Source organism: Pseudomonas sp. 30_B, from assembly GCF_017491605.1.
In the GTDB taxonomy this organism is placed as follows: Bacteria; Pseudomonadota; Gammaproteobacteria; order Pseudomonadales; family Pseudomonadaceae; genus Pseudomonas.
Genome location: NZ_JAFGYY010000002.1, coordinates 1 through 113,214, shown reverse-complemented (window position 1 = coordinate 113,214; position 113,214 = coordinate 1). Strand labels below are relative to the sequence as shown.

Genomic DNA, 113,214 nt, shown 5'->3' with positions numbered 1-113,214 from the left:
GTCTCAATCCTTATTCCGGTGAAGCGGACGGCCCCTCTCGGGGCCGTCGTGTAGTACGGGGCCGTCGTGTGAATTGACGTATCAGACGTCCAGCAGCAGGCGAGCCGGATCTTCCAGCAGGTCCTTCATGGTGACCAGGAAGCTGACCGCTTCCTTGCCATCTATCATCCGGTGATCGTAGGACAGCGCCAGGTACATCATCGGCAGGATCACCACTTGACCGTTAACGGCCATCGGGCGTTCCTGGATCTTGTGCATGCCGAGGATGGCGGTCTGCGGCGGGTTGACGATCGGAGTCGACAGCAGGGAACCGAATACGCCACCGTTGGAAATGGTGAAAGTACCACCGGTCATGTCTTCGATGGACAGCTTGCCGTCTTTGGCTTTCTTGCCGAAGGTGGCGATGCCGTTCTCGATCTCGGCCAGGCTCATGAACTCGGCGTTACGCAGTACCGGGACGACCAGACCGCGGTCGCTGGAAACTGCCACACCGATGTCCTGGTAGCCGTGGTAGACGATGTCGTTGCCATCGATCGAGGCGTTGACGCCCGGGAAGCGCTTCAGGGCTTCGGTGGCGGCCTTGACGAAGAAGGACATGAAGCCCAGGCGCACGCCGTTGTGCTTCTTCTCGAACAGGTCCTTGTACTTGTTGCGCAGGTCCATGATCGGCTTCATGTTGACTTCGTTGAAGGTAGTCAGCATGGCCATGGAGGACTGGGCTTCGACCAGACGCTCGGCAACCTTGGCGCGCAGGCGGGTCATCGGCACGCGCTTCTCGACGCGATCGCCAGCGGCGAAGACCGGAGCGGCAGCGGCAGCCGGGGCAGCAGCCTTGGCAGCCGGAGCTGCAGCCGGGGCGCTCTTCTTGGCTTCAACGGCAGCGACGACGTCTTCCTTGGTGACGCGACCGCCTTTGCCGGTGCCGGCCAGGCTGTTCGGGTCGATGCCGTTTTCTTCGGCGAGCTTGCGGGCGGCCGGCGACAGGATGTTGTCGTCAGCGGCAGCAGCCGGGGCAGCGGCGGCCGGGGCGGCAGCCGGAGCGGCGGCAGCAGCAGGAGCGGCAGCGGCGGCACCGCCTTCGCTCAGCTTGCCCAGCAGTTCGTTGGAAAGAACGGTGTCGCCCTCGCCCTTGACGATCTCGGCCAGGACGCCATCCGCCTCGGCGAGCACTTCGATCACGACCTTGTCGGTCTCGATGTCGACGATCAGTTCGTCACGCTTGACGGCTTCACCGACCTTCTTGTGCCAGGTTGCAACGGTGCCGTCGGCAACCGATTCCGGGAAGGTTGGGGCTTTGATTTCGATAGCCATTATGTGTGTTTCCTTAAATTCGGTATCAACTGCGCGTTGGCGTTAAACGGTGAAGGCGTCCTGCAGCAGTTTTTCCTGCTGCTCGGCGTGCATCGAAGCGTAGCCGCAAGCCGGAGCTGCCGAGCCTTCGCGGCCCGCGTATTCCAGGTTGAGACCTTTCTTGTGCGCGGCGATGACGCGACGCATGTGGTGCTGCGAGCAGTACCAGGCGCCCTGGTTCATCGGCTCTTCCTGGCACCAGACGATGTGCTTGAGGTTCTTGTACTGCGACAGCACCTCGGCCAGATCGTCTTCCGGGAACGGATACAGCTGCTCCAGACGCACGATCGCGATGTCCTCGCGGCCTTCCGCACGGCGCTTCTCCAGCAGGTCGTAGTACACCTTGCCACTGCACAGCACGATGCGTTCGACCTTCTTCGGATCCAGGTTGTCGATCTCGTTGATCACGGTCTGGAACGAGCCGTTGGCCAGATCTTCCAGGGTCGAGATGGCCAGCTTGTGACGCAGCAGCGACTTCGGAGTCATCACGATCAGCGGCTTGCGCAGCGGACGGATCACCTGGCGGCGCAGCATGTGGTAGACCTGGGCCGGAGTGGTCGGCACGCAGACCTGGATGTTCTGCTCGGCGCACAGTTGCAGGTAACGCTCCAGGCGCGCGGAGGAGTGCTCCGGACCCTGGCCTTCGTAGCCGTGCGGCAGCAGCATGGTCAGGCCGCAGAGGCGCTGCCACTTGGTCTCGCCGCTGGTGATGAACTGGTCGATCACGACCTGCGCACCGTTGGCGAAGTCACCGAACTGGGCTTCCCAGATCACCAGCGCGTTCGGCATGGTGGTGGCGTAGCCGTATTCGAAGGCCAGTACGGCTTCTTCCGAGAGGTAGGAGTCGTACAGGCTGACGCGCGGCTGGCCATCGAACAGGTGGGCCAGCGGGATGTAGACCGAGTCGTCCTTCTGGTTGTGCAGCGCCGCGTGGCGGTGCGAGAAGGTGCCGCGGCCGACGTCCTGGCCGGTCATGCGTACCGGATGACCTTCGAACAGCAGGGTGGCGTAGGCCAGGTTCTCGGCGAAGCCCCAGTTGATCGGCATGCCACCGGCAGCCATCTTCGCGCGGTCTTCGTAGATCTTCTGTACCTGACGCTGCATGACGAAGCCGTCCGGGGTCTCCAGCAGCTTGGCAGACAGGTCCTGCAGGGTCTTCAGGTCGAAGCGGGTGTCGTGACGCGCGGTCCAGGCATGGCCCACGTACGGACGCCAGTCGACGAAGAGCTCCTTGTTGGGCTCCTTCACCAGGCTCTTCACCACGTGCTGGCCGTTGTCGAGAGCGTCGCGGTATTCGTCGACCTTCTCCTGGGCCTGCTCGGCAGTCTGCACGCCGGCTGCGATCAGCGCGTCGGCATACAGGTCGCGGGTGGTGCGCTGCTTGGCGATCTGCTGGTACATCAGCGGCTGGGTGCCGCTCGGCTCGTCGGCCTCGTTGTGGCCGCGACGGCGGTAGCAGACCAGGTCGATGACCACGTCACGCTTGAACTGCATGCGGTAGTCGACGGCCAGCTGGGTCACGAACAGGACCGCTTCCGGATCGTCGCCGTTCACATGGAAGATCGGCGCCTGGATCATCTTCGCCACGTCGGTCGCGTACTCGGTGGAACGAGCATCGTCCTGACGGCTGGTGGTGAAGCCGACCTGGTTGTTGATCACGATGTGGATGGTGCCGCCCGTCTTGTAAGCACGGGTCTGCGACATCTGGAAGGTTTCCATGACCACGCCCTGCCCCGCGAAGGCGGCATCGCCGTGGATGGAGATCGGCACGACCTTGTCGCCGCTGCCGTCCTTGCGACGGTCCTGGCGGGCGCGTACCGAGCCCTCGACCACCGGGGAAACGATTTCCAGGTGCGAGGGGTTGAACGCCAGGGCCAGGTGGACTTCGCCACCGGTGGTCATGACGTTGGAGGAGAAGCCCTGGTGGTACTTCACGTCACCCGAGCCCAGCTCGACCAGTTTCTTGCCTTCGAACTCGTCGAAGAGGTCGCGCGGGTTCTTGCCCAGGGTGTTGACCAGGACGTTCAGACGGCCACGGTGGGCCATGCCGATGACGATTTCCTTGACGCCGTAGGAGCCGGAGCGCTGGATGATCTCGTCGACCATCGGGATCAGGCTCTCGCCGCCTTCCAGGCCGAAACGCTTGGTGCCCGGGTACTTGGTGCCCAGGTACTTTTCCAGGCCTTCGGCAGCGGTCAGGCGCTCGAGCAGGTGGGAACGGGCGTCGGCGGAGTACGCCGGACGACCGCGCACGCTTTCCAGGCGCTGGGCGAACCAGTGGCGCTGCTCGGAATCGACGATATGCATGAACTCGGCGCCGATGGTGCTGCAGTAGGTCTGCTTCAGGGCGTCGAGAATTTCGCGAAGGGTAGCCTCTTCCTTGCCGATGTAGAGCTCACCGGTACGGAAGGTGGTGTCGAGGTCTGCAGCAGTAAGCCCGTAATGTTCGAGCGACAGATCGGAGGGAGCGGTACGCACCCAGAGACCCAGCGGATCGAGCGACGCAGCCTGATGCCCACGCAGACGGTATGCCAGGATCAGACGCAGGACTTCAACCTGCTTCTTCTCGTGCTCGGTGCTTACGCTGCCAGCGGAAACAGGCGCGGCGCGGCGCTGGTTCTTGGCCAGGAGTACGAAATGATCACGGATAGAGGAATGCGAGACGTCGGGAGCGGGATTGCCGTCGGCGGGGAGCTTCTGGAAGTACGTGCGCCACTCTTCTGGCACAGCGTTCGGGTCGTGCAGGTAGAGCTCGTAGAGCTCTTCGACGTAGGCAGCGTTACCACCGGATAGATGGGCACTGTTCCACATCCGCTGCATTACGCTTTCGTGCATGCTTGGTCACCCTCGGTAAGGGGACTCCACCTGAGAAATCCTTTGGCTTGAAGTCATACACAGCGACTTCTAGCCACCGATTCCCGCAGATAGTCCGGGTACCAGCCCGGATGCCCCTGCTGGTCATATATACGTTTTCAAGTCAGGACCCCCGCTTTGTGGGCTTGGGTCCGCAGTACTGCACCGCCGGATTGTCCCGGCGGTGCAGGTGTCGCTCTTGCAATGACTCGTGGCCTGGGCCGCGAATCAGGTGCCGCTTTGCAGCAGCATGTTACGCACGTGGCCGATTGCCTTGGTTGGGTTCAGACCCTTCGGGCAGACGTTCACGCAGTTCATGATCCCGCGGCAGCGGAATACGCTGAACGGGTCATCCAGCGAAGCCAGACGCTCTTCGGTCTTGGTGTCGCGGCTGTCGGCCAGGAAACGGTAGGCCTGCAGCAGCGCAGCGGGACCGAGGAACTTGTCGGGGTTCCACCAGAACGACGGGCAGGAGGTCGAGCAGCAGGCGCACAGGATGCACTCGTACAGACCGTCCAGCTTCTCGCGTTGTTCCGGAGTCTGCAGACGCTCGATGGCCGGGGCCGGAGTGTCGTTCTGCAGGAACGGCTTCACCTTCTCGTATTGCTTGTAGAAGATGCTCATATCGACGACGAGGTCACGGATCACCGGCAGACCCGGCAGCGGACGCAGCACCAGCTTGCCGCCTTTCAGACCGGCGGCCGACAGCGGAGTGATGCAGGCCAGGCCGTTCTTGCCGTTGATGTTCATGCCGTCGGAACCGCAGACGCCTTCACGGCAGGAGCGACGGTAGGAGAAACCCTCGTCCTGTTCCTTGATCAGCGCCAACACGTCCAGGACCATCACGTCCTTGCCGTCGGTATCGACCTGGAAGTCCTGCATGTAGGGCGCAGCGTCCTTCTCAGGGTTGTAGCGGTAAACACTCACTTGCAACATGGCGGGCACCCTTAGTAAGTACGAACCTTGGGTTCGAATGCCGGAACAGTCTTCGGCGCGAAGTTGACGGAACGCTTGGCAACGCGCTTCTCACCCGGGAAGTACAGGGTGTGGCACAGCCAGTTCTCGTCGTCGCGCTCCTCGAAGTCTTCGCGGGCGTGGGCGCCGCGGGACTCTTTGCGATGCTCGGCGGCAATCGCGGTGGCTTCGGCCACTTCGAGGAGGTTCTGCAGTTCCAGCGCTTCGATACGCGCGGTGTTGAAAGCCTGGCTCTTGTCGTTGATCTTGACGTTCGCGATACGCTCGCGCAGTTCAGCCAGTTGAGCGATGCCCTTCTGCATGTATTCGCCGGTACGGAATACACCGAAGTAGTTCTGCATGCACGATTGCAGCTCGCGCTTGAGCGGGGCGACTTCTTCGCCGCTGGTGCGCTCGTTCACGCCGTTCAGGCGCTTGTACGAGGCTTCCAGGTCGCTCTCGGAGGCGCCGCGGTGCTCGATGCCCTCTTTCAGGGCCTTTTCCAGGTGCAGGCCGGTTGCGCGGCCGAAGACCACCAGGTCGAGCAGCGAGTTGCCGCCCAGGCGGTTGGCGCCGTGTACCGATACGCAGGCCACTTCACCGACCGCGAACAGACCTTCGACGATCTGGTCGTTGCCGTTGGCGTCCATGGTCAGGGCCTGGCCATGGATGTTGGTGGCAACGCCGCCCATCATGTAGTGGCAGGTCGGGATGACCGGGATCGGAGCGACAACCGGGTCGACGTGGGCGAAGGTCTTGGACAGTTCGCAGATGCCGGGCAGGCGGCTGTGCAGAACTTCCTCGCCGAGGTGGTCGAGCTTCAGCAGTACGTGGTCCTTGTTCGGGCCCACGCCATTGCCGGCGATCACTTCCTTGACCATGGAACGGGCGACCACGTCGCGGCCGGCCAGGTCCTTGGCGTTCGGAGCGTAACGCTCCATGAAGCGCTCGCCATGGGCGTTGATCAGGTAACCACCCTCACCACGGCAGCCTTCGGTGACCAGTACACCGGCGCCGGCGATGCCGGTCGGGTGGAACTGCCACATTTCGATGTCCTGCACCGGTACGCCAGCGCGCAGGGCCATGCCCACGCCGTCGCCGGTGTTGATCAGGGCGTTGGTGGTGGAGGCGTAGATACGGCCGGCACCGCCAGTGGCCAGTACCACGGCCTTGGAGCGGATGTAGACGGTTTCGCCGGTCTCGATGCAGATGGCGATGATACCGACGACGTGACCGTCCTGGTTCTTCACCAGATCGACCGCGTACCACTCATTAAGGAAGGAAGTACCGTTCTTCAGGTTGGCCTGATAGAGGGTGTGCAGCAGCGCGTGACCGGTACGGTCGGCCGCGGCGCAGGTACGGGCAGCCTGGCCGCCCTTGCCGAAGTCCTTGGACTGGCCACCGAACGGACGCTGGTAGATGCGGCCCTGCTCGGTACGGGAGAACGGCAGACCCATGTGTTCCAGCTCGAACACGGCTTCCGGGCCGACGGAGCACATGTATTCGATAGCATCCTGGTCACCGATGTAGTCGGAACCCTTGACGGTATCGTACATGTGCCAGCGCCAATCGTCGTTCGGGTCGGCCGAAGCGATGGCGCAGGTGATGCCGCCCTGGGCGGATACGGTGTGCGAACGGGTCGGGAAGACCTTGGTCACCACGGCAGTCTTGTGACCGCCCTGGGCCAGTTGCAGCGCGGCACGCATGCCGGCGCCGCCACCACCAACGATGATGGCGTCGAAAGAAAGAGTACGGTTGCTAGCCATGGATCAGTTACCCCAGAGAATCTGCACACCCCAGACGAAGAATGCGAACATGGCCATGCCGCATACCGCCTGGACGAGGAAACGCACGACGGTCGCGGCTTTGCCGAGAGCCATCGGAGTCAGGTAGTCGGTAGTGATGGTCCACATGCCGACCCATGCGTGCACGCTCAGGGCAACCAGCGTCAACAGGCTGAAGATCTTCATCAGGCTGTGGGAGAACAGACCGTGCCACTCCGCGTACGAGATGCCCGGATGCGAGATCAGGTAACCCAGCAGGAACAGAACATAAGCCGCGAGAACGACCGCGGAAACGCGTTGAGCCATCCAGTCATAGAGGCCGGAACGCGAGAAGTTAGTGACGTTAGTTACCATACCCAGACCCCCGCCAGAACGATCAGCACCACAGCGATGGCGATGACGATTTTCGAACCACGCTTACCGCCTTCCAGCGTTTCACCGACACCCGCGTCCATGACGAGGTGACGAACACCGGCTACCAGGTGGTACAGCAGCGCAGACAGCAGGCCCCAGATCACCAACTTGGCCAACGGGCTGGCCAGACACGCCTTCACCTGCTCGAAGCTTTCTTCCGATGCGAGGGACTTGTCGAGTGCGAACAGCAGCACGGCAATGCCCACGAACAGGATGACGCCAGAGATGCGGTGGAGAATGGACGTGTAAGCGGTGACAGGGAGTTTGATGGTCCTTAGGTCTAGGTTTACAGGTCGTTTGCTATTCACGGCTTTTTTCACACTGAGAGCCCTTTAGGAGCAGGGCTAGTTGTCGGGAGGTGCACTTGTCAGGTACCCATCACCTTCGGGAGTGACAACCACCAATCAAGCAAGGCCGGAAGGCCCTTGGCGGCTGGTCGCCGAGTATAGACAGTTAGGCCCCTAATGACAACGGAAAGACCTTCACCTAAGGACTAATTGCCGCACCCCCCTAAAAGGCGTAAACAGGCAATTTTTTTCGTCAAAACAGAGGCTTGGAGGAGCCGAACGAGGCCGATTGTGCAAATTGACATTCGGATTTATCTCTCTATAGTGGTGCGGGCCCTGCGTGGGGGGTCGTACAGATGATTTCAAGCATAAATAGGAGGCCTACATGGCTGACAAAAAAGCGCAGTTGATCATCGAGGGCGCAGCCCCCGTCGAACTGCCTGTCCTCTCCGGCACGCTGGGTCCCGACGTTGTCGATGTTCGCGGCCTGACCTCCACCGGCCACTTCACTTTCGACCCCGGCTTCATGTCCACCGCCTCCTGCGAGTCGAAGATCACCTTCATCGATGGTGATAAAGGTGTCCTGCTGCACCGTGGCTACCCCATCGAGCAGCTCGCCGAGAACTCCGACTACCTGGAAACCTGCTACCTGCTGCTCAAGGGCGAACTGCCCACTGCCGAGCAGAAGGAACAATTCGTCGGCACCATCAAGAACCACACCATGGTTCATGAGCAGCTGAAGACCTTCTTCAACGGCTTCCGCCGTGATGCGCACCCGATGGCCGTGATGTGCGGCGTGATCGGTGCCCTCTCCGCCTTCTATCACGACTCCCTGGACATCAATAATCCGAAGCACCGGGAAGTCTCGGCGCATCGTCTGATCGCCAAGATGCCGACCATCGCCGCCATGGTGTACAAGTACTCCAAGGGCGAGCCGATGATGTACCCGCGCAACGACCTGAACTATGCAGAAAACTTCCTGCATATGATGTTCAACACCCCGTGCGAAACCAAGCCGATCAGCCCCGTGCTGGCCAAGGCCATGGACCGCATCTTCATCCTGCACGCCGACCACGAGCAGAACGCATCCACCTCCACCGTGCGCCTGGCGGGCTCCTCGGGTGCCAACCCGTTCGCCTGTATCGCCTCGGGCATCGCCGCCCTCTGGGGCCCGGCCCACGGCGGTGCGAACGAAGCCGTACTGCGCATGCTGGACGAGATCGGCGACGTATCGAACATCGAGAAGTTCGTGGCCAAGGCCAAGGACAAGAACGATCCGTTCAAGCTGATGGGCTTCGGCCACCGCGTGTACAAGAACTTCGACCCGCGCGCCAAGGTCATGAAGCAGACCTGCGACGAGGTTCTCCAGGAGCTGGGCATCAACGACCCGCAGCTGGAACTGGCCATGAAGCTGGAAGAAATCGCCCGCCACGACCCCTACTTCGTGGAGCGCAACCTCTATCCGAACGTGGACTTCTACTCCGGCATCATCCTGAAGGCCATCGGCATTCCGACCAGCATGTTCACCGTGATCTTCGCCCTGGCACGTACCGTGGGCTGGATCTCGCACTGGCAGGAAATGCTCTCCGGCCCGTACAAGATCGGCCGTCCGCGCCAGCTTTACACCGGCAGCGCGCAGCGCGACTTCGTGTCCCTCAAGGACCGCAAGTAAGCGCTACGGCGTAAAGAAAAGGCCGCCTTCGGGCGGCTTTTTTTGTGCCTGCATTCCGCAGTGTTCGCTCCTACGCTTAGCCAGACGGCAGGACTCCAGCGGTTCGCGCTCGCACCCGCCGGAAATGAAAAAGCCGCCCGAAGGCGGCCTCTTTCATCCGGGTGAACCGTGCTTACTTCTTCTCGGCGGCGCTGCGCAGGCCCTTCAGGGTGTTCATCGGCGCATCCACCACGAAGCTGTTGGCCAGCCAGGACGGAATGCTGCCGCCCGGCTCGGTCTGCACCTGGTAGGTCACTTCGGTCACACCGGCGCCCTTGGGCACCAGTTTCCATTCGCCGACCAGCTTCGGCACGCGAATTTCGCCCTTCTCTTCCGGAATGTAGGTCGGCTCGGCCTTCAGGTGACGGATCATGCCGCCGTCGGCGGTCTTCTCGCTGGTCACATGGATCACCACGTCGCGGCCGGTCACGGGCCACGGCATGTCGATCTTCGAGTAGGTCCAGGAATCGTTGCCTTCGCTCTTGAGCAGACGCATCTCGCCGCAGGCGTGGATCCACTTGCAGGAACCCTTGGCGTCTTCCTGCAGGGCATTGATGGTCGCCACGTCGGCCTTGATGTCGACGACGCCACGGTAGGCCTTGTACTTGGAACCCGGCACGCTGCTCAGGTAGACCTTGACGCCATCCTCGTCCTTCGCCAGCTGCCAGTCTTCCGCCATCGCGGTCCCGGTCAGCCCCATCACGGCAGTGGCCAGCAGGGTCATACGCAGTACACCACGCATCGTCTTACCTCTCTTTATTCTTGGTTTGTCGGGCACGGGCGCCCTTCGCAATCCGCGGTCTTGAGCGGAACGGGGCTCAGTATGGCCCCTAAAATCGTGACCTCCAAGTCACTCAGGCCGCGGTGATCCGCTCCCACTCGGTGAGGATATGCAAAGCCTCTTCGTCGCTCTGGCCACAGGCCTCGGCATCGGCCTCGAATGCGGCGCAGACGGCCGGTCGCCGCGCATCGCCGAACAGCTTGCAGAGGTTGCGCTCGTCCAGCTGCACACAACGCACGCCCGCCGGCTTGCCGTCGGGCATTCCGGGAATGGGCGAGGAAATCGACGGCGCGATGCAACAGGCGCCACAGCCGATACGGCATTGCATGGGAGGGCTCTCGCTAGGGCGGGGAGGCAGGTAGAAACCGGGCGCCGAGGATATAGCCCGCCGCCCCTCTCGCCAAGCCGGCCGGATCAGTGGATGCACCGCCAACGGCCAGCCCTTTCTGTCTCATCCCGCATCCATTAGGCTTCGCACATCCTTCAGATGGAGCTCCTCGCCATGCCGGTCTGGCTGCAAACCGCCTTTCTCCTGGTGCTTTCCAACCTGTTCATGACCTTCGCCTGGTACGGCCACCTGAAGACCCTCAACACCAAGCCGTGGATAGTCGCGGCGCTGGTCAGCTGGGGAATCGCGCTGTTCGAATACCTCTTGCAGGTACCCGCTAACCGCATCGGCTACACGTCGCTCTCGGTGGGTCAGCTGAAGATCATGCAGGAAGTGATCACCCTCGCGGTGTTCGTGCCGTTCAGCGTGTACTTCATGCAGCAGCCATTGAAGCTCGACTACCTGTGGGCCGGGCTCTGCCTGCTCGGCGCCGTGTACTTCATCTTCCGCGCCTGAGACCGAACGGGTACCGTCACCCTTGTGGCGGCACCCTCCCCGCTCAGACCTGCGAGCCGTCCTTGAGACGGGTGATCAGGCTGGACGTATCCCAGCGCCCGCCACCAGCGGCCAGCACCTCGGCGTAGAACTGGTCCACCAGCGCGGTCACCGGCAGCTGTGCGCCGTTGCGGCGCGCCTCGTCCAGCACCATCCCCAGGTCCTTGCGCATCCAATCCACCGCGAAGCCGAAGTCGAAGCGCCCCTCGAGCATGCTCTGGTGACGATTCTCCAGCTGCCAGGACTGCGCCGCGCCCTTGCTGATCACCTCCATGGCGGCCATGCCATCGAGGCCGGCGCTGCGGGCGAAGTGCAGCGCCTCGGACAAGCCCTGCAGCAGACCGCCCACGCAAATCTGGTTGACCATCTTGGTCAGCTGTCCGCTGCCAACAGGCCCCATCAGCCGCACCATCCGCGCGTAGGTGGCAATGACCGACTCAGCACGCCTGAAGATCAGCGGATCGCCACCGACCATCACCGTCAGCGAGCCGTTCTCCGCCCCGGCCTGGCCGCCGGACACCGGCGCATCGAGGAAACCCAGCTCACGCTCCGCCGCCAGCACCGAAAGCTCGCGTGCGACCTGCGCCGACGCCGTGGTGTGATCGACCAGCACCGCACCCGGCTGCATGCCCGCCAGCGCGCCGTCCTCGCCCAGCATCACGCTGCGCAGATCGTCGTCGTTACCCACACAGCACATCACGAACTCCGCCCACTGTGCCGCCTCGCGCGGCGTCGTGGCAGAGGTGCCACCGAACTGCTCGACCCAGCGCGCCGCCCGCGATGCCGTGCGGTTGTACACGCACACCTCGTGCCCCTCGCGCTGCAGATGGCCCGCCATGGGATACCCCATCACGCCCAGGCCGATGAAAGCGACTTTTGCCATGCTCTACCCCTTGCCATCGAAAGGCGCTGAGCCTAGCACAGCGGTTTGCCGGTCCTGAAAAGCCCTTCCATACTGCGGAAACCTTCATCCGCGAGCATCCGCTATGCCCCACTGGCTGGTGATCGACCTGGAAGCCACCACCGAGGAAGGTGGCTGGCCAGTCGAAGAAATGGAGATCATCGAAATCGGCGCGACGCTCGTCGCCGAGGCCGACGGCCGCGAGCTGGATCACTTCCAGCGCTTCGTCCGGCCGCAGCGCCGGCCCCTGCTGACCAGCTTCTGCCGCGAACTCACCCACATCACTCAGGCCAACGTCGATGCGGCGGCCCCCTTGCGCGAGGTCTGGCCGCAGTTCGAGCGCTGGCTTGCGCAGCACACCCCGCGCCTCGCCGGCTGGACCAGTTGGGGCGACTACGACCGCCACCAGCTGGAGATCGAATGGCGCCGCCAGCGCCTGGACAGCCACCTCGCCCGCGTGCCGCACATCAACCTCAAGCAGCGCTTCGCCGAGGCCCGCCAACTCAAGCGCCCGGTCGGCCTGAATGCCGCCCTGCACCTGGCCGGGCTGCACTTCCAGGGGCAGCAGCACCGCGCCCTGGAAGACGCCCGCAACACCGCCCGCCTGCTGCCCCTCGCCCTGCCGGTCACCAGCTGAATCTGCGGTTCGCCGTTGACCGCACGGTCCCAGCCCCGCCTCTAGTGACGCCGCCTGCGCCCTTGGGCATACTGGCCAGCCTTTTTTCACCCCTCTAGCAGGAGAAGCCCATGTTCAAGGTCAACGAGTACTTCGACGGCACCGTCAAATCCATCGCCTTCGACATGACCGCAGGCCCGGCCACCATCGGCGTGATGGCCCCCGGCGAATACGAATTCGGCACCAGCCAGCTGGAGGTGATGCACGTCGTCGCCGGCGCGCTGACCGTCAAGCTGCCGGGCAGCGACAGCTGGGAAACCTTCGAAGGCGGCAGCCAGTTCACCGTGCCGGCCAACAGCAAGTTCCAGCTGAAAGTCGCCCAGGACACCGCTTACCTCTGCGAATACCGCTGAGTTCGGCGCGTCACGAAAAAACCGGCCCTGGTGGCCGGTTTTTTATTGCCCGCAGATCGGCAGTAGGCGCGGCCTTGCAGGAGCGGCGCGGAGCCCCTGTCAGGCATCCTTCTCGCAATTGATCAGCCACGGCACCCCGAAGCGGTCCTCCAGCGCGCCGAACAGCACGGCCCAGAAGGTCTGATCCAGCGGCATGGTGATCTTGCCGCCCTTGCTCAGGGCCTCGAAGATGCGCTTGGCCTCGGACTTGGAATCGACATTGAGGGTGATCGAGCAACCTTTCACCCCTTCGTACGTCCCGCATTGCGGCGAGGCGTCCGACCCCATCAGCACATGGCCGTCCACCTCCAGGCGCACGTGGATGATGCGGTTCTTCATCTCCGCCGGCATGTCTTCGCAGCCCGGCGCATCGGAGAAACGCATCAGCGCCGGCAGCTTGCCGTTCAGCACTTCGGCGTAATAACGGAAGGCTTCCTCGCAGTTGCCGTTAAAGGTCAGGTAGGCATTCATCAACATGGCGGTTTCCTCCTATTTCAGGATTTGCGAGCGATCTGCTCGCGGATGCGGTCTTCCTGCTCACGCAGTTCCGGGGTGAATTCGGCTCCGAAGTCCTCGGCCTCGAAAATCTGCCGGATCTCGATCTCCGACGGGCCGTCGAAGGGACTGGGGCAACGCCTGACCCAATCGATGCACTCCTGCAGCGAGGCGGTCTGGAAGATCCAGTAGCCGGCGATCAGCTCCTTGGTTTCGGCAAAGGGACCGTCGATGACCGTGCGCGAGGCGCCGTCGAAGCGAACCCGTGCGCCCTTGGAACTGGGCTGCAGGCCTTCACCGGCGAGCATCACACCGGCCTTGGCCAGTTCCTCGTTGTAGGCCCCCATCGCCGCGAGCAGCTCTTCCTTGGGCATCACGCCGGCTTCGGATTCGGCGGTGGCCTTGACTATCACCATGAAACGCATGGTTTTTCTCCTCTTGTTAGGGTCATCGTGGCGGCCGGGCATTCCCGGTTCCTGACGATTAGTCGAAGGGCGCGCAGCGAAATCGACATCGGCCCGGAAGTTTTTTTCGTGGCGCGCGCAGGATGCCTGAGCATAGGCGGGAACGCCGGAAGCGCCCGGCCATCCGGAGGCTCGCGACAAAAGGCGAGAACCACGGCACGCGCTATATGGATGCGGGCATCGGAAATACCGGAGCGTTCACCGAACCCGATGGCAGGTCAGGGCCAGCGACTGGACAGGCCCTCCTCCGCTCCCTAGATTGGAACGTTTTCCCAGTACAGGAAGCCTGCCCATGAGCCTGGAATCGGTTCGCGCCTTCTTCGCCGAAAAGGCCCCCGACATCGCCATCATCGAGCTGGAAACCAGCACCGCCACCGTCGCCCTGGCCGCCGAGGCCCACGGCGTAGAGCCGGGCCGCATCGCCAAGACCCTGTCCCTGCGGGTGGGCGAGCGCACGGTCCTGGTGGTCGCCCGTGGTGACGCGCGGCTGGACAACCGCAAGCTCAAGGAAGCCCTGGGCGGCAAGGCCAAGATGCTCGGCGCCGAGGAGGTGGTGGAGCTGACCGGGCATCCGGTGGGCGGCGTCTGCCCGTTCGGCCTGGCGACGCCGCTGCCGGTGTATTGCGACGTGTCGTTGCAGGCATTCGACGAGGTGCTGCCGGCGGCTGGCGCGGTTCACAGCGCGGTGAGGATCGAGCCGCAGCGCCTGGCGGAGCTGGTGGCGGCGGATTGGGTGGATGTTTGTCAGGAGTTGGCCTGATCGTTCGACAGCGCCGCCCCTGTGGGAGCGGGCCAATGCCCGCGATCCGTGAACGGGCGCATCACGCCAATGCCCACCGGCGATACCGAGCCATCCGCGAGGGATTTCGCGGACAAGGTCCGCTCTTACGGGAGACGTGCGTCGAAGCTGGCCCGCCGCTACAAGGGAATGCCGTGCCATGCGGTTCGCGAGCAAGCTCGCTCCTACGAAGAGCCCAACCGATCCGGCTTTGGCTTTGGCTTTGGCTCTTCGAGACTTCCAGAGAAACGCCCGCGCACTCCGACTGCCCCGTTCAGGAGGCCTCGTTGAAGCGAAGTTTCAGGGGTTGAGCGACATGGATGTCGCGAGAGCTGCGATGGGCCAGGGATGGCCCTTCGCAGCGTGCCCCTGAAACTTCGCTTCAACGAGGGAATTTTTCGCCCCAAGCGAAAAACCGGATGTCCGGGGCAAGACCTTTGCCTCCTTTGGGGCGTTTGCCAAAGGAGGTCGCCCGAGGGGGCGAAACAAGAAGTCCCAGCGCACGCTGAAGCGGCGCGGAACACCGAAATCAAAAGCATCGCGGACAGAGTCCGCTCCTACATTGTTTTTTGGATCCCCGCGTTCGCGGGGATGACGCTCCCTGTTCCAGCACTGTTGCTCCAGCAACACCCACCCAACACTTTGCTGTCCGCCCAGCGTCTCAACTGTTGAAAAAAACAATCAAGCTATTGATTTTAAAGTAAATTAATTTCCGGCACAGCTTGTGCAATGACCCAATCAGACAGACCCGAACGCCGGGTCGAATCATCTGCCGAGGTCGCTGTACTGCCATGCCCCAACTCCCCGAATCCGCCCACTACGACATCCGCGAACCCAACGCGCACCGGATCGGCTCCGACGCCGAGGCCCTCTCGGTCGCCCACAAGGTCGCCGCATTCCTGCTCGAAGGCGCCGCCGAGCGCGACCGCAACCGCGAAGTCCCGCCCGAGGTCGTCGAGCTCTACTCCAACAGCGGCCTGTGGGGCATCACCGTGCCCCGTGCGTTCGGTGGCGCCGAGGTGTCCTACGCCACCCTCGCCGAAGTCATCGCGATCATTTCCGCTGCCGACCCGTCGCTGGGACAGATTCCGCAGAACCACTACTGCCTGCTGGAAGACATCCGTCTGCAAGGCACCGACGAGCAGAAGCGCTTCTTCTTCGACCTCGCGCTCAAGGGCAACCGCTTCGCCAACGCGCTGTCGGAAACCGGCGGCAAGAACGTGCAGGACATCCAGACCCGCCTGCGCCACGACGGCGACAGCGTGGTCATCGACGGCCGCAAGGGTTACTGCACCGGCTCGCTGTACGCCCACTGGATCGGCGTGCTCGGCCTCGACGAGCAGAACAACGCCCAGCTCGCCTTCGTCCCGCGCGGTACGCCGGGCCTCGTCATCGTCGACGACTGGGCCAGCATCGGCCAGCGCACCACCTCCAGCGGCACCGTGCTGGTGGAAGGCCTGCGCGTGCCGGCGTTCAACATGTTCCCCACGCATCGTTCCTACGACGTGCCGACCCTGGCCGGCCCGTTCGCGCAGATCACCACCGCCGCCATCGACGCCGGCATCGCCCGCGCGGCGCTGCGCGACACCATCGCCTTCGTTCGCGAGCAGGCGCGCCCGTGGATCGACGCCGGTGTGGAGAAAGCCAGCGAAGACCCACTGACCATCATCCAGGTCGGTGAGCTGGGCATCCGCATCGAGGCCGCCGACGCCCTGCTGGAGCGTGCCGGCAAAGTCATGGACGCCGCCCGCCCCGCACCGGACGAAGACAGCGTGGCCCGCGCCTCGGTCGCCGTGGCCAAGGCCAAGGTGCTGACCACCGAGGTCGCCATTGACGCCACCAACAAGCTGTTCGAGCTCGGCGGCACCCGCTCCACCCTCGCCCGCCACGGATTCGACCGCCACTGGCGCAACGCCCGCGTGCACACCCTGCACGACCCGGTGCGCTGGAAGTACCACCTGGTCGGCAATTGGCTGCTGAACGATAAGCGTCCGCCGCGCCACGACTGGAACTGAAAACGGTGAATACGCCTGCTGCGCGAACCGATAGCTGCGTGGGGCGGTGCTCGCTCCTCGCCTATCAAACTCGATATGTCTCGTCGCTGCGCTCCGTCCGCCTTGCTCTCGGATCGCTCGCGACGGCCTGTTCACCGTTTTGGTACCCGCTATGAAAGAGATCCGCCTCAACGCCTTCGCCATGAACTGCGTCGGCCACCTCTCACCCGGCCTCTGGCGCCACCCGCGCGACCAGCAGGCCGCGCGCTATACCGACATCCATTACTGGATCGAGCTGGCGAAGACCCTCGAACGCGGAAAGATCGATGGGCTGTTCCTCGCCGACGTGCTGGGCGTCTATGACGTCTACCACGGCAACGCCGACGCCGCCCTCAGCGCCGGCGCGCAGGTGCCGGCCAACGACCCGCTGCAGATCGTCCCGGCCATGGCCGCGGCCACCGAACACCTGGGCTTCGGCATCACGGCGTCGGTGTCCTTCGAGCACCCCTTCCCCTTCGCCCGGCGCATCTCCACGCTGGACCACCTGACCCGTGGCCGCGCCGGCTGGAACATCGTCACTTCCTACCTCAACAGCGGCGCGCGCAACCTGGGGCTGAAGCAGCAGCTCAACCACCAGCAGCGCTATGCCCTGGCCGAGGAATACCTGGAGGTCTGCTACAAGCTCTGGGAAGCCAGCTGGGACGACGACGCGGTGGTCGCCGATCGCAAAGCCGGCATCTACGCCGACCCGCGCAAGGTGCACCCCATCGAGCACAAGGGCGAACACTTCGAAGTGCCCGGCTTCCACCTCAGCCAGCCTTCGCCGCAACGCACCCCGGTGCTCTACCAGGCCGGCGCGTCGAGTCGCGGCAAGGCGTTCGCCGCCGGCAATGCCGAGTGCGTGTTCGTCGCCGCGCCGACCAAGCGCATCCTTCGCGACCAGGTGGCCGACCTGCGGCGCCTCGCCGTGGAAGCCGGCCGCCAGCCGAGCGACGTGCTGGTGCTGAACCAGCTCACCGTGATCGTCGCACCGACCGACGCGGAGGCCCTGGCCAAGCTGGAAGACTACCGCCGCTACAGCGACCGCGAAGGCGCCCTGGCGCTGGTCTCCGGCTGGACCGGCATCGACTTCGGCCAGTACGCGCCGGACCAGGTGTTGCGCCACGTACAGAGCGACGCGATCCAGTCCGCCGTGGACGCCTTCAGCGCTGCCGACCCGGAGCGCCAGTGGACCGCCGCCGAAATCGCCGACTACTGCGCCCTGGGTGGCGACGGCCCGCTGCTGGTGGGCTCGCCGCAGACCGTGGCGGATCAGCTGCAGGCCTGGGTCGAGGAAACCGACGTCGACGGCTTCAACCTCTCCAGCCTGGTGGCGCCGGAAACCTTCGTCGACATCGTCGACCTGCTGGTGCCCGAACTACAGGCGCGCGGGCTGTTCAAGCGCGAGTACGAACAGGGCACCCTGCGCCACAAGCTGTTCGGCCAGGGCGACCGTCTGCGCGCGCCACACCGCGCGGCAACGCTCAGAAGGAGCGAGCAGTGATGGACGGCTGGTTCCGCAACCTCGACTGGCACGACCTCGCCCAGGCCTGCCTGGACACCCTCGCCATGCTCGGCGGCGCGCTGGCCTTCACCGTGCTGCTGGGCCTGCCGCTGGGTGTGCTTCTGTACCTCACCGGCAAGCGCCAGCTGCATGCGAAACCCGGCCTGTACCGGGCGCTGTCGGTGGTGGTGAACATGCTGCGCTCGCTGCCGTTCATCATCCTGCTGATCGTGCTGATCCCGGTCACCACGCTGATCACCGGCACCTCACTGGGCGTCGCCGGTGCCATCCCGCCGCTGGTGGTGGGCTGCACGCCGTTCTTCGCGCGGCTGGTGGAAACCGCCCTGCGCGAGGTCGACCGCGGCCTGGTGGAAGCCACCCAGGCGATGGGCGCCAGCACCTGGCAGATCATCTGGCACACCCTGCTGCCGGAGGCCCGCACCGGGCTGATCGCCGCCGTGACCGTCACCGCCATCGTGCTGGTGGACTACACCGCGATGTCCGGCGTGATCGGCGGCGGCGGCCTGGGCGACCTGGCCATCCGCTTCGGTTACCAGCGCTTCCAGACCGACGTGATGATCATCACCGTCGCCCTGCTGATCCTGCTGGTGCAGGCCTTGCAGATGAGCGGCGACCGCCTCGTCGCGCGCTACACGCGGCGCTGAATTCCCCGCCCACTCCCCGCCCGGGAGCGGCACTTGCGATCCAGCCGCCGGCAGCCGGCCCCGCTGCCACCAAGGCCTCACGTCCACACCACGACGGCCCACTCCCTACTGTTCAAGGAGCAACACCCATGAAAAAGGCCATCGCCATCCTGGCAGCCGTCGTCGCCTTCTCCGCTCACGCGGGGGAAAAACTCGTGGTCGGCGCCACCCCGGTTCCCCACGCCGAGATCCTCGAGTTCGTCAAACCGCAACTGGCCAAGGAAGGCGTCGACCTGGACATAAAGGTCTTCACCGACTTCATCCAGCCCAACCTGCAGCTCGCGCAGAAGAACCTCGACGCCAACTACTACCAGTACCGCCCCTTCCTCGATGACTTCAACAAGACCCGTCACACCGACCTGGTGCCAGTGGTGGGCATCCACATCGAGCCGTTCGGCGCCTACTCCACCAAGTACAAGTCCCTCGCCGAGCTGCCCGACGGCGCCAGCGTGGCCATCCCCAACGACCCGGTGAACACCGGCCGCGCGCTGGTGCTGCTGGCCGAGAACGGCCTGATCAAGCTCAAGGACCCGACCAACCCGCAGTCCACCGAGCGCGACATCACCGACAACCCCAAGCACCTGAAGATCCGTGAACTGGAAGGCGCCCTGCTGGCGCGCGCGGTGAAGCAGGTGGACCTGGCGTTCGTCTTCGCCAACTACGCGCTGGAAGCCGGGATCGATATCAAGAGCGCGCTGATCGTGGAGAAAGGCAAGGACCTCTACGCCGAGTTCCTCGTCGCCCGCCCGGACAACATCCAGGACCCGGGCATCCAGAAGCTGGCCAAGGCACTGAACTCGCCGGAAGTCCGCCAGTTCATCCTGACTCGCTACAAGGGTGAGATCGCGCCGGCTTTCTAAACACCGATTCTCCCCTGTAGGAGCGAGGGGGACGCCTAGTCCTTGCTCGCGAACCTTTCGCCCCGCAGCGGGATTCGTTCGCGAGCAAGCTCGCTCCTACAAAGAGCTTCCCAGGAAAGGAATTCCCTGCTCCACAACCACAGGTAACCGCATGACCAACGAATCCGCACCCAAGGACCTTCGTGACCAGGCGCCCCGGCTACTCCCGGCGCGCCGCATCGACAATGACGCCCAGGCCATCGACGCCGCCCACGAAGTGGCCCGCCTGGCAAAACCCGGAGCCGCCGCCCGCGACCGCGAGCGCGCCCTGCCCTGGCGCGAGCTGGAGCATTTCACCGCCCTCGGCCTGGGCGGCATCAGCATTCCCCGCGAGTACGGCGGCGCGCAGGTCTCCTACGCCACCGTGGCCGAAGTCTTCCGCGTGATCTGCGCCGCCGATCCGGCATTGGGGCAGATCCCGCAGAACCAGTTCGGCCTGCTCAACGTGATCGACAACGTCGCCAGCGACGCGCAGAAGCGCGTGCTGTTCGGCGGCGTGCTGGGCGGCCGGCGCATCGGCAATGCCGGCCCCGAACGCAACACCCGCAACACCCTCGAACTCAAGGCGCGGCTGGTGCGCGACGGCGAGAACTTCCGCGTCAGCGGCGAGAAGTTCTATTCCACCGGCGCGCTGTTCGCCCACTGGGTCGCGGTGAAGGCCATCGACGAGGAAGGCCGCGCAGTGATGGGCTTCGTCGAGCGCGGCGTGGAAGGCCTGCGCATCATCGACGACTGGTCCGGCTTCGGCCAGCGCACCACCGCCAGCGGCACCGTACTGCTGGACAACGCACCCGTCGCCGGCTCCCTGGTGATCCACAACGGCCGCCTGGCCGATGTACCCAATATCCAGGGCGCCGTATCGCAACTGATCCAGGCCGCCATCGATGCGGGCATCGCGGCGAACGCCCTGGAAGACGCCATCGACTTCATCCGCACGCGCACCCGTCCCTTCATCGACGCCGAAGTCGAAAACGCCAGCGACGAACCCTTCACCATCGCCGAAATCGGCCGCCTGCAAGTCGATCTGCACGCCGCCGAAGCGCTGCTGGAGCGTGCCGGCCATGTGCTCGACGAAGTCAGCGCGCGGCCCATCGACGACGAGTCCGCCGCCCGTGCCTCCATCGCCGTGGCCGAGGCCAAGGTACTGACCACCGAGATCAGCCTGGCCGCCAGCGAAAAGCTCTTCGAGCTGGCCGGCAGCCGCGCCACCCTTGCCGAATTCAACCTCGACCGCCACTGGCGCAACGCCCGCGTGCATACCCTGCACGACCCGGTGCGCTGGAAGGTCCAGGCGGTCGGCGCCTACCACCTCAACGGCGCCCGTCCGGCGCGTCATTCCTGGATCTGAGGAGCGCCGATGAACAGCCTCGTACTGAACAATCCCAAGCCGGTCACTCCCGTCCACCTCATCCGCAGCGACGACGAAGCCCTCGACGTCGCCCGCGCCCTGGCTGCCGATTTCCGCGAAGGCGCCATCGCCCGCGACCGCGAGCGGCGTCTGCCGTGGGACGAACTCGAACGCTTCAGCAGCTCCGGCCTGTGGGGCATCAGCGTGCCGCGCGAACACGGTGGCGCGGGCGTTTCTCGCGTCACGGTGGCCCGCGTCATCGCGATCATCTCTGCCGCCGACGGCTCGCTGGGGCAGATTCCGCAGAACCATTTCTACGCCGTCGAACTGCTGCGGGTGAACGGCAGCGAAGAGCAGAAGGCTCGCCTGTTCGCGGAGGTCCTGGCCGGTGTGCGCTTCGGCAATGCGCTGGCGGAAATCGGCACGCGCACCGCCCATGACCGCACCACTCGCCTCAAGCGCGAGGACGGCCAACTGCGCATTCATGGCCGCAAGTTCTACAGCACCGGCGCGCTCTATGCGCAGCGCATTCCGACCCTGGTGATCGATGACGACGGCGCCCAGCAGTTCGCCTTCATCGCCCGCCATGCCCAGGGCGTGGAAGTGATCGACGACTGGTCCGGCTTCGGCCAGCGCACTACCGGCAGCGGCAGCGTGGTGTTCGATGGCGCGCCGGTGGACGAGCGCGACATCGTGCCGTTCCAGAGCGCCTTCGAGCGCCCGACCACGGTCGGCCCGTTCGCGCAGATTCTCCACGCCGCCATCGACGTCGGCATCGCTCGGGGCGCTTATGAAGACACGCTCACCTTCCTGCGCGAGAAGGCACGTCCGTGGATCGATTCGGGCGTCGACAAGGCCAGCGACGATCCGCTGGCGATCAACGAAGTGGGCCGCCTGGCGATCCGCCTGCACGCCGCCGAGGCGCTGCTGGACCGCTCCGGCCGCGTCCTCGATGCCGCCACCGCCGCGCCAACCGCCAAAAGCGTTGCCGCTGCGTCCATTGCCGTGGCCGAGGCGCGGGCGATCACCACCGAGGTTTCGCTGCTGGCCGGCAGCAAGCTGATCGAACTGGGCGGCAGCCGCGCCAGCCTCGCCGAACTGGGCCTGGACCGTCACTGGCGCAACGCCCGCGTGCACACCCTGCACGACCCGGTGCGCTGGAAGTACTTCGCGGTGGGCAACTACTACCTCAACGGCCAGCTGCCGCCGCGCCGGGGGACGCTGTGATGCCTGGCTCCGTCGACCGACAAGAGCCCCTCACCCTAACCCTCTCCCAGAGGGAGAGGGGACCGTTCAGTGCAGGGAGAAACCAAGGCGTCAGCCGGCACGTCCTGCCGCTCTGCCGCCAGAAGAGAGGACTGGTCGGTGCAGGAGGAATCCAAGGCATCCGTTGGCACGGACTGCCCCCTCTCCCTGAGGGAGAGGGCTGGGGTGAGGGGGAAGTGTCAGCGCCGATCCCTCCATCCAGCGAACGACTCAATGTAGGGCGCATAACGCCTACGGCGTTATCCGCCGTCGAGGCGGATAACCCGTTCCGGCTTATTCGCCCTACCAATGCTGCAAAGCAATTGCCGAGCTGCCCGAGCAAGGAATCCCCGTGAGCCAGAAGCAGATTCTCCTAAACGCCTTCAGCATGAACTGCGTCGGCCACATCAACCACGGCCTGTGGACCCACCCGCGCGACCGCTCGACGGACTTCAACAAGCTCAGCCACTGGACCGACCTCGCCCGCCTGCTGGAGAAGGGCCTGTTCGACGGCCTGTTCCTCGCCGACATCCTCGGCGTCTACGACGTCTACCAGAACGGCATCGAGCTCACGGCGAAGGAGGCCATCCAGCTGCCGGTGAACGACCCGCTGATGCTGGTCTCGGCCATGGCCGGCGCCACGCGGCACCTGGGCTTCGGCGTCACCGCCAACCTCACCTACGAGGCGCCCTACCCGTTCGCCCGCAGGCTTTCGACGCTGGATCACCTGAGCGATGGCCGGGTCGGCTGGAACATCGTCACCGGCTACCTGGAAAGCACCGCCCGCGCCATGGGCCAGGAGCGGCAGATCGACCACGACCGCCGCTACGACCGCGCCGACGAGTACCTGGAAGTGCTCTACAAGCTCTGGGAAGGCAGCTGGGAAGACGACGCGGTGCTCGCCGACCGCCAGCGCCGCGTCTACGCGCAGCCGGGCAAGGTGCACAAGGTGCGCCACCACGGCGAGTTCTTCGATGTCGAGGGTTACCACCTCAGCCAGCCCTCGCCGCAGCGCACGCCGCTGCTGTTCCAGGCCGGTGCGTCGAATCGCGGGCTGGCCTTCGCCGCGCGCCATGCCGAGTGCGTGTTCGTCTCGGCGCAGACCCGCGACGCCACCCGCGTGCTGGTGGACCGCATCCGCCAGGCGGCGGTGGATGCCGGCCGCCACGCGGACGATATCAAGGTGTTCATGGGCATCAACGTCATCGTCGCGCCGACCGAAGCCGAAGCCCGCGACAAGCTCGCCGAGTACCGCCGCTTCGCCAGCGCCGAGGCAGGCCTGGCGCACTTCGCCAGCACCACCGGCATCGACTTCTCGCGCTACGCGCTGGACGAGCCGATCCGCTACGAGAAGACCAATGCCATCGAGTCCGCCACCAAGGCCCTGACCGTCGCCCGCACCGACGCCACCGTGCGCCAGCTGCTGGAACAGCTCGCCCTCGGCGGCCGCTACACCACGCTGGTAGGCGCCCCGATGCAGGTGGCCGATGAGCTGCTGGGCTGGATCAACGAGGCGGGCCTCGATGGCTTCAACCTCACACGCACCGTGGAGCCGGAAAGCTACGCCGACTTCATCGACCTCGTGGTGCCCGAACTGCAGAACCGCGGCGCCTACAAGACCGCCTACGCGGACGGCACCCTGCGGGAAAAACTCTTCGGCGCCGGCCGCGCCCGACTGCCCGCGCGGCACGTCGGCGCGAGCTTCCGCCAGGCAACCGCCACTGGAGCGACTCCAGCCTTCTCTCTTTAAAGGCCATCAAGGCCTGAAACCCATAAGGATTCGTTGCCATGCATGCACGCTTCAAGCTTACCCTCGGCCTCTCCCTGAGCCTCCTCGCCGCCGGCCTCGCCCAGGCGGCCGATACCCTGCGCCTGGGCACCACCGCCGCCTTCGCCCCACCGCTGGAAGTGGCGGTGAAGGAAGCCGCCCAGCAGGGCCTGAAGGTCGAACTGGTGGAGTTCACCGACTGGAACGCGCCGAACATCACCCTCGACCACGGCGACATCGACGCCAACTACTTCCAGCACACGCCCTTCCTGGAGAACGCCAATCGCGAGGGCGGCCTGCACCTGAAGGCCTTCGCGCCGGGGATCATCAACAACGTCGGCCTGTACTCGACCAAGTACAAGGCCATCGCCGACCTGCCCGACGGCGCCAAGGTCGCCATCGCCAACGACCCGATCAATGGCGGCCGCGGCCTGCAGCTGCTGCAGAAAGCCGGGCTGCTCAAGCTCAAGGACGGCGTGGGCTACAAGGCGACGCTGGACGACATCGTGGCCAACCCGAAGCATATCCAGATAATCGAGCTGGAGGCCGTGCAGCTGGTGCGCGCGCTGGACGACGTCGACCTCGCCCAGGGTTACCCGCACTACATCCGCCTGGCCGGGACCATCGATCCGAACAGCGCGCTGCTGTTCGACGGCATCGAGAACAAGGAGTACGTCATCCAGTTCGTCACCCGTGACGACTTCAAGGACCCGGACGGCAAGCTGAAGAAGTTCGTCGATCTCTACCAGCATTCGCCGCAGGTCCGCGCCGCCCTGGACAAGGCCCACGGCTCGCTCTACCAGCCGGGCTGGCAATAAACGCGCCAGCGTTTACGTAGGAGCGGACTCCGTCCGCGATAGGTTCGCCTCGCGCCGGATGCCATCGCGGACGAAGTCCGCTCCTACGCCAGCTCTTGCTCCCAAACTCAGAACAGGCCCCCACCATGGTCAGCTTCAACCGCAATCTCGAACTCGCCACCCAGCACATCGCCCTGCGCGGGCTGGGCAAGACCTACGCCGGCCATCACGGCCCGGTGGAGGCGCTGAGCGACATCGAACTCTCCGTCCGCCGTGGCGAAGTGTTCGGCATCATCGGCCGCAGCGGCGCCGGCAAGAGCTCGCTGATCCGCACCCTCAACCGCCTGGAGCAACCCAGCGTCGGCCAGGTGCTGATCGACGGCGAGGACATCGGTACCTTCGACTCCCAGCAACTGGTCGGCCTGCGCCGTCGCGTCGGCATGATCTTCCAGCACTTCAACCTGATGTCGGCCAAGACCGTCGCGCAGAACATTGCCCTGCCCCTGCGCGTGGCCGGCGTGCCCAAGGCGCGCATCGCCGAGCGGGTGGATGAACTCCTCGAACTGGTCGGCCTGACCGAGAAGCGCCACGCCTACCCGGCGCAACTCTCCGGCGGGCAGAAGCAGCGCGTCGGCATCGCCCGCGCGCTGGTGCACCAGCCGGAAATCCTGCTCTGCGACGAGGCCACCTCGGCGCTGGACCCGGAGAGCACCCAGGCCATCCTCGCTCTGCTGCGCGACATCAACTGCCGCCTGGGCCTGACCATCGTGCTGATCACCCACGAGATGGCGGTGATCCGCGAGATCTGCGACCGCGTGGTGGTGCTCGAACGCGGGCGCATCGTCGAGCAGGGCGAGGTCTGGGAAGTCTTCGGCAATCCGCAGCACGAGGTCAGCCGCACCCTGCTCGGCTCGCTGCAGCAGCACCTGCCGCCGGACCTGCTGGCACGTCTTGAACACCCGTCGGACAACGAAGTCATCCTCGACCTGCACTACACCGGCGTGCGCGAACAGGAGCCGGACCTGCTGGCCATCGCCCAGGCCCTGGGCAGCCGCATCAGCCTGCTGCACGGCGGCATCGAGCGCATCCAGGGCCGCGCCCTGGGCCGCCTGCTGCTGAGCGTTGCCGCGCCCGCCGCCAGCGCCCCGCAACTGCTCGAACGTGCCCGCGATGTCGCCGACCGCCTGGAGGTGCTCACCCATGCCTGATCGCCTGCTGCAAGGCCTGCTCGACACCCTGCTGATGATCGGCGCGTCCTCGGCCATCGTGCTGCTGGTGGGTATCCCGCTGGCCCTGGTGCTGGTCACCACCGGCCCCGGCGGGATATTCCAGGCGCGCCTGGTCAACCAGAGCCTGGGCAGCGTGGTCAACGTGCTGCGCTCGATCCCGTTCCTGATCCTGATGGTCGCGCTGATCCCCTTCACCCGGCTGATCGTCGGCACCAGCTACGGCGTGTGGGCGGCGGTGGTGCCGCTGACCATCGCCGCCACGCCGTTCTTCGCGCGCATCGCCGAGGTCAGCCTGCGCGAAGTCGACCACGGCCTGATCGAGGCGGCCCAGGCCATGGGCTGCCAGCCCCGGCACATCATCTGGAGCGTGCTGCTGCCCGAGGCGCGGCCGGGTATCGTCGCCGGCTTCACCATCACCCTGGTGACCATGATCAACTCCTCGGCCATGGCCGGCGCCATCGGTGCCGGCGGCCTCGGCGACCTGGCCTACCGCTACGGCTACCAGCGCTTCGACACCCAGGTGATGCTCACCGTGATCATCCTGCTGGTGGCCCTGGTGACCCTGATCCAGTTCGGCGGCGACCGCCTGGCGCGCTGGCTCAACAAGCGCCTGTGACGTTCGTCGGCTGAGTCGGGCAACGCCCTGCGACCCGGTGGGTTGCGTCTACCCTGACAACACACCCGCCCCCTCCGTGCTCCGGCACAGTTCGTGGATGCGCGGCGTCCCTATCCACGAAGGTCCGCTCGCGAGGTGTTCGTCATGGCCAATCCTCTGTCCACCTTGGGTATCGTGCATACCGCCATCAGCCTGGTGCCGCTGGTCGCCGGGTTGTGGGCGTTCTACTAGGCGGGCCGCATCGATCCGCGCAGCCCCGCGGGGCGCTGGTACGTCGTCGGGATGATCCTCGGCGTACTGACGGCTTTCGGCCTGTCCAGCACTGGCGGCTTCAACGCCGGGCACGCCATCGGCATCCTCTGCCTGCTCGCCCTGGCGGTGGGCAGCTACGCACAACGGATCAGCGCCCTCGGCGGACTGGGCGAATACCTGGCAACGGCGGCGATGAGCTTCAGTTTCTTCCTGATGATGATCCCGACACTCAACGAATCCCTCTCGCGCCTCCCCCCATCCAACCCAATCGGCCATGGCCCGGACTCGCCCCCGGTGCAGACAGCGGTATTGATGGCGCTGCTGATATTCGTCCTCGGCGTGCTCTACCAGTTCTACCGCATCCACCGCCGTCGCATGCCGCCGGCCCGTCCGGCGCACTGACTGTGCCGGCTCTTTCTGCACGATCCGCCGGGAACGCTGGTGAACGTGCTGGAGCACACCGACCAATGATCTCCGCCTTGCCGCCAACCCCACGGGCAACTAGGGTGAAACCACCCGCAAACGGCGCGTGCAACAGCAGGTGATCCCGCCATGTCCCTCGTACTGTTTGGTCATCCCTTCTCGTCGTATACCCAGAAAGTCCTGATCGCCCTGTACGAGAACGACATACCCTTCGAATTCCGCTGCCTCGGCCAGGACACCCCGGAACACTCCAAGGAATGGCTGAGCCTGTGGCCGCTGGCCAAGTTCCCGGTGCTGCTGGACGGCGAGCGCAGCATCGCCGAGTCGAGCATCATCATCGAGTACCTGCAGCTCACCCGGGGCGGCGCGCAGCGCTGGCTGCCCGAAGAGCCGATGGCGGCCTTGCAGGTGCGCTTCCTCGATCGCTTCTTCGATCTTCACGTGATGAGCCCGGTGCAGCATGCCGTCTCCGGCGCCCTGACCGGCGATGCGGGCAAGCGCCAGGATGGCTTGACGGTCGCCAGCCAACGGCTCGAACTCGCCTACCGCTGGCTGGAGAACCACCTGACCGCCAGCGATGCCTGGGCCAGCGGCGACGACTTCACCCTCGCCGACTGCGCCGCGGCGCCGGCGCTGTTCTACGCCGACTGGACCCACCGCATCAGCGACGCCTACCCGATGCTGCGGGCATACCGCGCGCGCCTGCTGGCGCGCCCCTCGTTCGCCCGCGCGGTCGACGAGGCCCGCCCCTACCGCCCGCTGTTCCCCCTCGGCGCGCCGAAAAGGGACTGACGGCCGGCGCTCCGACCGTCACGTGGTTGCCCTCGCCCGGCAATTCTGCTGGGATGCCGGTTCCCCCGTCTGCAAGAGAAACGCCCATGGCCTCCTACGAGGAACTTTTCTCCATCGGTGAAGGCTTCGATGCCTTCGTCGCCCACGGACTGCTGGACGAGATCACTGGAGTGCGCGTGGTACAGGCCAGACTGACCGCAGCCGATGCCGTCAGCGCCGCCACCCGCCAGCGCATCCAGGCCGTGTCGCGGCGCTATCACCTGCTGGTGGCCGGCGAAATGTGGTGCCCGGACTGCCAGATCAACGTCACCGTGATGGACTATCTGCAACGCACCCAGCCGCTCATCGACCTCGCGGTGATCACCAAGGGCCGCGCCGAGGACGACCTGCGCGAACGGCTGGCGCTCGATCGCATCCCGATCCCGGTGGTGGCGGTGCTGGATGAGCGCTTCGGGCTGGTCGGCCGTTTCATCGAACGCCCGCAGGTGGTCATAGACGGCGGCGATGCGCTGAAGCCGGACTACCGCGCCGGGCAATACCTGGAAGACACCCTGACCGACCTGCTGGACATCATCGAAGCCGCCGAAGGCCGCGCCTGATCCCCGCACCTCGGCTCCCGGCTGTCCCGTTCGCGGACAGCCGCCCATCCCCCGCTTCGCCACCCAGTGAACTCCTGGCGCCTCTCGGCTGTCTGTCAGCTGTCGGCCCACCTGGGCGGGACGCATGGCACTTGGCCATTTGACGCAGGATCGCGTCAATTCCCGCCCTGTTCATAACAACTTTCCGGGCCGTCGTTTTCACTCCCGCTTGCCGGGTTTGTTCCTATCGCCATGTGAAGATGAACCATGTCCCTGACTCGCCCGCTCGCTCTCCGTGTTTCCTCCCTCCAGACCCGTGCCCTGGGCGCCTGCCTGCTCGGTGGCCTGCTGGTGACCACGCTGCCGGTCCTGGCCGAGGAGGCGCCCGGTAACAGCCGCTGGGTGAACGACAGCCTGACCACCTACGTGCGCAGCGGCCCGACCGACGGCTACCGCATTGTCGGCACCCTCGTCTCCGGGCAGAAGGTCGAGCTGGTGAGCACCCAGGGCGACTACAGCCAGGTGCGCAGCGAGAGCGGCAACACGGTGTGGATTCCCAGCCGCGACCTGCAGGACAAGCCCGGCCAGGCCGAGCGCCTGCCGCAACTGGAGCAGAAGGTGGCCGAGCTGAGCAGCCAGCTCGACGGCATCAACGACAGCTGGAAGACCCGCGTGCAAGGCATGCAGGAAACCCTGGACACGCGCAAGAAACTGATCGACGAACTGCAGGCCGCACGCACCTCGCTGGACAAGGAGCTGAGTCAGGCGCGCTCCGACCTGCGCGCGGTGCAGGCGCAACTGGGCGACGAGAACAAGCAGGTGCTGATGCGCTACATGGCCTACGGCGGCAGCATTGCCGGCGCCGGGCTGCTGGCCGGCCTGATCCTGCCGACCCTGCTGCGCGTACGCCGCAAGCGCAACGACCAGTGGATCTGATCCGTTCCCGGCTTCACTACCCGCGCCATCCGCGGGTGGTCGCCGCTTTTCACTCTTCCAGGTGACAGACGCAACACAGCTTGTTGCCGTCCAGGTCACGCACATAGGCGCCGTAGTAGGTCGGCGAATAATTCAGGCGCAGCCCCGGCCCACCTTCGTCGACGCCGCCCAGCTCCAGCGCACGCCGGTGCAAGGCATCCACCTGCGCGCGGGTGCGCGCCTCGAACGCCACCAGGCTGCCATTGCCGACCCTGGCCGGGCGCGCGTCGATGGGCACGTACACGCAGAACGCGATGTCGCTGTCCGGATGGGTGAACACCGCGCGCTCCGGGTTGTGCCGGTGCGCCAGCAGGCCGATGCCCAGGGGCTCGAGGATGCGCTGGTAGAACGCGATGGCCCGCTGCAGGTCGGCGGTGCCGACGGTGATGTGGCTGAACATCGCTGAAATCCTCGCTGCGGCGGCCTGGCGGCTCACACCCCGTCCTGAACTATAGCCACGCGCCGCCCGGCATCGACGGCGCCCGGACGGACGTCAGTGCCCGGCGTGGGCGCGCTCGATGGCCGCCATGTCGAGCTTCTTCATCCCCATCACCGCCTGCAGGGTGCGCGAAGCCTTCACCGGGTCGGGGTCGGCCACCATGTCGCCGACATGCCGCGGGCAGATCTGCCAGGACACCCCGAAGCGATCCTTCAGCCAGCCGCACATCTGCGATTCCTCAGGCCCGCCGGCGGAGAGCTTGTCCCAGAAGTGGTCGATCTCCTTCTGGCTGTCGCAGAACACCTGCAGCGAGATTGCCTCGTTGAAGGTGAAGGCGGGCCCGCCGTTCAGGGCAATGAACGTCTGGCCATCGAGCACGAACTCAACCGTCAGCACCGAGCCGGGCTCGCCGCCGTGGCGGTCCTTCTCTGCCTCGGGGTAATAGCTGGTCTGGACGATCCGCGAATGGGGGAAGATGCCGGTGTAGAACTCGGCGGCCTCCTTGGCCTTGCCGTTGAACCACAGGCAGGGGCTGATGCGTTGCAGGCTGGACATGGTGAGTCTCCTGATTCTGGCGCGGTCGGCATGACCGGCATGCAGCTTGGTCGCCTGGGCGACGAGGGAATCGACAAGTCTAGGCTGACTTTCCCGCAACGCCGGACGACCGGTCGGGTAGCCAGTGCGAGCCCAGCACATCGGGCTCGCCCAGCAACTGCGTCAACCAGTGCATGAACACCCGCACCCGCTGCGGCAGATGGCGATGGGCGTAGAGCAGCGAAATGTCCATGGGCGGCAGCGGCACCGACTCCAGCACCTGCACCAGACGCCCGGCCTCCAGGTCGTCCTGCACGCCATGCAGCGGCACCTGGATCAGCCCGAGCCCGCCCATGCAGGCGCTTTCGTAGGCCTCGGCATTGTTCACTGACAACGCCCCGGCCATCGGCAGGCTGCAGGTCTCGCCGTTGTGCAGGTATTCGAAGCCCACCGGTCGCGCGCCCAGCACACTGACGTAATGGATCAGCCGGTGCCCCGCCAGGTCGGCAAGACTCTGCGGCACGCCATGGGTCGCCAGGTACGCGGGACTGGCGCAGGTGACCTGGGGCGAGCGACCCAGCAGGCGCGCCACCAGCGACGGATCGTTGACCGCACCGACCCGCACCACGCAGTCGAAGCCTTCGCGCACCAGGTCGACACGGCGGTCGGTGCAGCTCACCTCCAGCTCCAGCGCCGGATGCCGCGCGAGGAATTCGCCCAGGCGCGGCATCACCAGCTTGCGCGCCATCACCGTCGGCATGTCTACCCGCAGCCGCCCGGTCAGTGCCTCGTCCTGTTGTCGGAACAGGCCCTGCAATTCGTCCAGCTGGGCCAGCATGTCCTTGCTGCGTTCGTAGAGCACCAGACCGTCCTGGGTTGCCGTGACCTTGCGCGTGGTGCGCTGCAGCAGACGGGTGCCGAGCTGGGTTTCGAGAGACTGGATGTGCTCGGACACCGTGGAACGCGGCAGGCCGAGCTGTTCGCCGGCCTGGGTGAAGCTGGCCAGTTCGGTGACGCGGACGAAGGTGCGCAGCAGCTCGGGACGGATCATGGCGGTGGGTCGCTCCTGTTCGGGCTATTTCTCGGACTATTGCTCGAACTATTGCTCGAACTATTATTCGGAAGCTCCGACCAGTATTTCCGAAACCAGCAGATTTATCACCACGGCGACGAACAATAAGCTCTCTCCATCCCCACCCCAACCGGAGCTTCGCCATGACCCGCAAGATCGCCCTCATCACCGGTGCCAGCCGTGGCCTCGGCCGCAACGCCGCCCTGCACCTCGCCGCTGCCGGCATCGACATCATCGGCACCTACCGCAGCCAAGCCGACGAAGCCCGCGCAGTGGTCGCCGAGATCGAACAGCACGGCGGCCGCGCCCTGATGCTGCCGCTGGACGTGGCCGACAGCGCCAGCTTCGACGCCTTCGCCCAGCAAGTCCGCGACGGCTTGCGCAGCACCTTCGGCCGTGAGCGCTTCGACTTCCTGCTGAACAACGCCGGCATCGGCATCCACGCCGCCTTCGCCGAGACCACCGAGGCGCAGTTCGACCAGTTGCTGAACATCCAGCTCAAGGGCCCCTTCTTCCTCACCCAGAAGCTGCTGCCGCTGATTAAAGACGGTGGGCGCATCCTCAACGTCTCCACCGGCCTGACCCGCTTCGCCCTGCCCGGCTACGCCGCCTACGCGGCCATGAAGGGCGCAATGGAAGTGCTGACCAAATACCAGGCCAAGGAACTGGGCGCGCGCGGCATCGGCGTCAACATCATCGCCCCCGGCGCCATCGAGACCGACTTCGGTGGCGGCCTGGTGCGCGACAACGCCGAGATCAACCGGCAGATCGCCAGCAACACCGCCCTGGGCCGCGTCGGCCTGCCGGACGATATCGGCGGCGCCATCGCCGCGCTGTTCTCCGACGGTAGCCGCTGGATCAACGGCCAGCGCGTGGAAGCCTCGGGCGGCATGTTCCTCTGAGCCGTGCATCGCTCCCGCCCCGCGCGGGAGCGATGCACCCGCGAAACCATCGCCAGCATTGGCCCGGTCAGCGCGGGCAGCTACCATCCTGCGGTCGCCCTTTTCAGACCTTCAGGATTCCCCATGAACACCGCCCTGCTGATCATCGACGTACAGTCCGACCTCTGCTCCGGCAGCAACCCCTGCTTCGATATCGACAACGTGCTGCAGCGCATCAACGGCATGAGCCGTGCGGCACGCGAGGCCGGCGTGCCGGTGGTGCTGATCCAGCACGAAGACAGCGACCTGCCCTACCAGAGCGAAGCCTGGCAACTGGAGCCGCGCCTGCTGACCGGCGAAGGCGACCTCAAGGTCCGCAAGACCACCCCGGACTCCTTCCTGCGCACCGAGCTGGCCGACCTGCTGCAGGCGCGCGATATCGGGCACCTGGTGATCTGCGGCCTGCAGAGCGACTACTGCGTCGACACCACCACCCGCCGCGCCCTCGCCCAGGGTTATGCAGTAACCCTGGTGCGCGACGCCCACTCCACCGTGGACAACGCCGTGCTCAGCGCCGCACAGATCAGCGCCCACCACAACGCCGTGCTGGGCAGCATCAGCAGCTTCGGCCAGCGCGCCCAGGTCATCTCCGCCGCCGACGTGCGCTTCTGATCAGCAGGCGTATCGCCGGGAGAACGCCATGAACTTCGACTGGAACGACATCCCGATCCTGCTCGCCCTGGCCCGCCACGGCAGCCTGAGCGCCGCCGGCCGCGCGCTCGGCGTCGATCCCTCGACCATGAGCCGGCGCCTGGTGGCGGCCGAAACGTCACTGCAGACGCGCCTGTTCATCCGCGACAACGCCGGCTACAAGCCCACCGACGCCGGCGAGGCCTTCCTCGCCTACGGCGAGCGCATCCTCGGCGACGTGCAGAGCATGCTGCTGGAGACCCGCAACGAAGCCAGCGCCATCACCGGCTCGGTGCGCCTGACGTCGATCGACTTCCTGTTCAGCCACTGGCTGGTGCAGCACATGCCGCAGCTGGCGCGCACCTACCCGAACCTGCAACTGCAACTGGTCCCGGCCAACCGCTCGCTGTCCTTCACCCGCCGCGAGGCCGACTTCGCACTGCGCCTGGCGCGCCCGCAGGAGGATGCCGCACTGGTGATGCGCAAGGTCGCCGACATCGGTTTCTCGGTATACGCCGCCACGGCGCTCGCCGAGCTGCCGCCGCAGGACTGGCCGCAGCAGCCCTGGCTGGCCTATGGCGAAGAGCTGGACGACACCCCGGAAATGCAGTGGCTGCGTCACTTCGCCCCCAGCGCCAGCTATGCGCTGCGCGCCAGCAGCGTGACCACCCTCACCCACGCCTGCGAAACCGGCCTGGGCATGGCCCTGCTGCCGTGCATCCTCGGCGAGCGCAACGGTCTGGTGCGCCTGACCGGCCCGGTGGTGGCGCGGGAAATCTGGCTGCTCAGCCACCGCGACGCCGGCCGCATCGGCCGCTTCCAGGCGGTGAGCGACTGGCTGCGCGACATCTTCGACCAGGATGCGGCGCAGTTCAGCGGCGAGAACCTGGCCTGCCGCGACATCGGCTGCGCGCCGTTCGAGCCGACGCACCGCTAGGGCCTGGACTGGAGGATGCGTGGGGACTCGCCGGTCGACATCGGCGCCGGGCTGCTCGTCGCGGCCATGACGGCTGGTCTGTGAGAAGTGCGCAAAAGGAAGGAAAGCGCGGGCCCTGAGGCCCGCGCAGAGTCATCATCAGAAGGCGAAACAGGAACAGCCGAAGGCGCCCCAGAAGCCCTGGAAGTCACTCACCGGCACGCTCGACTGCCGTGCCCGCTCATGGCTGTGGCCATGCACGCCGCAGGAGCCGGCGCACTGGTGCACGGCGCGTTGCAGCGGCGCCTGCGGTCGCCAGTGCCCCGGCACCTTGGCCACCGGCGACCAGTCCGGCAGCACCGGAATCGCGGTCGGCGCCTGGCGCTCGAAGTCGCCGCTGCCGAACACCACCCGGCCATCGACCACGGTGAGCACCGACTCGATGGTCTTTATCTCCTCCTCCGGCACGCTGAAGTAGTCCGCCGAGAGCACCGCGACGTCGGCCATCTGGCCCACCTTGATCATGCCCTTGCGGCCCTGCTCGTTGGAGAACCAGGCGCTGCCGTGGGTGTACAGCTCCAGCGCGGTGGCGCGGGACAGGCCCTCGGGGTACAGCGCCATGCCGCCCACGGTCCTGCCGCTGACCATCCAGTACAGCGAGGTCCAGGGGTTGTAGCTGGAGACGCGGGTGGCGTCAGTGCCGGCGCCCACCGGCACGCCCTCGGAGAGCATGCGCTTGATCGGTGGGGTCATCTCGGCGGCCTGCTTGCCGTAGCGGTCGACGAAGTACTCGCCCTGGAAGGCCATGCGGTCCTGGATGGCGATGCCGCCGCCCAGCGCCCGCACCCGCTCGATGTTCTTCGGCGAGATGGTCTCGCAGTGGTCGAAGAACCAGTGCAGGCCGTTGAACGGAATGTCGCGATTGACCTTCTCGAACACGTCGAGCATGCGCGAGATGGATTCGTCATAGGTCGCGTGCAGGCGGAACGGCCAGCGTTGCTCCACCAGGTGACGCACCACTGGCTCCAGCTCCGCTTCCATGGTGCCGGGCAGGTCCGGGCGCGGTTCGAGGAAGTCCTCGAAGTCGGCCGCCGAGAACACCAGCATCTCGCCGGCGCCGTTGTGGCGCAGGAAGTCGCTGCCCTGGCCGTAGGTGACGCTGCTGGTCCAGTTCTTGAAGTCGGCCAGCTCTTCCTTGGGCTTCTGGGTGAACAGGTTGTAGGCGATGCGCACGGTGAGCTGGTCGTCTTTTTCCAGCTGCTGGATCACCTGGTAGTCGTCCGGGTAGTTCTGGAAACCGCCGCCGGCATCGATGGCGCTGGTGACGCCCAGTCGGTTCAGCTCGCGCATGAACTGGCGGGTGGAGTTGACCTGGTATTCGAACGGCAGCTTCGGTCCCTTGGCCAGGGTCGCATAGAGGATCATCGCGTTGGGCCGGGCGATCAGCATGCCGGTGGGGTCGCCGTTGCTGTCGCGGACGATCTCGCCGCCGGGCGGGTTCGGCGTGTCCTTGGTGTAACCAACCACCCGCAGCGCGGCGCGGTTGAGCAGCGCGCGGTCATACAGGTGCAGGACGAACACCGGGGTGTCCGGCGCCGCCTGGTTCAACTCTTCAATCGTCGGCATGCGCCGTTCGGCGAACTGGAATTCGTTCCAGCCGCCCACCACCCGCACCCATTGCGGCGAGGGCGTGCGCAGGGCCTGCTCCTTGAGCATGCGCAGGGCGTCGGCCAGGGACGGCACACCTTCCCAACGCAGTTCCAGGTTGTAGTTCAGGCCACCGCGAATCAGGTGCAGGTGCGAGTCGTTGAGACCGGGAATCACCGTGCGCCCTTTCAGGTCGATGACGCGGGTGGCGCCGCCACGCAGGGCCATGGCTTCGGCGTCGGTGCCCACGGCGATGAACTTGCCATCGGCAATGGCCACGGCGGTGGCGCTGGGCTTTTCGCGATCGACCGTGTGGAAGCGGCCGTTGGTCAGGATCAGGTCGGCATTCATGGAAATGCTCCTCTTGCGATCAGCGGGCATTGAGCCAGGCGGAGAACAGGCGCGTGACCCGTGGCATGAAAACGTAGACCACCAGCAACACGATGGTGAGGGTGATGAGTATGTTGGCCGGTACGAAACCACCCAGCGGCGGCACCCATGCGAACAGGGGTTTCCAGAGCTGCGGCACCAGCATCACCAGCGGCAGGATCACCAGGTAGGAGACCGCCGCCTGCTTCCAGCGCGGCGGTTGCCGCTGGTCGCTTTGCCCGGGGGTGAACCAGAACTCGTGGTCGCTGTGCAGCTCCTGCTGGTCGCCGTCGGTCAGCAACGGCGTGGCGCGGCCGATCAGCTCGCGGCGCTTCGCGGAGTCCAGCCAGACCTGCAGTTCGTTGGCGCTGGCGAAACGCAGCACGGAGGTGAAGTCGTCGCCCTGGTGCATCACGTCCACGCCCAGGTGGCCGGGAAACTCGCTGGCGGCGTGGGTCAGCTCACGCAGGATGGCTTCGTATTCCGCCGCACGGCCGGGCTTGGCCCGGTGGCGGATGATCAGCGTCACGGACTCTCGACTCACGGGCACGTTCATGCTTCTCCCTCCTGGGGTGGCCTCCCCCGCCAGAGCGAGGGAGGGCTGGGTGCAATAGGCCGATCAGTGGCCTTCGCTGGCGTTGAACATGGTCTTGGCGTAGATCAGGCCCAGGCCGTAGGCGCCGCCGTGCTCGATGGAGGTCTTCACGGTCTGGTCGTAGGTTTCGCCACGGGCCCAGTCGCGTTGCAGTTCGAGCAGGTATTGCAGCGACGTCATCGGGCGCGCGCCCAGCTGGATCATGCGTTGCAGGGCCATTTCATGCGCTTCGGTGGACACGTCGCCACAGGCATCGGCGATCACGTACACCTCGAAGCCCTGGTCGATGGCCGACAGCGCCGGGCCGACGATGCACACCGAGGTCCAGAGGCCCGCGAGGACGATCTTCTGCTTGCCGAACTTGTTGACCTCCACCGCGATACGCGGGTCTTCCCAGGTATTCATACTGGTACGGTCGATGACGTTGTGCTCGGGGAAGACCGATTTGATCTCGCCGAAGATCGGGCCGGAGAAGCTCTTCTCGGCAACGGTGGTGAGGATGGTGGAGACGTCGAATTCCTTGGCGGCCTTGGCCACCAGGGCGGCGTTGTTGCGCAGGGTCACTGCGTCGATGGACTTGGTCGCGAAGGACATTTGCGACTGGTGGTCGATCATGATCAGGGTGTGGTCGGCCGGGTTCAGCAGGGTCTTGCCCGGAGCAGCTTTGGCGATAGCGGTCATGATGTTTTCCTTCTGCGTTGCGTGAGTGGGTAGGTCTTGGTGGTGATCCAGGTCCGGTGGTTTCGAGGGTGGTGCCGAACCGTGGAAACATCTTTGCCGATCACTCGAAAGCGCGGAACAGACAGGGTTGCAGGGGGACTTTGCAGTTTTGCAAGCCCCTCTCCAGGCCGCGCCACGACTGGGCAGTACGGCAGAGAAGCAGCAGAGGAGATGCGACTGACGCCGCCTGACCATGCCCCCGGAGCGCACCGAGGCTGGCTACGAAGCCGCGATTGCCGGGCAGCCGGGCACTCAGGACGTGCCCACGGATCTCGAAATATGCGCGGAGCATCGACGTACAACCGCGAACGGTTGTACGTCCTACGATGAGGCCCTACTCCCCGCGCTGTCGCTTGCGGTGTTCCGCCACCTTATGCCGGTTGCCGCACGCCGCCATGCTGCACCAGCGCCGGCGGTGCGACTTGGTGCGGTCGTAGAACCACAGCACGCAATCGGGATGCTCGCACTTGCGTACCAGGTTGAAGTCCCCTTCAGCCAGCAGCGTGGCGGCGAGTTCCGACAGGGGCGCGAGCAGTTGTTCCGGCGATGCGTGTTCGCCGACCCGTTCCAGGTGCGGCGCCTCGACGCCTTCCCAGACCAGCCGTGGGTGACTGGCCGCCTGCAGCAGGAAACGGTTGAGCGCCGCAGGGTCGCCGCGCAGCCCGCCTTTGCGCTTGAGCACCAATTCACGCACCGCCTCGCGCAAGGTTCGGGCGGCGTCCAGCAACGCGCCCTTGGCGAATCGGCCGGCGCCATCACGCCGCAGTTCCATGCGTTCGAGCCAGGCCAGTACGTCGGCGTCGGACTGCCAGAAGTCCACCAACTGCCCGTCCACCACCGCCACGGTGTTGATCATGTCCAGCGCGGGGTGATCGGCGATCACGAAGGGTTCGAGGGTCGGTGCGCTCATGACGGCGGCCTCCTGGCAGGAATGCGCTCATCGTAACCCTTCATATCCATTTAGCAAGTTACATCACCTTGAGACGACCGTTCGTCCGTCCGACAATGTAACCTCTATAAATTAATTTGACAGGTTACAAAGGCAAGTCCAGATTTGCCCTCGAAGTAACCCATAAACAACTTTTAACAAGTTACAAAAGGACCTCGACATGAACGCTATCGCCCACACCGACACCGCCATCCATTACCGCTTCGCCGACGCCGACGGCGTCCGCGTGTTCTACCGCGAGGCCGGCCAGCCGGGCTCGCCCGTGCTCCTGCTGCTGCACGGTTTCCCCAGTTCGTCGCACCAGTTCCGCAACCTGATTCCGCTGCTGGCGGAACGCTTCCATGTCATCGCCCCCGACCTGCCCGGTTTCGGCTTCACCGAAGTGCCGGCCGAGCGCGACTATCGCTACAGCTTCGCCAACCTCGCCCTCACCCTCGGCGCCTTCGTCGAGGTGCTGGGTCTTGAGCGCTACGCCCTGTACGTCTTCGACTACGGCGCACCCACCGGCCTGCGACTCGCGCTGGCGCACCCGGAGCGGGTCACCGCGCTGATCTCGCAGAATGGCAATGCCTACCTGGAAGGCCTGGGCGATGTCTGGGCGCCGATCCGCACCTACTGGGCCGATCCGTCCGCCGCCAACCGCCAGGTGGTGCACGACGCCCTGCTGACCCGTGCAGGTGTCCGCCTGCACTACGTCGAAGGCGCGTCGGACCCGAACCTGATTGCCCCCGAGACCTACACCCTCGACGCCCTGCTGATCGAGCGTCCGGGCAACAAGGACATCCAGCTCGACCTGTTCTACGACTACCAGGACAACCTGAAGCTCTACCCCGACTTCCAGGCGTTCTTCCGCGCCACCCGGCTGCCGTCGCTGATCATCTGGGGCAAGCACGACCCGATCTTCATCCCGCCGGGCGCCGAAGCCTTCGCCCGCGACAACCCCAACGCGGTGATCGAGCTGCTGGACACCGGCCACTTCGCCCTGGAAACCCACGTCGAGCACATCGCCAAGCGCATCCATGAGGTGATCGGCAGCGCCCTGAGCTAGGCGCCCTGCCCTTCAGGCGACCAACCGCCACGCCGGCCGGCACGCCACGGGTGCCGGCGCGGCGTTTGGCCGGTACAATGCGCGATTGCCCGTGCCACGCCTGATAAAGAAGAAACCATGTCCCTGCCCAAACACCATCTGGAACTGCTCAGCCCTGCCCGCGATGTGTCCATCGCCCGCGAGGCCATCCTGCATGGCGCCGACGCCGTCTACATCGGCGGCCCGAGCTTCGGCGCGCGGCACAATGCCTGCAACGAGGTGAGCGATATCGCCCAGTTGGTGGAGTTCGCCCATCGCTACCACGCGCGGGTGTTCACCACGATCAACACCATCCTCCACGACAACGAGCTGGAGCCGGCGCGCGCGCTGATCCACCAGCTCTACGACGCCGGTGTCGATGCGCTGATCGTGCAGGACATGGGCATCATGGAGCTGGACATCCCGCCGATCGAGCTGCACGCCAGCACCCAGACCGACATCCGCACCCTGGAACGGGCGAAGTTCCTCGATCAGGCCGGCTTCTCCCAGCTGGTGCTGGCCCGTGAGCTGAACCTGCAGGAAATCCGCGCCATCGCCGACGAGACCGATGCCGCCATCGAGTTCTTCATCCACGGCGCGCTGTGCGTGGCCTTCTCCGGCCAGTGCAACATCTCCCATGCCCAGACCGGCCGCAGCGCCAACCGCGGCGACTGCTCCCAGGCCTGCCGCCTGCCCTACACGCTGAAGGATGACCAGGGCCGCGTGGTGGCCTTCGAGAAGCACCTGCTGTCGATGAAGGACAACAACCAGAGCGCCAACCTCAGCGCCCTGGTGGACGCCGGCGTGCGCTCCTTCAAGATCGAAGGGCGCTACAAGGACATGGGCTACGTGAAGAACATCACCGCCTATTACCGCCAGCGCCTGGACGGCATCCTCGCCGAGCGCCCGGACCTGGCCCGCGCCTCCAGCGGCCGCACCGACCACTTCTTCGTACCGGACCCGGACAAGACCTTCCACCGCGGCAGCACCGACTACTTCGTCAGCGAGCGCAAGATCGACATCGGCGCCTTCGACTCGCCGACCTTCACCGGCCTGCCGGTGGGCACCGTGGAGAAAGTCGGCAAGCGCGATCTGATGGTGGTGACCAAGGACCCGCTGTCCAATGGCGACGGCCTCAACGTGCTGGTGAAGCGCGAAGTGGTCGGCTTCCGCGCCAACATCGCCGAACCTAAAGGCGAGTTCGAGGAAGACGGCGAGAAGCGCTACCGCTACCGCGTCGAGCCCAACGAGATGCCCGAAGGCCTCTACCGCCTGCGCCCGAACCACCCGCTGTCGCGCAACCTCGACCACAACTGGCAGCAGGCGCTGCTCAAGACCTCCGCCGAGCGTCGCGTCGGCCTGTCGTGGGTCGCCAGGCTGCGCGAGGAACGCCTGGAACTGACCGCCACCAGCGAGGAAGGCGTCAGCGCCAGCGTCACCCTGGACGGCCCGTTCGGCGTCGCCAACAAACCGGAACAGGCGCTGGACCAGCTGCACGACCTGCTCGGCCAGCTGGGCACCACCCAGTACCACGCCGACAGCATCGAGCTGGACGCCCCGCAGGCGTTCTTCATCCCCAACTCCCAGCTCAAGGCCCTGCGCCGCGAGGCCATCGACGCGCTCACCGAAGCCCGCGTGCAGGCCCACCCGCGCGGTGGCCGCAAGGCCGAGACCAGCCCGCCGCCGGTGTACCCGGAGTCGCACCTGTCGTTCCTGTACAACGTGTACAACGAGAAGGCCCGCGCGTTCTACCACCGCCACGGCGTGCAGCTGATCGACGCCGCCTACGAGGCCCACGAAGAGACGGGCGAAGTGCCGGTGATGATCACCAAGCACTGCCTGCGCTTCTCCTTCAACCTGTGCCCGAAACAGGCCAAGGGCGTCACCGGCGTGCGCACCAAGGTGCAGCCGATGCAGCTGATCCACGGCGACGAAGTGCTGACCCTGAAGTTCGACTGCAAGCCGTGCGAGATGCATGTGATCGGCAAGATCAAGGGCCACATCCTCGGCCTGCCGCAGCCGGGCAGCGAAGGCGTGAGCAACATCGTCGGGCAGATCAGCCCGGAAGACCTGCTCAAGACCATTCGCAAGCCGGCACATTAAGTCCGCCGGTCACTCACCCTGTAGGAGCGAGCTTGCTCGCGAACCGCCCTGCGCCGGAGCCGCCGGGAAATTCGTTCGCGAGCAAGCTCGCTCCTACAACAAGCCCCGATCCCCCGCTATGATCGGGAACATGACCTCCACACCCCCGCTTCGCCAGCAATGCCCACCCGGTGCCTGCGACTGCCACCGCGAGCGGCTGCTGGAGAATCCCAATGCGGACCTGCGCATCCTGCTGCTGACCCGGCACGAGGAGCAGCGCCTGCTGGAGCGCCTGGAAAACCTCAAGGACCTGGCCGACCTGCAGCGCATGCAGCACAAGCTTTTCGAGCAGCTCGGCATCCGTCTGCACATCGCCCCCGGCTTCAATGAAGTACGGACCGTGCGCGGCATCGAATTCGACTTCGACGAACAGCCCGGCCTCTGCCGCAAGACCCGCCAGGCCATCCCGGCTGCGATCCGCCGGAGCATGGAGAAGAACCCGGAAATCGCCTGGCGCCTGCTGGATTCCCACGACCTGTTGGGCGGGCTATAGCACCCTCCGCGCTGATCGCGGGCGTGGCCCGCTCCTACAAACCACCCGTGAGCGTAGGAACGGACTCCGTCCGCGATTGGCCCCAGTCCACGCCGATGCGACGAATAGCTGCCAATGCGCTGCCGTAGGAGCGGCGCCTCTCCGCGATCCGACCATGAAGGTTACCTGGAAGCAATCGCGGACTCCGTCCGCTCCTACACCGATCGCATCGCCCCGCCCAGCTCCACGCTGCCGCGCTGTTCCAGCTCCCCGGCAGCCCCCAGCCGATCCCGGTCCTCCTTGTTCTGGCTGAGCTTGGACTTGCCGACGATCTCGCTGATCTCCACCTCGATGCCGACGATGTTCGCCAGCATTCCACTGATGAACTCCGGCGTGGAATCGCTCATCTTCCACGGCCGCTCCTCGCCCGCCTCGTGGGTACGGGTCAGACGCCCGACCACGCCGCGCACGAAACGCTCTTCGTCCATCACCTTCAGGCGGCCGCGCACATGCACCGCCTGGTAGTTCCAGGTCGGCACCTGGCGATGCGCCTCGTGCTTGCTCGGGTACCAGTTGGGCGAGACGTAGGCGTGGTCACCGCGGAAGATCACCAGCACCTCTTCGCCATCGGCCTCCTGCCATACCGGGTTGTTGCGCGCGACGTGGGCACGCAGCAGGGGCCTGTCGCCCTCCGGCAGCAGTTCGAAAGGCAGGTGGTTGGCGTCCAGCACGCCGGCATGAGCGGTCACCAGAATGCCCAGCGGATGCTCGCGGATCAGCCGGTGCAGCTCGTCAGGACGGTTTTCCTCAAAGTGTGCGGGTACGTACATGCTGGCCTCGAAATCAGGGGATGGCGCCATCATGCCGATGCATTGGCACCGCATAAAGATCCATTAGCGGCACAGGTGAAAGATCCAATCCAGCCCCGCGCTCGCCCCGCTGTATACCAACCTGCTGGACGGCGCTCGAACCGCCCCCTACTCTAGCCACTGGCCAGCATTCGCCAGGACGGCAGACACAGGCTCCCCCCGATGACCCTACCCGAGTTTTCCGCCGAGCCTTCCCGGCAGTCCCAGGGCAAGATGCCGCCCAGCCTGCGCGTCGCCTACAAGGCCTATGTCATCCGGCATTACCGGCGCTTCCTGCTGGCGATCAACTTCATCGCCATGGCGGCCTACGATTCCTACGTGCTGGCCGACGCCCTGCTGATCCCGGACATGGCAAAGGAATCGCTGCTGCTGCGCACCGGCCTGAGCCTTATCGGCCTGCTCAACATCTTCCTGGTGTTCCGCTTCAGCCGCAGCGTTCTGCTGATGGACCTGCTGATGCCGGTGCACGACATCATCTCCACCCTCGCCTGGTTCGAACTGCTCAAGCGCAGCGCCTCGCCCGACGTGCCCTTCTTCCTCTATGCCTCGGTGGTGTTCATCCTCCTCGGCAACCTCGGGGTGCGCTATTCGTTCAGGGGCATTGCCCTGATCTCGGCGATCATCTCGACGATCATTCTCTATAACGTCTGGCTGATCCATGACGGCGCGACCAAGCCCGTGCTGATCTTCACCCTGGTCTACCTGCCGGTGGCGCTGTTCAGCCTGTTCATCAGCTGGACCAATATCCGCGGCGTGCGCGAGGCCTTCCTCGCCGACCAGGAAGAGCGCCGCCAGCGCGCCGAACTGGCCTCGCTCAACCTGCGTCTTCAGGAGCTGGCCAGCACCGACGCGCTGACCGGCGTCGGCAACCGCCGCGCCCTGGACGCCCAGCTCAAGACCAGCTGGGACGGCATGCGCGCCCACGGCCGACCCTTCGCCCTGCTGCTGGTGGATATCGATTACTTCAAACCCTACAACGACCACTACGGCCACCAGAGCGGCGACCGCTGCCTGTGCAGGGTCGCCGAATCCCTGGTCGGCAGCCTGCGCGGCGGCCGCGCCAGCGTCTATCGTTATGGCGGCGAGGAGTTCGTCGTACTGCTTGAAACCGGCAGCGTCGACGATCTGCGCCGTGTGGCCGAACGCCTGCGCGAGCAGGTGGCCAGCCTGAACATCGAACACCAGCACCGACCCGACGACCTGCGCTACCTCACCATCAGCCTCGGGGCGGCGCTGGCCAGCGAAGAGGGCCTGAACGAGCCGCTCGACCTGCTTGCGCGGTGCGACCAGCACCTTTACTGCGCCAAGCAGGACGGGCGCAACCGCGTGCAACTCAGTGGCCCGCCGACGGTTTGACTGCACAACGTAACCCGGCGCGCCCAGCCGGCGTCTCTCTGCCGGGTGGCAGACGCCACCGCTACTGACTCAATGAGGCCCGATTGAAACGCGACATCCGCCTTGCCGTACTCCTGCTGACGGTCATCAGCCTGACCGTGGCAATGGCCACCGCCTGGGAGCTGTGGGCCGCCCGAGAACGCACCCTCGCCAAGGCCTACACCCACAACCTCAACCTGACCCAGGCGCTGGACACCTACGTCGAAGGCATCATCACCCAGAGCTCCATGCTGCTCCTGGGCCTGGCCGAGCGCCTGGAAACCGATGGCACCACCCCCGCTCAACTGGAGCGTCTGCGCCACCTGGCTCAGCGCCAGCAATCGCTGCTCAATCAGCTCGATGGCATCGTCATCTACGACGCCAACGGCAACTGGCTGATGGTCTCCAATGGCAATGTTCCAGCCGGTGCCACCAGCGCCGACCGCTCCTTCTTCATTCACCATCGTGACAACCCATCTACCGACGCCTACATCGGCGAACCGATCCGCAGCCGCTCCAGCGGCAAGTGGGTGATCACCGTCAGCCGCCGCTACAACCATCCCGACGGCCGCTTCGCCGGCGTCATCTCCGCCACCCTGGGCGTGGAGAACTTCCTCCAGCTGTTCGGCAAGATCGACATCGGCCAGCACGGCGCCATCGGCGTCACCACCAGCAACGGCCAGGTGCTGGTGCGCTACCCGTTCCGCCAGGCCGATATGGGCCGCGTGCTGTCACGCTCGCCGATCTTCACCGGCTACCTCGACCACGCCATGGTCGGCACCGCCTCCTTCAACTCCTCGCTGGACGGCATCGAGCGCATCTACGCCTTCCGCAAGAACGAGCGCTATCCGCTGGTGACCGCAGTCGCCCTGGGCAAGGACGAAGCCCTGGCCTCCTGGCGCGCCGACGCCGTGCGCACGGTGGCCATCGCAGTCGGCCTGCTGTTGGTGATCGTCATCATCGGCATCCTGATGATCCTCGCGATCCAGCGCCGCATCCGCACCGAAGGCCTGCTGGTGGCCGCCCGCGAAGAACTGCTCAAGGCCAACCACCAGCTCGAAGTGCTGGCCTCGCGCGACCCGCTCACGGGCCTGCAGAACCGCCGTAGCTTCGACGACCGCCTCACCGCCGAACTGCGCCGCGCCTACCGCGAACAGAGCCCGCTGAGCCTGCTGCTGATCGACGTCGACTATTTCAAGCGCTTCAACGACACCTACGGCCACCCCGCCGGCGACGACTGCCTGCGCAACATCGGCCAACTGCTGGCCGACAGCGTACGGCGCCCCGGCGACCTGGCGGCGCGCTATGGCGGCGAAGAGCTTGCGGTGATCCTGCCCAACACCGACAACGCCGGGGCGCAGGCCGTGGCCGAGCAGTTCCTGCAGCACCTCTGGCAGAGCAACCTGACCCACGTTGGCAGCCCGTTCGGCCGGGTAACCGCCAGCATCGGCATCGCCACTCTCCCGGCAGGTTCGGACGCCCCCGCCGCTGCCCTGATCGGCACCGCCGACCAGGCCCTGTACCGCGCCAAGGGTGCTGGCCGCAACCGACTGGACAATGCCTCCAGCCTTTCCGGAAGCGCGCCATGACCTTCGAACCCGCCCTGCTCGAAGCCCTGCGCGATGCCTGTCATGTCGTGGTCTTCACCGGTGCCGGGGTTTCCGCCGAAAGCGGCATCCCCACCTTCCGCGACCGGCTCACCGGCCTCTGGGCGCGCTTCGAGCCGTCCCGGCTGGCCACCGCCGACGCCTTCCGCGCCGACCCGTCGCTGATCTGGGGCTGGTACCAGTGGCGCCGCAGCCTCGTACACCGCGCCCGGCCCAATCCCGCTCACCTGGCTATCGCCGCGCTGGCCGGCAAGGTGCCGAAGCTCACGCTGATCACTCAGAACGTCGACGATCTCCACGAGCGCGCCGGCAGCCACGACGTCATCCACCTCCACGGCCAGCTCGAACGCCCACGCTGCTTCACCTGCCAGCGCGAGCCGGACGAGCCACTGCCGATCCCGGACGAGCCCGAAGCCGGCCGCCACGTCACCCCGCCCGCCTGCGCCCATTGCGGCGCTCCGCTACGCCCCGGCGTGGTGTGGTTCGGCGAAGGCCTGCCGATGAACGCCATGACCCACGCCTTCGAAGCCGCCGAAAACTGCGACCTGCTGATCTCAGTAGGCACCTCGGGCGTGGTCTACCCGGCAGCGGAAATCCCCCAGGTCGCCTGGCGCGCCGGCGCCACGCTGCTGCACATCAACCCGACGCCGGGACCGCTGCACGGCGAACGCGACTTCGCCCTCGCCAGCGCGGCGGGTGTGGCCTTGCCGGCGCTGGTCGAGGCCGCATTCGCCGAGCACTGATCCAGTTCGTAGGGCGCATAACCCGGAACGGGTTATCCGCCGCCAGAAGCGCTTCTCAGCCTGCAAGGCCTATGCAAAGGCTGGCCAGCGCGTAGGGCGTATAACGTTCGACGTTATACGCCGTTTGACCTTAGCTCCCGAACGCTCCGGAGCTGGTCACGGAGCTGCCGCGTTACAGCACTCCGAATTCAGCCATACGCCGACAATGAGTACGGTACAGCGGCGTACAACCGCGAACGGTTGTACGCCCTACACATGGGCAAACCTTTGCCCAACGCGCTCCTCGGCCCTACGAAAACTGCTTTTCCAGGAGCCATTTCACCGCGCCTGCCCCTCCCATGGGATCCCCCTTGACCTCAAGTTCACTTGAACTCGTAGGGTTACACCAAGCCCGCTCCGAGCACACCGGACGCGCCCTTCCCCTTGCGTGAACCCACGGAGAAACCATGAAGACCCTCGCCATCCTCTACCACAGCGCCAGCGGCCGCACCGAGCGGATCGCCCAGACCATCGCCAGCGGCGCCAGCCTCGTGCCCGGCTGCAACGTGCACCTGCTCAAGGCCCAGGACCTGATCGAACGCCCCGACGCCCTGCTCGCCTATCACGGCCTGATCCTCGGCTCCCCCACCTACCTGGGCGGCGTCTCAGCGCCGATGAAGGCCCTGATGGACGCCACCGGCCCGCTCTGGCGCCAGCAGAAACTGCGCGGCCGCCTCGCCGCCGGCTTCACCGTCTCGGCGCTGCCGGCCGGCGACAAGCAGTCCACACTGATCTCGCTGTTCACCTTCTGCATGCAGCACGGCATGCTCTGGGCCGGCAATCCGATCCTTCCCGAGCAGCACCTGGGCGTGCCCTACGACGAAGCCGCCAACCGCCTCGGCTCCTGGTCCGGGCTGATGGCCCAGGCCGACAAGACCGCCCAGGACTTCGCCCCCGGCGACCTGAAGACCGCGCGCATGTTCGGCCAGCACTTCGCCGAAACCCTCGCCCGCCTGCACCAACCGCAGATGGAAGCTGCGCAGGAGGCTCACGCATGATCGCCCGCCGCTACAGCCCACTGCTGTTCGCACTGATCCTCTCCGGCGTGATGACCCTGCTGGTCTCCGGCCTTTCCACCTTCCGCGCCGTCGGCCTCGTCCCCGACCTCACCCAGCTCTGGCTGGGCGCCTGGCTCAGCAGCTGGTGCATCGCATTCCCGCTGGTGCTGGTCATCGCCCCGCTGACACGGCGGCTGGTGGAGAAGCTGGTTCAGCCCAGTCCGTAGGATGGCGTGGAGCGCAGCGATACCCATCATCTCCAGTCGCAACGACAGAGGACGGCACCGGGCGTAAGGATCACGGATTGCGCCCGCTTCCGCCTGCTCGCCTACGCTTATCCGGGCCCACTCCAACCCGGGGATTATCATGTCGGAGCACTTCGATAGCAGCCGCCGCCACCTGATGCGCCTGGCTGCCGTAGCACTGGCCGCGTCGCAACTGCCCAACGTGGCGCAGGCCACCAGCGAACCGAGCAAGACCGCGCCGCCGGCAAAGGCCGGCGGGCATACCCGATTCAAGGCGCTCAAACAGATCGACGCCGGCCTGCTCAGAGTCGGCTACGCCGAGGATGGCCCAGCGGAGGGGCCGGTGGTCATCCTGCTGCACGGCTGGCCCTACGACATCTATAGCTTCGTCGATGTGGCCCCGGCGTTGGCGGCCCACGGATTCCGGGTCATAGTGCCCTGGCTGCGCGGCTACGGCAGCACGCGCTTCCTCTCCGACAAGACCCTGCGCAACGGACAGCCGGCGGCGGTGGCCAGCGACATCATCGCTCTGATGGATGCGCTGAAGATCGACAAGTCGGTGCTCGCCGGCTTCGACTGGGGCGCGCGCACTGCCGACATCATCGCCGCCCTCTGGCCGGAGCGCTGCAAGGCACTGGTGGCCGTGAGCGGCTACCTGATCGGCAACCAGCAGGCCGGCAAACAGCCCTTGCCACCGGAAGCCGAATTCCTCTGGTGGTACCAGTTCTACTTCGCCACCGAACGCGGCGCGGCCGGCTACGCGAAGAACACCCACGACTTCACCCGACTCATCTGGAAACAGGCCTCACCGAAGTGGAACTTCGACGACGCCACCTTCGAGCGCAGCGCCAAGGCCTTCGAAAACCCCGACCACGTCGCCATCACGCTGCACAACTACCGCTGGCGTCTGGCTCTGGCCGAGGGCGAGCCGCAGTACGACGAACTGGAACAGAGACTCGCCAAGGCCCCACCCATCGGCGTGCCCACCATCACCCTGGAAGGCGACGCCAACGGCGCCTTCCACCCGCCACCCAAGGTCTATGCAGCGAAGTTCACCGGCAAGTACGAGCACCGGACACTGGCCGGAGGGATCGGGCACAACCTGCCTCAGGAGGCACCGGAGGCGTTCGTAAGCGCAGTGGTGGATGTGGCGAAGTGGTAATTCAGACTGACCCCGTCGCCTGCGCGGGGTCGTCGTGGTGTAACGTCTTGCGGTCCATTCACGTAGCATCGGCAAACACCTGCCGGAGACCCGAGACCTTGAAAATCATCCGTGGCAAGCAATTCACGGCGAGCCGTCCCTGGGGCGCGCAGGATATCGCCAACATGAACGGCATCACCACCCGCCTGCACTGGACCGACCAGCCGTACAAATGGCACGTCAACGACGGTGAGGAGGTGTTCGCGGTGCTCGACGGCCGGGTGGAGATGCATTACCGCGATGCGGAGGGCGAGCATCGGGTCATGCTGGAAACAGGGGATATCTTCTACGCCTCGATCGGCACCGAGCATGTGGCCCACCCGCAAGGCGAGGCGCGCATTCTGGTGATCGAGAGCGAGGGCAGTGTCTGACTGCCGCAGAAATGAAAAAGCCCCGCGAATGCGGGGCTTTTTCGACAAGTGGCGTCGATTAGACGGCGCGAACTTGCTCAGCCTGCGGGCCTTTCTGGCCGGCGGTCACGATGAAGCTGACCTTCTGGCCTTCGTCGAGGGACTTGTAGCCGTTGCCTTCGATTTGACGGAAGTGAACGAATACGTCCGGGCCGCTTTCCGGGGTGATGAAGCCGAAGCCCTTCTCAGCGTTGAACCACTTGACGGTGCCGTTTTGACGATCGGACATGATGTTGTCTCCAGATGTAGATTGCTAAGGGCCAGCCGAATTGCCGACCGGCCATGAGCTGAATGCGTAGTGAAGAGGTGCCGAGGAGATGGAACATCGTGTAGACAGAACATCAAGTCGCGGCGCTTTACCGGGCAGGCAGCGGGAGCAGAATACATGGGACGTAGGGAATTGGTAGTTTTTTTTCACGTCGGTGAGGGGAATTGACGGGCGGTCGAGGGTTCGGAGCGGGGGTCGGGTAGGCGCAAAGGCCCGATTTACGGGCCTTTCAGCCCGTCGGGCAGGTGAATTTTCGATTGTTCAATCGGAGCGGCTTGCCCCGTGCAAAACGCCGCTTTCGTCGGCGCGGACTCGGTCCGCGGTGTTTTTCGTAGGGCGGATAGCGCCTCAAGCGTTATCCGCCCTACGTAGAGCACGAGCATCGCGGACGGAGTCCGCTCCTACGGATACATGCGGCTCTTGCGTAGGAGCGGACTCCGTCCGCGATCAGCCTCGGTTCGTGAGCAAGCTCGCTCCTGCGAAGAGCAACCCTGCCTCAATGCCCGAGGTAATGGTTCGACAACCAGTTCAATGCCCTCCCCGGCCGGGTCAGCGCGTCGATGAAGCTCGGCCCCCAGAACCTGATGTCATTGGCCTGCAGCACCGCGTACATGTCGCGATGGCGCGCCCGGCGCTCGTTCAGCGGCATATGCAGGGCGGTGTTGATGGCGTCGGCCAGGGCGTCGCGGTCGTGGGGGTTGATGATCAGCGCGCCGCCCAGCTCGGCGGCGGCGCCGGCGAACTGGGAGAGGATGAGCACGCCGGGGTCGTCCGGGTCCTGGGCGGCGACGAATTCCTTGGCCACCAGGTTCATGCCGTCACGCAGGGGCGTCACCAGGCCGATGCGGGCGTGACGCATGACCATGGCGATGTCCTCGCGGCGGTGGTTGCGCGCCACGTAGCGCAGCGGGACCCAGGACACGGCGCCAAAACGCCCGTTGATATGCCCGACCCGCGCGCTGACGGCGGCGTCGATGTCGGCGTATTCGGGGATGTCCTGGCGGCTGCCGGGAGATATCTGCAGGCAGGTCACGCGATTGCGCCACTCCGGGTAGCGCTCCAGGAAGCGCTCGTAGCCGTCCAGGCGGTTGACGATGCCCTTGGAGTAGTCGAGGCGGTCCACGCCGACCATCAGCGCGCGGCCGCCCAGGCTTTCGCGCAGGTCATCGGCGGCCGGGCTCTGCGAGGCGTCCTCGGCCAGCTTGCGGAAGCCGTCGGCGTCTACCCCCACCGGGAACACGCCGACGCGGAAGTGCTGGTCCTCCAGGTGGTAGCGGCGGCCGTCGGGCGTGGCGGCGCCGACCACGCGGGTCAGGTAGCGGGCGAAGTTGCTGGCGTCGTTCTCGGTCTGGAAGCCGATCAGGTTGTATTCAGTGAGCGCGCGGATCAGCTCGGCATGGTGCGGCATCGCGGTGAGCAGGTCCGCCGGCGGCATGGGGATGTGCAGGAAGAAGCCGATGCGGTTGGCGTGGCCGCGGGCGCGCAGGGCCAGGGCGAGCGGGATGAGGTGGTAGTCGTGCACCCAGAGCACGTCGTCCGGCTCCAGCAGCGGGCTCAGGCGCTCGGCGAAGAATTCGTTGACCCGCCGGTAACCGCCGAAGTCCGCCTCGCTGAACTCGGCGAGGTCGACCCGGTAGTGCAGGATGGGCCAGAGCACGCGGTTGGCGAAGCCGTTGTAGTACTCGTCGAAGTCCTGCGGGTGCAGGTCGGTGAGGATGTAGGTGAGGTTGTTGCGTTCGAGGGTGGTGAGCGGGCCCGGCTCCTCGGCCACATGGCCGCTCCAGCCGAACCAGAGGCCCTCGTGCTCACGCATGGCGGCCTCGATGGCGACGGCGAGGCCGCCCGGCGCGGCCGGATGGTTTTCATCGGGCACCATCACCCGGTTGGAAATCACCACGAGGCGCGGCATAGACCTTCCTCCCAGCCGATGGAGAGGCGCATGGCCGAATTGATCAGCCCCGCCATGGAATAAGTCTGCGGGATGTTGCCCCAGAGCTCGCCGGTGTGCGGGTGCAAATCCTCGGATAACAGGCCGTAGCGGTTGCGCGCGGCGATCAGCTCCTCGAACAGGGCGCGGGCTTCGTCGCGGCGGCCGATGGCGGCGAGCGCGTCGAGGTACCAGAACTTGACCACCAGGAAGGCGGTTTCCGGTACGCCGAAGTCATCGGGCGCGGCGTAGCGCAGCAGCTGGCCGTTGACATTGAGTTCGCGGCCGATGCACTCGACGGTGGCGATGAAGCGCGGATCGTCGGCTTCGATGAGGCCCAGCTCGTTCATCAGCAGCACACTGGCGTCGAGGTCGTCATGGCCAAAGGCGCCGGTGAAGCATTGCTTCCGCTCGCTCCAGGCTTCGGCGAGGATGCGCTCGCGCAGGCGGGCGGCCTTCTCCATCCAGGCGGCGCCCTGCTCTGCCCGGCCAAGGCGGCGGGCGATGCGCCCGACGCGGTCGCAGGCGACCCAGCAGAGCAGCGCGGAATGGGTGTGGATGCGCTGGCGGCCACGGTATTCCCAGATGCCGGCGTCGGGCTCGAAGGCAGCGTGCACGGCCTTCTCGGCAAGGGATTCGAGCAGTTGCAACATGCCCTCGCTGCTGGGGCTGGGCAAGCGGTCGTCGACGAAACTCTGCAGCACCGCGAGCACCACCGAACCGAACACATCGTGCTGATTCTGCTCCACCGCCTGGTTGCCGACGCGCACCGGGGCATGGCCAAGGAAGCCGGCGAGGTCCGGCTCGTCGCGCTCGCGCAGGTCCAGGTCCAGGTCGGGGATGATGCCGTACAGCGGCTTGAGCTCGGCGTCACCGCTGGCCACGGTAGTGATGAAGTCGATGTAGCCCTCCATGGTGCGGGTGGCCCCCAGGCGATTGAGGGCGAGGATCACGAAGTAGGCGTCGCGCAGCCAGCAGTAGCGGTAGTCCCAGTTGCGCCGGGAGCCGGGCGCCTCGGGAATCGAGGTGGTGGCGGCGGCGATGATCGCGCCGGTTTCCTCGAAGTTGCACAGCTTGAGGGTGATGGCCGAGCGGATCACCACCTGCTGCCACTCGAAGGAGATCGCCAGGCCCCGCACCCAGTCGTGCCAGTGGCCCTGGGTGCGCTTGAGGAACTCGCGCACGATGTCGCCGGGGGCGTTGTCCAGCGGCTCGTCCATGCCGATCACCATGCTCACCGGGTGGCGCAGGGCGAAGCGGGTTTCATTGAGCAGGTAGGACAGCGGCGCGTCGGTGGTCAGGCGGATCGGCTCGTCGCCGTCCAGGTAGCGGATGTGGCTGGAGCCCGCCACGCTGCGGCGCGGCTTGCCGTAACCGTGGGTCGGACGCATGCGCAGGGTGACGCTGGGGAGCCCTTCCAGCGGCTCGATCAGCCGGCACAGCTGGGCCGGACGGAACACCCGGCCGTATTGCAGGAAGCGCGGCGCGAAGTCGGTGATGCGCACCACCCCGCCCCGGTCGTCGCGCAGGATGGTGGTGATGATCGCGGTGTTGCGCTGGTACTCGGACGTATGGCTGACCTGGCCGTCGAGCAGCACGTCGGCGAAGCCCTTTTCTTCGTCACCGGCCAGCAGCCGGGAGAACGCCGGGTCGCCATCGAAGTTGGGGTAGCACCACCACACCAGCCGCCCCATCGGGTTGACCAGGGCGGCCACGCGGCAGTTGCCGATCAGACCCAGTTCCAGTGCTCCGTCGTGCCGTTCAGTCATCGATGGTTTCCTCCTGCCGCCGTAATGAGTGCGGTACGAACCGCCGCCGCGTCGGCGAAGACGGCACTCGCCCCCGGCAGCGTGCGCCCGACCGAGAGTCCCAGCCCTTGCAGGCTGGGCATCAGGGCCAGGGCGGGTTGGTCGGTGATGTCGTCGCCAACGAACAGTGGGCGACGCCCGGCGAAGGCCGGGGTGGTCATCAGGCGCTGGACCGCGCCGGCCTTGTCGACGCCCTCGGCGACGATCTCGTAGACCTGCTTGCCGGCCAGCAGGCACAAGCCGGCGCCTTCCGGTGCGATGAGCAGCGCCTGCAGGGCAACCCGCAGGGCCAGCGCGCTGTCGGGCGCGGCGCGGTAATGCAGGGCGAAGCTGCTGCCCTTGTCCTCGGCCAATACGCCGGCATGGGCGCAGGCGAGTGCGTTGAGCTGTACGCGCACGCAGGCGGACAGGTCCCTGGTGGTGCGGCGCAAGGGGCTCTCGCCGGTCTCGCGCCAGTGGGCGCCGTGACCGCCGCTGGCGGGCAGGCGCAGGGGATGGAACAGCCGGTCGAGTTCATCGACCGGGCGGCCGCTGATCAGGGCCAGGGCACCGTCGAGACGCCGATGCAGCTCACTGAGCGCATCGACCAGCCCGGGCGGGACGTACACCGCGCCGGGGGTTTCGGCGATGTCCAGAAGGGTTCCGTCGACATCCAGGAACACCGCGGTCTGCGCGCACTGGCCAAGCCAGAGTTGCAGCAACGCAGTGGCTGAGACCTCGCTGAGCGGGGCCATGGCCGTGTCGACAGGTCCTCGTTGCGGGGGACGTGACATGAGCCATTTCTCCGGTTGCAGCTCGTGCCGTTGCGCCTGCGAAGCCACAACGGACGGTTGAGGGAGTCTCTGGACCGTAACACGCGAGAAACAGGGGGTCGACCGGAAATGGCCCGGACGGTGCATGGCAGAAGGCCGCCCCAGGGCGGCCTTGAAGCTGCCCCGGCCCGCTTGGACCGGGGCATTGGGGACGTATCAGAGGACCAGGTGACCGCTCCACAGACCGAGCAGGCCAGCCAGCGCCATGGCGATCACGGCGAGGCAGACGATCCACTCAACGGCGCTGAGTTTTTCCCGTTGCTCGCGTTTGCCGAGGATGAACAGCGGCAGGCCGACGGCCCAGACCACAGCGGCCAGCAGCACGTACTTCAGGCCCGCGCCATAGAGCATGAACAGCACGAAGCACACGGCGAAGGCGGACAGGGCCATTTCCCAATAGCGGCCATGGGCCTTGTCGCCCTCATAGCCACGGCCGATGCAGGCGCTCTTGAACGAGTACATCGACGACAGCAGGTAGGGGATCAGCGCCAGCGAGGTGGAGAACGACAGCAGCGCGAGGTAACCGGCATGGCTGAAGCCGGCCACCAGCATCATGGCCTGGGCGATGCCGGTGGTGAGCCACATGGCGTTGCGCGGTGCGCCGTTGGCGTTGAGCCGGCCGAGCCAGGCGGTGGCGCTGTGGCCACGGCCGGAGAGCATCACCTCCTCGGCGCTGAGGGCGACCCAGGCGATCAGCGCGCCGACCACCGAGACGATCAGGCAGAGATTGATCAGCATGCCCCCCCAGGGACCGACCATCGCAGCCATCAGCCCGGCCATCGACGGCTGGTGCAGCTGGGTGATCTGCGCGGCGGGCAGGATGCCCAGCGCCAGCACCGACGTCCCCACCAGCAGCAGCGAGACGATGATCGCACCGAGGGTGGAGGCCTTGGCCACGTCGGAGAGTTTGCGCGCACGGGTGGCGTAGATGGTCCCGGACTCCAGGCCGATCAGCGTCCACATGGCGGCCAGCAGCACCGTCTTGCTCTGTTCGAAGATCGAGGTGCCGTGGCTCTGGCCACGGAAGTCGGTCATGAACACGCGGCTGTCGAAGTGGTAGAGGGCCAGGCCGATGAACAGGACGATGGGTACGACCTTCGCCACGGTGGCGATGTTGTTCACCGTGGTGCTGGTTTTCACCCCGCGCAGCACCAGCGCGTTGATCACCCACAACAGGGCTGACGCGGCGAAGATCGCCGGCCAGGTGGTGCCGTCGCCGAAGTAGGAGAACACCCCGAAGGCACCCAGGGCACTGAAGATCACCACCAGGTAGGAGGCGTTGCCGATGGCATCGCCGGCGCCGTGGCCGTAGGCGCCGATGAAGCCGGCGATATGCCCGAAACCGGCCTTGGACCAGCCGTAGATGCCGTCATCGATGCTGGGCTGGCGCAGCGTGAGATTGCGGTAGACCGAGACCAGCGAAAGCATCCCGAAGGCCACGATGGCCCAGCCGCAGAGAATGCCGAGGGCGCCGGCACCGCCCGTGAGCGTGGCGGGCAAGGCGAAGATGCCCGAGCCGATGGCGCTGCCGACGATCAGTGAAGTGAGGCCGAACAGTCCGACCTTGCCGTCGCCCGCGCCGCCTTCCACATGAGGTAGATGTTTCATGATTCGACTCCTTCCGAAACTGGCCCTGCCGGGTCGTTGATTCCGTTCTAATCCCGGGGGGAAGGCGCAGGGCTGATCTGAGGCAGGCGCCGGTCGATGCGAGCCTCGAACTTTTTCGAGACCGCATTCAGCCTGTTGACGAAGGCCCGGAACGAGGCGGCGCAAGGCCACCTTGAGCGCCCTCGCCGGTCGCGCCGGAAGGGACCATCTACTCTACAAGGCTGACGTACCTCCCCCGAGCACGACGAGGATCTGCACATGCACACGATCACCCGCTGGCTGGGCACCGCCCTGCTCGCCCTAGGCCTGCTGGGCCAGGGCGTCACCGCCGAGGAACGCAAACCCATCCACTTTGGCGAACTGACCTGGGAGAGCGGCAGCCTGATCACCGAGATGCTCCGACTGCTGGTGGAACAGGGCTACGGCTACCCCACCGACACCCTGCCCGGCAGCACCGTGAGCCTGGAGACGGCGCTGGCGCGCAACGACATCCAGGTCATCGCCGAGGAATGGGCCGGGCGCAGTCCCGCCTGGGTCAAGGCCGAAGCAGCGCGCAAGGTCTACGGCCTGGGCGATATCGTGAAGAACGCCGACGAAGGCTGGTGGGTGCCGGACTACGTGGTCCACGGCGACCCGGCGCAGGGCATCGCCGCGCAGGCCCCGGAGCTGCGCTCGGTGAGCGACCTGCCGCGTTACCGCGCGGTGTTCCGCGACGCCGAGTCGCCGGACAAGGGCCGCTTCCTCAACAGCCCCACCGGCTGGACCTCGGAGATCGTCAACTCGCAGAAGCTCAAGGCCTATGGCCTGGCGGACAGCTACGTGAACTTCCGCAGCGGCTCGGGCGCGGCCATGGACGCCGAGATCGCCTCGGCCATCCGCCGTGGCAAGCCGGTGCTGTTCTACTACTGGTCGCCGACCCCGCTGATGGGCCGCTACAAGTTGGTGCGCCTGGAAGAGCCGCCGTTCGACGCCGAAGCCTGGAAGACCCTGTCCGACCCCGACAACCCCAACCCGCGCGGCAGCCGCTCGCTGCCGGCGAAGCTGTCGGTGGGCGTCTCCGCGCCCTTCCACAAGCAATACCCGGAGCTGGTGGCGATGTTCGAGAAGGTCGACATCCCCATCGACCTGCTCAACGCCGCCCTGGCGAAGATGAGCGAAACGCGCCAGCCCCCGCATGACGCGGCGCACGACTTCCTCAAGGCCAACCCGCAGGTATGGCAGGGCTGGCTGCCGGCCGAGCAGCGCGCCCGGGTCGAGGCCGCCCTATGAGTTCGGAGTTCCCGCAAGGCCTGCACTACTCCATTGCCGGGCCAGTGAACCGGTGGGTAGACAATCTGGTACTGCACTACGGCGACAGCCTGCGCCAGCTCTCCGACACTTTGCTGCAACTGGTGGTGGCGCTGGAGAACCTGCTGCGCCTCGTGCCCTGGTGGCTGCTGCTGGCGCTGGTCGGGCTGCTTGCCTGGCACGCCGGACGCAGCTGGATACGCGCCCTGACGCTGGTGGGACTGCTGTTCCTGATCGGTGTGGTGGGCCTGTGGGACAAGCTGCTGCAGACCTGCGCGCTGGTGCTGGTCGCCACCGGGCTGTGCGTGCTGATCGGCGTGCCGCTGGGCGTCGCGCTGGCCTACCGGCCCATGGCGCGGCGAGCGCTGTTGCCGCTGCTGGACGTCATGCAGACGCTGCCCAGCTTCGTCTACCTGATTCCGGTGCTGATGCTGTTCGGCCTGGGCAAGGTACCGGCGATCTTCGCCACCCTGATCTATGCCCTGCCGCCGCTGGTGCGCCTCACCGAACTGGGCCTGCGCCAGGTCGACCCGGCGCTGAGCGAGGCGGCGCGCTGCCTGGGCGCCACGCGCTGGCAGCGGCTGCGCCACGTGGAGCTGCCGGAAGCCATGCCGAGCATCATGGCCGGCCTCAACCAGACGGTGATGATGGCGCTGTCGATGGTGGTCGTCGCCTCGATGATCGGCGCGCGTGGGCTGGGCGAGGACGTGCTGGTGGGCATCCAGACGTTGAACGTGGGGCGTGGCTTCGAGGCCGGCCTTGCCATCGTCGCGCTGGCGGTGGTGATCGACCGGGTGACGCAGGGCTACGGCAAACGCTGAGCGGTGGGACGTCGGAGAAATCTGCGAATGAGATTTCTCTGACAGCAAGAGTGGAATTCGACGCCTCATCAAGCGCGCGCCAATCCACAGAATGCTGCCACCCCCAAATGCCCACCGGAGCATTCCATGCCCCCCCTTTCCGCGCTGATCCTGCAGGCATCCGGCCTGCACCGTACGACAGCGGTGACCGCACTCCACCATCTCGGCTACAGCTTCCTCTCCGAGGTTTCCAGCAACGCCCTGGCGCTGGACAGGTTGCGCGGCGTGGGCGGCGTGCACCTGCTGCTGTGCGATGTGCGCATCGACCCGGTGCCGCGCCTGGAATTTCTCCAGACCGTGGCCCGCGAGCGGCTCGCCCATGGCGTGGTGGTCAGCGGCGAGATGGCGCCGGGCACCTGGTCGGCGCTGGCGCACCTGCTGCAACTGCAGGGCATGAAGGTGTTCTGGCTGGGCAATGAGCCGGCCACCCTGGAGCGCCTGCGGACACTGCTTAGCGATTTCGCCCTGCAATCCCCGCAGCAGGCCACGGCGCCGTGCGAGCGGGACAGCGTCGACGACGGCGATATCGGCCTGGCGCTGGGGCGCGGCGAGATACGCGCGGCCCTGCAACCCAAGGTCACGGTGGCCACCGCGCAGGTCTACGGTTTCGAAGTGCTGGCCCGCTGGCACCGCGAGGACGGCCAGGTACTGCTGCCCGAGCGGTTCCTGCCGGCCCTGCGTCGCGGCGGCATGCTCGATGCGCTGCTGTTCGACCTCATTGAACAGGCCCAGGACGCCCTGCGGGCCCACGGGCGCACGGACCTTGAGCTGTCCTTCAACCTGGAGGCCGAGCAGATCGCCCAGACCGGCTTCGCCGCCAGCGTCGAGCGCGAATTGCAGCGCCGGGAAATCGACCCGCGAAACGTCACCTTCGAGCTGACCGAAACCTCGCCGCTGCACGCACCGCCGCTGAGCCTGGAGAACGTACTGCGGTTACGCCTGCTGGGTTGCGGGCTGGCCATCGACGATTTCGGCTGCGGCCATTCCACCCTGCAGCGGCTGGTGGAGCTGCCGTTCACCGAGCTGAAGCTCGACCGCGGCTTCCTCGCCAACCTCAACAGCGGTGACCCGCGCCGCCTCACCGTACTGACCAACACCCTGGCGCTGGGCCGCGAACTGGGGCTGCACGTGGTGGCCGAGGGCGTCGAGAACGCCGGCCAGCATCGCCAGTTGCAGAGCCTGGGCTGCGTGGCCGCCCAGGGCTACCTGTTCGGCAAGCCGGTAGCCACCACTGAACTCTCCGGCCTGTTGCGCGGCACGCCGGTACGCCAGCCCAGGGCCGAGATGACTGCCCCCAGGGCCGATTCGGTCGTGCGCCTGGCCGACTGATCCCGCACACAAAAGAAAAACGGCTGTTGCTGACTTCCTGTCCGCAACAGCCGTCTGAATTGCCCTCAGCAAAGGACTTACGAACTGTAGGCCATTTGCCACTAATTTGCCTTCTTTCTCCTCCCGCATCGGCATTCCGTACGAGAACACGCCCGCTGGCGGCGGCCTGCCGACGACTCTGCGGGATGCAGGCAAATGCGCCTGTGCGGCGGTTCCGCTATCCCGTGGCCGGCGACAGCCGCTACCATGCACGGCCGTACCGGCTGGCAGGGAATGTCCAGCCGTTCCTTCCGACCATAACGATTCGATCGCGCCCTCCATGACCCTTTCCCCCCGCCGCTCCCTCCTGCGCATCGCCTTCCTGGCCACCGCCATCATCCTTGCCGCTGCCGCCGGATTCTTCAGCTGGCAGAGCTTCTACCCGGTCCAGGCCGCCGCTGGCTGGCGCGTCGAGGTGTCGCAACGCGACGTGAAGAAGGCCGCATCCGTAGTGCCCCTGCCCGACGGTGGCCTGCTGGTCAGCCAGGAGCTGAAGGACGGCCAGGGCAACATCCTGCGCATCACCCCGGGCGGCGAGCGCAAGGTGGTGATCGACGGCCTGTCCAAGCCCGACGGCCTGATCGCCGCCCGTGGCGGCTGGGTGTTCAGCCAGGAAGCGGACGACAAGCCGGTGCAGATGCTCCGGGACGGCAAGCTCAGCACGCTGTTCCAAGGCAATTCGGTGCAAGGGCTGTGGGATGACGGCGACTACCTCTACGCCATCGAGGACCGCCACGACAGCGGCCGGGTGCTGCGCTACCGCTGGAGCGACGGCGAGCTGAACGTCGTGCGCGAGCGCCTCGACGAAGCCGAGTCGATCACCCGCTGCAGCGACGGCCGCCTGCTCTATACCCAGAAGAACCTGGGCACGCTGCGCCAGCTCAGCGACGACGGCCGCGACCCGGAAATCCTCGGCGGCCTGAACAAGCCCACCTTCGTCATGTGCGACGAGCGCGGCATCTGGATCAGCGAAGACTCCACCCACCGCGCGCGCCTGCTGCTGTGGGACGGCAAGGGCGAACCGCAGACCGTGCTGTCGTTCCTCAAGGCACCCCAGGCCCTGGTTCCCGACGGCAAGGGCGGTTACCTGCTCGCCGAAGGCGGACGCAATCGCGTGCTGCGGCTCACGCCGGCGAACTGACGCAGCCGCCCTACTCCGCAAGCCCCGGCATTACCAGGCCGGGGATTACCTCGACCAGCGCATCGATGGCCAGACGGACCTTGCGCGGCAACTGGGTGGTCTGCAGCCAGGTGGCGTGGACGCCGTAGAGGAAGCCCGGCTGCTGCGGCAGGAGTTCTTCCAGCTCGCCGGCCATAATGGCTTCGCCTACCAGCCAGTAAGGCAACCACGCCAGCCCCATGCCGCGAACCGCCGCATCGGCGATGGCCGCCAGATCGTCGAAACGCAGCCGCGAGTTCGGCGCGAACTCCACCGGCGCCTGCCCTTCGCCGGGGAACAGCCAGGGGTTGATCCGTCCGGAGCGGTGATAGACCAGCAACTGGTGTTCGGCCAGTTCCTCGATACCTGCGGGCCTGCCGTATTGCGCCAGGTACGCCGGTGCGGCGCATACAACCATGCGCTGCCGGCCGATACGGCGGGCAATCACTCCGGCCCGTGGCTCCGGCTCGCCGGTACGGATGGCCAGGTCGATCTGCTCCTCCGCCAGGTCGGTCAGGCGGTCGCTGAAGCGCAGGTCCAGTTCCAGGTGCGGATAACGCTGCGCCAGTTCCAGCAAGACCGGCGCCACGCAGCGCCGGCCGAAATGCACCGGCATGGCGACCCGCAGCCGGCCACGCGGCTCGGCCACCTCACCAGCGGCGAGGATGTCCGCCGCCTCTGCATCGGCGAGTAACGCGCGACAACGCTCGTAGTAGATCCGCCCGGCCTCGGTGAGGCTCTGCCGGCGCGTGCTGCGCTGTAGCAAGCGGACGCCCAGGCGCTCTTCGAGAAAGCGCACATGCTTGCCCACCATGGGTGCGGACATTTCCAGGGCGTCGGCCGCAGCCGCGAAGGACCCGAGGTCCACCGCGCGAACGAATACCGACATACTGGTCAGACGATCCATTCGTAACTCCTGGTTTCTACTCAACGCTTCTATACGCCATTTATTGCCTTGTTTCCATGCTGGATAGTGGATTTACGTCGAATCACTTTCGTATAGGAGCTTCACATGGACAAAGTCACCGCACGGGCCGTTCGCTTCCACCAGATCGGCGGGCCGGACGTCCTGCGTATCGAACCGCTGGAAATCCGCCAGCCCGGCCCGGACGAAGTGAGCATCCGGGTCAAGGCCCTGGGGCTGAACCGTGCCGAGGTGCTGTTGCGCACCGACCGTTACATCGAGAGCCCGCGACTGCCCTCGGGCCTCGGCCTGGAGGCTACCGGCATCGTCGAGGCGGTGGGCAGCAAGGTTCACGGCTTCGCTGTCGGGGATGCGGTGAGCGTGCTGCCGCCCACCTCGATGCAGGAACAGCCAACCCATGCCGAAAACCTGGTGGTGCCGCAGGCGCGCCTGGTGAAGAACCCGCCGGGGCAAGCCTGGAGCGATGCCGCCGCCACCTGGATGCAGTACCTCACCGCCTACGGCGCGCTGGTGCAGGTCGCCGGGTTACGCGCTGGCGACTTCGTCGTGATCACCGCCGCCTCCAGCAGCGTCGGCCTGGCCGCCATCCAGATTGCCCGGCGCGTTGGCGCGGTGCCGATCGCGGTGACCCGCGGTTCGGCGAAACGCGATGCGCTGCTGCAAGCGGGCGCCGCCGAGGTGATCGCCAGTGACGAGGAAGACCTGCGCGCGCGGTTGCTGGAGATCACCGGCGATGTCGGTGCGCGAGTGGTGTTCGACCCGGTGGGCGGGCCGATCTTCGAGCCGCTGACCGCCGCCATGGCCGAGGGCGGCATGCTCATCGAGTACGGCGGGCTGAGCCCCGAGCCGACGCCCTTCCCGCTGTTCGAGGTGCTGAGCCGCTCGCTGGTGCTACGCGGCTACCGCGTCTACGAAGTGCTGGAAGACCCGGCGCGCCTGCAGGCGGCCAAGGATTTCATCGTCGAGGGGCTGGCCGACGGATCGCTGCGGCCGGTCATCGCCCGCCGCTTCGCGTTCGAGGAGATCGTCGAGGCCTACCGCTACCTGGAATCGAATCAGCAGTTCGGCAAGGTCGTGGTCACCCTGTAGCCATCGCACACTCCGCCGCGCAGGATGCAGCGGAGCCAGGTGCCCGTTAACTACCGGCCCGGCGGCCGTTCCGGTGGGGCGGCACGCCGGGCGCATTCGGCGTGCCGCGTCAGCTCAGGGTGGCCAGGTCGATTAAGGCATCGCGGACGAAGTCCGCTCCTACGTTGCATGGACTTCCCTGTGGGACAAAAGCAGGCAGGCACGCTCCCGTGTAGGAGCGGACTCCGTCCGCGATTCGCCGGCAAGGCCGGCGCGTCGAAGGTTCACGAGCAGGCTTGCTGCTACAGGTTATCCAGAGCCATCGGCCGATACAGCGGCTCGCAGGCCAGCAGCTTGATACCGGCCGGAGAGCTTTCCAGCAGACGGCGCTCGCCGTCGGCAACCTGCAACGCCAGAACGAAGCCCTGCCCATCTAGCGCGTCCGCGATGGCACGCACGGCGTCGCGCGCCCAGGGCAGGTCGGAGTCGAAATGGCCGAGCAACTGACCGTGGCGCTGGAGGGTGAGGCGGTACTTCTGCATGGGATCTCCTTGGTGGAATCATTGGATGCGACACCTTGTATCGAATCGATACCTTGACGAAGGCTACCCATCTGAACGATTTTGTCCAGGTAGTTTTTGATCGACACCATCCACGGGAGCGTCCATGAGCCTGCCCAGTATTTCCCTCGACACCCTTCTCACCGGCCGCGCCGTGCCCTTCACTCGTCCCGGCTCGCGCAGCGCCATCGCCAAGACACCGCGCCAGGAGTCGCTGTCGATCACCACCCTGGGCCTTGCAAGCGACGAGCAAGGCGACCTGCGCGTGCACGGCGGCGTGGAAAAGGCCATCCACCACTACCCCCGCGAGCACTACGCGCAGTGGAGCGCCGAACTCGGCGAACATCCGCTGTTGAGCCGGCCCGGCGCCTTCGGCGAGAACTTCAGCACCACCGGCTGGACCGAGGCGGACGTTTGCCTGGGCGACCGGATTCGTGCCGGCACGGCGCTGCTGGAAGTGTCCCAGGGGCGGATGCCGTGCTGGAAGCTCAATGACCGTTTCGAGGTGGCGCAGATGGCCCTGCGCGCGCAGGAATCCGGGCGTACCGGCTGGTATTACCGGGTGCTGGAGGAAGGCTCGGTGGCCGCCGGAGCGACGCTGGAACTGGTGGAGCGGCGCCATGCCGACTGGCCATTGCAGCGGCTCTCCGCCGTGCTGTTCGACAAACGCGTGGACGCCGATACCCTGCGCCAATGCCTGGAACTGCCGCTCGCGCCCAAGTGGCGTCGGACGCTGGAGCGGCGCCTGGAGAGCGGCGCGGTGGAGGACTGGAACCCGCGCCTGCAGGGCAGCCCGAAGGCCTGACTCAGGATTCCACGGCGCGCGCCGGAGCTTCCGCCGGAGCACGGTGCAGGCCGATGGCCCAGAGCACGCCGACAATCAGCAGGACGATGGCCAGGGCCTCCATCGGGCTCGGCAGACGCTGCTGGTGCAGGTAGGCGTAGGCACAGGCGAACAGCGTCTCGAAGACGATCAACTGCCCGCCCAGGCTCATCGGCAGGCGACGGGTCGCGGCGTTCCACAGGCCGTTGGCCACCCAGGAGCCGAACACGGCGAGGAACAGCGACACCCAGAGGAACGCCATCCAGCGGTCCGCCGCAATGCCGGTGGGCACCGCCTGCGGCGCGACCAGCACGCCGATGGCCGCCAGCACGATGGCCATGACGCCGGTGACCACGCCGATCAGCGTCGACCATTCGTGGCTGTTGAAGTGGCTGGCCTTCAGGTAACGCGCATTGGCCGTGGCGTACCAGGACCAGCAGGCAACGCCGCAGAAGGCGCAGACGACACCGAGGATGCGCTCGCCCGGCGTACCGCCGGCAGCGGTCAGCGCAGTGGGATCGAGGTTGATGCAGAGGATGCCCAGGGCCACCAGCGCCAGCGGGAATTTCATCCGCGAGAGCGGCAGCGAGTCGTGCTCGGAACGGCTGCAATAGCTGATCGCCAGCGGCATGATGCCGTTGATCAGCGAGGCCGCCGCCACCCCGGCGAACTGCACCGCCGCCGAGAGCAACGCGAAGTACAGCAGGTTGCCGGCCAGCGACAGGCGCACCAGCATCGACAGGTCCTCGCGGCTGACCCGGCGGAACAGGCCGACGGCCACCGGCAGCGCGATCAGCAGGGAGATGGCGCCGTACAGGGCGAAGCGTACGGAGCTGATCAGCAGCGGGTTGAATTCCGGCACCAGCGACGGCGCAAGGATGACCCCGCCCCAAATCGCACCCGCCATGCCTGCATAGACCACCCCGCGCTTCATCTCCAACAACCTCGTTATATCGGTAAATGCCCATAAACTGCCGCCACGGTAGCGCCTGTGCTAGCGTCTGACCAAGGATAAATCCGCACCCAGACATTCCCTACAGGAATGTCTCAAGACATTCACCAAAGAGCCGACCGGAGAACCGTCATCAGCCGTTACCTGCGCACCCTGCCGCCCCTGGAAACCCTCATCACCTTCGAGGCCGTCGGCCGCTGCGGCAGTTTCACCCTGGCCGCCACCGAGCTGTTCCTCACCCAGAGCGCGGTGAGCAAGCAGATGCGCACGCTGGAGGAGAGCCTCAAGGTGCCGCTGTTCGAGCGCAAGCCGCGCGGCGTCACCCTGACTGCAGCCGGCGCCGAGCTGCTGGGCACCGTGGACATGCTGCTCGACCGCCTGCAGCACAGCGTGCGGCGCATCCGCAACGTGCACCAGAGCAACGCCGTGTCGGTACTCGCGACCCACGCGCTGGCGCAGTTCTGGCTGTTCCCCAAGCTGATCGAGTTCAACAAGGCGCACCCCGGCATCGCCGTACATGTGCATGCGATCAACGAGATCGACGAGGCCAGCCTGGTGGACTTCGACCTCGGCATCCTCTACGGCGCCGGCGACTGGACCACGCTGAACAGCCAGTTCGTGCTGCCGGAGATCGTCTACCCGGTGGCGCGCCCGGACCTCGACGTCTCTGCCATCCGCACTCTGGAGCAACTCGCCGCCGCGCCGCTGGTGCAGCTCGACACCTCGGCCTGGAGCTGCCTGGACTGGCACGACTGGTTCGGCCACTTCGGCAAGGACTACCAGCCGGCCGAAAGCGACCCGGTGTTCAACCAACTCACCCTCGCCTACCGCGCCGTGCAGCAGGGCATGGGCATCGGCCTGGCGTGGAGCTTCATGGCCGACGAGGCGGTCGCCAGGGGCGAGATGCAGCGGGTGACCGAGCATGCGCTGGTGACCGAGCGCGGGGAATATTTGGTGTCGCTCAGGCACCGCCAGCTGTCACCCTCGGCGCAGCTGTTCCATGACTGGCTGCTGGCGTCGGTGGGGGCGACCTCGGGCTGAGCGGATCGGCTTCAGCCTTCGCCCTCCTCATGCAACCGCAGCACCGCCAGCAACTCCTCGCGCAGCCAGGGCGCTTCGATCTCCGGCAGGCGCTGGCGGATCTGCCGAGCCACCCAGCGCTGGCCACGGCCGATGAAGTCGAAGCGCAGCGCCAGGTCGTCGATGGCCATGGCGCTGGCGTGGAAGTCGCCGATGCCGCTGTCCGGCCGTGCGCCCAGGCGCTCCAGGCAGGTGCGCAGGCGCCGGCAGCTTTCCGCCTCGCCCTGGTGCAGGTGTTCCAGGCGCTGGCGGACAGCAGGCTCGTCGGTCTGCCGCAGGCTGTCGAGCATCACCCGAGCACCGGCGCGTTCGGCGCGCATCAGGGTTTGCAGCCAGTCGATGAGGTCGGTGGGGATGGCGGACATGGGAGGTCCCTCGGTGATCGCGAAGGCCCATGCTAGACCGCCCCGGGGCGCGGATTTAAATGAATTGAATTGCACTGAAGCAGCAGTTTTTCGAATGTTTGCGCCGCACGCGCTACCTCGTCATTTCCGGCGCCGCGCACGCCAACCTTGATCCTGAGCAAGGCGCGCCAGAGCGCTTGCGTGGCAGCCACAAGGGTTGATATCAAAATTAATGCACTGACGCTGCATTATTATTCGTTTGTTGCATCCTTGCCGTCTGTTCAGACTGTTTCGGCTCCCCCTGCGGCAATCGGTCCCCGCGCCATTGCCCGTGCGCCGGTACCCCTTCGGCGGACAGGGAGCCGTCAGCCAACCGAAGTACGACGGAATCCCGATGGACAGCGCGATACCTCTCGATCACGAAACGACCTACAACTACGACATCGTTCGGCGCTTCACCCTCACCACCCTGGGCTGGGGCATCCTCGGGATGCTCATGGGCGTGTTCATCGCCGCCCAGCTGGTGTGGCCGCAGCTGAGCCTGGAGATGCCCTGGACCAGCTTCGGGCGCATCCGCCCGATCCACACCAACCTGGTGATCTTCGCCTTCGGCGGCAGCGCGCTGTTCGCCACTTCCTTCTACGTGGTGCAGCGCACCTGCCGCGTGCGGATCGTCTCCGACTCCCTGGCCAACCTGCTGTTCTGGGGCTGGCAGGCGAGCCTGGTGGCGATGGTGATCAGCTACCCGCTGGGCATCACCACCTCCAAGGAATACGCCGAGATGGAGTGGCCCATCGCCCTTTGGGTCACGGTGCTGTGGCTGGTGTACGCCTACCTGTTCTTCGGCACCATCGCCCGGCGCAAGGTGCGCCACATCTACGTGGGCAACTGGTTCTACGGCGCCTTCATCGTCGTCACCGGGATGGTCCACGTGGTCAATCACCTGGCGGTGCCGGTGACGCTGCTCAAGTCCTACCCGATCTACTCGGGCGCCACCGACGCGATGATCCAGTGGTGGTACGGCCACAGCGTGGTGGGCTTCATCCTCTCGGTGGGCTTCCTCGGCATGATGTACTACTACGTGCCCAAGCAGGCCGAGCGGCCGATCTATTCCTACCGCCTGTCCATCGTGCACTTCTGGGCGATCATCACCCTGTACATCTGGGCCGGCCCGCACCACCTGCACTACACCGCGCTGCCGGACTGGGCGCAGAGCCTCGGCATGGTGATGTCGCTGATCCTCCTGGCGCCCAGCTGGGGCGGCATGATCAACGGCATGATGACGCTGTCGGGCGCCTGGCATAAGTTGCGCACCGACCCGATCCTGCGCTTCCTGGTGGTATCGCTGGCGTTCTACGGCATGTCCACCTTCGAGGGGCCGATGATGGCGATCAAGACGGTGAACTCGCTGTCGCACTACACCGATTGGACCATCGGCCACGTGCACGCCGGGGCCCTGGGCTGGGTGGCGATGATCTCCATCGGCGCGCTCTACCACATGATCCCGAAGCTCTACGGCCGCGAGCAGATGTACAGCGTCGGGCTGATCAACGCGCACTTCTGGATGGCCACCATCGGCACCGTGCTCTACATCGCCTCGATGTGGGTCAACGGCATCACCCAGGGCCTGATGTGGCGCGCGGTGAACGAGGACGGCACCCTCACCTACTCCTTCGTCGAAGCGCTGGCGGCCAGCCATCCGGGCTACATCGTGCGGCTGATCGGCGGCGCCACCTTCGCCAGCGGCATGCTGCTGATGGCCTGGAACACCTGGCTCACCGTGCGCGGCGCCAAGCCGGTGAGCCAGGGCACGCCGGCCACGGCCTGAGGAGCGCGACGATGCTGCTGACACTCACCGGCCTGCTGGCCTGCGCCCTCGCCTGCTGGCGCGCCTGTCGCGGCGACAGCTTCGAGCAGGCCGCGCTGCTGCCCTTCGCCGACGATCCGGACGCCGCCCGGCGCATGACCGCCGCCACCGGCCGGCGCTGCGAGCGGATAGTCGAGCCGCTGCCGGAACCCGCTCCGCCGGATCGCTTCCGCGCCTGAACTTCCCGCCCCAGGGACGGGGCCTCCCGCGTGCCGCCTGCGGCACTTTGCAGGGCTCTTGCCGCAAGAGCCCGTCTTTTTTCCGGACCTTCTTCCAATGCCCGCCCTGACCGGCTGGCGGCAGCGCGCCGCCGCGTACCTTCCCGACATTCCGCACACCCGCCCGCACGAATGGCTGCGCGCATCGATCGGCGCCAGCCTGGCCTTCCTGCTCAGCGCCATTACCTGCGGGTTGCTGTTCGGCTCCTCGGTGGCGCTGCATTTCGCCGGGCCCTGGGCCGCTTCGGCATTCCTGCTGTTCGCCGTGTCGTCCGGCGCCCTGGCCCAGCCCTGGTCGGTGATCGGCAGCTACCTGTGCGCCTCGCTGGTGGCGCTGCTGCTCGGCTTCTGGCTGCCGGCCGGCGTGGTCAGCGCCGCCCTCGCGCTGGGCCTGAGCCTGCTGCTGATGTACCCACTGCGCTGCCTGCACCCGCCAGGCGGCGCGCTGGCCTTCTGCATGGTATTCGCCGCGCCGCTGCCCGGTGAACCGGCCTGGATGGCGCCGCTTCCGGCGATCTGCGGCGGCCTCGTGCTGGTGCTGCTGGCGGTGCTGTTCAACAACCTCACGCGCATGCCCTACCCGCGCCAACGGACGATCCAGAAGGACGATCACCACACCCGCGACCCCGCCCCCGGCGAGCGGGTCGGCATCCAGGCCGAAGACCTGGACCAGGCGCTGGACGAACTGGGCGCCTTCGTCGACATCACCCGCGACGACCTCGAACGCCTCGTCCGCAGCACCGAGCGCCACGCCCTGCGCCGCAGCATGGGCGACACCCGCGCGCGGCAGATGATGTCCCGCGATCTGGTCTGCGCCGCCCCGGAAACCCCGGTCCGCGATGCCCTGCGCCTGCTGGTGAAGCATCACCTGAAGGCCCTGCCGATCCTCGACGAGGAGCGCCGTCTGGTGGGCATCGTCAGCCTGGTCGACCTGCTCGCCCCCAGGCGCAAGGGCGGCCGCTTCAAGCGCCTGCTCGGCAGCCTCGGCCTGCGCCGCGACCGCGTGCTCGGGCAGGTGATGAGCAGCCCGGTGCTGCATGTCGAGGCCGACGCCCATGCGGTGGAGCTGATCCCGCTGCTCTCCGACCGTGGCCTGCATTGCCTGCCGGTGCTCGAAGGCGGCGAGCTGGTCGGGGTAATCACCCAGACCGACCTGATCGCCGCACTGCACCGGGATCTGCTCGCCCACCTGGGCTAGCCGCACTTTCCGCTAAACTGGCCGCCTGATTCGCGCAGAAGCCCCTGAATGGACATCGACCTCACCCGCACCTTCCTGGAAATCGTCCGCCACGGCAGCTTCGTCGCCGCCGCCGAACGCATGCACATCACCCAGACCGCCGTCACCGCGCGGGTGCAGAAACTGGAGGCGCACCTCAACTGCACGCTGTTCGTGCGCAACCGCGCCGGCGCGCGTCTGACCCCGGACGGCGAGGCCTTCGTCACCTACGCCAACCAGATCCTGCAGACCTGGGAGTCCGCCCAACGCGACCTGCCGTTGCCCGAGGGCATCCACAACGTGCTGCACATCGGCGGCGAGGTGAGCCTGTGCAACCCGCTGATGCTGCGCTGGGTCAGCCGCATCCGCCAGGTGATCGGCGACCACGCGGTGCGCGCCGAGATCGGCGACGGCCAGAGCCTGCTGCGCCAGCTGGAACTGGGCGTGCTCGACGCGGCGCTGGTCTACCACCCGACCTACTGGCCGGGGATGCAGGTGGAACAGCTGCTGGAGGAAAAGCTGATCCTGGTGCGCGCGCAGAACCCGGAGCCCTACGTCTACATCGACTGGGGCGAAGGCTTCCGCCAACTGCACGACAGTGCCCTGCCGGAGCTGTCCAAGGCGCCGGTATCCTTCAACCTCGGCCCGCTGGCCCTGCAGTACATCCTGGAGAACGGCGGCTCGGGCTACTTCCGCACGCGGGTGGTGCAGAGCTACCTGGACCGCAAGGTGCTGCGTCGCGTGCCCAAGGCGCCTGAGTTCAGCTACCCGACCTACCTCGTGTACTCCCGCGACCGCGACTCCCAGGCGCTGCAACAGGCCTTCACCCTGCTGCGCGAGTTGGTGGCGCAGGACCCGGACTGGTCGCAGCGCTGGGACCCGATGATCTGACGGACACCCCCGCAGCGCCGCTGGCAATGCCGGCGGTTTGCGCGACACTTACCTGATATCTCTTACCTGATAGCCCTTCCCCGCCGTGCGCCCCGCGCACCGCCGCGAGCATCGACATGACCGAGCATCCCATCGAACTGGTACCCACCGGCCCGGAACACATCGAGCTGATCCGCAACCTCTACCAGTTCTACGCCTACGAGTCCTCGGACTGGGAACAGGAGGACGTGGAAGTGGACGGCCGCTTCTACATCCACGAGGAGCACCTGGCGCGCTACTGGAGCGAGCCGGAGTGGAGCGCCAACCTGATCCTGGTCGACGGTTTCATCGCCGGCTTCGTGCTGATCGAGGGCAGCGAATTGCCGGGTATCGACGCGCTGGAGCTGGCGGACGTGTTCGTGCTGAAGAAGTACCGCCGCCAGGGCGTCGGCCGCACCGTCGTCACCCGCGTGCTGCTGGAGAACCCTGGCCCCTGGCTGGTGCGCTACTACACGGGCGACGCCCTGGCGGCGGCGTTCTGGAAGGCGGTGCTGGGTGCCCTGCCGCGGCCGGTCAAGCACGTCGATCCGGGCGACGATCCGCAACTGGCGAGCTTCTTCATCAATCCCTGGACCCACTGAGAACCTGCTTGCGATCTGCTGCGCGTCGGCCGCCGGGCAACTGCGCAGCAGGATCAGTCTTCTGTCATTTCCGATCATTGAGCAGGTCCGGCGCGCGGCCGTATCGTCCTGATCAAACGACAAGAGCGATCAGGAGGTAATCCCATGTCCGCCCTCAACCTGAACACCCACGCCGCCGCTTCGCTGGAGCGCTGGCACCAGATGGTTGCCCGCAAGGACTTCTCCAACCTGCCGGAACTGCTGGCACCGAACATCGTGTTCCGCTCGCCCATGGCCCACACGCCCTACCCCGGCGCGCCGGTGGCCGCGACCATCCTCGGCACCGTGCTGCAGGTGTTCGGCAATTTCGTCTATCACCGCCAGCTGGCCACCGCCGACGGCCTGAGCGTGGTCCTGGAATTCAGCGCCCAGGTCAACGGCCGCGACCTCAAGGGCATCGACATGATCCGCTTCGACGAGACCGGCAAGATCGTCGAGTTCGAGGTGATGATCCGCCCCATGAGCGGCCTGCAGGCCCTCGGCGAGGAGATGGGCCGGCGCCTGGGCGGCTATCTGGCCACGCAGAAGGCACCGGCGCACTGATAGCCGCCGCTAGCGCCCCTGCCGCTGCTCCAGCATGAACTCGATGAACGCCCGCACCCGCGACGGCACGTGCCGGGCGTGAGGGTAGATCAGCAGGAAGGGGCGCGTGGTGCCGCCGTAGTCGCGCAGCACCTCCACCAGCTCGCCGGCCGCCAGCTCCGCCTGTACGGTGAAGCGATAGGCCTGCATCAACCCGCCGCCATGCTTCACCAGCGTCGCGGTGGCCAGGTGGTCTTCCAATACGGTGCAATTACCGGAGGTTTCCACTTCCACGGCCCGGCCATTGATCCGGAATGACCAGGGCACCGGGCGTCCGGTGCTGGGCAGGTCGTACTGGATGCAGTCGTGGCGGGCGAGGTCGTCCGGTGTCTGCGGCGTGCCGGCGCGGCGCAGGTATTCCGGCGTGCCCACGATCACCAGTTCGGCATCTTCCAGGCGCCGCGCCACCAGGCTCGAATCCGCCGGCTCGCGGCCGCGTACCGCGAGGTCATACCCCTCGTCGGCAAAATCGATGTTGCGGTTGCTGACGTGGATGTCCAGCGTCACCTGCGGGTAGCGCCGGCGGAACTCCGGCAACAGCGGCAGCAGGCGGTAATGCGCGTAGGGTGTCGGCACGCTGATGCGCAACCGGCCGGACGGCACGCTCTGGCCGCCGGTGACCTCGCGCTCGGCATCCACCAGTTGACCCAGGGCCTGGCGGCACTGCTCGAAGTAGTTGCGCCCGCCCTCGGTCAGGCGCATCTGCCGCGTGGTGCGGACGAACAGGCGCACGCCCAGGCGCTCCTCCAGGCGCGCCACCGAGCGGCTCACCGCCGCGGGGGTGATGCCGGCCTCGTTGGCGGCGGCGGTGAAGCTGCCGGTTTCCGCGGCGAGGCAGAACAGCTCGATGCTGCCCAGTTGCAGGTCGTCGAAATGGCGGGTCATGGCGCAACCGATTCATTACATGAGGTATCAATTCAAATGCCATGAACCCCATTTTTCAAGTAGCGCTTGCAACCTAGATTGACCTCCACGACGCGGGCACACCGCCCCGCCTCACCTTCAGGAGATTCGATCATGAGCAAGACCGTCATCGTCACCGGCGCCTCCAGCGGCCTGGGCTTCGCCATCGCCGAGGCCTACCTGGCGCGCGGCTACAACGTGGTGGGCAACGCCCGCAGCCTGGCCCGCCTGCAGGAGGCCGCACAGAAGCTGGGCAACCCGGCCAACTTCCTGCTGGTGGAAGGCGACATCGCCCAACCGGAAACCGCCCGGCGCCTGTTCGCCCAGGCCACCGAGGCCTTCGGCACGGTGGACATCCTGGTCAACAACGCCGGCATCTTCATCGCCAAGCCGGTGACCGAGTACAGCGAGGCGGAGGTCGAGCGCATCGTCGACACCAACCTCAAGGGCTTCTTCTACCCATCCCAGGCCGCCGCGAAGCATATGGCCGCCAATGGCTCCGGGCACATCGTCACCATCACCGCCGCCATCGCCATGCAGCCCAACGCCAAGGTGCCGGCGCTGCTGCCGGTCCTGATCAAGGGCGGCCTGAACAGCGCAGTGCGCGGCCTGGCCCTGGAGCTGGCGGGGTCGCACGTGCAGGTCAACGCCGTGGCGCCGGGGATCATCCAGACCCCGATGCACGCCACCGATGAGCAGACCCGCGCCTTCCTCGGCGGCCTTGCGCCCACCGGCAGGATCGGTACGCCGCAGGACGTCGTCGACGCCGTGCTCTACCTGACCGACTCGACCTTCGTCACCGGTGCCATCCTCAACGTCGACGGTGGTTCCACCACCGGCACCTGGTAACAAACCCAAGGAGAATCCGAGATGCCCTACGTGAACATCCAGGTCACCGATGAAGGGGTGACCGCCGAGGAACGCCGCCAGTTGATTGAAGGCGTGACCGAACTGCTGGAACGCGTGCTGAGAAAGCCGCCGGCGAGCACCTTCGTGGTGATTCAGGAGATCCCCACCGACAGCTGGGGCGTGGGTGGCGAGACGGTCAAGGCCCTGCGCGCCAGGGAAAAGAAGACCGCCGGCTGAGGCTGCGTGCACGCCGGGGGGCCGCCAGGGCCCTCGGCGATTGCGCCGCACCATCGTGGTGCTGCTAGGATCGGGGCACACCGTTTCGCCACTGCCGAGGCAAGGAATGCTCGCCGCGCTCAAGCGTTATCCGCTCCAGGTCAACCTGCTGCTCTGCGCCACCTTCCTGCTGACCCTGGCGCGCGGCATCACCCTGCCCTACCTGGTCATCTACCTGTCGATCCGTTTCGACCTGCCCGTCGACCGCATCGGCCTGGTCATGGGCGGTTCGCTGTTCGGCGGTGCGCTGCTGAGCCTCTACGGCGGCTACCTGATCGACCGCCAGCCGGGCTTCCGGCTGATCCTCGGCTTCGGCCTGTGCTTCGTCGCCGCCTTCCTCGGCATGCTGCTGACCCGGCAGTTGTGGCTGTTCTTCGTGTTCCTGCTCGGCTTCAACTTCGCCTATTCGGTCACCGACGTGGTGGTGAAGACCCTGTTCGGCCGCCTGCTCGCGGCGGGGGAGCAGGGCCGCGCCTTCTCCATCCGCTACACCCTGATCAACCTCGCCTACGCCATCGGTCCCTTCATCGGTGCGGCGCTGGCCCATGTCAGCCAGATGCTGCCGTTCACGGTCTCCGCCGCCCTCGGCGTCGTTTTCCTGCTGGCCTTCCTGCGTTACGGCGACCGCGACATGCGCCCGGCCGGGGGCAGCGCGCCGCCCTCCTTCGTCGCGGTGATGGGCGTACTGTCCAGGGACCATCGACTGATGTACTTCACCGTCGGCGGCGTGCTCACCGCCGTGGTGTTCGGCCAGTTCTCCGCCTACCTGTCGCAGTATCTGGTAAGCACCAGCAGCACGGAGTACGCCTACCAGGTGATCCAGACGCTGCTGGGGGTCAACGCGGTCTCGGTGCTCGCCCTGCAGTACCTGCTGGGCAAGCGCATCGACAACGACCACCTGCAGCGCTGGCTGATCGTCGGGCTGGGGCTGTTCGTGCTGGGTATCGTCGGCTTCGGCCTGTCGCAGAACGTGGTGCACTGGGGGCTGGCGATGGTGGTGTTCACCCTCGGCGAGATCATCGTGATCCCCGCCGAGTACATGTTCATCGACCGCATCGCCCCGCCGCACCTGCGCGGCGTGTACTACGGCACGCAGAACCTGTCGAACCTCGGCGGCGCCGCCGGCCCGGTGCTGGTCGGCTTCGTCCTGAGCCTGTGGGCGCCACACTGGGTGTTCGTGATGCTCGCCGGCTGCATCGTCATCGGCGCTTTCTTCTACGTCGCCGGCGCCTCGCTGTCGCCGCCACGGCCACGGGACTGACGGACCACCCTGCGCGGCTTTTCCGATCGCCCACGGGACGTGGCGCGGATGGCGACGTTCATCAGCCGCTGGAATTTCGGGCAGGCCAGGTGATCCGGCGCCTGGCACTCGGCGGCGTGGCGCAGGCTGTCGCGGATCGCGCTGAGCCGGCGGATGTTGCGGTCCAGCTCATCGGCCTTCTCCCGCAGCAGATCGCGATCGATCACCGGCCGCGCGCCGCCGACGAAGATGGCGCCGATCTCCTCCAGGGAGAACCCCGCCTCGCGGCCCAGCGCGATCAGTGAGAGGCGCGACAGCACCTCGTCGCTGAACACCCGGCGCATGCCGTTGCGGCCGATGGAGCGGATCAGCCCCTTCTCCTCGTAGTAACGCAGGGTCGAAACCGGCAGGCCGGACCAGCGCGCCACCTGGCCGATATCCATTTCCTTCATGCTTGACCTCAAGTCGACTTGAGCTGGAATGCTGTGTTGATCGGAGTTTCACCATACTCGTTCAGGAGCCCCGCATGAACCCGATCATCACCTTCCTGCTTCACAGCCTGCTCATCGGCATCGTCGCCACCCTGCTGATGGATGGCTGGGCGCTGCTGCTCAAGCGCGTGTTTGGCGTCCCTTCGCTGGACTACGCCCTGGTCGGCCGCTGGATCGGCCATATGCGCCATGGCCGCTTCCGCCACCAAGCCATCGGCAAGGCCGCGCCCGTTGTCGGCGAACGGGCGCTGGGCTGGATCGCCCACTACCTGATCGGCATCGGCTTCGCTGCCGCGCTGCTGGTGCTGAGCGGCCCCGACTGGCTGTCCCGGCCCGGTCCGCTGCCGGCCCTGCTGTTCGGCCTGGTCACGGTCGCCCTGCCCTACCTGGTGATGCAGCCCGCGCTGGGCCTGGGCATCGCCGCCTCCCGGACGCCGGCGCCGGGCAAGGCGCGGGTCAAGAGCCTGGCCACGCACCTGGTGTTCGGTTTCGGCCTCTATATTGGGGCGCTGGTGTCCGTCGCTGTCAGCGCCGGGTAGCTGGTTGAAACGGCGTACAACCGCGAACGGTTGTACGCCCTACTCCCCGGCGCGCTTGAGCAACTGCTTGCAGCGCTCCGACAGATGCACCACACGCAGGTGCTTGCCCGCCCGGGCATAACGCTCGCGCAGCGTCTTCAGCGCGGCGATGGCCGAGTAGTCGACGAAGCTCAGGTGCGCGCAGTCCAGGGTGACCTGCTGCGGGTCGCCCGCCGGGTCGAACCGGTTGAGGAAGGGCGTGGTGGAGGCGAAGAACAGCGTGCCATGCACGCGGTAGAGCCGGCTGCCATCGGCCTCGTCATGCACGTCGGCGTACAGCTCGCGGGCGTGCTTCCAGGCGAAGTCCAGGGCGGCGATTACGATGCCGCAGAACACGGCGATGGCAAGGTCGGTGGCCACGGTAATCGCGGTCACCGCAATGATCACCAGCACGTCGCTCAGCGGCACCTTGTTCAGCACCCGCAGCGAGGCCCAGGCGAAGGTCTGCTGCGACACCACGAACATCACGCCCACCAGCGCCGCCAGCGGGATGCGCTCGATCAGCGGCGAGAGGAACAGCACGAAGAGCAGGATCATCACCCCGGCCACCACGCCCGACAGCCGGCCACGGCCGCCGGAGCTCAGGTTGATTACCGTCTGCCCGATCATGGCGCAACCGCCCATGCCGCCGAACAGCCCGGAGACGATGTTGGCGCCACCGAGCGCCACGCACTCGCGGTCGGGGAAGCCCCGGCTCTCGGTGATCTCGTCGGTGAGGTTGAGGGTCAGCAGGGTTTCCAGGATGCCGACCATCGCCATGAGGAAGGCATAGGGCACGATGATCCGCAGGGTGTCCAGGTTCCAGGGGATGTCCGGCAGGGCGAACTGCGGCAGGCCGCCGGCGATGTGCGCCATGTCGCCCAGGGTGCGGGTGGGCAGGCCGAACAGGTAGACCAGCAGGCCCACGCCGAGGATCGCCACCAGCGCCGGCGGCACCGCGCGGGTCAGGCGCGGCAGCAGATAGACCACCGCCATGGTCAGCGCCACGAGGCCGAGCATCAGGTACAGCGGGTTGCCGCTGAGCCAGTGTTCGCCGTCCTTGAAATGCTCCAGCTGCGCCAGCGCGATGACGATCGCCAGCCCGTTGACGAAGCCCAGCATCACCGGGTGCGGCACCATCCGCACCAGCTTGCCCAGGCGCAACAGGCCGAAGGCAATCATCACCAGGCCGCCGAGCAGCACCGTGGCCAGCAGGTATTGCACGCCGTGCTGCACCACCAGGGCGACTATCACCACCGCCATCGAACCGGCCGCGCCGGAGACCATGCCGGGCCGCCCGCCGAACAGCGCGGTCAGGGTGCAGAGGATGAAAGCGCCATACAGCCCCATCAGCGGGTTGAGGTGGGCGACCAGGGCAAAGGCGATGCACTCGGGGACCAGGGCGAAGGACGTGGTCAGTCCTGCCAGGATGTCGGCACGCAGGCGGGCGGGTTTCATGGTTCGGCTCGGGACGGGTGTTGCGCAAAAGGCCGGCAATGGTACGGAAATGCGTCGCGCCCGGCCACTCGTCCGGCCCACTCAGCTCTCCGGGACCCAGGGCTCAACTTCCACGATACGGCGGACATAGATGCGCGGCTCGGGCATGACCGGCTCATCGAGTGCCTCCCCGGAGAAGCACCGCCAATGGTTGGCCACCATGTCGTAGCCCGAGAGCTGGCTGAAGGCCACACCGGCCGAAAACCGGGGATTGAGGTCCATCAGCAGCGGCACGTCATCGTGCATGAGGAATTCGACATTGACGCAGCCATTCATGTCGAGGGCCCGAGCGACGTCGAGCGCCGCATCGATCAGCTGCGGGTCGTTGAGCATCCTGACGGTCATGCCGGCGCCGTTGGAGGTACGCATCAGCTCCTGCCTGGCCATGGCCGCCGAACATCCGCTGTCGCGCTGGCGCACCACGTCCACCACGCACACCTCGCCTTCGAGCAGCGGCTGCACGATATAGCCGCGCCCATCGAGCTTGCGGCGGAAGTACACCAGGTCATGCACATCGTAGATCCGCTCCAGCCCCTCGCTGCTGCGCCCGCCGCGCGGCTTGGCGATCAGCGGGAAGGCCAGCCCCGTGGAGGGCAGCTCCTCCAGCAGCCAGGTGGCGATGGTGTGAATGTTCGGGTCGCTGCGGAACACCTCGAAGACGCGCCATTTGTCGCGGCTGATGCGCACCCCTTCGACCGGCGACATGCACAGCGTGATGCCTCGCCGGGAGAACGCCTGGTGGTGCAGCGCGAAGGCATCGATCTCGGCGTCGGTCAGCGGCAGCACGTGGGTGACCCCTTCGGATTCGCAGAGGGCCAGGACGCTGTCGACATAGGCCCGCGAGTCCCGTGCGACGGGCACCTGATGCACGCCGTCGAGCAAGGCCGAAGTCGCCGTCCATTCTTCGGGGACGGTGCTACTGCCGAGTATTCGCATGTGAGAACAATGGCGCAACGAAGTGATAACAGCTTCTGCGGAGAAGGAACCGATGGCGGTGACCAGAAGCGTTGGGGAGGAAACACAGGCTGATCGCGTATTCATTTCGCATTCCCGCCGCTGGCGCGTCGGGAATGCAATGGAGCGGGGAAACCCGTAACCATTTCCACGGCCTCACGTTGACTCTACTGCCTTACTGCCGAATCACCCTCCTGGCCCTTGGTCCTTAGGTTCAGCGTAGCCGGTAAATACATCAGCGCCCGACCATTGGGGAAAGCCGGGAAACCCATCGCCCCTGCCCTGGACGCAACGCCCTATCCGGCCTGGACCAGCGCCCCCTGCAGGAATAGCCGCTCCAGCACGCTGGCCGAGCTGGAGCTTGCCGCCCGGCCGTAGCGCTCGGCGTCGACCATGCCGTAGAGCATCGAGAGGAAGAGTTCGGTGAACACCGCGGCGGTGATGTCGATGCGGAACACGCCGTTCTGCTGGCCGCGCAGGAAGAAGGCGTCCACGGCGTCGATGTAGTAGCTCCAGCGCTCGGTGGCGGTCTCCACATCGAGGCTCTCGGTGCGGAACTGGAAGATCAGGAAGGCCAGCATGTCGCGGTGCTTGAGGTGCTCGGCGATCAGCCGGCGCAGCGCGTCCAGCGACGGGTCCTGCTGCAGCTCGGCCGCCTCGAGGATCGTGCGGATCACCGAATGGCCATAGGTCTCCAGCATCTGCACCAGGTTGTCGCGGGTGCCGCAGAAGCGGTGCAACGTGGCCTTGCTCACCCCCGCCGACTCCGCCAGCTCCTTCAGCGTCGCCCGCGGGCGATCGACGATGGCCACGGCCAGAGCGTTGAGAAGACGTTCATCGTGGGCAGTGAGTGTCATTCGTAGCCTCGGAACTGGATATCGGATTGTCTCATTGTGCAGAAAGAGACCCTCCTTTTGAAAGGAGATGACACATTTTATACAGATACGAAGCAAATGAGACAATATTGACTCATTTTAAATTTAAAAGGATCATACGCACCTTTCCAGTTAGACAGACCCGGGTGAATCATGGGCAGCGTGCGTGCAATAGGGACGATCAGTGTTTTGGTAGCGGCGATGGCGCTCGCCGGTTGCGGGCCTTCGGGCGAGCCGGAAGCAGCCGCCGAGGTTGCCCGTCCGGTGGATGTGGTGGCGGTGGTCACCGAGCCGCTGGTGTTGACCTCGGAACTGCCGGGGCGCATCGAGCCCATGCGCGTGGCCGAAGTCCGCGCCCGGGTGGCCGGCATCGTGCTGCAGAAGCGCTTCGCCGAAGGCGCCGACGTGAAGGCCGGCGACCTGCTGTTCCAGATCGACCCGGCGCCGCTCAAGGCCGCCGTATCCCGTGCCGAGGGCGAGCTGGCGCGGGCGCAAGCCTCGCTCTATGAGGCGCAGGCCCGGGTCAAACGCTACGAACCGCTGGTGAAGATCGAGGCGGTCAGCCAGCAGGACTTCGACAGCGCCACTGCCGACATGCGCAGTTCGCAGGCCGCGGTGCGTTCGGCCCAGGCGGACCTGGAAAGCGCGCGGCTGAACCTGGGCTATGCCTCGGTCAAGGCGCCGATTTCCGGGCGCATCGGTCGCGCGCTGGTCACCGAGGGCGCGCTGGTCGGCCAGGGCGAGGCGACGCTGATGGCGCGCATCCAGCAACTCGACCCGATCTACGCCGACTTCACCCAGCCGGTGGCCGATGCCCTGCGCCTGCGCGAGGCGCTCAAGGGCGGCAACCTGTCCGCCGGCCAGAGCCAGGCGCTGAGCATCCGCGTCGACGGCACCAACTACGAGCGCCAGGGCGAACTGCTGTTCACCGACATCTCGGTGGACCGTGGCACCGGCCAGGTCTCGCTGCGCGGCAGCTTCGCCAACCCCGACGGCGTGCTGCTGCCGGGTATGTACGTGCGGGTCACCGCGCCCCAGGGCAGCGATGCCAAGGCCATCCTGGTGCCGCAGCGTGCGGTGCAGCGCGCCAGCGACGGCAGCGCCCATGTGCTGGTGATCGGCGCCGACAGCCGCGTCGAGACCCGGCCGGTCGTGACCGGCGCCATGCAGGGCTCGCGCTGGCAGATCAGCCAGGGCCTGGCCAGCGGCGACCGGGTAATAGTCGGCGGCCTCACCGGCCTGCAGCCGGGCAGCAAGGTCGAACCGCGCCAGACGCAGGAGCAGCAGGCAGCACGCCAGTAAGGCCGGGCTCGCCGCGAGGAATATTCCATGTCCAAGTTCTTCATCATGCGCCCCAACTTCGCGTGGGTGGTGGCGCTGTTCATTTCCCTGGCCGGCCTGCTGGTCATCCCGCTGCTGCCGGTGGCGCAGTACCCCAACGTGGCGCCGCCGCAGATCACCGTCACCGCCACCTACCCCGGCGCTTCCGCGCAGGTGCTGGTGGACTCGGTCACCAGCGTGATCGAGGAAGAGCTCAACGGCGCCAAGGGCCTGCTCTACTTCGAGTCCACCAGCAACTCCAACGGCACCGCCGAGGTGGTGGTCACCTTCCAGCCCGGCACCAATCCGGAGCTGGCCCAGGTGGACGTGCAGAACCGCCTGAAGAAGGCCGAGGCGCGCATGCCCCAGGCCGTGCTCACCCAGGGCCTGGAGGTCGAGCAGACCAGCGCCGGCTTCCTGCTGATCTATGCGCTCAACTACAAGGAAGGCTCCGCGCGCACGGACACCACCGCCCTGGGCGACTACGCCGCGCGCAACATCAACAACGAGCTGCGCCGCGTACAAGGCGTCGGCAAGCTGCAGTTCTTCTCTTCAGAAGCGGCCATGCGCGTCTGGATCGACCCGCAGAAGCTGGTCGGCTATGGCCTCTCCATCGATGACGTGAGCAACGCCATTCGCGGGCAGAACGTGCAGGTGCCGGCCGGCGCCTTCGGCAGCTCGCCGGGCAGCACAGCGCAGGAAGTGACCGCCACCCTGGCGGTGAAAGGCACCCTGGACGATCCGGCGGAATTCGGCCGCATCGTGCTGCGCGCCAATCCCGACGGGTCCACCGTGAAGCTGGCCGATGTCGCGCGCATGGAAGTGGGCAGCGAAAGCTACAACTTCTCCTCGCGCCTGAACGGCAAACCGGCGGTGGCCGGCGCCATCCAGCTGTCACCCGGCGCCAACGCGCTGCAGACCGCCGAACTGGTCAAGGAACGCCTGGCCGAACTGTCGGCGAACTTCCCCGACGACGTCGAGTACTCGGTGCCCTACGACACCTCGCGCTTCGTCGACGTGGCCATCGAGAAGGTGATCCATACCCTGATCGAAGCCATGGTGCTGGTGTTCCTGGTGATGTTCCTGTTCCTGCAGAACGTCCGCTACACCCTGATCCCGGCCATCGTGGTGCCGGTGTGCCTGCTGGGCACGCTGACGATGATGTACCTGCTGGGCTTCTCGGTGAACATGATGACCATGTTCGGCATGGTGCTGGCCATCGGCATCCTGGTGGACGACGCCATCGTGGTGGTCGAGAACGTCGAGCGGATCATGGCCGAGGAAGGGCTCTCCCCCGCCGCCGCCACGGTCAAGGCGATGGGCCAGGTGTCCGGCGCCATCGTCGGCATCACCCTGGTACTCTCGGCGGTGTTCCTGCCGCTGGCGTTCATGGCCGGTTCCGTGGGCGTGATCTACCAGCAGTTCTCGCTGTCGCTGGCGGTGTCGATCCTGTTCTCCGGCTTCCTCGCCCTGACCTTCACCCCGGCACTCTGCGCCACCCTGCTCAAGCCGGTCCCGGCGGGCCACCATGAGAAACGCGGCTTCTTTGGCGCCTTCAACCGTGCCTTCGCCCGCCTGACCGAGCGCTACACCCTGCTCAATAGCGCGCTGGTCAAGCGTGCCGGGCGCTACATGCTGGTCTACGCCGGCATCATCGCCGTGCTCGGCTACAGCTACGTGCGCCTACCGGAATCCTTCGTGCCGGTGGAAGACCAGGGCTACATGATCGTCGACATCCAGCTGCCGCCGGGCGCCACCCGCGCGCGCACCGACCTCACCGGCCAGGAGCTGGAGCGCTACCTGATGTCCCGCAAGGCGGTCGATTCGGTGTTCCTGGTGATGGGCTTCAGCTTCTCCGGCATGGGCGAGAACGCCGCGCTGTCCTTCCCGACCCTGAAGGACTGGTCCGTGCGCAGCGCCGAGCAGTCCGCCGACGCCGAAGCCGCGCTGACCAACGAGCGCTTCGCCGGCCTGAGCGATGGCGCGATCATGGCGGTCACCCCGCCGCCGATCGACGGCCTGGGCAACTCCGGCGGCTTCTCGCTGCGCCTGCAGGACCGCGCCGGCCTTGGCCGCGAGGCGCTGCTGGCGGCCCGCGACCAACTGCTCGGGCAGGCCAACGGCAACCCGAAGATCCTCTACGCGATGATGGAAGGTCTTGCCGAAGCGCCGCAGCTGCGCCTGGAAATCGACCGCGACAAGGCGCGCACCCTCGGCGTCAGCTTCGAGTCGATCAGCAGCGCGCTGTCCACCGCCTTCGGCTCGTCGGTGATCAACGACTTCGCCAACGCCGGCCGCCAGCAACGCGTGGTGGTGCAGGCCGAACAGGGCGAACGGATGACCCCGGAAGCCGTGCTCAAGCTCTACGTGCCCAACGCCAGCGGCGAGCTGGTGCCGCTGTCCGCCTTCGTCAGCACCCGCTGGGAAGAAGGCCCGGTACAACTGGTGCGCTACAACGGCTACCCGTCGATCCGCATCGCCGGTGACGCGGCACCGGGCGTGAGCACCGGTGAAGCCATGGCCGAGATGCAGCGTCTGGTGGCCGACCTGCCGGCCGGCATCGGCTACGAGTGGACCGGCCTGTCCTACCAGGAGAAGGTCGCCAGCGGCCAGGCGAGCCAGCTGTTCGCCCTCGCCATCCTGGTGGTGTTCCTGCTGCTGGTGGCGCTCTACGAGAGCTGGGCGATCCCGCTGTCGGTGATGCTGATCGTGCCCATCGGCGCCCTCGGCGCGGTGCTCGCGGTGATGGTCGTGGGCCTGCCCAACGACGTGTACTTCAAGGTCGGCCTGATCACCATCATCGGCCTGGCGGCGAAGAACGCGATCCTCATCGTCGAGTTCGCCAAGGAGCTCTGGGAGAAGGGCTACAGCCTGCGCGAAGCCGCCATCGAGGCCGCCCGCCTGCGCTTCCGCCCGATCATCATGACCTCCATGGCATTCATCCTCGGCGTGGTGCCGCTGACCATCGCCAGCGGCGCCGGCGCCGCCAGCCAGCGCGCCATCGGCACCGGGGTGATCGGCGGGATGCTCAGCGCCACGCTGCTGGGGGTGATCTTCGTGCCCATCTGCTTCGTCTGGCTGCTGTCGCTGCTGCGCCGCAAACCCAAGCCCGCCCACACAACCCTCGAGGCCACGGAGTGACCGCCATGCGCAAACCCGCCTTTACCGCGTCGGCCCTGCTGCTGGCGCTGGCCCCGGCCCTGTTCCTGGGCGGCTGTTCCATGGCCCCCACCTATGAACGCCCCGAAGCGCCGGTGGCCGCGAACTGGAGCGGCCCCGCCGCGCAGGCTGGCCAGGCCGCGAGCAACCTGGACTGGCAGACCTTCATCGTCGACGGCGAACTGCGCGACCTGGTGAATATCGCCCTGGACAACAACCGCTCGCTGCGCCAGACCCTGCTGGACATCGAGCAGGCCCGTGCGCAGTACCGCATCCAGCGTTCCGAGCAGGTGCCGGGGCTGAGCGGTACGGCCAACGGCAATCGCCAGCGGCTGCCGGGCGACCTGTCCAGCGACGGGCGCTCCGGCGTGAGCAGCAACTACCAGGTCGGCCTGGCGCTGCCCGAGTACGAATTGGACCTGTTCGGCCGGGTGAAAAGCCTGACCGACGCCGCCCTGGAGCAGTACCTGGCCACCGAGGAAGCCGGCCGCAGTGCGCGCATCGCGCTGGTCGCCGAGGTCAGCCAGGCCTACCTGAGCTACGACGGCGCCCAGCGGCGCCTGCTGCTGACCGAGCAGACCCTGGCCAGCCGCGAGGACTCCCTCGACCTGATCGGCAAACGCCGCACCGCCGGCGCCGCCACCGCGCTGGACTACCAGGAAGCGCTGGGGCTGGTGGAACAGTCCCGCGCCGAACTGGAAAGCAATGCCCGGCAGAAGCAGCAGGCGCTCAACGCCCTGGTGCTGCTGCTCGGCACGCCGGACGCGGCCAAACGCATTCCGCAGGTACCGCAGCCCAAGGCCATGCTGATCCAGGACATCGCGCCCGGCACGCCGTCGGAGCTGATCGAGCGGCGCCCGGACATCCGCGCCGCCGAGCACCAGCTCAAGGCGCGCAACGCCGACATCGGCGCGGCACGGGCGGCGTTCTTCCCGCGCATCAGCCTGACCGGCAGCTTCGGCACATCGAGCGCGGAAATGTCCGGGCTGTTCGACGGCGGCTCGCGTTCCTGGAGTTTCGTACCGAACCTGACGCTGCCGATCTTCGATGCCGGGCGCAACAGCGCCAACCTGGACCTGGCCAAGGTGCGCAAGGACTCCGCCGTGGCCGCCTACGAAGGCACCATCCAGACCGCTTTCCGCGAAGTGGCCGACGCGCTGGCCGCCACCGATACCCTGCGCCGCGAGGAGGCCGCCCGCCGTGCCCTGGTGAACACCACCCAGGAGACGCTGAAGCTGGCCAAGGCGCGCTACGAGGGCGGCGTCGACAGCCACCTGCGCTACCTGGACGCGCAGCGCAACAACTTCATCAACGAAGCGGCCTACATCGAGACCAGCACCCAGCGGCAGCTCGCCCTGGTCGACCTGTTCCGCGCACTGGGTGGTGGCTGGAGCGGGGATGTGGTGGCGCGGCGTTGATGGCGCGCTCTCGCTGATCCTCTGCCGACGGGTAGCGATCGCGGACGGAGTCCGCTCCTACCGAACTTGATACCTGGGTAGGAGCGGATCTTATCCGCGCCCCGCCGGCAAGGCCGGTGCTGGCCGGTGCTGGCCGGTTCGCGTAATACACCGGCGTGCACCTGCAACCGTGGACTCCGCCGCGATGGATTTCGCGGACAAGGTCCGCTCCTACGGTGTCACGTCGGTACCGCTCGTAGGGCGCATAACCCGGAACTCTTGCTCTCGTAGGAGCGGATCTTATCCGCGATCCGCCGGCAAGGCCGGCGCCGGACGAACAGGTTCGCCGCCGCGGCTGATCAGCCGCCGAACACCGGCCGGAAGAAGCTCCGCTCATAGCTGATGATGCAGCGGGTTTCTTCCGCATAACGGAAGGCAGCCTGGCAGTCCGGGTCTTCCATCGATAGCTGTCGGTAGCGTTCGTAATCGGCCAGGCTCGGGAAGGTGAACATCGCCAGCGCAATGTCGTTCGCACCTTCGGATGGCAGGAAATAGCCGTGGTGCTGGCCGCCGAAGCGCTCCACCAGCGGGATCCACAGCCGGCCGTAGTGCTCGAATTCCTTGAGCTTGTACGGGTCCAGTACGTAACGCAGGTAACAGGTGACCATCTTGCCAACTCTCTTCCGGTGAAAGGGACGGCCACTGTACCCATTACTCTTGGGAACGCATAACCGGCCGGCGCTGCATCTCGGCGGCCGGTTGGTCGGTGGGCGGCGAGTCGATCCCCGTTGCATGAAAAAAGGAGCCCTTGGGCTCCTTTTCTCGTTCCGCGCGGTTCAGGCGAAGACGAAGTACTTGCGCACGGTCTCCACCACTTCCCAGGTGCCCTTCATGCCCGGCTCGATGACGAACACATCGCCGGCGCGCAGGTGGATCGGCTGCTCGCCCTCGGGGGTGATGATGCAGTAGCCGTCGAGGAAGTGGCAGTACTCCCACTTCTCGTAGTTCACCTCGAACTTGCCGGGGGTGCAGATCCAGGTGCCCATGATCTTGCTGCCGTCTTTGGAGAGGTAGGCATTGAGGTTGACGGTGTGCGGGTCACCGCCGATGCGCTTCCACTTGGTGGCGTCCAGCACCGGGGTCGGACAGGTTTCGCGCAGTACGGTAATGAAGTCGGACATCTCAGCTCCGGGTCGATCCAGTGAGGGGCCCGTCACCATAGGTCGGTGTGCAGTGCGGGAGTTGCCTGGGGCCGACCTGCGGTTGTCCGTCGACGGCTTATCGGGATATCGCGGGCATGGCCCGCTCCTACAGGTTGAACTCGGTGCGTCCGTCCCTTGTAGGAGCGGACTCCGTCCGCGATCAGCCATGGTTCGCGAGCAAGGACTGGGCGTCCCCCTCGGTCCTACAGGTTCTGGCGTCATGCCGAGGTGTTTTTCCAGTAGGCACGCATTCCGTCGCGATGGATTTCGCGGACAAGGTCCGCTCCTACGGGAGCAGGACGCTCTGCCTTTGCTCTTGAAGACTTCCAGCGAAACATCCGCGCGCGCCGGAGCGCCCCTTCAGGAGGCCGAGTGGAATCGGAGTTTCAGGGGTTGAGCGACATGGATGTCGCGAGAGCGTCGTCGGGCCAGGGATGGCCCGTCGACGCGGGCCCCTGAAACTTCGATGGAGCGAGGGAAGTCCCGCGAAGCGGGACCCGGATGCAGGGGCAAGCCTTCTTGGTTACTTCTTCGGCGTTTGGAAGAAGTAACTCGCCCGAGGGGGCGAAACAAAATCTCTCAGCACATGCCGATGCGGCGCGGAAATACCTGACCCCGATACGGCGGATAACGCCTCAGGCGTTATTCGCCCTACGAAAAGCAGGAGCATCGCGGAGGGAGTCCGCTCCTACGACAGCGAGCGCCGCCGCGACGTGGCGATCAAACCGGTGGCGCGGGCGCGCAGTTGCCCGCAGCCGCCGTCGACATCCTGCCCGGCGCTGTTGCGCACCTTGGTCAGCACGCCCCGGCTGTGCAGGTAGCGGACGATCTCATGGATGCGCTCGCCATCCGGGCGCCGGTACTGGTCGCCTTCGAGGCTGTTGAAGGGGATCAGGTTGAGGACGCCGAACTTGCCCTTGAGCAGGCGCAGGATGCCGTCGAGTTCGTCCTGCCCGTCGTTGATGCCGTCGAGCAACGTCCACTGGTACTGGATGGGATAGCCGACCTGGCGGGCGTAGGTCTCGCCCAGTTCCACCAGTTCGTCCGGGCTGAGTTTCGGTGCGCGCGGCAGCAGTCGTTCGCGCAGCTCGGCCTTGCTGCTGTGCAGCGAGAGCGCCAGCGCCGGTTTGATCCGCTGCTGCGGCAAGCGCTCGAACACACGCGGGTCGCCCACGGTGGAGAACACCAGGTTCTTGTGGCCGATGCCGCCATCGGTGCCGAGACGGTCGATGGCTTCGAGCACGTTGTCGAGGTTGTGCGCGGGCTCGCCCATGCCCATGAACACCACGCGATTCACCGCTCGGATACGGCGGGCCAGCACCACCTGGGCGAGGATTTCCATGGCGCTCACCTGGCGCAGCAGGCCGCTCTTGCCGGTCATGCAGAACAGGCAGCCCACCGCGCAACCGACCTGGGTGGAGACGCACACGCCGCCGCGCGGCAGCAGCACGCTTTCCACCATCTGCCCGTCGCGCAACTGCACCAGCAGGCGCTCGGAGCCGTCCGCGCCGGGATGGCGGGAATGCAGGCGCGCCAGTTGCTCAAGTTCGGCGGCAATGTCCGCCACACCGTTGCGCACGGTTAGCGGCAGGAAGTCTTCGCTGGCCTGCCGCTTCGTGCCGCTGTCCAGCGCCCTGCCCTGCAGCCAGGCACGCAGCATCCGGGCGCGGTGCAGGGGCAGCGCTCCCAGGTCGGCAAGGCGTTGGTCGAGGTCGGCGTAGTGCATGGGGCCCGCATGCTACCACCGGCGGGGTTGGCGGCGTAGCGCAGGTTGTCGCCGGGCTCGCCACTGGAGGGATGGGTAAGCCGGTGCTAGGGTCAGCCCTTGTCCCTCGCAACAGGATGTTCGCCATGCGCCTGACCGGCCTGCTCGCACTCGGCTGCTCGCTCACCCTCACCAGCATTCCCCCGGCCAATGCCGCCATGTCGCCGGACTTCGACGCCAGGGTGCAGAAGGTCGCCGAGGCAGTGATGCGCGAAAACGGCATCACCGGGCTGGCGATCGGCGTCACCGATAACGGCGAGCAGCGCTTCTACAACTACGGCCTGGCCTCGCGGGAGAATCACCAGCCGGTCACCAGCGACACGCTGTTCGAGGTCGGCTCGATCAGCAAGACCTTCACCGTCACCCTTGCCGCCTTCGCCCAGGCCGCCGGCAAGCTGTCGCTGAAGAACAGCCCCACGCAGTACATCCCGGAGCTGCGCGGCAGCGCGCTGGACAAGGTCAGCCTGATCAACCTCGCCACCCATACCGCCGGCGGCTTCCCGTTGCAGATTCCCGACGAGGTGCAAACGCCCGCGCAGCTCACCGAGTACTACAACGATTGGCAGCCGCAGTACCTCGCCGGCACCCAGCGCACCTACGCCAACCCCAGCATCGCCCTGGTCGGCTTCGCCACCGCGCGCGCGCTCGACCTGCCATTCACGACGGCGATGCAGCGCAACGTGTTCGCCCCGCTGGGCCTCTCCAATACCCATATCGAGGTGCCGGTGACCCGCCAGGGCTACTACGCCCAGGGCTACGACAAGGACGACGCGCCGGTGCGGATCAACCCCGACGTGCTGGCCGACGTGGCCTACGGCGTGCGCACCAGCAGCCGCGACCTGCTGCGCTTCGTGGAGATCCAGCTGGGCCGGGTCAAGCTGGGGGAGAAAATGCAGGCCGCGCTCGATGCCACCCGCACCGGCTACTACAAGGTCGGCCCGATGACCCAGGACCTGATCTGGGAGCAGTACGCCTACCCGCCCAAGCTGGCGGAGCTGCAGCAGTACAACGGCAGCCAGATGATCCAGGGCAACCAGACGGTCACCGCCATCACCCCGCCGCTGCCGCCGCAGCAGAAGGTATGGGTGAACAAGACCGGCGCCACCGCAGGCTTCGGCGCCTACGTGGCGTTCGTGCCGACCAAGCAGCGTGGCATCGTGCTGCTGGCCAACCGCAACTATCCCAACGAGGCGCGGGTGAAGCTGGCCTGGGACATTCTTTCGCGGCTGGAGTGAACCGTACGGCATTCGCCCTCCGTCCGTTTTTTCGTAGGACCGGGGGGCTGCAGCGTCGCGGTTCGCAACGCAACCGGACGCCCATGGGAAAGGGAAAAAAAGCGACCGGACCCGTTGTGAGCACTATCCGGGACAACTCCGGCCGCGAGTCATCATCATCCCGCTTCTGCCTTAAGGCTTCCTTATGAGCCGGCACGCCGGCGTACCATGGCCGAACGAAAACCCGTCGCACAGGAGAACCTCATGTCGTCGCCCGTCAGCATTCGCGAGCACTGGATCGACACCGGGAAAGGCCCGCTCTTCGCCCAGGACTGGACGCCCACCGATGCGAGCGACGTGCCCATTGTGCTGCTGCATGACTCCCTGGGCTGCGTGGCATTGTGGCGGGACTTCCCGGAGCACCTCGCATGCACCACAGGCCGCCCGGTGATCGCCTACGACCGCCTCGGCTTCGGCCGCTCCGGGCGCTACCCCGGCGCCCTGCCCCTGGACTTCATCGACGACGAAGCGCGAGAGAGCTTCCCGGCGTTGCAACGGCACTTCGGTTTCGAGCAATGCGTGGTGTTCGGCCACAGCGTCGGCGGCGCCATGGCGGTGGCCTGCGTGGCGCGGCATCCGCAGGCCTGCGCGGCGCTGGTCACCGAGTCGGCCCAGGCCTTCGTCGAGCACCAGACCCGCGACGGCATCCGCGCCGCCGAACAGGAATTCGCCCGGGAGGGGCAGCTGGAGCGCCTGCAGAAGTACCACGGCGACAAGGCCTTCTGGGTGCTGCGCGCCTGGGTCGACACCTGGCTGTCGAACGACTTCAGCGACTGGAACCTGGATGCCGAACTGGCGCGGGTGAAGTGTCCGATCCTCAGCCTGCACGGCGAGCAGGACGAGTACGGTTCGATGGCACACCCGGAGCGCTTCACCTCGGTGCCCGATGTGCCCACGGTGCTGAAGTCGCTGCCCGGCTGCGGCCACGTCCCGCACCGCGAACAGCAGGCGGTCGTGCTGGAGGCGGTGGTGGATTTCCTTCGCCGCTTCGCTGGCTAGATCGGCTCCATCGAGCGCTGAGTACGCACTCGAGCCCGCAACCGGCGAGCGGAAAAGAAAAAGCCCGACATGAAAGTCGGGCTTTGGTTTCTGGGGGGTTTAGTAGGTGGCCGGCGCTGGTCTCCGGCTTACAAGGTTTCTGAGGAATCTGGCGGAAGAGATTCAACCTCTCCACTTCACGCGGCCTATGGGACAACTCTTGCACTTGCAGCCGTGTACCCCGGGAACGTGCCCCACGTCTCCTTGCTATCCACTTGCGCATCAGTCTGCGTTCTCACCTACTGGATTTGAGGTTAGCAAAGTCCCGGCGGGCCGCCCGGGACTTCTTAGACTGATTTTTTCCAGTAGCGGGACGCTCGGAGCGGAAAAATACTATCCGCGACCCACGGGGCTTTTGAGGCGAACGGTCACTCCGACATGTTCAGTTCCGGCAGCTGAACGCGGAACATGCGGGTGGCGCTGAGCAGGCAGATGAAGCCCAGGCACATCCAGGCGAAACCGATCAGGAAGGTCATGCCGGACAGGCTGGACCAGAGCCAGATGGTGCTGAGGAAGCCCAGCGCCGGCAGCGCGCCGTAGCTCAGGAGGTGGCGCGCGCCGCGCAGTTTCCGGTCGATCAGGTAGTGCTTGATCGCGGCCAGGTTCACCGCCGAGAAGGCGAACAACGCCCCGAAGCTGATCATGTTGGCGACGGTGTCCAGGGTGACGAACAGGGCGATCAGCGAGAGCAGGCTGATCAGCATGATCGCGGTGGCCGGCACGCGCTTCTTCGACACCAGCTTGCCGAATGCCCGTGGCAGGGCGCCATCGCGGCCCATGGCGAAGAGCACGCGGGATACGCTGGCCTGGGACACCATCGCGGACGCGAAACAGCCCGCCACATAGGTGGCGGTGAAGAAGGTCACCAGCCCTTCGCCACCGATGCGGCGCATCACGTCCAGCGAGGCGGAGTCGGCGTCCGTCAGGGTCGTCCACTCCGGGAATACCAGCTGGCCGAAGTAGGCGGCGATGATGAACAGCAGGCCGCCGATCAGGGTCACCAGCATGATGGCCACGGGAATCTGGCGCTTGGGGTTGGGCGTCTCTTCCGCCATGGTCGAGACGGCGTCGAAACCGAGGAAGGACAGGCACAGCACCGCCGCACCGGACATCACCAGCGGGAAGCTGAAGTGCTCGTCATAGATCGGCGTGAGCAGCGAAACCGGCTCGGCCTGTCCGTTCAGGTGGCTCAGCGAGAGCGCGATGAACACCACGAGGAATACCGCCTGGGCAACGATGAGAATCCAGTTCACGCGGGTGATGGACTCGATGCCGATGAGGTTGAGGAAGGTCACCAGCGCGATGGAGCCCAGGATCCACGCCGCCGCGGGAACCGTCGGGAAGTACTCGGACATATAGATGCCGATCAGCAGGTAGCTGAGCAGCGGCAGGAAGATGTAGTCGAGCAGCAGCGTCCACCCGGCCATGAAGCCGAAGCAGGCGCCGAAGGTCTTGCGCGTGTAGCTGTAGACGGAGCCGGAGTACGGGTGGGCCTGGACCATGCGCCCGTAGCTGTAGGCCGTCAGCAGCATGGCGGCCAGGGTAATGGCATAGGCCGTGGGCAGGTGGCCCATGGTCATCCGGGTGACCAGGCCATAGGTGGTGAACACCGCCAGCGGCACCATGTAGGCAAGCCCGAAGACGACGAGCGCGGTGATGCCCAGGGACTTGCGGAAGCTGCGCGGCGAGCTCGACTCGCCATGGGGCTGATGGGTCGGGATGGTGGTGTCCATTACGCTTGTTATTTTTTTCATGGCTGACTCATGGAAATTGAGCGCATGACGCTCAGCGGGCGAAATTGGCGTGATGCCGGTCGGGACTTTTTCGTATCGGGAGGGCGCGTCGACGCTTAGCGCGTGCCATCCCGTGCCGGGAAGCGGGAGCCGATGCGCTTCAGGCTGTCGATGAAAGTCCGCCGGGCGGCACGCTGCCGCCGATCATGGAGTTCGTACACCAGGGCACTCCTGTTTCGATCGCCTCAAAGGACGTTGTTATTCGAATGGGGCGCGCATGGTGCGTCAGCTTCGGACTGAGGAAAAATATTAAAAATATGTTCGAACCCAATGAAAAAAATGGTCGACATGCGGCCACGTTTTCGCGTCCGGTTGCCCGGCGCTGACAGGGTCCGATGGAATGGCGCCTCGCCCGCTTCGAGGGGCTGATGGCCCGAACGGTCCAGGGATGGGGTCTTTCGAAAGGAAAGGATGGGCGGATGGATGGACGCCGAAGCACGGCTTGCGCAGCGTACGTCTCGCCGCGTTGGCCGCCCCGCCCTGCGCACCCACCCGGCAAAAAAATCCGCCTCCCCGGGCGAGCAAAATCACCTTGGCTGTCGGTGAGGCCAGGCAAGGTCAACTTCACAAGGGGAGGCGGCAAGAGTTGGTTGCGGGGCGCATTTAAGCTCACGCCGGCGCCCCGCGAAACGAGGTTTTTTGTTGCTGCTGAGCAACGAAATTCGCAGTCGTCCGCCGAGCGCCGCAGACGGCCACCGGCCGTCCTGGCGCAACGGCCGGCATGGCACGGCGACAAGGCTATGCTGACCGGGCACTCAAGGAGGCAGGGCTATTCGCTGCCCTCCTCCTTCGCCTTGCGGATACGCGCGGCAATGGCCGAGATGATGAGCACGGCAATGGGCACGATGTAGACCCCGGCCTGCGACGGCGTGATCTGCAAGCCGATGCTCCGCAAGCCCTCGTACAGCAACTTGAAGAGGCTCAGCAGGTAGTAGCTGATCGCGATGATCGAGAGCCCCTCGACGGCCTTCTGGATCTTTATCTGCGCGGTAGCGCGGGTGTTCAGGCTCTTCAGAATCGCCGAGTTCTGTTCCTCGACCTCTACCTGGACCCGGGCCTGAAGCAGCTCGCCCAGGTGGGCGACGCTGTCCCCCAGGCGCTCGAGGCGCTGATAGGTGACGGCGCAATAGCGCACCGTGGGACGGAAGCGCCGCTCGATGAAGATACCGAGCCGTTGCGAATCCCCAACGTGGCTTTCGCGAAGTTCCGCGATTCTCTCGAACACGATCTGCGAGTAGGCCTCGGCCGCGCTGAAGCGCAGACGGTAGCGTGCCGTGAGGCGCACGATCCTGGCGGAAAGAGTGGCGATGTCATCGAGGATTCGTCTCACCTCGCTGCTCGCGGCAACCGCGTTCTGCTCCGAGAGCACGGTGAGTTCCTGATCGCAGGTCTTCATCTCCGCGTGCACGGCCTTGGCCGCAGGCAGGGTCAGCGACGCCATCATCCGATAGGTCTCGATTTCCAGGAGGCGCCGAACCATGCGTCCAAGCCGGTAGGCATTCAGGCCCCGGTTCACCAGCAGGATGCGATTCATCCCGTCCTCGCTGAGCCTGAAGTCACTCCAGACCACGGCATCGCCGCCGCCGATGGTGGAGCCGGCGGGGTCCTTGAATCCGTAATCGACGCTCGGGTCCTTGCAGTTGCGCTCGGCCTCGACCAGCACCTGGGTGGCGTTGATCAGGGCGTGCTCGTAGCCGCTGATCAGGGATCGCAGGCGTTCTGGAATCGCGGGCCAGGACTCGCCCCCATCCGGCTTCGGGACCACCATGGTCAGGGTCAGGAACTCGGTATGGCGCTCCCATTTGACCGAGCAGCCCTCCAGGGTCAGCAAGCCGCATGCGCCCTCCTGCTGCTCCTCCCCGGCCCCCATGCCGGAAAGCTGGTCGACCAGGCGTTTCAGGTCGTGCCCGTTTTCCACCAGGGCCAGGTGAAAGACATAGGCCGGTTCGCTGAAGTAGATCGAGGGGCGAGCGTGAAGCTCGTTGTGGAGTTCGGTTTTCAAGGGGTGCACGGCGGACCTGCCTGATAAGTCTTGTTTCAGGTGCGATGCTCGCTGCAGCGTGGGAAGTCACAGGGTTGGCGAGGTTGGCCGCCAAAGGAACGCAATGGCGTCTGCCGGGCGACCTCCCTCAAGCGGGCCACCACAAGTGCGAGGCGTCTGTTTTCGGCGAGAAGCCCTCGGGGTTGAGGTACCATGTCGCGCCTTCGAACCCTCTGGCCGCCTATGTCCTCCAACGCGCTGTACACCGATCTCTCCGCCTACTACGACCTGATGTGTGCCGACATCGACTATCAGGCGCAGAGCCACTGCGTGCGCCGGCTCCACCAGCTGTTCGGCAATCAGGGCCGCCGGCACCTCGACCTCGCCTGCGGCACCGGGCCCCATGTGCGCCATTTCGTCGATTTCGGCTACCGCAGCGCCGGCCTGGACATCAACCAGCCAATGCTCGACATCGCCCAGCAGCGCTGCCCCGAGGCAGGCTTCAGTCGGCAGGACATGGCAGACTTCCAGGTAGACGAGCCCCAGGACCTGATCACCTGTTTCCTCTACTCGATCCACTACAACGCCGGCTTTGCGCAGCTGCGCGCGTGCCTGGACAGCGTCCACCGCGCGCTCGCGGATGGCGGTGTGTTCTGCTTCAACAGCGTGGACAAGCTGCAGATCGACAACCGCTCATTCGTGCGCCATTCCGTGGAGCACGAGGGCAGCCGGTTCACCTTCGGTTCGGGCTGGTACTACGGCGGCGAGGGCGAGCAGCAGGCGCTGCGCCTGAGCATCGAGAAGACCACGGCGGGGGTGACCCGGACCTGGCAGGACGAACACCCCATGGTCGCCCTGAGCTTCGCCGAGCTGCAGGAGCTGCTGCAGCCGCACTTCGAGGTGCAGGTCTTCGAGCATGACTACGAGCGGATCACGCCCTGGGACGGCGCGTCCGGCAATGCGCTGTTCGTCTGCGTGAAGCGCTGAGCGACCGAGGGCCGCCCGGCTCCGGCGCTACCCGGAGACCTTGCGCCGCTGCTTCACCTTGTACATTTCCCGGTCGGCCAGCTTGATCGCCTCATCCACGTCCACGCTGTCGGGCAGCACCGCGACAACGCCGACGCTGGCGCCGTCATACTGGATATCGCCGTGCCCGGTGCCCAGCGCGTAACGCCCGACCGTGGCATTGGTCAGCCGCTCCTGAAGCAGGTTGGCGGCATGCCGCCTGTCGCTCGCCTGGTCCTGCTGCGGGGCGGGCGTCCCCAGGGCGATCACGATGAACTCATCGCCACCGGCGCGCCCGAGGATGTCACTGGAGCGCAGGCTGCCCTGCAGCCGGCCTGCGACGCCCTGCAGAAAGGCATCGCCAGCGTGGTGACCGTGGGTATCGTTGATGCACTTGAAACCGTCCAGGTCGACGACGCCGACCAGCACGTACATCCGCTCGCGCAGGGCCAGCGCGAACATGCGCTCGAGTTCGCCGAGGATGGCGCGCCGGTTGGGCAGGCCCGTCAGGGCGTCCGTCAGCGCCAGCTTCGCCAGTTCGGAATTCGCCGATTGCAGGCGCTCGACCAGGAGCTCCCGCTCCAGGGAATATGCCAGCAGCCCGGACAACAGCTTCAGGATCGGCTCGACGTCCGGTGAGCGGGCGACCTTCGATGAACTAGCCGCACACACCGTACCGAGCACCCGGCCATCCTGGGCGGTGATGGGTGCGCTCACATAGGTCTTGATGCCCAGGGCCTTGGCGGCATCCGAGTCGCCCCAGCATTCGGCGACGTCATCCGAGAACAGGCGGTTCTGTTCCAACGCGCGCTTGCACAAGGTGTCTTCCCAGGGCACGACAAGCCCCTCGGGAATTTCCATCGAACCGATATTGCGAGCGAACTCCACTCGCTGAACCCCTTGTTCGAGGTCGATGGTCGTCAGGTAGGTCGACTCCATTCCGGTGACCCTTTCGAGCAGGGCCAGCAATGGGCGCGTGAGTTGTTCTACGGTTTTGGCCTTGGGGACGGTCTCGGACAGGAACGACAGTATCTGGTCCATGCAGGAACTTCGGCAGTGGCGTAAGGGCACGTCGATTCATAGCAAATCACCTTCGCCCTGAACAGCCGTGCGGAGCAGTTGAAGCAGCTCGGCCAGCTTTCGATCCGCCCTTGTGGTTCGCCATGTCTGCTGCACCGAACTACTGGCCTTTCGACACATCGCGGTCGGACCGGGCGGCCACCTTGCCAATGGCATCAGCCCTGATGTAACAAGCTCAACAGGCACCGCCGCGAACGGCAAGGCACTGCCAAGGCACTCGAAACCCAGGGTTTCCCGCTGCGCCTGGCCAGCGTCAAGCAAGGCCTCGAAACGAGGGATGCACGTCATGAACAACCTGAGGAACTGGTTCGACCAGGGCGGACAAGCCTATGCGCGCTTTCGTCCCGAGTACCCGGCGGAACTCGCCGCCTACCTGGCCTCGATAGCGCCCGACCGGCTGCTCGCGGTCGACGTCGGCTGTGGCAGCGGCCAGCTGACCCGGCAGTTGGCCGAACACTTCGACGCCGTGGTCGGCTTCGATCCCAGCCGGGATCAGATCGCCCACTCGGCGCCTCAGGAGAACGTCCATTACGCCTGCGCCCAGGCGGAAGACCTTCCCCTGCCCAGCCGCAGCGCCAGCCTGATCACCGCCGCGCAGGCCGCGCACTGGTTCGACCTGCCCAGGTTCTACGCCGAAGTGCGGCGGGTCGCGAAACCCGATGCGATCCTGGCGCTGATCAGTTACGGCGTGCTGCGCCTGCAAGGCGCGCTGGGCGTTCGCTTCGAGCAGTTCTACTGGCGGGAGATCGGCCCTTACTGGCCCGCCGAACGCAGGCTGGTGGACAACGGCTACGCGACCATCGAGTTCCCCTTCACCGAACTGCGGGGCCCGGAGATTTCCATTCACCTGGAATGGAACCTCGAGGAGTTCCTCGGCTACGTCTCGACCTGGTCGGCCGTGCGCAGCGCCAGGGAGGCCGGGCGCGAAGACCTGCTGCGCCAGTTCGCCGACGACATGGCCGCCTGCTGGGGAGACCCTGCCACGCGCCACCCGGTCAACTGGCCCGTCAACATGAGGATCGGTCGCCCCTGAACCCACTCCAGTCTTTGCCGACTGCCCGGGACTGATCCACCACGAGTCCCTGCCGCCGTTCGCTCGCCACATTTCCCCAAACAATGCACCATGGCCATCCGCCGACTCTTGCCTATGCTCTGCAAAGCGCCTCTGCATGGCGGCGCGTCCCGACCCGACCGGATCCGAGCATCTCCATGGCCCAACCCGCCAACCCCGCAACAGCAGTTTCCAGCTCCCAAATCCCCGCCCTCCTCCCTCCACGATCGGAGTGGCGGCCGGCATGATCAGGCACCGCACCATCACCCTGCGCGGGCTGATCCTGGTCTTCGTGCTGCTGACCACCCTGGCCACCTTGTGCAACAGCCTGTTCGTCGCCTACCGGGTGCAACGCGACGCGCTGATTCATTCGCAGCTGGAGGCCAACAGCGCCTATGCCGCGAAAGTCGCTTCCGGCATCGGCGAGTTCCTCGCCTCGGCGCACCGCAACCTGAGCTACAGCGCCGCCATCCTGTCGCGAAACATGGGCGACCCGATGGTCGTCCGGGCCGAGGCCATGCGCCTGCAGGCGCAGGATTCGTACTTCAACTCCATTGCCATCGTCGATGCCAGCGGCCGGGTGCAGCAGGCCTACCCGGATTCGCTGCAGATCGTCGGCACCACGTTGCGCTCGGTGGCCGTGCTACAGGCGCTGAAGGAACGCCGCCCGCTGGTCAGCCAGGCCTACGTCTCGGTGGCGGGGAATCTGGTGGTGTTCATCTCCCAACCCATCGTCAGCCCCTCGGGGGAGTTTCTCGGTGTGGTAGGCGGATCGGTGTACCTCCTCAAGCAGAGCGTGCTGCATTCGATCATCAGCAGCCACTTCCAGCATGACGGCGCCTTCGCCTTCGTCGCCGACAGCAACCGGCGCCTGCTCTATCACCCCGACTCATCGAAGCTCGGCAACGTGCTGGGCGCGAGCCTCTCGGTGGATGCCGCATTGCGCGGTGAAAGCGGCGCAATGCCGATCCTCAACTACCAGGGGATTGCGATGCTCTCCGGCTATGCGCCGGTGCCGGATGCCAACTGGGCGGTGGTCACGCAGCAGCCACGGTCGGTGACCCTTGCGCCGCTGCGCCAGCTGATGCTCGCCATGCTCATGGACATCATCCCGGCAAGCCTGGTCGGACTGGTGATGATCTGCCTGGGGGCGATGCTGATTACCCGGCCCCTGCGGCAACTGGCCAAGGGTGCGAATCACCTCTCCGCCCCGGAGACCACAGGGCAACTGCGCGAGGTGAAGGCCTGGTATGCGGAAGCCGCCGCCATTCGCCAGGCGCTGCTCACCGGCGTGCAATTGCTGCAACAGAAGCTGGGCCAGCTCAGCCATGAAGCGCAGAGCGACCCGCTGACCGGCCTGGCCAACCGGCGGGCACTGGATTCGGCACTGGAGCTGTTGCAGGAAACCCGGTTGCAGTACTCGGTGCTGGCCCTGGATATCGATTTCTTCAAGCGCGTCAACGACACCCATGGTCACGATGCCGGGGACGTTGCGCTCAAGCAGGTTGCAGCGACGCTCCAGCAGTACTCGCGCAGCGGGGACCTGGCCTGTCGCTCGGGCGGCGAGGAATTCATCCTGCTGCTGCCGGACACCTCGCTGGACATCGCCAGCGGCATCGCCGAACGCATCCGCAAGGCCATCGAGGCGACCGAGGTACCTGGCGTCGGGCACCTGACCATTTCCATCGGCGTCGCCTTTGGCGACGGCGAGCCGGAGGCCGTGCTGAAAAGTGCGGATGAGCGCCTCTACCAGGCCAAGCAGACAGGACGCAATCGGGTCGTCGCCCACTAGCGGCGGACAGGGGCGAATCACTCGCGCAGGAAAGGTCCGGTGCATCCGGCCGGCTTCACGAAGCCGACCGGACCACCGGGCCCAGGCGCCGCACCTGCACGTGCGGCGCCTGGACGGGCCGCCTTACTTGTTGGCGGTCAGCAGACTGTAGCTGGTGATCAGGTTGCGGTAGTCCGGGATGTGCGCGGAGAACAGCGAAAAGGGGACGGCGAAAAGGGGGCCGGCTAATGGGTGTCCCATTTTTACGGGTTTCTGGAGGAGCCGACCGGCCTTGATCGATCCAGAAAGTGCATTGAACAGATTACGGAATGATTGGCGCTGCCCTGTTCGAGGATTCCTTCTAAGCTGACGCAAATTCGTCAAGTGGTTTGGGACATGGCTGATCGTGGCACTTGCGCCCCGTGGGTTAAAAACGGACCTCCTCCGGAAAAGGAAGCCCGCCCATGCTCGCCACACGCCCGCTCCTGTTTGACCATCGCCGACACAAGCTCTTCATCCGTGACCTTGCCGCGCCCGTCGACACCCTCAGCTTCGAGGGCGAGGAAACGCTCTCCGAACCCTTCACCTATCGCATCACCTTCACCAGCACCGACCGTGACATCCCTGCCGCGCAGGTACTGCTGAAAGAAGCTCGCTTCAGCCTCCATCCGGCGCCCGCCTCGCTGCCCTTCGCCGGCCTGGGTGCCGCGCCGGCCGCGCCCCTGCGCACCCTGTACGGCATCATTACCGAGTTCCGGCGCCTGCCCGTCGACTCCCGCGACGAAGCCCATTACGAAGTCACCCTGCAACCCCGCCTGGCTCTGCTCGGGCTGGCTCGGCAGCACCGCATCTTTCAGCGCCAGTCCGTGCCGGAAATCGTCGAGAGCATCCTGCGCGAGCACGGCATGGCCGGGCAGTACTTCAACTTCCAGACACTCAAGCGCGAGTATCCCCAACGAGAGCAGGTGATGCAGTTCGGCGAAAGCGATTTGGCTTTTATCACCCGCCAACTCGCCGACGTTGGCATCTGGTTTACCTTCCGAAGTGACGAGCGATTGAAACTCGAAATGATCGAGTTCAACGACGACCAGCGCGGCTACCGTTTCGATGTCGAACTGCCCTACCGCCGGCTCTCGGGCACCAACAGCAGCCAGGACAGCGCCTGGAACCTGCGCAGCCAGCACCGGGTAGTGGAGCGCCACGTCAACATCCGCGCCTATCACCACGCCGATGCCAATGCATTGCTCGATGGCGAGGTTGACCAGACCCGTGGGGAAAAGGGCTTATACGGAGAGGCCTACCACTACGCCGAACCCTATCGAACGCTGGGCGATCCGCTGGCCCTGGACGAAGACCTGCAAAGCGAGTCCGGCTACTTCTACGCGCGGCTGCGCCACGAACGCTACCTCAACGGCCGCATCCAGCTCAGCGGCAGCACCAGCAGCGCCACCCTGGTCCCTGGCGATGTGCTGAACGTCGGCGAGGGCGCACCGGAGGCGTTCGCTCCCGGCGCGGTCATCACCCGCCTACATACCCGCGCCGCCAGGGATAGCAGCTTTGAAGCCCGTTTCGACGCTATCCCTTATGCCGAACGGATCTGCTTCCGTCCGCCGCTACCCAGCAAACCGCGCCTCTTCGGCACTCTCCCCGCGCGCATCGTCAGCCCCGAAGAACACCCCACCTATGCCGAAATCGACCGGGACGGCAAATACCGGGTCGAATTCCTCTTCGACCGCACGCCGTGGAAGCGCGGACACAGCAGCGCCTGGCTACGCCTGGCCCGCCCCTATGCCGGCGACACCTACGGCCTGCACCTGCCACTACTGGCCGGCACCGAGGTGGGCGTGGCCTTCGAACAGGGCGATATCGACCGCCCGTACATCGCCTATTGCTTCCATGACTCCCGCCATCCCGACCTCGTCACCCTGCAGAACTACCGGGAAAACAGACTGCGCACGCCAGCCAACAACGAACTGGTGCTAGGCGATCAACGCGGCCAGGAACGCATCGAACTGAGCACCGAGCACAGCGGCAAGAGCCAGCTCAACCTCGGCCACCTGGTGGACACACAAAAACAGAAACGCGGCGAAGGCTTCGAACTGCGCACCGACGGCCACGGCGCCGTGCGTGCGGGCAAGGGCCTGTTCATCAGCGCCGACGCACAGCCGAGCGCCCAGGGCGACACCCTCAGCATGGACGCCGCTATCCGCGAACTACAGGAGGCGCTGGAGCTGGTCCGCAGCATGGCCCGCGATGCCGCCCATGCCGTCGCCCACGAGCCGGACCAATACGCCCCGGAACAACTCAAGGCCGCCCTGGAATTGCTGAAGCAGCCCGGCATCCTCGCCTCGGCGCCCGCCGGCATCGCCCTCACCAGCGGCCAGCACCTGCAACTGGCCGCCGGGCAGAACCTCATCGCCACCGCCCGCGCCAACATGGACGTCAGCGTGGCCAAACGCTTCACCGCCGCCGTGGGACAAAGCATCGGCCTGTTCGCGCGCAAGCTGGGCATGAAGCTCTACGCCAACCAGGGCCCGGTGACGATCCAGGCCCAGAACGACGGCCTGGAACTGCTCGCCCGCCACGGCCTGGACATCGTCAGCACCGAGGACGAAATCCACATCACCGCAAAGAAGAAAATCACCCTCAACGCCGGCGGCACCTACATCACCCTCGACCCGTACCGTATCGAGCTGGGCACCCGGGGCGACTTCGCCATCAAGGCGGCGCATTTCGAGTTTCGCGGGCCGGCCAAATTGCACCCGGACGTTCCCTGGCTACCCCGCGAGCTGAACGACGAAGCCAAGCCGAAAACCGGCTACCCCCTCTCGATGTAAGCGAAGCGCAAGGACCCTTCCCATGATCATCAGCCCTCCCTTCATTCCCGCCCCCCTACCGGGCGAAACCGACGAAGCCTTCGTCGAACGCGCCATGCCCGGCGGCGAACCGGGCGACGGCGCCTACCCCCTGAGTTTCGACCTCAACTGGCATGGCGGCATGCACCTGAGCGCCCCACAGGAGAATGGCCACCCGCTGCCGGTACGAGCCATCGCGGACGGCAAACTGGTTTATTTCCGCGCCCCAACCGCCAAGTCCGACAGCGAGACGCACGCCCTCAAATACCGCATCGAGCAGAGCGTCGGCGATGGCTGGACCGACGACGGTTGCATCGTCCTGCGCCACGAAACCGAGATCGGCGAAGGTGAGCGTGGGCAGGTGGTGTTCTATTCGATCTACATGCACCTGTCGAAAATCAACATCCCCCACCCGCAGCTCAACCAGCGCATCTACCGCAAGGACAACATCGGCGAAGCCGGACAAATCTATGGCAGCGCCGGCAGGATCCACTTCGAAATCATCGCCGCCGACAGCCAGATCGCCCACCTCACCGGCCGCAACCAGCGCGACCTCGACTACCAGACCCAGGATGGCCGCACCGACAGTTGCTGGGGCGACATGTACTTTTTCCTCCCCACTACGCTCCAGGGTTACGCCTCGCCGCCAGCGAACCTCTCGCAAACCACCAACCCGACGGAGGTGGTCTACCGCAGCCCGGAGCTGACCGGCGGCTGGAACAGTGAAGAAGGCTTTGTCGGCAGCGAGGGCTTCAGCCCCACCGTTGTCAGTAAATTGCGCCAGGGCCTCATCGTCCGCATGACCTACGACCGAGGCCAATGCAACCTGACCACCTACTTCCTCAGCGGCGAACTGATTGGCACCCAGCAGGAAGAAGCAGATTTCGAATACAACCTCTACACCGCCGCCACCCGCCGCTACCCCGGCTGTCCCAGCGCCGGCTACGAACTGCTGCGCTTCGGCCGCGTGCTAGGGCCGGATGCACTGCAACCAGCCAACGCCGCACACTGGCGGAAAATCAGCCTGCCGGCGCGTACCAACCAGCCCGCCGGCAGCGCCTGGTTCAACCTCAACGCCCCTGGCGTCACCAAGTTCAGCGATGCCGACTTCCCCCATTGGATGGGCTGGCGCCTGATCGATGACGACACCAATTCGGACAGCCACTGCCAGTCCGACTACATCCGCGGCCTGCTCGAACCCCCGAGCGACGTGACGAACCCACCACCGCGCAAACCCGATGCCGCAACCCGCGCCAACTCGCCGGAGTACGAGACGATGTTCGAAGGCGACCGTCGGCGCCTGTCCGAAGAATACGTCGAGGACCGCGAGCGGAACACCCTCCGGCTGAAAGATGGCGAGAACCGGAACAAGCTCAAGCGCCTGATCTGCAAGTTCCCCACCGAATGGGCGAAGGATGACTTCGAGATTCGCTATGGCTGGCTAAAGAAGGTCTCCGAGGGCGGGCCGATGTCGGAGGAAGACTTCACGAAACTTGAGAGGCATCAGAAGGCGTTGGCGTTTTGGGAGGAAGCCAACTTAATGGAGATAGAAAGTAAGCATTGGCATTTTCCGCCGAAGGATTTTATATCACACCTGAGAAAATGTGGATGGTTAAGCAAAATTGAAATGACTCAATTATTACCAGCCACAGGACTAAATCTCAACTACGAATCAGCCCTGAGAAATATTTCAACTGGAAACTCAACCAACGCCCAGATAATGCCTGGGGCGATGTGGATATCTTTAAACAAAACAAGATCGAAATACTTAATAAATACGCCTTTGCGCACAGCTCATTTCTGGGGGCAAATCGTCCAAGAAACTGACGGCATGCAGACCGTAAGGGAGTACGCTAGTGGGGCAGCATACGAGGGGCGTGCCGATCTGGGCAATATCAATCCGGGTGACGGTGTCAGATTTAGAGGAAGAGGAGTAATTCAGGTAACAGGAAGAGTAGGCTACACGAACTATCAGAAATTCCGGAGATTAGATTTCACTTCCGAACCCAATCAGCTATTACTTCAATCAAACAGCCACGTCGCATCTGATGCATCGGGATATTACTGGACGGCGGAAAAAACCAGGGATCGAATCTCAAACCCTCCCGGGAGCCCGCACCCATATTCTTGGATTCTAGATGGAAAGATAAATATAAACACGAGAGCCGATATAAAAACGTTCTCAAGCATAAGCGACATTGATGCAGTGAGAGCGGATGTACTGAACGTCACCCGGCAAGTAAACCGTGCAGCATTGCACCTTGATAATCGCATCAGGTACTTCAAACACGCATACAAGGACCTTAGCGATGACACAAACATAACACTTCCTGGCGGAAATATACGAAAATGAGATTAACTCTTCTTATCACAACTTCACTGGCATCATCCTTGCTCTATGCCTCCAATGATTCACCAGTAGACACTGACCACCCATACGACCTAAAAAAAACCTGTGGATTTTCGTTGATATCCGACAAGAAACTACTAAGCGGATCCGACGCATGCACCCTACTATACGAGGCAAGCCCTTTATCTGGAATGATTTTCTCCGAAAGCAACACCAACATAAATTCAGGAGTAATTAAGGGAGCTAAAATTCCAAAAGGCACCACATACCCTCAAAGAGAATCATACAGCGATGACGCGAGAGATTTCACACAATTAATCATAAGCAAAGAAAAATACAAACCACAAAAAGCCTCCCCCGGCAGCATCATACGCATTACCAGACTAAAGACCACTTACATAAAAGAAGAATCCAACTCGGAAAGACTAGAATACATTTCCAAGACATATGAATGCATAGATGGGATAATAAAAGGAAAATCAAAAAGCATAGTTATCTCCCTTTGCGAACCGGAACCCCCAAGAAAAACCATCCCTACTACCGACTGGAGACTGAAACTAATAAATAGTTTAAAAATAGAATAAGAGGAGCAAATAGAGAAAAGGAGGAATATTTATTTTCAAAACACCATTCCCACCCCATCATCACACAGCTTTAGAGCAAAAAAATAAATCCATCCACTTTCCGCCCCTTTCTCGCCCTAAGCACTGGCGAAAATCATGAATAAATCATTAGCCCTCATCATCCTCTTAATTGCAACAGCAGCAAACGCGAAATCAATATACGAACCGGCGGACTGTAGAACTACCGGGGCTAGCAAGGAGATTAAAATCTATGTAAAAGGAATACCCTACCAGCTTGGAGATAGCAGCAAAATTTGTGATAGAAATTATTCATTCATAGATTCGGGTGACGGAAGCACAATAATTCTAGCCGGCCCAAACTCCGACGAACTTGGAATAAACGCCCAAAATGAAATTTACTTCGCCAGTTTTGGAAGTCGAAAAGCTATTAATATTGGCTCAATACCCGTGCGATCAGATTTTATTGAAAACAAGACATTCCGAGACATAGCTCAAATCGGCGGCTCTCTCTTCGAGACAATATACATAATAAATGAAGACAAATTAACAATAGCATACCCAAGCTACGAGCTCATATTCTCCGACGAGCAATGCATATATAAAAATGAAAGCTCAAAAAATTGCTCCCAACTGAAAGGAACCTATAAAAATCCCATCTGCGCATGGCAATCGGGCGAAAGGAAAATATTGGCCAATAACGACAGGTGTAAAGACTTGAGAGACAACATAGATTCCCGGCCAAGAAAATAGAAAATAAAAAGAAAAGAGGACAGATTTATTTTTCTACTCTAAAGCTGCCTTGAAGGTCAGGATTAAAGCGCTTAAATAAATCCGCCCCCTTTTTCTACTCGTCGTTATGACGTGAATGGCTGCTTCTGGTCGACTTCTGTTGGTCACAACTGGCAGAAGTCGGCCAGAAGCAGACGCTCACCAGGGCTCTATTTTGTGGCTTGGAGGCGCCTACAAAGCCGGGGGACGATTCAATTGCGAGTATCAGGCCGAAGCAGAAACTCTTGAAACGGCGCACCACCAGGCATGCCGGCTCATGATCAATCGGCTCAGAATGGGATATCAGGGTCCGAACCATCCACCCCAGCTGAGAATGGCTTAGGGTGCTGCACTACACTGGGGATTACCGAGGACGCAGGAGTGCTCAATGGCTCGGCAGCACCTTCATCACCGACCGCCCCTCCAACAATGATAAATGCGTCTGCGCCGGCGACAGCTCCGCCTGTTTCGTCCACCAGCTCCTCATCTTCTGTCTCCACCTCAACAGGATCTAAATCGACAAAGTCTTGGCCCATCATCATTTTATAATGAGGCATATGTCCCATAGCCTTAAAGACCTTAAAGAATATCTTCATATAGCTGTGCGCCATACTATCGCTTATTGCCACATACAGATCATCTGCTGAATAGTGGGATCCATCGTTAACCCAGCTAATCAATGATTGGCATTGAACTTTATCCTGCCCTTCGAACTTCTCGATGATGACATGCGTATCTATGCTTCCTAGGATTTTGAAGTAATTCTCCAGGATTCTGCGCATGGTGTTTTGAATGGTAAGCGCCGGCAATGGCTTTTTCGTCAACTCAGCCCACAGCAGCTGATAGGATGTCTTAATAGGGTTGTTCTCAAAGCCTTCAATTTTCGAGAAATTATTGGGCTTTCGTACTATCCAGAACGTTTCATCCTTAATAGAAGCATCCCCAGCCCTTTGAGGATTGAAGGTGATTTCTTTATGGAAGTGCACGTTATGGGTCAGGACAAAGATCTGCTTTAGGTTATTTCCTTTCTTGCGAACCTCGTGGAAAAGCTTTTTGATCAAGCTGCTCACGATGAACAGAACGTCGCTATCGAGGCTTGAAACCGGGTCGTCAATGACGACTATTCGATCAGTACTGATACCCGAGGTCGTGACACTTCCTCTGAGCAAATGGTAGAAGTACAAGAAAGTAACGAAGGTCTTTTCGCCTTCACTAAGTGTTGATTTAGCATCAGCTCCATCGTTTCTGATCAGGCGATATGAATTATCGGCACACGCAGGATCCAGGGAGAAACTTCGGAACCCAAAGTCTTTCAAAATTTTATTGATCGCAATGACAGTAGGTCTCACGCTCGTCAGCGAGGTTTCAATCTTTGCAATTTCTGCGTCAGTCGTGGATATATCTGCCGCTGCCTTATCCATGCTTGCAGTGATGCCATCAATTGCTTTGCCGAGACGGTCAGCATCTTTTGTGTAATCAGCAAGAGTGTCTTTAAGCTCAACATCAAGAAGATACCGCCACACGGCATCTGTTAATTTATTCTGCTCAACGGAGAACCCCGAAACAAGACGATTATGTTCAGAGACCTTGAGGTTGGCTGAGTTGATCAGCTCAGAAATTCTATATGGAATCTCTGCAAGCCCCTCTAACGCCACGTCAATACTAGGGCTAGCCACCTTGTGGTCAATGCGTTGCCTATTCATCAAAATTATTGCATTCAGGGCCTGCAATTCAAGATCAAGCTTATCTTTATCTAAGTGAGAACAATCCGTAGCCAAGACTGTTTGAGCCTGGGCTAACAGACCATCTGCTACCGAGTCATAAGTATCCCGAAACTGCGATAGAGCTCTAGTGTCGGCCTCGAATGTTTCGTCGAAATAATCCTCAAGGCTTTTTTCAAATTCATGCGGCAGTTTCTGTTGACAGAAGGGGCAGTCATCGTCGGTATGGCCCAAGTACTTCATACCTTGCCTGACCCAGTCACTGTTCCCTAGGTGCTGGATCATCGCAGATACATTGACATCCTCTTTGCCAACTACTTTCTTGCTCAGGACAGGGTTTTGCTCAAGCGCGACCAAGCGAGACAGGTCAAGGTTGGAGACAGCGTTCATGGGTGATGGTGCGTCACCATAAAGTACGTCTGCGCGCTTGCGCAGGTCTTCGATATCAACCAGCTGGGAGGTGTTACTTTTGCTCTCCTGTAAGACCCTATTCTTGAAGGCCTCCCGGTTATTTCTCAGGCCTTTAAAAGCCCCCTGAAACTCATCGTCGTGCTTCTGCTTTTGTTCCCAGCACCGTGCTATTAGCTTTGCTTCCAGAGCATTTTTTTCGGCGATCTTCCCGCTCTTACCGTCTGGGCCATTTAGGTTTTCTTGCGCTCTGGTTTTGAGCAGCGCGTGTCGGTCTCTTTCCTTCCTGAGCTCTTCCAAGCGATCAAGTTGCGCCTGCTCGGCCTGCCCCAGCGTGAACACACCTTTGAACTGCTTCGAATCAGTGAAATTCGCAGCGATGAAGTCGTTGTTGTAGACCATTGCCGGAATCTGATCGCCCTGCGCCCACGTGACCTTGGAGGCAGTTGATAGCGCTGGGTTGTTTATCAGCCTGCTGATCGTTGTCTTGCCTGCTCCGTTTGCACCGTAGAAGTAGTTCACGGCCTTCAGGTTTTGAATCGTTTCGGGGGTTACGGGACTGTAGGTCGCTATGCCGGAAAGAGTGATCGATTCAATCATGTCTCGCATCCGTGGAGATGGGGAAATTAGGGATCAAACCAAGGGGCGGCCCTAGATATGACGTAAGTCATCCTGGAATTCAGAGCGGGCGGCGGCCTTATGCCACCTCGGCGAAGACCACTACACCAGCTTGTGAAGCCGGTGGCAATCGAGCACTACTATCGCGAACCCGGTCGTAGTGATCTACCGCTGTTTTGTCGTCGCTCAGGGGAGTGGTCAAGCGCGTCCTACGAACCTCGACACACCTAGCACTGTGCATCTCTTCAAGTCGCGTATTTTTCTATAACGAAAAGGGGGACAGATTTATTTTTCTACTCTAAAGCCGCCTTGTAGGTCAGGATTAGAGTTCGCAAATAAATCTGCCCCCTTTTATCCTCCGGTCAGTCCGTAATTAGACCAGCCTCAGCGGCCTGCTCCAGCAGTTTGTTAGGCATGTTCCCCTTTGAAATTACAACCATAACTCTGTACCTGGCCCGAGTGATTCCAAGATACATATCTCGAATCACCTGTTGCTCTACTGCTGTTGCAAGAGCTTGGTTGTCGACAATTACTGGAGGGGTTAGGCCTGACTCCAAACCCACCAGGATTACCGAATCAAACTCCTGCCCACCCACTTGCGCCGGCTTTACAAGTGATACAAGCGGATGGTCCTCGGGGAACTTAGCGCCGCGCTCCCTAATAACTTGAAATGGAAGATCAGCGGTCGAAAGGACAGACTCAAGGCTGTTCCAGTAGATATCGGAATAGCAAATTACAGCAATCTGACGTGTATTTGCTTTGCGGAGTTCCCTAATCCGTTTAAGCACAAATTTTCCAATATCCTGAGAATCCTGGCTCTGTCGCTCAATCGCGGGTTTAGCCGCCAATGGGTGCTTGTCAGATAGCATTCTTTCAGTAGTCTTGGTGAAGTCAGGAAAGTCCGGTCCAAACAGTTCTGTACTGCGTTGAATTACAAAGAACGCTAACCGAACAATTGCCTCAGTGGAGCGATGGACAGCCAGTAAGGTTTCATTCGTAATGCCTTTGATTCCTATTGTGGAAAGCCCGGCAGACGACTGGCCATAAGTGGCTTGGGCCTGATCAAGTGCAAGGGCGATAGGAACATGGGGGACATCGCTCTTCGTCAGCAGTGGGAACAAGCGCCTCTCGTTTTCATTGAAGAGTTGTGCTTCGTCAACAAGCACATAGTCAAATCCTTCATGCTGCCTTCTCAACTGCCACACAGGCGTGCGCAGCCTTGCTGCCAATGAAATTGCGATATCGTCCGGATCAAGTACCGAATACTGTCCAAACACTACTCGATGATACGAAAGGAATGTATCGAAGATAAACTCGCGCTCCTCTTGTGACAAATTTCCGTGAAGCAAACTCAGGCTTTTCTCTGACTCAACATATCGCTTCTTGTCTGATTCAAGGCCATGTCCCTTGATTGCCGCCGAGATCTCTACCAACACAAGATAAGAAAATAGTTTAAGCAATCGAGGCTCAGCAAAGACCTGCTTTAGTAGAGCGCTTTTTTCTACACGTGTTGGATTTTGTGCGCGAACCTCATTCAGCGCATCAAGTGTTTGTTCCAGTTGGAATTGCTTGGCAGTATCTGCATCCGCGTCCAGCACAGATTGAAGCTCGACGCCTAACTGGGCGCGACAGTAATCGGCAAGCGTCGTTACAGTCAGGAGCGAATCGTTCACCTCGCCATTTGGCCCAAGAGTTTGGCCAAGCAAATATCCGAAACGTTCTTTTGCCTTTGCCTCCATGGCTTTACTGTGGGCAATATAGAGGATGCGACATTTCCGCCCAATTGATTCGCACAATTTCAACTTCCCAATTGCTAGAAGTTGCATAAGCAAAGTCTTTCCTGATCCGCCTGGCCCTAGGATTCGGAGTGGATGGGCGTCAATGTTCTGACCTGCCAATATCCTCCTCTTTGCATCTCCTAAAGGGCTATCAGGATGCATCCATTTGTCATAAGTTAGGGTAAGGTATCGCACGTGATCTTTGGCGCTTGCACCGTTCTCAGCACGAACTTCCACCTCACCGAAGAGCCCGGCTTGATAACTATGCTCAAAAAAGTACGCGACTACCTCTCGAAGTGCGGGGAGAGTTTCAGACGAAGCGATGCTCTTTGAGCGGGTTCGAGGATTCACCAACGCGTTTGCGGCAGCGCATAACTTTGGCAACTCCCTACTTTCTTGCGCTGCCTCCTCAGATAACTTGAAGAAGCTTTGCTCAGGGCCGACTATCATGCAGGACCTACTTTGAAGGGAGTCCGAGCCATGCACGAGTTCAGCGTAGGCGATCGAATGATGATGTGCGGTATTACCTCGCCCAGCAAGTAGTGTATGCGCTCCGTTGTCGTACGCGCGGTGAATCATGCTGCCATCAAGAAGGAGACCTTGCAGCCTTTGATTCGCAACGTACAAACATCGTTCAAGCACCTCTCGGCCAATTGAATCCATCTCGGTGAGCGAGTATGAACCGGTCCATTTTATGACTCCCCAATCCTCGCTCCCTGTGCCAGATACATAGTCGCTGTGCCATAAAGCACAAACGCCAGAGTTCTGGTCGTAAGATATGCGAATTCCATCCTGAACAAAGTCAGCATCCTTTAGAACTCCGCCGTCACTTCCGAGCTCCCTAAGGCTGTCGTACACAAGAGCGACAAGACCTGTCTTGGGCAATAGCCATTCAGCCAACTTTTGCGCTATCGCTATATATTTCATGATTGAAACCCTATCTCGGCAGCCATGGATTGAATGGAGTCGTCAGAGAAATCGGTAGATCCGAGGCGAATATACATATTCAAATAGCGAGAGATCATATCGCTAAGGAACTCCCCCTTCAGGGAGGCCATTTTTATCGGCCATTGTCGCAGGTGGCGAAGCACTGGAAACGAGGAAGTTGCAGCCTCTTTACGCGCGTCCCATTGACCTTCTGTTGTGCTCTGCGCAAGATGCAGCGCCTCAATCGGAAGACTCAGTGAGTATCGAAAGAGCACAACTGAATGGACAGGAACAGCGCTACTGTACGAGGGCTGTCCATCCGAGGGTAAAAAATGGATGTCAGGCTTGAGCGAATTTGTAATAAGCTTCGATAGAATACCCGCGTAGCGTTCCGCCTTAATAAAACCTTTCAAGTGCTCAAGGGATGCTGTCCCGCGACTCGAGCCCTCGACGTACGACTGGTAAGATGCGAGACGGTTAATTTCAGCTGGCGTCAGCAGTTTTCCGTTTGCATCCCTCTCAGACTCAACCAAGACTTTCAGGTCGCCCTCGGAGATGAGCTCATAACGGTTCGGAGGGATAATAGCTCCGAAATCGGAGAGCCTATTTAGCAATGGAACTATTTCCTGCCAGCACTCGTGCCTAAATGCCGGAGAAATTAAGAATTCCGTGACGGGTATTATAGGTAGGTATGTGACAGTTTCACATTTTCGATTAGCAAGATCGCATGCCGGCGTGATGATCACTCCAGACACCGTAGTTTGACTCAGTAGGTCAAATGTCGGCAGCGCCCGCCAAATGTCACCAGTACGGTGATCTGCCGGTGGAAGGTTGTCGTAATAGCTCGCACCACGAAGTGGCGGTGTATTGGGCATGCTTTTCTCCTTCCTTAGACTAATTGTACCCACGCCTCGCTGCCTGCCGTTCTGCCCAAAAAACAGCCGAACCGTGGAGTATTAGAGCCTGCGCCACTAGCGCGATGAACGATCTTAACAGTTCTCCGCCGCACCAAGAGAATCACCGAAACTATTTAGCCTGACAGGCTGCTTCTGGCCGTTTTCTGCCTGATGCATCTAGCCGCTTTGGATCGGTCACTGCCGTCCTGCTGAGCGGTCGCTCCTACAGGTCAGGATTAGCTTCGTGAATGGCCGCCATGAACTGTCGGCAGAATCGCACAGGGGTGAGACCTGTTTCATTCCGTCAGCAATGTCCTGATGTTCCGTCGCAGCTTTCAAGCGAAAGGTCTTACGTTCCTTTAGCCTTGCGGGCCTACAAGCGCCGTCTCTAGCCTCTTGGTCGCCGCAGCACAACTGCGGTCGGACGTAGGAAACCCGGAAACACAACCCAGGATACGGTAGCTCTGTAGCCACGACTCATAGGTGCAATTCGCCTCTTGAACTCGTGTTTCTATGGTGACCGTGCGGGGAGGCCTTTGGCCTACCGGTTCCCTGGGTCCGGCGTTTCCTACCCTCGCACGGTTGCCTCTCTACCCGTAGGAAAGGTCGATTGGTGACTCCCAGCCACTCCCAGGGAAAACCAGACATGAACTTTCCCCCTTTTACCCCCGCGCACCGCCCTGCC

Annotated in this window: 104 protein-coding genes; 62 read left to right on the top strand and 42 right to left on the bottom strand. The window is 64.6% G+C overall.

Features of this window, described 5'->3' with window-relative positions; all coding sequences use genetic code 11:
* Positions 1 to 81 precede the first annotated feature (81 nt).
* From odhB to sdhC, 6 genes are all read right to left on the bottom strand, one after another.
* Positions 82 to 1,311 (bottom strand): 2-oxoglutarate dehydrogenase complex dihydrolipoyllysine-residue succinyltransferase, encoded by a 1,230-nt coding sequence (odhB, locus tag J5M67_RS02685; protein WP_207883048.1) that lies wholly within the window; start codon positions 1,309 to 1,311, stop codon positions 82 to 84.
* Positions 1,312 to 1,353: 42 nt separating this feature from the next.
* Entirely contained in the window at positions 1,354 to 4,185 is a 2,832-nt protein-coding gene (locus J5M67_RS02680; RefSeq protein WP_207883046.1) for a 2-oxoglutarate dehydrogenase E1 component, read from the bottom strand.
* 246 nt (positions 4,186 to 4,431) lie between these two features.
* Positions 4,432 to 5,139 (bottom strand): succinate dehydrogenase iron-sulfur subunit, encoded by a 708-nt coding sequence (locus tag J5M67_RS02675; RefSeq protein ID WP_207883044.1) that lies wholly within the window; start codon positions 5,137 to 5,139, stop codon positions 4,432 to 4,434.
* Between the two features lie 11 nt (positions 5,140 to 5,150).
* The gene (gene sdhA, locus J5M67_RS02670; RefSeq protein ID WP_207883042.1) at positions 5,151 to 6,923 is read right to left on the bottom strand and encodes a succinate dehydrogenase flavoprotein subunit; all 1,773 of its coding nucleotides are present in this window, start codon (positions 6,921 to 6,923) and stop codon (positions 5,151 to 5,153) included.
* Between the two features lie 3 nt (positions 6,924 to 6,926).
* A complete protein-coding gene (gene sdhD, locus J5M67_RS02665) occupies positions 6,927 to 7,295 on the bottom strand; it encodes a succinate dehydrogenase, hydrophobic membrane anchor protein (protein ID WP_207883040.1) in 369 nt (122 codons plus the stop codon).
* The gene (gene sdhC / locus J5M67_RS02660; protein WP_207883038.1) at positions 7,289 to 7,675 is read right to left on the bottom strand and encodes a succinate dehydrogenase, cytochrome b556 subunit; all 387 of its coding nucleotides are present in this window, start codon (positions 7,673 to 7,675) and stop codon (positions 7,289 to 7,291) included. Before sdhC ends, sdhD begins: the two co-directional genes overlap by 7 nt.
* Positions 7,676 to 8,027: 352 nt before the next feature.
* Here sdhC and gltA point away from each other — a divergent pair, with 352 nt between their 5' ends.
* Complete coding sequence (gene gltA / locus J5M67_RS02655) at positions 8,028 to 9,314, top strand: citrate synthase (protein ID WP_207883036.1); 1,287 nt, start codon at positions 8,028 to 8,030, stop codon at positions 9,312 to 9,314.
* A gap of 172 nt (positions 9,315 to 9,486) precedes the next feature.
* On the opposite strand, the gene J5M67_RS02650 is transcribed toward gltA, so the two are convergent.
* The gene (locus J5M67_RS02650) at positions 9,487 to 10,095 is read right to left on the bottom strand and encodes an START domain-containing protein (RefSeq protein ID WP_207883034.1); all 609 of its coding nucleotides are present in this window, start codon (positions 10,093 to 10,095) and stop codon (positions 9,487 to 9,489) included.
* Positions 10,096 to 10,207: 112 nt separating this feature from the next.
* The gene (locus J5M67_RS02645; protein WP_207883032.1) at positions 10,208 to 10,462 is read right to left on the bottom strand and encodes a YkgJ family cysteine cluster protein; all 255 of its coding nucleotides are present in this window, start codon (positions 10,460 to 10,462) and stop codon (positions 10,208 to 10,210) included.
* A 174-nt stretch (positions 10,463 to 10,636) separates the two neighbouring features.
* Here J5M67_RS02645 and J5M67_RS02640 point away from each other — a divergent pair, with 174 nt between their 5' ends.
* Positions 10,637 to 10,978 (top strand): DMT family protein, encoded by a 342-nt coding sequence (locus J5M67_RS02640; RefSeq protein ID WP_207883030.1) that lies wholly within the window; start codon positions 10,637 to 10,639, stop codon positions 10,976 to 10,978.
* Between the two features lie 43 nt (positions 10,979 to 11,021).
* Here J5M67_RS02640 and J5M67_RS02635 read toward each other — a convergent pair whose 3' ends face one another.
* Positions 11,022 to 11,900: an NAD(P)-dependent oxidoreductase gene (locus J5M67_RS02635; protein ID WP_207883028.1), complete on the bottom strand. Its 879-nt coding sequence runs from the start codon at positions 11,898 to 11,900 to the stop codon at positions 11,022 to 11,024.
* A gap of 103 nt (positions 11,901 to 12,003) precedes the next feature.
* Between J5M67_RS02635 and J5M67_RS02630 the strand changes: the two genes are divergently transcribed.
* Together J5M67_RS02630 and J5M67_RS02625 are read left to right on the top strand one after the other, a co-directional pair.
* Positions 12,004 to 12,555, top strand: a complete 552-nt coding sequence (locus J5M67_RS02630) for an exonuclease domain-containing protein (RefSeq protein WP_207883026.1) — start codon at positions 12,004 to 12,006, stop codon at positions 12,553 to 12,555.
* Between the two features lie 110 nt (positions 12,556 to 12,665).
* Complete coding sequence (locus J5M67_RS02625) at positions 12,666 to 12,947, top strand: pyrimidine/purine nucleoside phosphorylase (RefSeq protein WP_207883024.1); 282 nt, start codon at positions 12,666 to 12,668, stop codon at positions 12,945 to 12,947.
* Between the two features lie 99 nt (positions 12,948 to 13,046).
* On the opposite strand, the gene J5M67_RS02620 is transcribed toward J5M67_RS02625, so the two are convergent.
* Entirely contained in the window at positions 13,047 to 13,463 is a 417-nt protein-coding gene (locus J5M67_RS02620; protein WP_207883022.1) for a VOC family protein, read from the bottom strand.
* A gap of 17 nt (positions 13,464 to 13,480) precedes the next feature.
* Positions 13,481 to 13,906 (bottom strand): YciI family protein, encoded by a 426-nt coding sequence (locus J5M67_RS02615; RefSeq protein WP_207883020.1) that lies wholly within the window; start codon positions 13,904 to 13,906, stop codon positions 13,481 to 13,483.
* A 331-nt stretch (positions 13,907 to 14,237) separates the two neighbouring features.
* On the opposite strand from J5M67_RS02615, the gene J5M67_RS02610 reads away from it, so the two are divergent.
* The 16 genes from J5M67_RS02610 (at position 14,238) to J5M67_RS02535 (ending at position 29,847) form a co-directional block, all read left to right on the top strand.
* Positions 14,238 to 14,705, top strand: coding sequence for a YbaK/EbsC family protein (locus J5M67_RS02610; protein WP_207883018.1), 468 nt, complete (start codon positions 14,238 to 14,240; stop codon positions 14,703 to 14,705).
* An 809-nt stretch (positions 14,706 to 15,514) separates the two neighbouring features.
* Entirely contained in the window at positions 15,515 to 16,738 is a 1,224-nt protein-coding gene (locus J5M67_RS02605) for an SfnB family sulfur acquisition oxidoreductase (protein WP_207883016.1), read from the top strand.
* A 151-nt stretch (positions 16,739 to 16,889) separates the two neighbouring features.
* Complete coding sequence (locus tag J5M67_RS02600) at positions 16,890 to 18,260, top strand: LLM class flavin-dependent oxidoreductase (protein ID WP_207883014.1); 1,371 nt, start codon at positions 16,890 to 16,892, stop codon at positions 18,258 to 18,260.
* Positions 18,260 to 18,925: a methionine ABC transporter permease gene (locus tag J5M67_RS02595; protein ID WP_192434518.1), complete on the top strand. Its 666-nt coding sequence runs from the start codon at positions 18,260 to 18,262 to the stop codon at positions 18,923 to 18,925. The genes J5M67_RS02600 and J5M67_RS02595 overlap by 1 nt, the downstream gene beginning before the upstream one ends.
* Before the next feature lie 128 nt (positions 18,926 to 19,053).
* Positions 19,054 to 19,824, top strand: coding sequence for a MetQ/NlpA family ABC transporter substrate-binding protein (locus J5M67_RS02590; RefSeq protein WP_207883012.1), 771 nt, complete (start codon positions 19,054 to 19,056; stop codon positions 19,822 to 19,824).
* 151 nt (positions 19,825 to 19,975) lie between these two features.
* Entirely contained in the window at positions 19,976 to 21,211 is a 1,236-nt protein-coding gene (locus J5M67_RS02585; RefSeq protein ID WP_207883010.1) for an SfnB family sulfur acquisition oxidoreductase, read from the top strand.
* Positions 21,212 to 21,220: 9 nt separating this feature from the next.
* Complete coding sequence (locus J5M67_RS02580) at positions 21,221 to 22,438, top strand: SfnB family sulfur acquisition oxidoreductase (RefSeq protein ID WP_207883008.1); 1,218 nt, start codon at positions 21,221 to 21,223, stop codon at positions 22,436 to 22,438.
* Between the two features lie 370 nt (positions 22,439 to 22,808).
* A complete protein-coding gene (locus tag J5M67_RS02575) occupies positions 22,809 to 24,206 on the top strand; it encodes an LLM class flavin-dependent oxidoreductase (protein WP_207883006.1) in 1,398 nt (465 codons plus the stop codon).
* Positions 24,207 to 24,244: 38 nt separating this feature from the next.
* Positions 24,245 to 25,042: a MetQ/NlpA family ABC transporter substrate-binding protein gene (locus J5M67_RS02570; protein ID WP_207883004.1), complete on the top strand. Its 798-nt coding sequence runs from the start codon at positions 24,245 to 24,247 to the stop codon at positions 25,040 to 25,042.
* A 125-nt stretch (positions 25,043 to 25,167) separates the two neighbouring features.
* A complete protein-coding gene (locus J5M67_RS02565) occupies positions 25,168 to 26,229 on the top strand; it encodes a methionine ABC transporter ATP-binding protein (protein ID WP_207883002.1) in 1,062 nt (353 codons plus the stop codon).
* On the top strand, positions 26,192 to 26,866 hold the full coding sequence (locus J5M67_RS02560; protein WP_207883001.1) for a methionine ABC transporter permease: 675 nt from the start codon (positions 26,192 to 26,194) through the stop codon (positions 26,864 to 26,866). The genes J5M67_RS02565 and J5M67_RS02560 overlap by 38 nt, the downstream gene beginning before the upstream one ends.
* 93 nt (positions 26,867 to 26,959) lie before the next feature.
* Entirely contained in the window at positions 26,960 to 27,097 is a 138-nt protein-coding gene (locus J5M67_RS02555) for a hypothetical protein (RefSeq protein ID WP_207882999.1), read from the top strand.
* Between the two features lie 51 nt (positions 27,098 to 27,148).
* Positions 27,149 to 27,520 (top strand): hypothetical protein, encoded by a 372-nt coding sequence (locus J5M67_RS02550; protein WP_207882997.1) that lies wholly within the window; start codon positions 27,149 to 27,151, stop codon positions 27,518 to 27,520.
* Between the two features lie 150 nt (positions 27,521 to 27,670).
* Positions 27,671 to 28,333: a glutathione S-transferase family protein gene (locus J5M67_RS02545; RefSeq protein ID WP_207882995.1), complete on the top strand. Its 663-nt coding sequence runs from the start codon at positions 27,671 to 27,673 to the stop codon at positions 28,331 to 28,333.
* An 86-nt stretch (positions 28,334 to 28,419) separates the two neighbouring features.
* On the top strand, positions 28,420 to 28,932 hold the full coding sequence (locus J5M67_RS02540; RefSeq protein ID WP_207882994.1) for a thioredoxin family protein: 513 nt from the start codon (positions 28,420 to 28,422) through the stop codon (positions 28,930 to 28,932).
* Positions 28,933 to 29,178: 246 nt separating this feature from the next.
* The gene (locus J5M67_RS02535) at positions 29,179 to 29,847 is read left to right on the top strand and encodes a TIGR04211 family SH3 domain-containing protein (RefSeq protein ID WP_207882993.1); all 669 of its coding nucleotides are present in this window, start codon (positions 29,179 to 29,181) and stop codon (positions 29,845 to 29,847) included.
* A gap of 49 nt (positions 29,848 to 29,896) precedes the next feature.
* Here J5M67_RS02535 and J5M67_RS02530 read toward each other — a convergent pair whose 3' ends face one another.
* From J5M67_RS02530 to J5M67_RS02520, 3 genes are all read right to left on the bottom strand, one after another.
* Positions 29,897 to 30,286 (bottom strand): VOC family protein, encoded by a 390-nt coding sequence (locus tag J5M67_RS02530; protein WP_207882991.1) that lies wholly within the window; start codon positions 30,284 to 30,286, stop codon positions 29,897 to 29,899.
* Positions 30,287 to 30,379: 93 nt separating this feature from the next.
* Positions 30,380 to 30,880, bottom strand: coding sequence for a VOC family protein (locus J5M67_RS02525; protein WP_207882988.1), 501 nt, complete (start codon positions 30,878 to 30,880; stop codon positions 30,380 to 30,382).
* Positions 30,881 to 30,959: 79 nt separating this feature from the next.
* The gene (locus J5M67_RS02520; protein WP_207882986.1) at positions 30,960 to 31,910 is read right to left on the bottom strand and encodes a LysR family transcriptional regulator; all 951 of its coding nucleotides are present in this window, start codon (positions 31,908 to 31,910) and stop codon (positions 30,960 to 30,962) included.
* A 164-nt stretch (positions 31,911 to 32,074) separates the two neighbouring features.
* On the opposite strand from J5M67_RS02520, the gene J5M67_RS02515 reads away from it, so the two are divergent.
* From J5M67_RS02515 to J5M67_RS02505, 3 genes are all read left to right on the top strand, one after another.
* Complete coding sequence (locus tag J5M67_RS02515; protein WP_207882984.1) at positions 32,075 to 32,833, top strand: SDR family NAD(P)-dependent oxidoreductase; 759 nt, start codon at positions 32,075 to 32,077, stop codon at positions 32,831 to 32,833.
* 123 nt (positions 32,834 to 32,956) lie between these two features.
* Positions 32,957 to 33,484, top strand: coding sequence for a cysteine hydrolase family protein (locus tag J5M67_RS02510; RefSeq protein WP_207882982.1), 528 nt, complete (start codon positions 32,957 to 32,959; stop codon positions 33,482 to 33,484).
* A gap of 28 nt (positions 33,485 to 33,512) precedes the next feature.
* Positions 33,513 to 34,439: a LysR family transcriptional regulator gene (locus J5M67_RS02505; protein WP_207882980.1), complete on the top strand. Its 927-nt coding sequence runs from the start codon at positions 33,513 to 33,515 to the stop codon at positions 34,437 to 34,439.
* A 138-nt stretch (positions 34,440 to 34,577) separates the two neighbouring features.
* Here the strand turns inward: J5M67_RS02505 and J5M67_RS02500 are convergent, their stop codons facing one another.
* From J5M67_RS02500 to J5M67_RS02485, 4 genes are all read right to left on the bottom strand, one after another.
* On the bottom strand, positions 34,578 to 36,416 hold the full coding sequence (locus J5M67_RS02500) for an amidohydrolase (RefSeq protein WP_207882979.1): 1,839 nt from the start codon (positions 36,414 to 36,416) through the stop codon (positions 34,578 to 34,580).
* 19 nt (positions 36,417 to 36,435) lie between these two features.
* The gene (locus J5M67_RS02495) at positions 36,436 to 36,990 is read right to left on the bottom strand and encodes an antibiotic biosynthesis monooxygenase (RefSeq protein ID WP_207882977.1); all 555 of its coding nucleotides are present in this window, start codon (positions 36,988 to 36,990) and stop codon (positions 36,436 to 36,438) included.
* Between the two features lie 63 nt (positions 36,991 to 37,053).
* Positions 37,054 to 37,710 (bottom strand): hydrolase, encoded by a 657-nt coding sequence (locus J5M67_RS02490; RefSeq protein ID WP_207882975.1) that lies wholly within the window; start codon positions 37,708 to 37,710, stop codon positions 37,054 to 37,056.
* A 373-nt stretch (positions 37,711 to 38,083) separates the two neighbouring features.
* Positions 38,084 to 38,659 carry an ABATE domain-containing protein gene (locus J5M67_RS02485; RefSeq protein ID WP_207882973.1) on the bottom strand — a complete coding sequence of 192 codons (576 nt, stop codon included), beginning with the start codon at positions 38,657 to 38,659 and terminating at the stop codon, positions 38,084 to 38,086.
* Between the two features lie 199 nt (positions 38,660 to 38,858).
* Here J5M67_RS02485 and J5M67_RS02480 point away from each other — a divergent pair, with 199 nt between their 5' ends.
* From J5M67_RS02480 to J5M67_RS02470, 3 genes are all read left to right on the top strand, one after another.
* The gene (locus J5M67_RS02480) at positions 38,859 to 39,746 is read left to right on the top strand and encodes an alpha/beta fold hydrolase (protein ID WP_207882971.1); all 888 of its coding nucleotides are present in this window, start codon (positions 38,859 to 38,861) and stop codon (positions 39,744 to 39,746) included.
* Positions 39,747 to 39,863: 117 nt separating this feature from the next.
* Entirely contained in the window at positions 39,864 to 41,867 is a 2,004-nt protein-coding gene (locus J5M67_RS02475; protein WP_207882969.1) for a U32 family peptidase, read from the top strand.
* A 130-nt stretch (positions 41,868 to 41,997) separates the two neighbouring features.
* A complete protein-coding gene (locus J5M67_RS02470) occupies positions 41,998 to 42,399 on the top strand; it encodes a hypothetical protein (protein ID WP_207882967.1) in 402 nt (133 codons plus the stop codon).
* Positions 42,400 to 42,593: 194 nt separating this feature from the next.
* On the opposite strand, the gene J5M67_RS02465 is transcribed toward J5M67_RS02470, so the two are convergent.
* Positions 42,594 to 43,208, bottom strand: a complete 615-nt coding sequence (locus tag J5M67_RS02465) for an FMN-binding negative transcriptional regulator (protein ID WP_207882965.1) — start codon at positions 43,206 to 43,208, stop codon at positions 42,594 to 42,596.
* 201 nt (positions 43,209 to 43,409) lie between these two features.
* Between J5M67_RS02465 and J5M67_RS02460 the strand changes: the two genes are divergently transcribed.
* The 7 genes from J5M67_RS02460 to J5M67_RS02430 all read left to right on the top strand — a co-directional run bounded on the left by J5M67_RS02460 (position 43,410) and on the right by J5M67_RS02430 (position 49,825).
* Entirely contained in the window at positions 43,410 to 44,603 is a 1,194-nt protein-coding gene (locus J5M67_RS02460) for a GGDEF domain-containing protein (protein WP_207882963.1), read from the top strand.
* A gap of 83 nt (positions 44,604 to 44,686) precedes the next feature.
* Positions 44,687 to 46,210, top strand: a complete 1,524-nt coding sequence (locus J5M67_RS02455) for a sensor domain-containing diguanylate cyclase (RefSeq protein WP_207882961.1) — start codon at positions 44,687 to 44,689, stop codon at positions 46,208 to 46,210.
* Entirely contained in the window at positions 46,207 to 46,971 is a 765-nt protein-coding gene (locus tag J5M67_RS02450; RefSeq protein ID WP_207882960.1) for an NAD-dependent deacylase, read from the top strand. The genes J5M67_RS02455 and J5M67_RS02450 overlap by 4 nt, the downstream gene beginning before the upstream one ends.
* A gap of 446 nt (positions 46,972 to 47,417) precedes the next feature.
* Entirely contained in the window at positions 47,418 to 48,008 is a 591-nt protein-coding gene (locus tag J5M67_RS02445) for a flavodoxin family protein (protein ID WP_207882959.1), read from the top strand.
* The gene (locus tag J5M67_RS02440) at positions 48,005 to 48,235 is read left to right on the top strand and encodes a DUF2798 domain-containing protein (protein WP_207882958.1); all 231 of its coding nucleotides are present in this window, start codon (positions 48,005 to 48,007) and stop codon (positions 48,233 to 48,235) included. Before J5M67_RS02445 ends, J5M67_RS02440 begins: the two co-directional genes overlap by 4 nt.
* 139 nt (positions 48,236 to 48,374) lie before the next feature.
* A complete protein-coding gene (locus J5M67_RS02435; protein WP_207882956.1) occupies positions 48,375 to 49,415 on the top strand; it encodes an alpha/beta fold hydrolase in 1,041 nt (346 codons plus the stop codon).
* A gap of 98 nt (positions 49,416 to 49,513) precedes the next feature.
* Positions 49,514 to 49,825 (top strand): cupin domain-containing protein, encoded by a 312-nt coding sequence (locus J5M67_RS02430; protein ID WP_207882954.1) that lies wholly within the window; start codon positions 49,514 to 49,516, stop codon positions 49,823 to 49,825.
* Between the two features lie 58 nt (positions 49,826 to 49,883).
* Here J5M67_RS02430 and J5M67_RS02425 read toward each other — a convergent pair whose 3' ends face one another.
* From J5M67_RS02425 to J5M67_RS02405, 5 genes are all read right to left on the bottom strand, one after another.
* A complete protein-coding gene (locus J5M67_RS02425) occupies positions 49,884 to 50,093 on the bottom strand; it encodes a cold-shock protein (protein ID WP_015477564.1) in 210 nt (69 codons plus the stop codon).
* 535 nt (positions 50,094 to 50,628) lie between these two features.
* Complete coding sequence (otsA, locus tag J5M67_RS02420) at positions 50,629 to 52,041, bottom strand: alpha,alpha-trehalose-phosphate synthase (UDP-forming) (RefSeq protein ID WP_207882952.1); 1,413 nt, start codon at positions 52,039 to 52,041, stop codon at positions 50,629 to 50,631.
* Positions 52,023 to 53,828, bottom strand: coding sequence for a glycoside hydrolase family 15 protein (locus J5M67_RS02415; protein ID WP_207882951.1), 1,806 nt, complete (start codon positions 53,826 to 53,828; stop codon positions 52,023 to 52,025). Before J5M67_RS02415 ends, otsA begins: the two co-directional genes overlap by 19 nt.
* Positions 53,825 to 54,601 (bottom strand): trehalose-phosphatase, encoded by a 777-nt coding sequence (gene otsB / locus J5M67_RS02410; protein ID WP_207882949.1) that lies wholly within the window; start codon positions 54,599 to 54,601, stop codon positions 53,825 to 53,827. Before otsB ends, J5M67_RS02415 begins: the two co-directional genes overlap by 4 nt.
* A gap of 234 nt (positions 54,602 to 54,835) precedes the next feature.
* Positions 54,836 to 56,287, bottom strand: coding sequence for an amino acid permease (locus tag J5M67_RS02405; protein ID WP_207882947.1), 1,452 nt, complete (start codon positions 56,285 to 56,287; stop codon positions 54,836 to 54,838).
* A gap of 258 nt (positions 56,288 to 56,545) precedes the next feature.
* On the opposite strand from J5M67_RS02405, the gene J5M67_RS02400 reads away from it, so the two are divergent.
* The 4 genes from J5M67_RS02400 (at position 56,546) to J5M67_RS02385 (ending at position 60,943) form a co-directional block, all read left to right on the top strand.
* Positions 56,546 to 57,556 (top strand): ABC transporter substrate-binding protein, encoded by a 1,011-nt coding sequence (locus J5M67_RS02400; protein WP_207882945.1) that lies wholly within the window; start codon positions 56,546 to 56,548, stop codon positions 57,554 to 57,556.
* A complete protein-coding gene (locus tag J5M67_RS02395) occupies positions 57,553 to 58,395 on the top strand; it encodes a proline/glycine betaine ABC transporter permease (protein WP_207882943.1) in 843 nt (280 codons plus the stop codon). The genes J5M67_RS02400 and J5M67_RS02395 overlap by 4 nt, the downstream gene beginning before the upstream one ends.
* A gap of 126 nt (positions 58,396 to 58,521) precedes the next feature.
* On the top strand, positions 58,522 to 59,763 hold the full coding sequence (locus J5M67_RS02390) for an EAL domain-containing protein (protein WP_207882941.1): 1,242 nt from the start codon (positions 58,522 to 58,524) through the stop codon (positions 59,761 to 59,763).
* 319 nt (positions 59,764 to 60,082) lie between these two features.
* Entirely contained in the window at positions 60,083 to 60,943 is an 861-nt protein-coding gene (locus J5M67_RS02385; protein WP_207882939.1) for a hypothetical protein, read from the top strand.
* 10 nt (positions 60,944 to 60,953) lie between these two features.
* Here J5M67_RS02385 and J5M67_RS02380 read toward each other — a convergent pair whose 3' ends face one another.
* Positions 60,954 to 61,868: a LysR family transcriptional regulator gene (locus tag J5M67_RS02380; RefSeq protein ID WP_207882937.1), complete on the bottom strand. Its 915-nt coding sequence runs from the start codon at positions 61,866 to 61,868 to the stop codon at positions 60,954 to 60,956.
* 105 nt (positions 61,869 to 61,973) lie between these two features.
* Here J5M67_RS02380 and J5M67_RS02375 point away from each other — a divergent pair, with 105 nt between their 5' ends.
* A complete protein-coding gene (locus J5M67_RS02375; protein ID WP_207882935.1) occupies positions 61,974 to 62,975 on the top strand; it encodes a zinc-dependent alcohol dehydrogenase family protein in 1,002 nt (333 codons plus the stop codon).
* Between the two features lie 281 nt (positions 62,976 to 63,256).
* Here the strand turns inward: J5M67_RS02375 and J5M67_RS02370 are convergent, their stop codons facing one another.
* The gene (locus J5M67_RS02370) at positions 63,257 to 63,496 is read right to left on the bottom strand and encodes a cytoplasmic protein (RefSeq protein ID WP_207882933.1); all 240 of its coding nucleotides are present in this window, start codon (positions 63,494 to 63,496) and stop codon (positions 63,257 to 63,259) included.
* A gap of 124 nt (positions 63,497 to 63,620) precedes the next feature.
* Between J5M67_RS02370 and J5M67_RS02365 the strand changes: the two genes are divergently transcribed.
* Positions 63,621 to 64,319, top strand: coding sequence for an MOSC domain-containing protein (locus J5M67_RS02365; protein WP_207882931.1), 699 nt, complete (start codon positions 63,621 to 63,623; stop codon positions 64,317 to 64,319).
* A 1-nt stretch (position 64,320) separates the two neighbouring features.
* On the opposite strand, the gene J5M67_RS02360 is transcribed toward J5M67_RS02365, so the two are convergent.
* Positions 64,321 to 65,271: a DMT family transporter gene (locus J5M67_RS02360; RefSeq protein WP_207882929.1), complete on the bottom strand. Its 951-nt coding sequence runs from the start codon at positions 65,269 to 65,271 to the stop codon at positions 64,321 to 64,323.
* Between the two features lie 108 nt (positions 65,272 to 65,379).
* Between J5M67_RS02360 and J5M67_RS02355 the strand changes: the two genes are divergently transcribed.
* A complete protein-coding gene (locus J5M67_RS02355; RefSeq protein WP_243434459.1) occupies positions 65,380 to 66,330 on the top strand; it encodes a LysR substrate-binding domain-containing protein in 951 nt (316 codons plus the stop codon).
* Positions 66,331 to 66,341: 11 nt separating this feature from the next.
* On the opposite strand, the gene J5M67_RS02350 is transcribed toward J5M67_RS02355, so the two are convergent.
* Positions 66,342 to 66,734: a DUF892 family protein gene (locus J5M67_RS02350; protein ID WP_207882927.1), complete on the bottom strand. Its 393-nt coding sequence runs from the start codon at positions 66,732 to 66,734 to the stop codon at positions 66,342 to 66,344.
* 373 nt (positions 66,735 to 67,107) lie between these two features.
* Here J5M67_RS02350 and ccoN point away from each other — a divergent pair, with 373 nt between their 5' ends.
* From ccoN to J5M67_RS02320, 6 genes are all read left to right on the top strand, one after another.
* Positions 67,108 to 68,541 carry a cytochrome-c oxidase, cbb3-type subunit I gene (gene ccoN / locus J5M67_RS02345; RefSeq protein WP_207882925.1) on the top strand — a complete coding sequence of 478 codons (1,434 nt, stop codon included), beginning with the start codon at positions 67,108 to 67,110 and terminating at the stop codon, positions 68,539 to 68,541.
* Positions 68,542 to 68,552: 11 nt separating this feature from the next.
* Entirely contained in the window at positions 68,553 to 68,759 is a 207-nt protein-coding gene (locus J5M67_RS02340) for a hypothetical protein (protein ID WP_207882923.1), read from the top strand.
* Positions 68,760 to 68,856: 97 nt separating this feature from the next.
* Complete coding sequence (locus J5M67_RS02335; RefSeq protein WP_207882921.1) at positions 68,857 to 69,996, top strand: CBS domain-containing protein; 1,140 nt, start codon at positions 68,857 to 68,859, stop codon at positions 69,994 to 69,996.
* Between the two features lie 48 nt (positions 69,997 to 70,044).
* Entirely contained in the window at positions 70,045 to 70,905 is an 861-nt protein-coding gene (locus tag J5M67_RS02330) for a LysR family transcriptional regulator (protein ID WP_207882919.1), read from the top strand.
* A 116-nt stretch (positions 70,906 to 71,021) separates the two neighbouring features.
* On the top strand, positions 71,022 to 71,525 hold the full coding sequence (locus tag J5M67_RS02325; RefSeq protein ID WP_207882917.1) for a GNAT family N-acetyltransferase: 504 nt from the start codon (positions 71,022 to 71,024) through the stop codon (positions 71,523 to 71,525).
* 144 nt (positions 71,526 to 71,669) lie between these two features.
* Complete coding sequence (locus J5M67_RS02320; RefSeq protein WP_207882915.1) at positions 71,670 to 72,107, top strand: nuclear transport factor 2 family protein; 438 nt, start codon at positions 71,670 to 71,672, stop codon at positions 72,105 to 72,107.
* 9 nt (positions 72,108 to 72,116) lie between these two features.
* Here the strand turns inward: J5M67_RS02320 and J5M67_RS02315 are convergent, their stop codons facing one another.
* On the bottom strand, positions 72,117 to 73,031 hold the full coding sequence (locus J5M67_RS02315; protein ID WP_207882913.1) for a LysR family transcriptional regulator: 915 nt from the start codon (positions 73,029 to 73,031) through the stop codon (positions 72,117 to 72,119).
* A gap of 132 nt (positions 73,032 to 73,163) precedes the next feature.
* Between J5M67_RS02315 and J5M67_RS02310 the strand changes: the two genes are divergently transcribed.
* From J5M67_RS02310 to J5M67_RS02300, 3 genes are all read left to right on the top strand, one after another.
* Positions 73,164 to 73,898 carry an SDR family NAD(P)-dependent oxidoreductase gene (locus J5M67_RS02310; RefSeq protein ID WP_207882911.1) on the top strand — a complete coding sequence of 245 codons (735 nt, stop codon included), beginning with the start codon at positions 73,164 to 73,166 and terminating at the stop codon, positions 73,896 to 73,898.
* A gap of 21 nt (positions 73,899 to 73,919) precedes the next feature.
* Complete coding sequence (locus tag J5M67_RS02305; protein WP_207882909.1) at positions 73,920 to 74,135, top strand: 4-oxalocrotonate tautomerase family protein; 216 nt, start codon at positions 73,920 to 73,922, stop codon at positions 74,133 to 74,135.
* 106 nt (positions 74,136 to 74,241) lie between these two features.
* Positions 74,242 to 75,435, top strand: a complete 1,194-nt coding sequence (locus J5M67_RS02300) for an MFS transporter (protein WP_207882908.1) — start codon at positions 74,242 to 74,244, stop codon at positions 75,433 to 75,435.
* Here J5M67_RS02300 and J5M67_RS02295 read toward each other — a convergent pair.
* A complete protein-coding gene (locus J5M67_RS02295) occupies positions 75,390 to 75,866 on the bottom strand; it encodes a helix-turn-helix domain-containing protein (RefSeq protein ID WP_207882906.1) in 477 nt (158 codons plus the stop codon). The genes J5M67_RS02300 and J5M67_RS02295 overlap by 46 nt on opposite strands.
* 74 nt (positions 75,867 to 75,940) lie before the next feature.
* On the opposite strand from J5M67_RS02295, the gene J5M67_RS02290 reads away from it, so the two are divergent.
* The gene (locus J5M67_RS02290; RefSeq protein ID WP_207882904.1) at positions 75,941 to 76,444 is read left to right on the top strand and encodes a DUF2938 domain-containing protein; all 504 of its coding nucleotides are present in this window, start codon (positions 75,941 to 75,943) and stop codon (positions 76,442 to 76,444) included.
* Between the two features lie 39 nt (positions 76,445 to 76,483).
* On the opposite strand, the gene J5M67_RS02285 is transcribed toward J5M67_RS02290, so the two are convergent.
* The 3 genes from J5M67_RS02285 to J5M67_RS02275 all read right to left on the bottom strand — a co-directional run bounded on the left by J5M67_RS02285 (position 76,484) and on the right by J5M67_RS02275 (position 79,770).
* Entirely contained in the window at positions 76,484 to 77,920 is a 1,437-nt protein-coding gene (locus J5M67_RS02285; protein WP_207882902.1) for a SulP family inorganic anion transporter, read from the bottom strand.
* 81 nt (positions 77,921 to 78,001) lie between these two features.
* Positions 78,002 to 79,000, bottom strand: coding sequence for an ATP-grasp domain-containing protein (locus J5M67_RS02280; RefSeq protein WP_207882900.1), 999 nt, complete (start codon positions 78,998 to 79,000; stop codon positions 78,002 to 78,004).
* A 209-nt stretch (positions 79,001 to 79,209) separates the two neighbouring features.
* Positions 79,210 to 79,770 carry a TetR/AcrR family transcriptional regulator gene (locus J5M67_RS02275; protein ID WP_207882898.1) on the bottom strand — a complete coding sequence of 187 codons (561 nt, stop codon included), beginning with the start codon at positions 79,768 to 79,770 and terminating at the stop codon, positions 79,210 to 79,212.
* Positions 79,771 to 79,941: 171 nt separating this feature from the next.
* Here J5M67_RS02275 and J5M67_RS02270 point away from each other — a divergent pair, with 171 nt between their 5' ends.
* Genes J5M67_RS02270 through J5M67_RS02260 form a run of 3 tightly spaced genes read left to right on the top strand, consistent with a single transcriptional unit; the run spans position 79,942 to position 85,685 of the window.
* Positions 79,942 to 81,090, top strand: coding sequence for a MexC family multidrug efflux RND transporter periplasmic adaptor subunit (locus tag J5M67_RS02270; protein ID WP_207882896.1), 1,149 nt, complete (start codon positions 79,942 to 79,944; stop codon positions 81,088 to 81,090).
* A 27-nt stretch (positions 81,091 to 81,117) separates the two neighbouring features.
* A complete protein-coding gene (locus J5M67_RS02265; RefSeq protein WP_207882894.1) occupies positions 81,118 to 84,249 on the top strand; it encodes an efflux RND transporter permease subunit in 3,132 nt (1,043 codons plus the stop codon).
* Between the two features lie 5 nt (positions 84,250 to 84,254).
* Positions 84,255 to 85,685: an efflux transporter outer membrane subunit gene (locus J5M67_RS02260; RefSeq protein ID WP_207882892.1), complete on the top strand. Its 1,431-nt coding sequence runs from the start codon at positions 84,255 to 84,257 to the stop codon at positions 85,683 to 85,685.
* A 338-nt stretch (positions 85,686 to 86,023) separates the two neighbouring features.
* Here the strand turns inward: J5M67_RS02260 and J5M67_RS02255 are convergent, their stop codons facing one another.
* The 3 genes from J5M67_RS02255 to J5M67_RS02245 all read right to left on the bottom strand — a co-directional run bounded on the left by J5M67_RS02255 (position 86,024) and on the right by J5M67_RS02245 (position 88,592).
* Positions 86,024 to 86,332, bottom strand: coding sequence for an NIPSNAP family protein (locus tag J5M67_RS02255; protein ID WP_207882890.1), 309 nt, complete (start codon positions 86,330 to 86,332; stop codon positions 86,024 to 86,026).
* A 168-nt stretch (positions 86,333 to 86,500) separates the two neighbouring features.
* Entirely contained in the window at positions 86,501 to 86,845 is a 345-nt protein-coding gene (locus J5M67_RS02250) for a cupin domain-containing protein (RefSeq protein WP_207882888.1), read from the bottom strand.
* Positions 86,846 to 87,554: 709 nt separating this feature from the next.
* Complete coding sequence (locus J5M67_RS02245) at positions 87,555 to 88,592, bottom strand: RNA methyltransferase (RefSeq protein ID WP_207882886.1); 1,038 nt, start codon at positions 88,590 to 88,592, stop codon at positions 87,555 to 87,557.
* A 125-nt stretch (positions 88,593 to 88,717) separates the two neighbouring features.
* On the opposite strand from J5M67_RS02245, the gene ampC reads away from it, so the two are divergent.
* Positions 88,718 to 89,866 (top strand): class C beta-lactamase, encoded by a 1,149-nt coding sequence (gene ampC, locus J5M67_RS02240; protein WP_207882884.1) that lies wholly within the window; start codon positions 88,718 to 88,720, stop codon positions 89,864 to 89,866.
* Between the two features lie 243 nt (positions 89,867 to 90,109).
* Entirely contained in the window at positions 90,110 to 90,904 is a 795-nt protein-coding gene (locus tag J5M67_RS02235) for an alpha/beta fold hydrolase (RefSeq protein WP_207882882.1), read from the top strand.
* A 407-nt stretch (positions 90,905 to 91,311) separates the two neighbouring features.
* On the opposite strand, the gene J5M67_RS02230 is transcribed toward J5M67_RS02235, so the two are convergent.
* Positions 91,312 to 92,697 (bottom strand): APC family permease, encoded by a 1,386-nt coding sequence (locus tag J5M67_RS02230; RefSeq protein ID WP_207882880.1) that lies wholly within the window; start codon positions 92,695 to 92,697, stop codon positions 91,312 to 91,314.
* Positions 92,698 to 93,505: 808 nt separating this feature from the next.
* Positions 93,506 to 94,747: a DUF3422 domain-containing protein gene (locus J5M67_RS02225; protein WP_207882878.1), complete on the bottom strand. Its 1,242-nt coding sequence runs from the start codon at positions 94,745 to 94,747 to the stop codon at positions 93,506 to 93,508.
* 213 nt (positions 94,748 to 94,960) lie between these two features.
* Here J5M67_RS02225 and J5M67_RS02220 point away from each other — a divergent pair, with 213 nt between their 5' ends.
* Complete coding sequence (locus tag J5M67_RS02220; protein ID WP_207883425.1) at positions 94,961 to 95,704, top strand: class I SAM-dependent methyltransferase; 744 nt, start codon at positions 94,961 to 94,963, stop codon at positions 95,702 to 95,704.
* 27 nt (positions 95,705 to 95,731) lie between these two features.
* On the opposite strand, the gene J5M67_RS02215 is transcribed toward J5M67_RS02220, so the two are convergent.
* Positions 95,732 to 96,763, bottom strand: a complete 1,032-nt coding sequence (locus tag J5M67_RS02215) for a GGDEF domain-containing protein (RefSeq protein WP_207882876.1) — start codon at positions 96,761 to 96,763, stop codon at positions 95,732 to 95,734.
* 325 nt (positions 96,764 to 97,088) lie between these two features.
* Between J5M67_RS02215 and J5M67_RS02210 the strand changes: the two genes are divergently transcribed.
* The 6 genes from J5M67_RS02210 to J5M67_RS02180 all read left to right on the top strand — a co-directional run bounded on the left by J5M67_RS02210 (position 97,089) and on the right by J5M67_RS02180 (position 106,163).
* Positions 97,089 to 97,835 carry a class I SAM-dependent methyltransferase gene (locus J5M67_RS02210; RefSeq protein ID WP_207882874.1) on the top strand — a complete coding sequence of 249 codons (747 nt, stop codon included), beginning with the start codon at positions 97,089 to 97,091 and terminating at the stop codon, positions 97,833 to 97,835.
* A 262-nt stretch (positions 97,836 to 98,097) separates the two neighbouring features.
* Positions 98,098 to 99,645 carry a diguanylate cyclase gene (locus J5M67_RS02205; RefSeq protein ID WP_207882872.1) on the top strand — a complete coding sequence of 516 codons (1,548 nt, stop codon included), beginning with the start codon at positions 98,098 to 98,100 and terminating at the stop codon, positions 99,643 to 99,645.
* Between the two features lie 443 nt (positions 99,646 to 100,088).
* Positions 100,089 to 102,461, top strand: coding sequence for a type VI secretion system Vgr family protein (locus J5M67_RS02195; protein ID WP_207882870.1), 2,373 nt, complete (start codon positions 100,089 to 100,091; stop codon positions 102,459 to 102,461).
* A gap of 22 nt (positions 102,462 to 102,483) precedes the next feature.
* On the top strand, positions 102,484 to 104,832 hold the full coding sequence (locus J5M67_RS02190) for a M23 family metallopeptidase (protein WP_207882868.1): 2,349 nt from the start codon (positions 102,484 to 102,486) through the stop codon (positions 104,830 to 104,832).
* Entirely contained in the window at positions 104,829 to 105,413 is a 585-nt protein-coding gene (locus J5M67_RS02185; protein ID WP_207882866.1) for a hypothetical protein, read from the top strand. Before J5M67_RS02190 ends, J5M67_RS02185 begins: the two co-directional genes overlap by 4 nt.
* A gap of 135 nt (positions 105,414 to 105,548) precedes the next feature.
* Positions 105,549 to 106,163 carry a hypothetical protein gene (locus J5M67_RS02180; RefSeq protein WP_207882864.1) on the top strand — a complete coding sequence of 205 codons (615 nt, stop codon included), beginning with the start codon at positions 105,549 to 105,551 and terminating at the stop codon, positions 106,161 to 106,163.
* Positions 106,164 to 106,471: 308 nt separating this feature from the next.
* Here the strand turns inward: J5M67_RS02180 and J5M67_RS02175 are convergent, their stop codons facing one another.
* From J5M67_RS02175 to J5M67_RS02165, 3 genes are all read right to left on the bottom strand, one after another.
* A complete protein-coding gene (locus J5M67_RS02175) occupies positions 106,472 to 108,910 on the bottom strand; it encodes an AAA family ATPase (RefSeq protein ID WP_207882862.1) in 2,439 nt (812 codons plus the stop codon).
* 380 nt (positions 108,911 to 109,290) lie between these two features.
* A complete protein-coding gene (locus J5M67_RS02170) occupies positions 109,291 to 111,633 on the bottom strand; it encodes a UvrD-helicase domain-containing protein (RefSeq protein ID WP_207882860.1) in 2,343 nt (780 codons plus the stop codon).
* Positions 111,630 to 112,508, bottom strand: coding sequence for a hypothetical protein (locus tag J5M67_RS02165; protein ID WP_207882858.1), 879 nt, complete (start codon positions 112,506 to 112,508; stop codon positions 111,630 to 111,632). Before J5M67_RS02165 ends, J5M67_RS02170 begins: the two co-directional genes overlap by 4 nt.
* Between the last annotated feature and the right edge of the window lie 706 nt (positions 112,509 to 113,214).

Bases quoted from the DNA above. Each gene is read 5' to 3' on its own strand.
- odhB (WP_207883048.1), bottom strand. From the start codon at position 1,311: ATGGCTATCGAAATCAAAGCCCCAACCTTCCCGGAATCGGTTGCCGAC.
- J5M67_RS02680 (WP_207883046.1), bottom strand. From the start codon at position 4,185: ATGCACGAAAGCGTAATGCAGCGGATGTGGAACAGTGCCCATCTATCC.
- J5M67_RS02675 (WP_207883044.1), bottom strand. From the start codon at position 5,139: ATGTTGCAAGTGAGTGTTTACCGCTACAACCCTGAGAAGGACGCTGCG.
- sdhA (WP_207883042.1), bottom strand. From the start codon at position 6,923: ATGGCTAGCAACCGTACTCTTTCTTTCGACGCCATCATCGTTGGTGGT.
- sdhD (WP_207883040.1), bottom strand. From the start codon at position 7,295: ATGGTAACTAACGTCACTAACTTCTCGCGTTCCGGCCTCTATGACTGG.
- gltA (WP_207883036.1), top strand. From the start codon at position 8,028: ATGGCTGACAAAAAAGCGCAGTTGATCATCGAGGGCGCAGCCCCCGTC.
- J5M67_RS02650 (WP_207883034.1), bottom strand. From the start codon at position 10,095: ATGCGTGGTGTACTGCGTATGACCCTGCTGGCCACTGCCGTGATGGGG.
- J5M67_RS02645 (WP_207883032.1), bottom strand. From the start codon at position 10,462: ATGCAATGCCGTATCGGCTGTGGCGCCTGTTGCATCGCGCCGTCGATT.
- J5M67_RS02640 (WP_207883030.1), top strand. From the start codon at position 10,637: ATGCCGGTCTGGCTGCAAACCGCCTTTCTCCTGGTGCTTTCCAACCTG.
- J5M67_RS02635 (WP_207883028.1), bottom strand. From the start codon at position 11,900: ATGGCAAAAGTCGCTTTCATCGGCCTGGGCGTGATGGGGTATCCCATG.
- J5M67_RS02630 (WP_207883026.1), top strand. From the start codon at position 12,004: ATGCCCCACTGGCTGGTGATCGACCTGGAAGCCACCACCGAGGAAGGT.
- J5M67_RS02625 (WP_207883024.1), top strand. From the start codon at position 12,666: ATGTTCAAGGTCAACGAGTACTTCGACGGCACCGTCAAATCCATCGCC.
- J5M67_RS02620 (WP_207883022.1), bottom strand. From the start codon at position 13,463: ATGTTGATGAATGCCTACCTGACCTTTAACGGCAACTGCGAGGAAGCC.
- J5M67_RS02615 (WP_207883020.1), bottom strand. From the start codon at position 13,906: ATGCGTTTCATGGTGATAGTCAAGGCCACCGCCGAATCCGAAGCCGGC.
- J5M67_RS02610 (WP_207883018.1), top strand. From the start codon at position 14,238: ATGAGCCTGGAATCGGTTCGCGCCTTCTTCGCCGAAAAGGCCCCCGAC.
- J5M67_RS02605 (WP_207883016.1), top strand. From the start codon at position 15,515: ATGCCCCAACTCCCCGAATCCGCCCACTACGACATCCGCGAACCCAAC.
- J5M67_RS02600 (WP_207883014.1), top strand. From the start codon at position 16,890: ATGAAAGAGATCCGCCTCAACGCCTTCGCCATGAACTGCGTCGGCCAC.
- J5M67_RS02595 (WP_192434518.1), top strand. From the start codon at position 18,260: ATGGACGGCTGGTTCCGCAACCTCGACTGGCACGACCTCGCCCAGGCC.
- J5M67_RS02590 (WP_207883012.1), top strand. From the start codon at position 19,054: ATGAAAAAGGCCATCGCCATCCTGGCAGCCGTCGTCGCCTTCTCCGCT.
- J5M67_RS02585 (WP_207883010.1), top strand. From the start codon at position 19,976: ATGACCAACGAATCCGCACCCAAGGACCTTCGTGACCAGGCGCCCCGG.
- J5M67_RS02580 (WP_207883008.1), top strand. From the start codon at position 21,221: ATGAACAGCCTCGTACTGAACAATCCCAAGCCGGTCACTCCCGTCCAC.
- J5M67_RS02570 (WP_207883004.1), top strand. From the start codon at position 24,245: ATGCATGCACGCTTCAAGCTTACCCTCGGCCTCTCCCTGAGCCTCCTC.
- J5M67_RS02565 (WP_207883002.1), top strand. From the start codon at position 25,168: ATGGTCAGCTTCAACCGCAATCTCGAACTCGCCACCCAGCACATCGCC.
- J5M67_RS02560 (WP_207883001.1), top strand. From the start codon at position 26,192: ATGTCGCCGACCGCCTGGAGGTGCTCACCCATGCCTGATCGCCTGCTG.
- J5M67_RS02550 (WP_207882997.1), top strand. From the start codon at position 27,149: ATGATCCTCGGCGTACTGACGGCTTTCGGCCTGTCCAGCACTGGCGGC.
- J5M67_RS02545 (WP_207882995.1), top strand. From the start codon at position 27,671: ATGTCCCTCGTACTGTTTGGTCATCCCTTCTCGTCGTATACCCAGAAA.
- J5M67_RS02540 (WP_207882994.1), top strand. From the start codon at position 28,420: ATGGCCTCCTACGAGGAACTTTTCTCCATCGGTGAAGGCTTCGATGCC.
- J5M67_RS02535 (WP_207882993.1), top strand. From the start codon at position 29,179: ATGTCCCTGACTCGCCCGCTCGCTCTCCGTGTTTCCTCCCTCCAGACC.
- J5M67_RS02530 (WP_207882991.1), bottom strand. From the start codon at position 30,286: ATGTTCAGCCACATCACCGTCGGCACCGCCGACCTGCAGCGGGCCATC.
- J5M67_RS02525 (WP_207882988.1), bottom strand. From the start codon at position 30,880: ATGTCCAGCCTGCAACGCATCAGCCCCTGCCTGTGGTTCAACGGCAAG.
- J5M67_RS02520 (WP_207882986.1), bottom strand. From the start codon at position 31,910: ATGATCCGTCCCGAGCTGCTGCGCACCTTCGTCCGCGTCACCGAACTG.
- J5M67_RS02515 (WP_207882984.1), top strand. From the start codon at position 32,075: ATGACCCGCAAGATCGCCCTCATCACCGGTGCCAGCCGTGGCCTCGGC.
- J5M67_RS02510 (WP_207882982.1), top strand. From the start codon at position 32,957: ATGAACACCGCCCTGCTGATCATCGACGTACAGTCCGACCTCTGCTCC.
- J5M67_RS02505 (WP_207882980.1), top strand. From the start codon at position 33,513: ATGAACTTCGACTGGAACGACATCCCGATCCTGCTCGCCCTGGCCCGC.
- J5M67_RS02500 (WP_207882979.1), bottom strand. From the start codon at position 36,416: ATGAATGCCGACCTGATCCTGACCAACGGCCGCTTCCACACGGTCGAT.
- J5M67_RS02495 (WP_207882977.1), bottom strand. From the start codon at position 36,990: ATGAACGTGCCCGTGAGTCGAGAGTCCGTGACGCTGATCATCCGCCAC.
- J5M67_RS02490 (WP_207882975.1), bottom strand. From the start codon at position 37,710: ATGACCGCTATCGCCAAAGCTGCTCCGGGCAAGACCCTGCTGAACCCG.
- J5M67_RS02485 (WP_207882973.1), bottom strand. From the start codon at position 38,659: ATGAGCGCACCGACCCTCGAACCCTTCGTGATCGCCGATCACCCCGCG.
- J5M67_RS02480 (WP_207882971.1), top strand. From the start codon at position 38,859: ATGAACGCTATCGCCCACACCGACACCGCCATCCATTACCGCTTCGCC.
- J5M67_RS02475 (WP_207882969.1), top strand. From the start codon at position 39,864: ATGTCCCTGCCCAAACACCATCTGGAACTGCTCAGCCCTGCCCGCGAT.
- J5M67_RS02470 (WP_207882967.1), top strand. From the start codon at position 41,998: ATGACCTCCACACCCCCGCTTCGCCAGCAATGCCCACCCGGTGCCTGC.
- J5M67_RS02465 (WP_207882965.1), bottom strand. From the start codon at position 43,208: ATGTACGTACCCGCACACTTTGAGGAAAACCGTCCTGACGAGCTGCAC.
- J5M67_RS02460 (WP_207882963.1), top strand. From the start codon at position 43,410: ATGACCCTACCCGAGTTTTCCGCCGAGCCTTCCCGGCAGTCCCAGGGC.
- J5M67_RS02450 (WP_207882960.1), top strand. From the start codon at position 46,207: ATGACCTTCGAACCCGCCCTGCTCGAAGCCCTGCGCGATGCCTGTCAT.
- J5M67_RS02445 (WP_207882959.1), top strand. From the start codon at position 47,418: ATGAAGACCCTCGCCATCCTCTACCACAGCGCCAGCGGCCGCACCGAG.
- J5M67_RS02440 (WP_207882958.1), top strand. From the start codon at position 48,005: ATGATCGCCCGCCGCTACAGCCCACTGCTGTTCGCACTGATCCTCTCC.
- J5M67_RS02435 (WP_207882956.1), top strand. From the start codon at position 48,375: ATGTCGGAGCACTTCGATAGCAGCCGCCGCCACCTGATGCGCCTGGCT.
- J5M67_RS02425 (WP_015477564.1), bottom strand. From the start codon at position 50,093: ATGTCCGATCGTCAAAACGGCACCGTCAAGTGGTTCAACGCTGAGAAG.
- otsA (WP_207882952.1), bottom strand. From the start codon at position 52,041: ATGCCGCGCCTCGTGGTGATTTCCAACCGGGTGATGGTGCCCGATGAA.
- J5M67_RS02415 (WP_207882951.1), bottom strand. From the start codon at position 53,828: ATGACTGAACGGCACGACGGAGCACTGGAACTGGGTCTGATCGGCAAC.
- otsB (WP_207882949.1), bottom strand. From the start codon at position 54,601: ATGGCCCCGCTCAGCGAGGTCTCAGCCACTGCGTTGCTGCAACTCTGG.
- J5M67_RS02405 (WP_207882947.1), bottom strand. From the start codon at position 56,287: ATGAAACATCTACCTCATGTGGAAGGCGGCGCGGGCGACGGCAAGGTC.
- J5M67_RS02400 (WP_207882945.1), top strand. From the start codon at position 56,546: ATGCACACGATCACCCGCTGGCTGGGCACCGCCCTGCTCGCCCTAGGC.
- J5M67_RS02395 (WP_207882943.1), top strand. From the start codon at position 57,553: ATGAGTTCGGAGTTCCCGCAAGGCCTGCACTACTCCATTGCCGGGCCA.
- J5M67_RS02390 (WP_207882941.1), top strand. From the start codon at position 58,522: ATGCCCCCCCTTTCCGCGCTGATCCTGCAGGCATCCGGCCTGCACCGT.
- J5M67_RS02385 (WP_207882939.1), top strand. From the start codon at position 60,083: ATGACCCTTTCCCCCCGCCGCTCCCTCCTGCGCATCGCCTTCCTGGCC.
- J5M67_RS02380 (WP_207882937.1), bottom strand. From the start codon at position 61,868: ATGGATCGTCTGACCAGTATGTCGGTATTCGTTCGCGCGGTGGACCTC.
- J5M67_RS02375 (WP_207882935.1), top strand. From the start codon at position 61,974: ATGGACAAAGTCACCGCACGGGCCGTTCGCTTCCACCAGATCGGCGGG.
- J5M67_RS02370 (WP_207882933.1), bottom strand. From the start codon at position 63,496: ATGCAGAAGTACCGCCTCACCCTCCAGCGCCACGGTCAGTTGCTCGGC.
- J5M67_RS02365 (WP_207882931.1), top strand. From the start codon at position 63,621: ATGAGCCTGCCCAGTATTTCCCTCGACACCCTTCTCACCGGCCGCGCC.
- J5M67_RS02360 (WP_207882929.1), bottom strand. From the start codon at position 65,271: ATGAAGCGCGGGGTGGTCTATGCAGGCATGGCGGGTGCGATTTGGGGC.
- J5M67_RS02355 (WP_243434459.1), top strand. From the start codon at position 65,380: ATGTCTCAAGACATTCACCAAAGAGCCGACCGGAGAACCGTCATCAGC.
- J5M67_RS02350 (WP_207882927.1), bottom strand. From the start codon at position 66,734: ATGTCCGCCATCCCCACCGACCTCATCGACTGGCTGCAAACCCTGATG.
- ccoN (WP_207882925.1), top strand. From the start codon at position 67,108: ATGGACAGCGCGATACCTCTCGATCACGAAACGACCTACAACTACGAC.
- J5M67_RS02340 (WP_207882923.1), top strand. From the start codon at position 68,553: ATGCTGCTGACACTCACCGGCCTGCTGGCCTGCGCCCTCGCCTGCTGG.
- J5M67_RS02335 (WP_207882921.1), top strand. From the start codon at position 68,857: ATGCCCGCCCTGACCGGCTGGCGGCAGCGCGCCGCCGCGTACCTTCCC.
- J5M67_RS02330 (WP_207882919.1), top strand. From the start codon at position 70,045: ATGGACATCGACCTCACCCGCACCTTCCTGGAAATCGTCCGCCACGGC.
- J5M67_RS02325 (WP_207882917.1), top strand. From the start codon at position 71,022: ATGACCGAGCATCCCATCGAACTGGTACCCACCGGCCCGGAACACATC.
- J5M67_RS02320 (WP_207882915.1), top strand. From the start codon at position 71,670: ATGTCCGCCCTCAACCTGAACACCCACGCCGCCGCTTCGCTGGAGCGC.
- J5M67_RS02315 (WP_207882913.1), bottom strand. From the start codon at position 73,031: ATGACCCGCCATTTCGACGACCTGCAACTGGGCAGCATCGAGCTGTTC.
- J5M67_RS02310 (WP_207882911.1), top strand. From the start codon at position 73,164: ATGAGCAAGACCGTCATCGTCACCGGCGCCTCCAGCGGCCTGGGCTTC.
- J5M67_RS02305 (WP_207882909.1), top strand. From the start codon at position 73,920: ATGCCCTACGTGAACATCCAGGTCACCGATGAAGGGGTGACCGCCGAG.
- J5M67_RS02300 (WP_207882908.1), top strand. From the start codon at position 74,242: ATGCTCGCCGCGCTCAAGCGTTATCCGCTCCAGGTCAACCTGCTGCTC.
- J5M67_RS02295 (WP_207882906.1), bottom strand. From the start codon at position 75,866: ATGAAGGAAATGGATATCGGCCAGGTGGCGCGCTGGTCCGGCCTGCCG.
- J5M67_RS02290 (WP_207882904.1), top strand. From the start codon at position 75,941: ATGAACCCGATCATCACCTTCCTGCTTCACAGCCTGCTCATCGGCATC.
- J5M67_RS02285 (WP_207882902.1), bottom strand. From the start codon at position 77,920: ATGAAACCCGCCCGCCTGCGTGCCGACATCCTGGCAGGACTGACCACG.
- J5M67_RS02280 (WP_207882900.1), bottom strand. From the start codon at position 79,000: ATGAATACGCGATCAGCCTGTGTTTCCTCCCCAACGCTTCTGGTCACC.
- J5M67_RS02275 (WP_207882898.1), bottom strand. From the start codon at position 79,770: ATGACACTCACTGCCCACGATGAACGTCTTCTCAACGCTCTGGCCGTG.
- J5M67_RS02270 (WP_207882896.1), top strand. From the start codon at position 79,942: ATGGGCAGCGTGCGTGCAATAGGGACGATCAGTGTTTTGGTAGCGGCG.
- J5M67_RS02265 (WP_207882894.1), top strand. From the start codon at position 81,118: ATGTCCAAGTTCTTCATCATGCGCCCCAACTTCGCGTGGGTGGTGGCG.
- J5M67_RS02260 (WP_207882892.1), top strand. From the start codon at position 84,255: ATGCGCAAACCCGCCTTTACCGCGTCGGCCCTGCTGCTGGCGCTGGCC.
- J5M67_RS02255 (WP_207882890.1), bottom strand. From the start codon at position 86,332: ATGGTCACCTGTTACCTGCGTTACGTACTGGACCCGTACAAGCTCAAG.
- J5M67_RS02250 (WP_207882888.1), bottom strand. From the start codon at position 86,845: ATGTCCGACTTCATTACCGTACTGCGCGAAACCTGTCCGACCCCGGTG.
- J5M67_RS02245 (WP_207882886.1), bottom strand. From the start codon at position 88,592: ATGCACTACGCCGACCTCGACCAACGCCTTGCCGACCTGGGAGCGCTG.
- ampC (WP_207882884.1), top strand. From the start codon at position 88,718: ATGCGCCTGACCGGCCTGCTCGCACTCGGCTGCTCGCTCACCCTCACC.
- J5M67_RS02235 (WP_207882882.1), top strand. From the start codon at position 90,110: ATGTCGTCGCCCGTCAGCATTCGCGAGCACTGGATCGACACCGGGAAA.
- J5M67_RS02230 (WP_207882880.1), bottom strand. From the start codon at position 92,697: ATGAAAAAAATAACAAGCGTAATGGACACCACCATCCCGACCCATCAG.
- J5M67_RS02220 (WP_207883425.1), top strand. From the start codon at position 94,961: ATGTCCTCCAACGCGCTGTACACCGATCTCTCCGCCTACTACGACCTG.
- J5M67_RS02215 (WP_207882876.1), bottom strand. From the start codon at position 96,763: ATGGACCAGATACTGTCGTTCCTGTCCGAGACCGTCCCCAAGGCCAAA.
- J5M67_RS02210 (WP_207882874.1), top strand. From the start codon at position 97,089: ATGAACAACCTGAGGAACTGGTTCGACCAGGGCGGACAAGCCTATGCG.
- J5M67_RS02205 (WP_207882872.1), top strand. From the start codon at position 98,098: ATGATCAGGCACCGCACCATCACCCTGCGCGGGCTGATCCTGGTCTTC.
- J5M67_RS02195 (WP_207882870.1), top strand. From the start codon at position 100,089: ATGCTCGCCACACGCCCGCTCCTGTTTGACCATCGCCGACACAAGCTC.
- J5M67_RS02190 (WP_207882868.1), top strand. From the start codon at position 102,484: ATGATCATCAGCCCTCCCTTCATTCCCGCCCCCCTACCGGGCGAAACC.
- J5M67_RS02185 (WP_207882866.1), top strand. From the start codon at position 104,829: ATGAGATTAACTCTTCTTATCACAACTTCACTGGCATCATCCTTGCTC.
- J5M67_RS02180 (WP_207882864.1), top strand. From the start codon at position 105,549: ATGAATAAATCATTAGCCCTCATCATCCTCTTAATTGCAACAGCAGCA.
- J5M67_RS02175 (WP_207882862.1), bottom strand. From the start codon at position 108,910: ATGATTGAATCGATCACTCTTTCCGGCATAGCGACCTACAGTCCCGTA.
- J5M67_RS02170 (WP_207882860.1), bottom strand. From the start codon at position 111,633: ATGAAATATATAGCGATAGCGCAAAAGTTGGCTGAATGGCTATTGCCC.
- J5M67_RS02165 (WP_207882858.1), bottom strand. From the start codon at position 112,508: ATGCCCAATACACCGCCACTTCGTGGTGCGAGCTATTACGACAACCTT.